The organism is Limnohabitans sp. Hippo3 (assembly GCF_003063665.1).
In the GTDB taxonomy this organism is placed as follows: Bacteria; Pseudomonadota; Gammaproteobacteria; order Burkholderiales; family Burkholderiaceae_C; genus Limnohabitans_A.
Window position 1 is genome coordinate 57,672 of sequence record NZ_NESF01000007.1, and the last position, 83,639, is coordinate 141,310.

At 60.6% G+C, this 83,639-nt stretch carries 82 protein-coding genes, 3 tRNA genes and 1 riboswitch (1 of these 86 only partly in view); of the genes, 53 read left to right on the top strand and 32 right to left on the bottom strand.

Annotation, left to right across the window (positions count from 1 at the left end; translation table 11 throughout):
* Positions 1–355, bottom strand: the 5' end (the start) of a protein-coding gene (locus tag B9Z34_RS09220; protein WP_233249514.1) for a GNAT family N-acetyltransferase. Its footprint begins 833 nt before the window's first position; the window shows 355 of its 1,188 coding nt (coding positions 1–355); the start codon lies at positions 353–355; its stop codon lies off the left edge, out of view.
* 4 nt (positions 356–359) lie between these two features.
* Here B9Z34_RS09220 and B9Z34_RS09225 point away from each other — a divergent pair, with 4 nt between their 5' ends.
* Complete coding sequence (locus B9Z34_RS09225; protein WP_108427831.1) at positions 360–2,033, top strand: NAD+ synthase; 1,674 nt, start codon at positions 360–362, stop codon at positions 2,031–2,033.
* Between the two features lie 35 nt (positions 2,034–2,068).
* Positions 2,069–2,407 carry a P-II family nitrogen regulator gene (locus B9Z34_RS09230; RefSeq protein WP_108427832.1) on the top strand — a complete coding sequence of 113 codons (339 nt, stop codon included), beginning with the start codon at positions 2,069–2,071 and terminating at the stop codon, positions 2,405–2,407.
* A gap of 36 nt (positions 2,408–2,443) precedes the next feature.
* Here the strand turns inward: B9Z34_RS09230 and B9Z34_RS09235 are convergent, their stop codons facing one another.
* From B9Z34_RS09235 to B9Z34_RS09260, 6 genes are read right to left on the bottom strand one after another with little or no spacing between them, the layout of a single operon-like run.
* Positions 2,444–3,043 (bottom strand): TIGR00730 family Rossman fold protein, encoded by a 600-nt coding sequence (locus B9Z34_RS09235; protein WP_108427833.1) that lies wholly within the window; start codon positions 3,041–3,043, stop codon positions 2,444–2,446.
* Positions 3,044–3,048: 5 nt separating this feature from the next.
* Complete coding sequence (locus B9Z34_RS09240; protein ID WP_108427834.1) at positions 3,049–3,447, bottom strand: diacylglycerol kinase; 399 nt, start codon at positions 3,445–3,447, stop codon at positions 3,049–3,051.
* Between the two features lie 14 nt (positions 3,448–3,461).
* The gene (locus tag B9Z34_RS09245) at positions 3,462–4,004 is read right to left on the bottom strand and encodes an RDD family protein (protein ID WP_108427835.1); all 543 of its coding nucleotides are present in this window, start codon (positions 4,002–4,004) and stop codon (positions 3,462–3,464) included.
* A complete protein-coding gene (locus B9Z34_RS09250) occupies positions 4,001–4,729 on the bottom strand; it encodes a DUF3106 domain-containing protein (protein WP_108427836.1) in 729 nt (242 codons plus the stop codon). The genes B9Z34_RS09245 and B9Z34_RS09250 overlap by 4 nt, the downstream gene beginning before the upstream one ends.
* Positions 4,722–5,168 carry a DUF3619 family protein gene (locus B9Z34_RS09255; RefSeq protein ID WP_108427837.1) on the bottom strand — a complete coding sequence of 149 codons (447 nt, stop codon included), beginning with the start codon at positions 5,166–5,168 and terminating at the stop codon, positions 4,722–4,724. The genes B9Z34_RS09250 and B9Z34_RS09255 overlap by 8 nt, the downstream gene beginning before the upstream one ends.
* Complete coding sequence (locus B9Z34_RS09260; RefSeq protein ID WP_108427902.1) at positions 5,165–5,731, bottom strand: RNA polymerase sigma factor; 567 nt, start codon at positions 5,729–5,731, stop codon at positions 5,165–5,167. Before B9Z34_RS09260 ends, B9Z34_RS09255 begins: the two co-directional genes overlap by 4 nt.
* A 315-nt stretch (positions 5,732–6,046) precedes the next feature.
* Between B9Z34_RS09260 and B9Z34_RS09265 the strand changes: the two genes are divergently transcribed.
* From B9Z34_RS09265 to B9Z34_RS09290, 6 genes are all read left to right on the top strand, one after another.
* The gene (locus B9Z34_RS09265; protein WP_108427838.1) at positions 6,047–7,810 is read left to right on the top strand and encodes an acetolactate synthase 3 catalytic subunit; all 1,764 of its coding nucleotides are present in this window, start codon (positions 6,047–6,049) and stop codon (positions 7,808–7,810) included.
* Between the two features lie 2 nt (positions 7,811–7,812).
* Complete coding sequence (gene ilvN / locus B9Z34_RS09270; RefSeq protein WP_089953931.1) at positions 7,813–8,304, top strand: acetolactate synthase small subunit; 492 nt, start codon at positions 7,813–7,815, stop codon at positions 8,302–8,304.
* Positions 8,305–8,343: 39 nt separating this feature from the next.
* Entirely contained in the window at positions 8,344–9,360 is a 1,017-nt protein-coding gene (gene ilvC / locus B9Z34_RS09275; RefSeq protein WP_108427839.1) for a ketol-acid reductoisomerase, read from the top strand.
* A 118-nt stretch (positions 9,361–9,478) separates the two neighbouring features.
* Positions 9,479–10,294 carry a CDP-diacylglycerol--serine O-phosphatidyltransferase gene (gene pssA / locus B9Z34_RS09280; protein ID WP_108427840.1) on the top strand — a complete coding sequence of 272 codons (816 nt, stop codon included), beginning with the start codon at positions 9,479–9,481 and terminating at the stop codon, positions 10,292–10,294.
* Between the two features lie 198 nt (positions 10,295–10,492).
* Positions 10,493–12,031, top strand: a complete 1,539-nt coding sequence (locus B9Z34_RS09285; RefSeq protein ID WP_108427841.1) for a 2-isopropylmalate synthase — start codon at positions 10,493–10,495, stop codon at positions 12,029–12,031.
* Between the two features lie 126 nt (positions 12,032–12,157).
* Positions 12,158–13,246, top strand: coding sequence for a serine hydrolase (locus B9Z34_RS09290; protein WP_108427903.1), 1,089 nt, complete (start codon positions 12,158–12,160; stop codon positions 13,244–13,246).
* Between the two features lie 60 nt (positions 13,247–13,306).
* Here B9Z34_RS09290 and B9Z34_RS09295 read toward each other — a convergent pair whose 3' ends face one another.
* The 3 genes from B9Z34_RS09295 to aat are packed head-to-tail and all read right to left on the bottom strand — an operon-like array spanning position 13,307 to position 15,636.
* Positions 13,307–14,086: an IclR family transcriptional regulator gene (locus B9Z34_RS09295; RefSeq protein ID WP_108427842.1), complete on the bottom strand. Its 780-nt coding sequence runs from the start codon at positions 14,084–14,086 to the stop codon at positions 13,307–13,309.
* Between the two features lie 48 nt (positions 14,087–14,134).
* Positions 14,135–14,872 (bottom strand): arginyltransferase, encoded by a 738-nt coding sequence (locus B9Z34_RS09300; protein ID WP_108427843.1) that lies wholly within the window; start codon positions 14,870–14,872, stop codon positions 14,135–14,137.
* A complete protein-coding gene (gene aat / locus B9Z34_RS09305) occupies positions 14,869–15,636 on the bottom strand; it encodes a leucyl/phenylalanyl-tRNA--protein transferase (protein WP_108427844.1) in 768 nt (255 codons plus the stop codon). Before aat ends, B9Z34_RS09300 begins: the two co-directional genes overlap by 4 nt.
* 123 nt (positions 15,637–15,759) lie before the next feature.
* On the opposite strand from aat, the gene pgeF reads away from it, so the two are divergent.
* Positions 15,760–16,548: a peptidoglycan editing factor PgeF gene (gene pgeF, locus B9Z34_RS09310; RefSeq protein WP_108427845.1), complete on the top strand. Its 789-nt coding sequence runs from the start codon at positions 15,760–15,762 to the stop codon at positions 16,546–16,548.
* Here pgeF and B9Z34_RS14730 read toward each other — a convergent pair.
* Positions 16,465–16,767 (bottom strand): hypothetical protein, encoded by a 303-nt coding sequence (locus B9Z34_RS14730; protein WP_108427846.1) that lies wholly within the window; start codon positions 16,765–16,767, stop codon positions 16,465–16,467. The two genes, pgeF and B9Z34_RS14730, sit on opposite strands and share 84 nt — an antisense overlap.
* An 87-nt stretch (positions 16,768–16,854) precedes the next feature.
* Between B9Z34_RS14730 and phaC the strand changes: the two genes are divergently transcribed.
* The 3 genes from phaC to phbB all read left to right on the top strand — a co-directional run bounded on the left by phaC (position 16,855) and on the right by phbB (position 20,641).
* Entirely contained in the window at positions 16,855–18,573 is a 1,719-nt protein-coding gene (gene phaC / locus B9Z34_RS09320; RefSeq protein ID WP_108427847.1) for a class I poly(R)-hydroxyalkanoic acid synthase, read from the top strand.
* Positions 18,574–18,602: 29 nt separating this feature from the next.
* Positions 18,603–19,784, top strand: a complete 1,182-nt coding sequence (locus B9Z34_RS09325) for an acetyl-CoA C-acetyltransferase (protein WP_108427848.1) — start codon at positions 18,603–18,605, stop codon at positions 19,782–19,784.
* Positions 19,785–19,903: 119 nt separating this feature from the next.
* Complete coding sequence (gene phbB / locus B9Z34_RS09330) at positions 19,904–20,641, top strand: acetoacetyl-CoA reductase (RefSeq protein ID WP_108427849.1); 738 nt, start codon at positions 19,904–19,906, stop codon at positions 20,639–20,641.
* An 86-nt stretch (positions 20,642–20,727) separates the two neighbouring features.
* Here phbB and B9Z34_RS09335 read toward each other — a convergent pair whose 3' ends face one another.
* Both B9Z34_RS09335 and B9Z34_RS09340 read right to left on the bottom strand, forming a co-directional pair.
* Positions 20,728–21,648 (bottom strand): SPFH domain-containing protein, encoded by a 921-nt coding sequence (locus tag B9Z34_RS09335; RefSeq protein ID WP_108427850.1) that lies wholly within the window; start codon positions 21,646–21,648, stop codon positions 20,728–20,730.
* Between the two features lie 36 nt (positions 21,649–21,684).
* Positions 21,685–22,104 (bottom strand): NfeD family protein, encoded by a 420-nt coding sequence (locus B9Z34_RS09340; RefSeq protein ID WP_108427851.1) that lies wholly within the window; start codon positions 22,102–22,104, stop codon positions 21,685–21,687.
* Between the two features lie 123 nt (positions 22,105–22,227).
* Here B9Z34_RS09340 and dusA point away from each other — a divergent pair, with 123 nt between their 5' ends.
* Complete coding sequence (dusA, locus tag B9Z34_RS09345) at positions 22,228–23,229, top strand: tRNA dihydrouridine(20/20a) synthase DusA (RefSeq protein ID WP_108427852.1); 1,002 nt, start codon at positions 22,228–22,230, stop codon at positions 23,227–23,229.
* 9 nt (positions 23,230–23,238) lie between these two features.
* Here dusA and B9Z34_RS09350 read toward each other — a convergent pair whose 3' ends face one another.
* The gene (locus B9Z34_RS09350) at positions 23,239–23,874 is read right to left on the bottom strand and encodes a GntR family transcriptional regulator (protein ID WP_108427853.1); all 636 of its coding nucleotides are present in this window, start codon (positions 23,872–23,874) and stop codon (positions 23,239–23,241) included.
* A 164-nt stretch (positions 23,875–24,038) separates the two neighbouring features.
* Between B9Z34_RS09350 and scpA the strand changes: the two genes are divergently transcribed.
* The 6 genes from scpA (at position 24,039) to B9Z34_RS09380 (ending at position 32,196) form a co-directional block, all read left to right on the top strand.
* Entirely contained in the window at positions 24,039–26,216 is a 2,178-nt protein-coding gene (scpA, locus tag B9Z34_RS09355) for a methylmalonyl-CoA mutase (protein WP_108427854.1), read from the top strand.
* Entirely contained in the window at positions 26,213–27,253 is a 1,041-nt protein-coding gene (meaB, locus tag B9Z34_RS09360) for a methylmalonyl Co-A mutase-associated GTPase MeaB (protein WP_108427855.1), read from the top strand. Before scpA ends, meaB begins: the two co-directional genes overlap by 4 nt.
* Positions 27,250–28,038 carry a hypothetical protein gene (locus B9Z34_RS09365; protein WP_108427856.1) on the top strand — a complete coding sequence of 263 codons (789 nt, stop codon included), beginning with the start codon at positions 27,250–27,252 and terminating at the stop codon, positions 28,036–28,038. Before meaB ends, B9Z34_RS09365 begins: the two co-directional genes overlap by 4 nt.
* 12 nt (positions 28,039–28,050) lie before the next feature.
* A complete protein-coding gene (locus tag B9Z34_RS09370; protein WP_108427857.1) occupies positions 28,051–29,583 on the top strand; it encodes an acyl-CoA carboxylase subunit beta in 1,533 nt (510 codons plus the stop codon).
* Positions 29,584–29,664: 81 nt separating this feature from the next.
* Complete coding sequence (locus tag B9Z34_RS09375) at positions 29,665–31,713, top strand: acetyl/propionyl/methylcrotonyl-CoA carboxylase subunit alpha (protein ID WP_108427858.1); 2,049 nt, start codon at positions 29,665–29,667, stop codon at positions 31,711–31,713.
* Positions 31,714–32,196: a VOC family protein gene (locus B9Z34_RS09380; protein ID WP_108427859.1), complete on the top strand. Its 483-nt coding sequence runs from the start codon at positions 31,714–31,716 to the stop codon at positions 32,194–32,196.
* A 112-nt stretch (positions 32,197–32,308) separates the two neighbouring features.
* Here the strand turns inward: B9Z34_RS09380 and rsxB are convergent, their stop codons facing one another.
* From rsxB to B9Z34_RS09395, 3 genes are all read right to left on the bottom strand, one after another.
* Positions 32,309–32,998 (bottom strand): electron transport complex subunit RsxB, encoded by a 690-nt coding sequence (gene rsxB, locus B9Z34_RS09385; protein ID WP_108427860.1) that lies wholly within the window; start codon positions 32,996–32,998, stop codon positions 32,309–32,311.
* A gap of 5 nt (positions 32,999–33,003) precedes the next feature.
* Positions 33,004–34,470 carry a polyhydroxyalkanoate depolymerase gene (locus B9Z34_RS09390; protein WP_108427904.1) on the bottom strand — a complete coding sequence of 489 codons (1,467 nt, stop codon included), beginning with the start codon at positions 34,468–34,470 and terminating at the stop codon, positions 33,004–33,006.
* A 169-nt stretch (positions 34,471–34,639) separates the two neighbouring features.
* The gene (locus B9Z34_RS09395) at positions 34,640–35,836 is read right to left on the bottom strand and encodes an amino acid aminotransferase (protein WP_108427861.1); all 1,197 of its coding nucleotides are present in this window, start codon (positions 35,834–35,836) and stop codon (positions 34,640–34,642) included.
* A 128-nt stretch (positions 35,837–35,964) separates the two neighbouring features.
* Between B9Z34_RS09395 and uvrB the strand changes: the two genes are divergently transcribed.
* From uvrB to B9Z34_RS09545, 28 genes are all read left to right on the top strand, one after another.
* Positions 35,965–38,082 carry an excinuclease ABC subunit UvrB gene (gene uvrB / locus B9Z34_RS09400; RefSeq protein WP_108427905.1) on the top strand — a complete coding sequence of 706 codons (2,118 nt, stop codon included), beginning with the start codon at positions 35,965–35,967 and terminating at the stop codon, positions 38,080–38,082.
* Positions 38,083–38,207: 125 nt separating this feature from the next.
* Positions 38,208–38,744: a Fe-S cluster assembly transcriptional regulator IscR gene (gene iscR, locus B9Z34_RS09405; protein ID WP_108427862.1), complete on the top strand. Its 537-nt coding sequence runs from the start codon at positions 38,208–38,210 to the stop codon at positions 38,742–38,744.
* 19 nt (positions 38,745–38,763) lie between these two features.
* Positions 38,764–39,981 carry an IscS subfamily cysteine desulfurase gene (locus B9Z34_RS09410; protein WP_108427863.1) on the top strand — a complete coding sequence of 406 codons (1,218 nt, stop codon included), beginning with the start codon at positions 38,764–38,766 and terminating at the stop codon, positions 39,979–39,981.
* Positions 39,982–39,996: 15 nt separating this feature from the next.
* Positions 39,997–40,383 (top strand): Fe-S cluster assembly scaffold IscU, encoded by a 387-nt coding sequence (gene iscU, locus B9Z34_RS09415; protein WP_019429402.1) that lies wholly within the window; start codon positions 39,997–39,999, stop codon positions 40,381–40,383.
* Position 40,384: 1 nt separating this feature from the next.
* Complete coding sequence (iscA, locus tag B9Z34_RS09420) at positions 40,385–40,708, top strand: iron-sulfur cluster assembly protein IscA (RefSeq protein WP_108427864.1); 324 nt, start codon at positions 40,385–40,387, stop codon at positions 40,706–40,708.
* 14 nt (positions 40,709–40,722) lie between these two features.
* Positions 40,723–41,238: a Fe-S protein assembly co-chaperone HscB gene (gene hscB / locus B9Z34_RS09425; protein ID WP_199220101.1), complete on the top strand. Its 516-nt coding sequence runs from the start codon at positions 40,723–40,725 to the stop codon at positions 41,236–41,238.
* Between the two features lie 27 nt (positions 41,239–41,265).
* Entirely contained in the window at positions 41,266–43,131 is a 1,866-nt protein-coding gene (gene hscA / locus B9Z34_RS09430) for a Fe-S protein assembly chaperone HscA (RefSeq protein ID WP_108427865.1), read from the top strand.
* A gap of 14 nt (positions 43,132–43,145) precedes the next feature.
* Positions 43,146–43,484 (top strand): ISC system 2Fe-2S type ferredoxin, encoded by a 339-nt coding sequence (gene fdx / locus B9Z34_RS09435; protein ID WP_108427907.1) that lies wholly within the window; start codon positions 43,146–43,148, stop codon positions 43,482–43,484.
* Between the two features lie 19 nt (positions 43,485–43,503).
* Positions 43,504–44,214 (top strand): DNA polymerase III subunit epsilon, encoded by a 711-nt coding sequence (dnaQ, locus tag B9Z34_RS09440; RefSeq protein WP_108427866.1) that lies wholly within the window; start codon positions 43,504–43,506, stop codon positions 44,212–44,214.
* 88 nt (positions 44,215–44,302) lie between these two features.
* Positions 44,303–44,377: transfer RNA gene (locus B9Z34_RS09445), tRNA-Val, on the top strand.
* Between the two features lie 147 nt (positions 44,378–44,524).
* Positions 44,525–44,980, top strand: a complete 456-nt coding sequence (locus B9Z34_RS09450; protein ID WP_108427867.1) for a MerR family transcriptional regulator — start codon at positions 44,525–44,527, stop codon at positions 44,978–44,980.
* Between the two features lie 27 nt (positions 44,981–45,007).
* Positions 45,008–45,084: transfer RNA gene (locus tag B9Z34_RS09455), tRNA-Pro, on the top strand.
* 291 nt (positions 45,085–45,375) lie between these two features.
* Complete coding sequence (locus B9Z34_RS09460; protein WP_108427868.1) at positions 45,376–46,005, top strand: response regulator transcription factor; 630 nt, start codon at positions 45,376–45,378, stop codon at positions 46,003–46,005.
* Positions 46,002–46,250 (top strand): hypothetical protein, encoded by a 249-nt coding sequence (locus B9Z34_RS09465; protein ID WP_108427869.1) that lies wholly within the window; start codon positions 46,002–46,004, stop codon positions 46,248–46,250. The genes B9Z34_RS09460 and B9Z34_RS09465 overlap by 4 nt, the downstream gene beginning before the upstream one ends.
* 312 nt (positions 46,251–46,562) lie before the next feature.
* Positions 46,563–47,873, top strand: a complete 1,311-nt coding sequence (locus B9Z34_RS09470) for a site-specific integrase (protein ID WP_108427870.1) — start codon at positions 46,563–46,565, stop codon at positions 47,871–47,873.
* 25 nt (positions 47,874–47,898) lie between these two features.
* Positions 47,899–48,159 carry a hypothetical protein gene (locus tag B9Z34_RS09475; protein ID WP_146179630.1) on the top strand — a complete coding sequence of 87 codons (261 nt, stop codon included), beginning with the start codon at positions 47,899–47,901 and terminating at the stop codon, positions 48,157–48,159.
* A gap of 96 nt (positions 48,160–48,255) precedes the next feature.
* Positions 48,256–49,035, top strand: a complete 780-nt coding sequence (locus B9Z34_RS09480) for a hypothetical protein (protein ID WP_108427872.1) — start codon at positions 48,256–48,258, stop codon at positions 49,033–49,035.
* 394 nt (positions 49,036–49,429) lie between these two features.
* On the top strand, positions 49,430–49,723 hold the full coding sequence (locus B9Z34_RS09490) for a hypothetical protein (protein WP_108427874.1): 294 nt from the start codon (positions 49,430–49,432) through the stop codon (positions 49,721–49,723).
* A gap of 623 nt (positions 49,724–50,346) precedes the next feature.
* Complete coding sequence (locus B9Z34_RS09500) at positions 50,347–50,835, top strand: hypothetical protein (RefSeq protein ID WP_108427876.1); 489 nt, start codon at positions 50,347–50,349, stop codon at positions 50,833–50,835.
* Between the two features lie 13 nt (positions 50,836–50,848).
* A complete protein-coding gene (locus tag B9Z34_RS09505) occupies positions 50,849–51,292 on the top strand; it encodes a DUF5681 domain-containing protein (RefSeq protein WP_108427877.1) in 444 nt (147 codons plus the stop codon).
* Positions 51,285–51,512: a hypothetical protein gene (locus B9Z34_RS09510; protein WP_146179631.1), complete on the top strand. Its 228-nt coding sequence runs from the start codon at positions 51,285–51,287 to the stop codon at positions 51,510–51,512. Before B9Z34_RS09505 ends, B9Z34_RS09510 begins: the two co-directional genes overlap by 8 nt.
* A 341-nt stretch (positions 51,513–51,853) precedes the next feature.
* On the top strand, positions 51,854–52,282 hold the full coding sequence (locus B9Z34_RS09515; protein ID WP_108427879.1) for a hypothetical protein: 429 nt from the start codon (positions 51,854–51,856) through the stop codon (positions 52,280–52,282).
* Between the two features lie 148 nt (positions 52,283–52,430).
* The gene (locus tag B9Z34_RS09520; protein WP_146179632.1) at positions 52,431–53,738 is read left to right on the top strand and encodes a hypothetical protein; all 1,308 of its coding nucleotides are present in this window, start codon (positions 52,431–52,433) and stop codon (positions 53,736–53,738) included.
* Between the two features lie 539 nt (positions 53,739–54,277).
* On the top strand, positions 54,278–55,867 hold the full coding sequence (locus tag B9Z34_RS09525; protein ID WP_146179633.1) for a hypothetical protein: 1,590 nt from the start codon (positions 54,278–54,280) through the stop codon (positions 55,865–55,867).
* A 17-nt stretch (positions 55,868–55,884) separates the two neighbouring features.
* Entirely contained in the window at positions 55,885–56,133 is a 249-nt protein-coding gene (locus B9Z34_RS09530; protein WP_108427882.1) for a hypothetical protein, read from the top strand.
* 298 nt (positions 56,134–56,431) lie between these two features.
* Positions 56,432–56,971 carry a hypothetical protein gene (locus tag B9Z34_RS09535; protein WP_146179634.1) on the top strand — a complete coding sequence of 180 codons (540 nt, stop codon included), beginning with the start codon at positions 56,432–56,434 and terminating at the stop codon, positions 56,969–56,971.
* Positions 56,968–57,222: a pyocin activator PrtN family protein gene (locus tag B9Z34_RS09540; RefSeq protein ID WP_108427884.1), complete on the top strand. Its 255-nt coding sequence runs from the start codon at positions 56,968–56,970 to the stop codon at positions 57,220–57,222. The genes B9Z34_RS09535 and B9Z34_RS09540 overlap by 4 nt, the downstream gene beginning before the upstream one ends.
* 114 nt (positions 57,223–57,336) lie before the next feature.
* Complete coding sequence (locus tag B9Z34_RS09545) at positions 57,337–57,912, top strand: hypothetical protein (protein WP_146179635.1); 576 nt, start codon at positions 57,337–57,339, stop codon at positions 57,910–57,912.
* Between the two features lie 195 nt (positions 57,913–58,107).
* Here B9Z34_RS09545 and B9Z34_RS09550 read toward each other — a convergent pair.
* From B9Z34_RS09550 to B9Z34_RS09595, 10 genes are all read right to left on the bottom strand, one after another.
* Positions 58,108–58,183, bottom strand: a tRNA-Asn gene (locus tag B9Z34_RS09550).
* A 79-nt stretch (positions 58,184–58,262) separates the two neighbouring features.
* Positions 58,263–60,419 carry a TonB-dependent siderophore receptor gene (locus tag B9Z34_RS09555; protein WP_108427886.1) on the bottom strand — a complete coding sequence of 719 codons (2,157 nt, stop codon included), beginning with the start codon at positions 60,417–60,419 and terminating at the stop codon, positions 58,263–58,265.
* 68 nt (positions 60,420–60,487) lie between these two features.
* A riboswitch (TPP riboswitch) is annotated at positions 60,488–60,590 on the bottom strand.
* A gap of 27 nt (positions 60,591–60,617) precedes the next feature.
* A complete protein-coding gene (locus tag B9Z34_RS09560; protein ID WP_108427887.1) occupies positions 60,618–61,655 on the bottom strand; it encodes an NAD(P)/FAD-dependent oxidoreductase in 1,038 nt (345 codons plus the stop codon).
* Between the two features lie 46 nt (positions 61,656–61,701).
* Entirely contained in the window at positions 61,702–62,031 is a 330-nt protein-coding gene (fdxA, locus tag B9Z34_RS09565) for a ferredoxin FdxA (RefSeq protein ID WP_108427888.1), read from the bottom strand.
* A gap of 215 nt (positions 62,032–62,246) precedes the next feature.
* Positions 62,247–63,527: a sulfate adenylyltransferase subunit 1 gene (locus B9Z34_RS09570; RefSeq protein ID WP_108427908.1), complete on the bottom strand. Its 1,281-nt coding sequence runs from the start codon at positions 63,525–63,527 to the stop codon at positions 62,247–62,249.
* Positions 63,528–63,661: 134 nt separating this feature from the next.
* A complete protein-coding gene (cysD, locus tag B9Z34_RS09575) occupies positions 63,662–64,591 on the bottom strand; it encodes a sulfate adenylyltransferase subunit CysD (RefSeq protein ID WP_108427889.1) in 930 nt (309 codons plus the stop codon).
* Between the two features lie 165 nt (positions 64,592–64,756).
* Complete coding sequence (locus B9Z34_RS09580) at positions 64,757–65,512, bottom strand: phosphoadenylyl-sulfate reductase (protein ID WP_108427909.1); 756 nt, start codon at positions 65,510–65,512, stop codon at positions 64,757–64,759.
* 99 nt (positions 65,513–65,611) lie between these two features.
* The gene (locus B9Z34_RS09585) at positions 65,612–65,989 is read right to left on the bottom strand and encodes a DUF934 domain-containing protein (protein ID WP_108427890.1); all 378 of its coding nucleotides are present in this window, start codon (positions 65,987–65,989) and stop codon (positions 65,612–65,614) included.
* Positions 65,990–66,079: 90 nt separating this feature from the next.
* Entirely contained in the window at positions 66,080–67,900 is a 1,821-nt protein-coding gene (locus B9Z34_RS09590; RefSeq protein ID WP_108427891.1) for a nitrite/sulfite reductase, read from the bottom strand.
* A gap of 19 nt (positions 67,901–67,919) precedes the next feature.
* The gene (locus tag B9Z34_RS09595) at positions 67,920–68,711 is read right to left on the bottom strand and encodes a sulfite exporter TauE/SafE family protein (protein ID WP_108427892.1); all 792 of its coding nucleotides are present in this window, start codon (positions 68,709–68,711) and stop codon (positions 67,920–67,922) included.
* Positions 68,712–68,978: 267 nt separating this feature from the next.
* On the opposite strand from B9Z34_RS09595, the gene B9Z34_RS09600 reads away from it, so the two are divergent.
* On the top strand, positions 68,979–70,178 hold the full coding sequence (locus B9Z34_RS09600; protein WP_108427893.1) for an ABC transporter substrate-binding protein: 1,200 nt from the start codon (positions 68,979–68,981) through the stop codon (positions 70,176–70,178).
* 69 nt (positions 70,179–70,247) lie between these two features.
* Entirely contained in the window at positions 70,248–71,222 is a 975-nt protein-coding gene (locus tag B9Z34_RS09605) for an HD-GYP domain-containing protein (protein ID WP_108427894.1), read from the top strand.
* 10 nt (positions 71,223–71,232) lie between these two features.
* Here B9Z34_RS09605 and B9Z34_RS09610 read toward each other — a convergent pair whose 3' ends face one another.
* Entirely contained in the window at positions 71,233–73,878 is a 2,646-nt protein-coding gene (locus tag B9Z34_RS09610) for a bifunctional diguanylate cyclase/phosphodiesterase (protein WP_108427895.1), read from the bottom strand.
* Complete coding sequence (locus tag B9Z34_RS09615) at positions 73,875–75,074, bottom strand: ABC transporter substrate-binding protein (RefSeq protein ID WP_233249518.1); 1,200 nt, start codon at positions 75,072–75,074, stop codon at positions 73,875–73,877. The genes B9Z34_RS09610 and B9Z34_RS09615 overlap by 4 nt, the downstream gene beginning before the upstream one ends.
* A 122-nt stretch (positions 75,075–75,196) precedes the next feature.
* Between B9Z34_RS09615 and B9Z34_RS09620 the strand changes: the two genes are divergently transcribed.
* Both B9Z34_RS09620 and B9Z34_RS09625 read left to right on the top strand, forming a co-directional pair.
* A complete protein-coding gene (locus B9Z34_RS09620; RefSeq protein ID WP_146179636.1) occupies positions 75,197–76,435 on the top strand; it encodes an HlyD family secretion protein in 1,239 nt (412 codons plus the stop codon).
* Between the two features lie 7 nt (positions 76,436–76,442).
* Positions 76,443–78,389: a glycosyltransferase gene (locus B9Z34_RS09625; protein ID WP_233249520.1), complete on the top strand. Its 1,947-nt coding sequence runs from the start codon at positions 76,443–76,445 to the stop codon at positions 78,387–78,389.
* A 23-nt stretch (positions 78,390–78,412) separates the two neighbouring features.
* Here the strand turns inward: B9Z34_RS09625 and B9Z34_RS09630 are convergent, their stop codons facing one another.
* From B9Z34_RS09630 to B9Z34_RS09640, 3 genes are all read right to left on the bottom strand, one after another.
* A complete protein-coding gene (locus tag B9Z34_RS09630; protein ID WP_108427897.1) occupies positions 78,413–80,032 on the bottom strand; it encodes an FMN-binding glutamate synthase family protein in 1,620 nt (539 codons plus the stop codon).
* Positions 80,033–80,119: 87 nt separating this feature from the next.
* The gene (gene mnmC / locus B9Z34_RS09635) at positions 80,120–81,274 is read right to left on the bottom strand and encodes an FAD-dependent 5-carboxymethylaminomethyl-2-thiouridine(34) oxidoreductase MnmC (protein WP_108427898.1); all 1,155 of its coding nucleotides are present in this window, start codon (positions 81,272–81,274) and stop codon (positions 80,120–80,122) included.
* 36 nt (positions 81,275–81,310) lie between these two features.
* Complete coding sequence (locus B9Z34_RS09640; RefSeq protein WP_062405287.1) at positions 81,311–81,586, bottom strand: oxidative damage protection protein; 276 nt, start codon at positions 81,584–81,586, stop codon at positions 81,311–81,313.
* 202 nt (positions 81,587–81,788) lie between these two features.
* Here B9Z34_RS09640 and B9Z34_RS09645 point away from each other — a divergent pair, with 202 nt between their 5' ends.
* Together B9Z34_RS09645 and B9Z34_RS09650 are read left to right on the top strand one after the other, a co-directional pair.
* Positions 81,789–82,565, top strand: coding sequence for a ferredoxin--NADP reductase (locus B9Z34_RS09645; protein ID WP_108427912.1), 777 nt, complete (start codon positions 81,789–81,791; stop codon positions 82,563–82,565).
* Positions 82,566–82,852: 287 nt separating this feature from the next.
* Positions 82,853–83,350, top strand: coding sequence for a disulfide bond formation protein B (locus B9Z34_RS09650; RefSeq protein ID WP_108427899.1), 498 nt, complete (start codon positions 82,853–82,855; stop codon positions 83,348–83,350).
* The last annotated feature ends 289 nt before the right edge of the window (positions 83,351–83,639 follow it).

Consider the following 83,639-nt stretch of genomic DNA (forward strand, 5'->3'; position numbering starts at 1 on the left):
AGGGTGAGGCCACCAGAGCCTTGGGGTAATAGGCCAGACCGTGGCGCGCGTAAGCGTCTGCCCAGGCGTGGTCGAACACATACTCGCCGCGTGAATGGGTCTTGAGGTAAAGCGGGCAGGCCGCGGCCAGGGCCAGGCCCGTGGGCGTCTCGCGCCACAAACTGATGACTTGCAGTGTCCAGCCGGTCTCGGGCACGGCCGATTGGCTGGTCTGCATGGCCGACAAATAGGCATGCCGCATGAAGGGGGATGGCGCATCTTGCCGGGCGAGCAAGTCGTCCCAAGCGCCAGGCTCGATGCCGTTCAGGTCATCCTGCACCCGGGTGACATAATTCAAGCTCACATTTTCCAGCACCTGTATGACTCTCCAAATTCGTGTGGCCCAGCTCAACTTCGTCGTCGGTGACATGCTGGGCAATGCCCGCAAGATCATCGATTTCGCCACCCGGGCGCATGCCGAGGGTGCGCGCTTGGTGTTGACGCCCGAGTTGTCGATTTGCGGCTATGCGGCGGAAGATTTGTTGCTGCGTCCGGCCTTCATCGACGCCTGCGATGATGCCCTGAAAACCGTGGCCCGCGAACTGGCTGGGTTAAAGGGCCTGCATGTGGTGGTGGGCCACCCCGAAGGCGGTGGCGTGCGCACCCGCAGTGTGGCCGTGACGCGCCGCCACAACCGCGCGAGCGTCTTGTGCGAGGGGCGCGTGGTGTGTGCTTACGATAAGCGCGAGCTGCCCAACTACCAAGTGTTTGACGAGCGCCGCTATTTCACGCCCGGCATCGGGGTGGGCGTGTTCGAGGTCGAGGGCGTGAAGGTCGGCTTGTTGATTTGCGAAGACGCCTGGTTTGATGAGCCCGCCCGCCTGGCGCGTGACGCGGGTGCGCAGGTGCTGGCGGTGCTGAATGCTTCACCGTTTCATGCGGGCAAAGGCCCGGAGCGTGAGCAGCGCATGCGCGAGCGTGTGGCCGATTGCGGCCTGCCTTTGGTTTACGCCCACCTGGTCGGCGGGCAAGACGAGGTGATTTTTGAGGGCCGCTCTTTCGCCCTGAATGTGCAGGGCCAGGTGGTCGCGCGGGCCGAGGGTTTCCGTGAGGCGGCCATGACGGTGCAGGCCCAGCCAGCCGGCACAGGTGTGGACCTGAGTGCTGCGCCCGAGGCTTTGGTGCCCATGGCCGGAGCCGACGCCGAGTTGTGGGATGCGCTGGTGCTGGGTGTGCGCGACTACCTGGGCAAAAACGGCTTCAAAGGCGCGATTTTGGGTCTGTCGGGCGGCATCGATTCGGCGCTGGTGCTGGCGATCGCGGTGGACGCCATCGGGGCCGACAAGATCCACGCGGTGATGATGCCCTCACCCTACACGGCCGACATCAGCTGGATCGACAGCCGTGAGATGGTCAAACGCCTGGGTGTGCGTTACGACGAAATCCCGATTGCCCCTTTGTTTGACGGCTTCAAGCAGGCGCTGTCGGCGCAGTTTGAGGGCCTGAAAGAAGACACGACCGAAGAAAACATCCAGGCCCGCATCCGCGGCACGCTGCTCATGGCGCTGTCCAACAAGACCGGGGCGATTGTGCTGACCACGGGCAACAAGAGCGAGATGGCCACCGGTTACTGCACGCTGTATGGCGACATGGCCGGCGGCTTTGCGGTCATTAAGGACGTGGTGAAGACCCGTGTGTTTGACCTGGCCCGCTGGCGCAACCTTCATGATCCGTATGGCACGGGCAGCCAACCCATCCCCGAGCGCATCATCACTCGGCCGCCCAGCGCCGAGCTGCGCCCCGACCAGAAAGACCAGGACAGCCTGCCCGCTTATGAGGTGCTGGACGCGATCATCCAGCGCTACATGGAAAACGACGAGGGTGTGGAGGCGCTGATGGCCGACGGCTTTGAGCGGGCCGATGTGGAGAAAGTCACGCGCCTGATCAAGCTCAACGAGTACAAGCGCCGCCAGGCCCCGGTGGGCATTCGTGTGACGCACCGCAGCTTCGGCAAGGATTGGCGTTATCCTATGACCAACAAGTTTCGCGCCTGATGGCGTGTTTTGAACATCTTTGAAGGACTTTTCCCATGAAACAGATCACCGCCGTCATCAAGCCTTTCAAGCTGGAAGAAGTCCGTGAAGGCTTGGCCGAATGTGGTGTGACCGGTCTCACGGTGACCGAAGTCAAAGGTTTTGGCCGCCAAAAAGGCCACACCGAGCTGTACCGCGGTGCCGAGTACGTGGTCGACTTTTTGCCCAAGGTGAAGGTCGAGGTCGTGGTCAAAGACGAAGACGTGGACCGCTGTGTGGACGCCATCGTCAAGGCGGCGCGCACCGGCAAGATCGGCGACGGCAAGATTTTCGTCACTTCAGTCGAGCGTGTGGTGCGCATCCGCACGGGCGAGCAGGACGAAACCGCCATTTGAGCCGGGAGGCGCGTCCCTCCAGACTGGCCCAGCCGATCAGAGCAGTTCGATTTTGGCGCGGGGCGCAAATCCAGCTTTTTGCACCAGGCTTTGCAGCAGTGCCTCGGGCTCGGTGCCCAGAGTCACCAGTTCGGTTTGCCAATTGCCCATGAAACCGTCTTGCACCACTTGGCCAATGAAACCCATCAGGCCATCGTAATAACCCAGGCTGTTCAGGATGCCCACGGGTTTGTCGTGGTAGCCCAGTTGGCGCCAGGTCCAGACTTCAAACAGTTCTTCGAAGGTGCCAATGCCTCCCGGCAAAGCCAAAAACGCGTCGGCTTTGTCGGCCATCAGGCGTTTGCGTTCGTGCATGGTGTCCACCACATGCAGCTCGGTGCAGCCGGGGTGTGCCCACTCCTTTTCCACCAGGGCGGTCGGGATGATGCCGATCACCGTGCCGCCTGCGGCCATGGTGGCTTCGGCCACCAGACCCATCAGGCCGTTGCGCCCGCCGCCGTAGACCAGTTGGCCGCCGTGTGTGCCAATCCAGGTGCCCACTTCCACAGCAATTTGCGCAAACTCAGGTTTGTTGCCGGGTTTGGAGCCGCAATAGACACAGATGGAAAAGGCGGGTGAAGTCGTTTGGGATTTCATGAGAGTCAAGCCAGACGCTGCCAAAGGGCGCCCAGCCAAATGCCGCCACACAGCAGCAAACTGAGCAAAACGGCCGCGCTGCCCATGTCCTTGGCGCGTTTGGACAGGTCATGCCACTCCGGACCGATGCGGTCGATGGCCGACTCCACGCTGGTGTTGAGCAATTCCACGATCATGACCAGCACCACCGAGCCGGCCAACAAGGCGGTTTCGACCCAGCTTTGGCCCAACCAGAAAGCCAGTGGCAACAAGGCCAATGCCAGGATGGCTTCCTGACGAAACGCGGGCTCTCCCCATCCAGCCCGAAGGCCCTGAATCGAGTAACCCCCCGCATGCAGGATACGGTTCAGGCCTCGGCGTGCTTTTTGAGGGTTGACCTCTTGGGGGCGAGATGGCTCTTGCATGGTGCCGCTGGGGCTCAGGTTGTTCGTGCGGAAATCAGACGCGTGCCCGCAAGGGCATCGTGCCAGAACTGACGCTGTGGGTGAAAGCGGCTGAGGATGGCCCAAATCGCCACCCAGCCCAGGGTCAAAACGGTCACTTCAATCACGGACAAGCGGAAGGGGGCCGCTGCCGCAAGGGGCGGAAGAAACCACAACCAGCTGGCCATGTAGCGCTTGAAAGCGAGTTTGCGACTCACCCTTTGGCCTTGCAGATCGACCATTTCGATGCGCCAGGTTTTCATGGCCAGCGTCTGGCCACGGTGCCACATCCAGATGAAGTAAACCCCCAGCACCAGAAAGCTGATGGCTTGCAGGCCGGATTTCAGTTGGGGGTGGAGGTTCATGTCACCGGGGGCCAGGCCGGTCAGCCAATATGCGGCGATGAAGTACACCAGCCCGGAAGACACCATGACCCCAAATAGCAGCATGCCTTCGTAAAGCCAGCAGGCCATGCGACGGGTGAGTGAAGGCGGGGTGAGGTCCAGAGCAGGAGATGGGGGCGAACCGTTTGGCGTCATGAGGGGGCGGTTTCTGTGGCTTGGCGAACGCCATCGGGCGCTCCAGTCGTGGACGGCGTGGGCACATCGGGTGCGGGCGCTGCCAGTGCCGCGGGGCGCGGCAAAAGGGTTTTGCGGTCAATGGCGATGGTGGCCGCTGGCGCGCTGCCAGGTGCAGCCTTCAAGGGCGTTTGAACCAGACGGTGAGGCTCCAGGGGTTTGGCGGTCGGTGCCGCATTCTTGGGCAGCGGCTTGGAGCCGGCCGAGAGCAGGCGTTTTTCTTCGGCGGGCAGGGCCTGGTAGGCCTCCCATTTGGCTTTTTTGTCTTCTTTGGGCAGATTTTGCAGCTTGTTGAAGTTCAGCCGTGCCAAATTGCGTTGCTGCGGGCTCAGGGCCACCCAGTCGGCCATTCGCGCATGCATGGTGATCTGGTCTGTCACCGACAGTTGCGTGAAATTGGTTGAAATGGCCAGCCATTTGTTTTGCTGCTGGGGTGTCAAGGCCCCCCACTGCGCGCCCAAAGGTGCCAAAGCTTGTTTTTGCTGGGGGGTGAGTTGTTGCCACGCTTTCGAGGCTGGACGCGGCTGAGCCTGTGGCGTGCTGGTCTGGCCTGGTGCAGCTGCAGGCGTTTGCGGTTCGGAGGATTGCGCCGACACGGTGCTCAAACAAGCCGACAAAAGCCAAGCGCCGCCCAGTTTCAGGGCGGCACGCAGGCGCATGGGTCGGCTGGAATGGCGTTCAGTCATGGCTGGTGGGGTGGCCAAGGCTTTGCTTCAAAAAATGGGCGAAACCGGCATCGGTGTAAGCGTCCGGGGGCAATTCGTCGGTGAGCAAGGCCGAGTCGGTTGCAGCGATTTCGGATGTGATGTGGTCTTGCTGGATCCATTGGATGGCCATCAAGCCGATCACCAAAGCCAGCAGGGGCAAGGCAGAGGCCAGGATGCTCCACAGGTTCAGGCCTTCATCAGCGGGGGCGGTCAAGGTGCCGTTGCTGTTGATCTGTGTGTTGTTGGCCAGGCGTGACTGCACCAGCGGCTTGCGCTGCGCCACGGCCAACTGCCGGGCCACGCGCAGCCGTTCGCTGATGTCATGGGGCAAGTCTGCAGCGGCCAGCGTCAGCTGGCGCGAAAAATGCTGGCCCCAGCGGTCCACGTCTTGTTCGGTCGGTGTATGGGGGTGTTTCATGGTCTGATTCCTTGTGTGCCCAAGGTTTTGCTCAGGGCTTGAATGGCCCGAGAACAATGGGTTTTGACGCTGCCTTCTGAGCAGCCCATCACTGCGGCGGTCTCTGCAACGTCCAGCTCCTCCCAGTAACGCAGCAGGAAGGCTTCTCGTTGACGTGCCGGCAGGGCCATGACTGCTGTTTCGATGTGTTCCAAGGTCTGAAGTCGGCCCACCCAGTCTTCGGCGCTCTCAGACCCGGCCTCGCCGGAGCTGTCCGTGGTCACTTCCAGCAGGTCAAAGTCGCCTTCTGCATCCGCACCGCTGAAATCCCCCAAGTTGCTGAAAACGGCGTTGCGGGTCTTTTGCCTGCGAAACCAGTCCAGCATGGTGTTGGACAGGATGCGCTGAAACAACAGGGGCAACTCGCTGATGGGTTTGTCGGCGTAGTTGGTACACAGCTTGATCATGCTGTCTTGCAGGATGTCCAGGGCCGCATCCTCGTTCCGGACATGGTAGAAGGCGCGTTTGAACGCTTTCTTTTCCATGTTTTTCAGAAATTCTGAGAGTTCGGAGTCGGATGCCAACTTTTTTTCAGCGCCCGTGTCGGCGGTGCGCTTGCCAGTTTTGGAAAATGAGGGGGGACTTGGCGGCCGGTGGGGGCCGCCGTCCAATGGGTGCGAATTATGGCATCCGAAGGCCGCGCGTCGCGAAATCCGGAAAGAGCGTTTGACAAATGCGATAATGCGCGATTGCAATTGAAAAAAAGCAAACGGATCACCGTCCGGCACTTTTACAGTTTGGTGCCCATGTCTGTGGTCTCAAGTCCCAAAGCCACTTCACAAGAGTCGAGCCCAGGGGCACCCAAGGTTTTTCGTTAGAGAAATTCACAAAGGTTGAATATGGAAATGAACAAGGCCGATACGGCACACACTTCTGCCGGCGCTCAGGAATTGCGCGGCGCAGAAATCCTCGTCAAAGCGCTCCAAGCTGAAAACGTGCAATACGTCTGGGGTTATCCCGGCGGTGCTGTTCTTCACATTTACGACGCTTTTTACAAACAAGACACCATTCAGCACGTTTTGGTGCGTCACGAGCAAGCAGCCGTGCACGCGGCAGACGGCTTTGCCCGTGCCACGGGCGAAGTGGGCGTGGCGCTGGTCACGTCGGGCCCTGGCCTGACCAATGCCGTGACCGGCATTGCCACCGCCTACATGGACAGCATTCCCATGGTCATCATCAGCGGGCAGGTGCCCACTGCGGCCATTGGCTTGGACGCTTTCCAGGAGTGCGACACCGTGGGCATCACCCGCCCGATCGTCAAGCACAACTTTTTGGTCAAAGACGCCAAGGACATGGCCACGGTCATGAAAAAGGCGTTTCACATTGCCCGAAGCGGCCGTCCTGGCCCGGTGGTCGTGGACGTGCCCAAGGATGTTTCCTTCAACAAGACGCTGTTTTCGGGCTACCCCGAGTCGGTCGAGATGCGCTCTTACAACCCCGTGCGCAAGGGTCATGGCGGGCAGATCCGCAAGGCTTTGCAGTTGTTGATGTCGGCCAAGCGCCCCTACATCTATACCGGTGGTGGTGTGCTGCTGAGCGATGCCAGCGCCGAACTTCGCGCCCTGGTGGACATGCTGAATTTCCCGGTCACCAACACCTTGATGGGTTTGGGTGCTTTCCCGGCCACCGACCGCCGTTTCCTGGGCATGTTGGGCATGCACGGGACGCTGGAAGCCAACAATGCCATGCAAAACTGCGACGTTTTGCTGGCTGTCGGTGCCCGTTTTGACGACCGCGTGATCGGCAACCCCAAGCACTTCGCTTCGGTGGACCGCAAAATCATCCACATCGACATCGACCCGTCCAGCATCTCCAAGCGCGTCAAGGTCGATGTGCCGATCGTGGGCGACGTGAAAGACGTGCTGACCGAGCTCATGGGCATGATCCGCGAGTCCGGCCTCAAGCCTGATGCGCAGGCGCTGAGTCAGTGGTGGGAAACGGTTGAAGGCTGGCGCAGCCGCAACTGCATGAAGTACGACAACAGCAACAATTTGGTGATCAAGCCGCAAAAGGTCATCGAGACCTTGTGGGAGATGACCAAGGACTCGGATGCGTACATTACCTCCGACGTTGGGCAGCACCAGATGTGGGCGGCCCAGTACTACAAGTTCAACGAGCCTCGTCGCTGGATCAACTCCGGCGGTCTGGGCACCATGGGCGTGGGCATTCCTTACGCCATGGGCATCAAACTGGCCAAGCCCGACAGCGAAGTGTTCTGTGTCACGGGCGAAGGCTCGGTGCAGATGTGCATCCAGGAACTGTCGACCTGCCTGCAGTACAACACGCCGATCAAGGTCCTGGCCCTGAACAACCGCTACCTGGGCATGGTGCGCCAGTGGCAAGAGATTGAATACTCCGGCCGCTACAGCCACAGCTACATGGACGCCTTGCCCAACTTCGTGAAGTTGGCCGAGGCCTATGGCCACGTCGGCATCCTGGTGGAAAAACCGGAAGATGTGGAACCTGCCTTGCGCGAGGCCCGTCGATTGAAGGACCGCACCGTTTTCCTGGATATCCGCACGGACCCGACCGAGAACGTGTTCCCCATGGTTCAGGCTGGCAAGGGCATCACCGAGATGCTCATGGGCGTGGAGGACCTGTAATCATGAAACACATCATCGCTGTACTGATCGAAAACGAAGCGGGCGCCTTGTCCCGCGTGGTGGGGCTGTTCTCGGCCCGTGGCTACAACATCGAGTCCTTGACCGTGGCTCCGACCGAAGACCCGAGCCTGTCGCGCATGACCATCCAGACCACCGGGTCGGACGATGTGATCGAGCAAATCACCAAGCACCTGAATCGCCTGATCGAGGTGGTCAAGGTGGTCGACCTGACCGAAGGCGCTTACACCGAACGCGAGCTGATGCTGGTGAAGGTGCGCGCCGTGGGCAAGGAACGCGAAGAAATGAAACGCATGGCCGACATCTTCCGTGGCCGTGTGATCGACGTCACCGACAAGAGCTACACGATTGAGCTCACCGGTGATCAGTCCAAGAACGACGCCTTTTTGGAGGCGATCGACCGCAGTGCCATTTTGGAGACCGTGCGCACGGGTGCGTGCGGTATCGGGCGCGGCGAGCGCATCCTGCGCGTCTAAACCCACTCTTTGAACCTGTTTATTCCTAAGGAGAACCCTGTGAAAGTTTTTTACGACAAAGATTGTGATCTGAGCGTCATCAAGGGCAAGACCGTTGCCATCATTGGTTACGGCTCGCAAGGCCACGCCCACGCCCAAAACCTCAACGACAGCGGCGTCAAAGTGGTCGTCGGTCTGCGCAAAGGCGGCGCATCGTGGGACAAAGTCGGCAAAGCCGGTTTGACCGTGATGGAAGTCAACGACGCTGTCAAAGCCGCTGACGTGGTCATGATCTTGTTGCCCGACGAGCAAATCGCCGAGGTTTACAACAACAACGTCGCCCCCAACATCAAGCAAGGCGCTTCCTTGGCGTTTGCCCACGGCTTCAACGTGCATTACAACCAGGTCGTTCCCCGCGAAGACCTGGACGTGTGGATGGTCGCGCCCAAGGCCCCCGGCCACACCGTGCGCAACACCTACACCCAAGGCGGCGGCGTGCCTCACCTGGTGGCGATCCACCAGGACAAGAGCGGCAAGGCCCGCGCTTTGGCCCTGAGCTATGCCATGGCCAACGGTGGCGGCAAGGCCGGCATCATCGAAACCAACTTCAAGGAAGAGACCGAGACCGACCTGTTCGGCGAGCAGGCTGTTCTGTGCGGTGGTGCAGTCGAGCTGATCAAGATGGGTTACGAGACCCTGGTGGAAGCCGGCTACGCCCCCGAAATGGCTTACTTCGAGTGCTTGCACGAGCTGAAGCTGATCGTGGACCTGATCTACGAAGGCGGCATCGGCAACATGAACTACTCGATCTCGAACAACGCCGAGTACGGCGAATACGTGACCGGTCCTGAAGTCATCAACGAGCAGTCGCGCGAAGCCATGCGCAACGCCTTGAAGCGCATCCAGACTGGCGAATACGCCAAGATGTTCATCCTGGAAGGCAAGACCAACTACCCGAGCATGACCGCACGTCGCCGCTTGACTTCGGAGCACTCCATCGAAGTCGTGGGTGCCCAGCTGCGCGCCATGATGCCCTGGATTGCCAAGAACAAGCTGGTCGACAAGACCCGCAACTGATCTGGCCCTTGGGCGAGTTTGAAAAAGGCCACTGCGGTGGCCTTTTTCTTGGGCGCTGGGTCTGCCTTAAACTCCGCTGACACGGGATGGCTCCGAAAAACCGTTACAGGAATGGACGATGAACAAAGTCAACGACACCGCTGAAGACGCCGAAGTCGCCGCACCGGTGCGCAAACCCTCCAAGGGCATTTACATGCTGCCCAACATGATCACGCTGGCCGCGCTGTTCGCCGGTTTTTACGCGGTGGTCATGGCCATCAATGGCCGTTTTGACTTGGCCACGGTGGGCATTTTCAGTGCCATGGTGCTCGACAGCCTGGATGGCCGGGTGGCCCGCATGACCAATACCCAAAGTGCGTTTGGCGAGCAGATGGATTCGCTGTCGGACATGGTGTCGTTTGGTGCCGCGCCTGCCTTGATCGCCTACGTCTGGACTTTGAAGGAGCTGGGCCGTTGGGGCTGGATTGCCGCTTTTGTGTACTGCGCTTGTGCCGCGCTGCGCTTGGCACGCTTCAACGTCAACACGGGTGTGGTCGACAAGCGTTATTTTCAAGGTCTGCCCTCGCCAGCCGCTGCAGCCTTGGTGATGGGTTTTGTGTGGATCATGTTTGAAAACGCTGTGCCCGCCAAAGCGGTGTCGTGGGGCATGTTCGCCGTGTGCTTGTTTTCGGGCCTGACCATGGTGACCAATGTGCCGTTTTACAGCTTCAAGGACATGCACATGAAAAAGAGCGTGCCGTTTGCCACGCTGGTGCTGGTGGCTTTGGGCATAGCAGCGGTGAACATCGACCCGCCCACCGTGTTGTTCGGTTTGTTCGTGGCTTATGGCCTGAGCGGTTACGTGATTTATGTCTGGCGCAAGGCCAAAGGGCAGCCGACCAGCATGATCAGCACCTCCACCGACGAGCCCGAAGAGCGTGGCTTACACCAGTGATGTCCTGTGCACGACAAGGCCTGTTTTGAACTGTGCTACAGTGTTTGTATGAAATTTTCTTTGTTTGCACTACTGCTAGCGCCCCACGGGCGGGATGTGTAGCGCACGCAAACATTTTCCCAAAAGGCCCGTATGCCATCCGCAACGGGCCTTTTGCATTTTTTGCTTGGACTTGCGGGTTTTTGACCAGGAGTGAACATGGCTGACAAATTGATTATTTTCGACACCACTTTGCGTGACGGCGAGCAATCGCCGGGCGCCTCCATGACCCGCGATGAGAAACTGCGCATTGCCCGTCAACTGGAACGCCTGCGTGTGGACGTCATCGAAGCCGGTTTTGCCGCCAGCTCCAACGGTGACTTTGAGGCGGTCAAAACCATCGCCGACGCCATCAAGGATTCCACGATTTGCTCTTTGTCGCGTGCCAATGACCGTGACATTTCACGTGCGGCCGAGGCCCTCAAAGGGGCCAACAGCGGGCGGATCCACACCTTCATTGCCACCTCGCCTTTGCACATGGAAAAGAAGCTGCGCATGACACCCGACCAGGTGTTTGAGCAAGCCAAGCAGTCGGTGCGCTTTGCCCGCAACCTGGTGGGCGACGTCGAGTTCAGCCCGGAAGACGGCTACCGCAGCGACATGGACTTTTTGTGCCGTGTGCTGGAAGCGGTGATTGCCGAGGGCGCCACCACCATCAACGTGCCCGATACCGTGGGTTATGCGGTGCCGGAGTTGTATGGCCAGTTCATCAAGACCCTGCGCGAGCGCATCCCCAACTCGGACAAAGCCATCTGGTCTGTGCATTGCCACAACGACTTGGGCATGGCCGTGGCCAACTCCTTGGCAGGCGTCAAGTTGGGTGGGGCGCGTCAGGTCGAGTGCACCATCAACGGCTTAGGCGAGCGTGCGGGCAACTGCTCCCTCGAAGAAGTGGTCATGGCCGTCAAAACCCGCCGTGATTATTTTGGCCTCGACATTGGCATCGACACCAGCCACATCGTGGCGGCCAGCCGCATGGTCAGCCAGACCACCGGCTTCGTGGTGCAGCCCAACAAGGCGGTGGTGGGGGCCAACGCCTTTGCGCACGCCTCCGGCATTCACCAGGACGGCGTGCTCAAGGCGCGTGACACCTACGAAATCATGCGTGCCGAGGACGTGGGCTGGACCACCAACAAGATCGTCTTGGGCAAGCTCAGCGGCCGCAATGCCTTCAAGCAGCGCTTGCAGGACCTGGGCGTCACGCTCGACAGCGAGACCGAAATCAACAACGCCTTTGCCAAGTTCAAGGAGCTGGCCGACCGCAAGAGCGAAATCTTTGACGAAGACATCTTGGCTCTGGTCGGGGACGAAAGCGTGACCGCTGAAAAAGAGCAATACGGCTTTGTGTCGATGTCGCAACACAGCGAAACCGGTGAACGCCCCCATGCGGCAGTCGTTTTCACGGTCGATGGCAAAGAAGTCCGGGCCGAGTCGGACGGCAATGGTCCGGTGGATGCGTCCTTGAAGGCTATCGAGTCCCACATCAAAAGTGGGGCAGAAATGGTGCTGTATTCGGTCAACGCCATCAGCGGTTCGACCGAAAGCCAAGGCGAGGTGACGGTGCGCCTGCAAAACAGCGGTCGTGTGGTCAACGGCGTTGGCGCTGACCCGGACATCGTGGTGGCATCTGCCAAGGCGTACCTGAGTGCACTCAATAAATTGCAAAGCAAAGCCGATCGGGTGGCTGCTCAGGGATAGTACTGAAGCCTTTAGATGTACTATCTGGCTTCAATAAAGTCACGCAAGTCATTGTTCTTGCGTGACTTTTTTTATTTCGGTACACTTGGAAACAATTGCCCCTATCATTGAACGACGATGTCCCTGATGCGATTTGCTTCCCTGTTTCCCTTTCAAGCCACTGGCCGTTGGTCGCAGGGCTTGCTTGCCGCTTTGACCGCAGGGGTTTTTCTGGCCGTCTCGGCTTGGCCCAGTGCGGTGCTGGCACAAAACAAGGCGTCCACCGCCAAGAAGCGTCCGGCGGCAACGGTCAGTAAAACCGTTCAGAAAAAAAAGCAGACCGTCGCTAAAAAATCCAAAGGCCAACGGGCCGGAGTCGCAAATAGCAAGGCAGCAGTGCCTATGCGTGCCTCTTACGGGCAAATGGCTGGTCTTCACAGCGCCAACGATCCTCTGGATTTGCGCTCCAGCGTGGCCCTGGTGATTGACCAGGACACCCGCGAAGTCCTGTTCCGTAAAAACGACCATGCCGTTTTGCCCATTGCCTCCTTGACCAAGTTGATGACCGGTCTGGTCATTTCCGAGGCGCAATTGCCCATGTCCGAGATGATCGCCATCACCCAAGCCGATGTGGACACGGAAAAAGGCAGCACCTCCCGTTTGGCGGTGGGCACCGTGCTCAGCCGCGGTGATTTGCTCCATTTGGCGTTGATGTCCAGCGAAAACCGGGCGGCCCACGCTTTGGGCCGTACCTTCCCGGGTGGTTTGGATGCCTTCGTTGCGCGCATGAATGCGCGTGCGCAGGCTCTGGGCATGTCCGACACACGTTATGTGGAGCCGACAGGCTTGTCCAGCCGCAACCAGTCCAGCGCCAGTGACTTGGCCATTTTGGTGGGGGCTGCCTACAAAGAGCCGGTCTTGCGTGAGTTGTCCACTTCGCACGGCCGTGAGATCGAAGTGGGTCGCCGCACGCTTCAGTACAACAACACCAACCGTTTGGTGAAAAGTGCCGACTGGGACATCGGTCTGCAGAAAACAGGCTACATCTCGGAGGCGGGTCAGTGCCTGGTGATGCAGGCGCAAGTGGCCGGGCGCAAACTGATCATGGTGTTTCTGGATTCTGCGGGCAAACTTAGCCGCATCGCCGACGCTGAGCGTGTCCGCCGCTGGGTGGAGAAGTCGTCAGGTGCCTCCGGCGTCAGGCACTCGGCTTTGGCTGAACACTTGCCCGGCTGATGCGTGTCCGCCCATGAAAAAAGGCCTCTCGGGGGCCTTTTTTAATGAGCAAGCGGCGCCTCAATGGTCGCCGTGGTAACCCAGTGTTTTGCTGATCTCGAGTGACGTTGCCTGCAGCTTGGGCAGCCAGCCTTCGTCCAGGCGGTCGGCGGGGGCAGAGATGGACAAGCCGGCCAGCAGTTTCCCTTGGTCGTCGTAGATGCCGGCTGCGATGCAGCGCACGCCCAGTTCCAGCTCTTCGTTGTCTCGGGCAATGCCGTATTGCTTGACCCGGGCCAGCTCCCTTTCAAGAACCTGCAGCTGCGTGATGCTGTTGCGTGTCTGCCCCAGCAAACCGGTGCGTGTGGCGTAAGAGCGAACCCGCAGCGGGTCGTCTGCTGCCAGGAAAAGTTTGCCCACCGAAGTCAGGTGCAAAGGCGCCCGCCCGCCAATGGCCCGAACCACCTGCATGCCGGAGCGTTCGCTGTAGGCCCGCTCGATGTAGACGATTTCATCGCCTTGGCGCATGCTGAGGTTGACGGGTTGCTGAATGAGCTTGTGCAGCTCACGCATGGGCACCAGGGCCGCGTCGCGCACATTCAGCCGTCCTTTGACCAAGTTGCCCAGCTCCAGAAGCCGCATGCCCAGGCGGTAGTTGCCCGCTTCCGGGCGATCAACAAAACGGCCAGTGGCCAAATCGTTCAAGATGCGGTGCGCTGTAGAGGGGTGCAAGCCTGTTTTTTCACTGATCTCTTTCAGGGAGATCGCTTCTTCGCGGGAGGCGAGCACGTCAATCAGCGAAAACATCCGCTCAATGACCTGGATGGTGGGAGAGGGTGTGAATGCAGGGTCTTTTTTCATGGTGTCGTCAGGCGATGCTTAAATTTTACACTGTGAAAATTCAGTCCATCACGCCAGCGCTTGCCATTGGCCTTGAACACGTATTTCACAGGGTTCAAAGCGCGATTTGTAATTCATTTTGGGGCTGCTTTCGATCCAATAGCCCAAATACACATAAGGCAGTTGCAGTTGTGCCGCTTGCTGAATTTGCCAGAGCACGCTGTAGGTTCCATAGCTGGCCTGGTCTTCAGGCTCATAGAAGGTGTAAACCGCCGAGAGGCCATGGTTCAGCACGTCCACAATGCTGACCATTTTCAAGGCACCCAAGCAGCCCTCGCTGGCCGGCTCGCGAAATTCCACGATGCGTGAATTGACCCGGCTTTGAAGCAAAAACTGGTTGTATTGGTCCACGCTGTCCTGATCCATGCCGCCGCCCGGGTGGCGGCTCGTCTGGTAGCGCAAATACAAAGCGTAGTGGTCAGGATCGAATTGCAGGTCCAACACCCGAGCCTGCAAATGCTGGTGTTTGCGCCAGCTGCGTCGCTGGCTGCGGTCCGGCTTGAAGGCGGCGACCTGCACGCGCAAGGGCTGGCAGGCCTGGCAGCCATCGCAGTAGGGGCGGTAGGTGAACATCCCGCTGCGGCGAAAACCCTGCTCCACCAAGTCGGAGTAGACCTCGTTTTGGATCAGATGGCTGGGCGTTGCCACTTGCGAGCGTGCCGAGCGCTCAGGCAGGTAGCTGCACGCATAGGGCGCCGTGGCATAAAACTGCAAGGCCTGAATGGGGAGATCTTTGAGATGGGTCACGACGTGGTGTCCAAAGCCGTCAACGTGGTCCAGTATAAAGTTTGCCGTGTCCAGTCGATGGGGGGCATGAGGCGCTCTTGCTGGACGGTCGCCACAAAATCAGCCCGGGGTATTTCCCGGGCGCCCAAGGAGGCCAGGTGCCGGGTGTTTTGCTGGCAGTCGATGGCGGGCACGCCATGCGCCAGGCACACGCTGACCAGGCAAGCCAAAGCCATTTTGGAGCCATCGCTGATCGTGGTGAACATCGATTCACCGAAGACGGCATGGCCCAGCGCCACAAAATACAGCCCGGCGACCAGCTCGCCATCGAGCCAGACCTCGGCGCTGTGGGCGTGGCCTGCGCGGTGCAAATCCTCATAGGCTTGCACCATGGCCGGCACGATCCAGGTGCCGTTTTGTCCGGCGCGGGGTGAGGCGCTGCAGCGGCGGATGACCTGACCGAAATCGCGGTCAAAGCTCAGTGAAAAACCAGGGTGCCGCAGCCAGCGTTGCAATGACTGGCGCAGCGAGCGGCGCAAGCGGAAATCGCCCGGCCGCAAGACCATGCGGGGGTCAGGGCTCCACCACAGCACGGGCTGTCCGTCGCTGAACCACGGAAAAACCCCCTGGCTGTAGGCCTCCAGCAAACGCGAGGCGGACAGGTCTTGGCCCGCTGCCAGCAAGCCCGGGGCGGGCGATTGCGGGCCCCAGGCCTGGTGCACCAGGGGCAGGGCCTGGTCAGCGTCAATCCAGCACAGTTCTGGCAGAGGAGAAGTCCGTGGCATGGCTGCATTACACATGAACAGGTACACGTTTCTTGTCGTTTGGGGCCCGGATCGCGATTTTTTTGCGTTTATCCTCAACCACACCTGACCGACCGGCTTTGACCCCTCATTTTTTTGCGCGTGATGACATCTTTTCCACCCCATTGGTTGCGACCCCACTGGCCTGCGCCAGCGCATGTTCAGGCTGTGATGACCGATCGGCATGGCGGCGTCTCCCGCCCCCCTTGGGACAGCATGAACCTGGGTGACCATGTGGGTGATGCGCCGCACAGCGTGCAAGTCAACCGCCAGCGCTTGCAAACCCTCATGGGCAGCCGTCCGGTATTTTTGAAGCAGGTGCACGGCCATCAAGCGGTGGTGCTGAACGCCAACACCACGGATGGCACCGAGGCCGACGCCTGCGTTGCGTTGAATGCGGAGGTGGCTTGCACCATCATGGTGGCCGACTGTTTGCCCATCTTGATGTGTGACAAGTCTGGCCAATGGGTGGCTGCAGCGCATGCAGGCTGGCGTGGTCTGGCGGGTGAGGGCGGTACAGGCGTGCTCGAAGCCCTTTGCCAGCAGCCCGCTTTGCGGGATACCCCGCCTGACGACATCCTGGTCTGGCTGGGGCCTTGCATTGGTCCCGAGGCTTTTGAGGTGGGCACAGACGTGCGAGAGGCTTTTTGTCCAGATGCCCCAGAGGCTGGTGTTTACTTCAAACCCGCTGAGGCGGACAAATGGTTGGCCGACTTGGCAGGCCTGGCCCGGTGGCGGTTGCACCGCTTGGGACTTCACCGTGTTTTTGGCAACGACAGCCAGTCTGCGTGGTGCACGGCCACGCAGCCTTCAAGGTTCTTTTCGCACCGCCGCGACAGCCGGGTCCTCGGACAGAGCGGGCGCATGGCCGCCTGCATCTGGCTCAGCCGTTGATGGGGGGACTGGGGTTGGCTCTTGCGCTTTTGCTTCTGTCTGCCTTCGGGCTTTGCGGCGCAAGGGTGTGCCCATCAAATACACCACCAAGGACATGGGTAAAACCCCATACAAAATAAAAGTGATGATGGCCCCCAACACAGTGCCTTGGGTACTAAATGCTTCAGCCAGACCCATCAACAAGGTCACATAGAGCCAGGCAATAACGATCAAATACATTTTTTTGCGCTTTGTAATTTAGGTGACATCAAATTGACAGATACTGAAGGTAACCGATATCAAAAAAACCATTTACCGGAGACAAGCATGAGCACATCCACGCCAGAATTCTGGTCCAGCATGAGCGAGGGTTTTCAGCAAAACCTGTCCAAAAGCTGGGGGCAGGCGATGCAGCATTTCCAAACCCTGGACCTCGGTGGGCTCAAACCTGGTGTCGACGCCGCTTTGCCACCCATCAAATTCTCGCCTGAAAAGCTCCAGACCCTGCAAGGGCAGTACTTCAAAGACGCCTCTGAGTTGTGGAATCAGAGCCTGCACAACAGTTTGCAAGTCAAAGACCGTCGCTTTTCAGGGGAAGCGTGGAGCGCCAATCCGATGGCGGCTTTCAATGCGGCCACCTATTTGCTCAATGCCCGCACGCTGATGGGATTGGCCGATGCGGTGGAGGGGGACGAGAAAACACGCAACCGCATCCGCTTTGCCGTGGAGCAATGGGTGGCCGCTGCTGCGCCCAGCAATTTTCTGGCCTTCAATGCCGAGGCACAAAAGAAAGCCATCGAAACCCAAGGCGAGAGCATTGCCAAGGGGGTGAAAAACCTGATGCACGACATGCAGCAAGGCCATGTGTCGATGACCGACGAAAGTCTGTTCGAGGTGGGCAAGAATGTGGCCACCACCGAAGGCGCGGTGGTCTTCGAGAACGAGTTTTTCCAGCTCATCGAATACAAGCCGCTCACGGCCAAGGTCTACGAAAAACCCTTCTTGCTGGTGCCGCCTTGCATCAACAAGTTCTACATCCTGGACCTGCAACCTGAGAACTCCTTCATCCGCTATGCGGTCAGCCAGGGGCATCGCACCTTTGTGGTGAGCTGGCGCAACCCCGACGAGTCCATGGCGCAAAAGACCTGGGACGACTACATCGAGCAAGCGGCCATCCAAGCCATCAGCACGGTGCAGTCGATCACGGGCGCAGCCAAGATCAACGCGCTGGGTTTTTGCGTGGGCGGCACCATCTTGTCGACCGCTTTGGCCGTGTTGGCGGCCCGTGGCGAAAAGCCTGTGGCCAGTGCCACCTTCCTCACCACCCTGATCAACTTCACTGACACCGGCATTCTGGACGTGTTCATTGACGAGAACTTCGTCAAGTTCCGTGAGCAGCAAATGGGCAAGGGCGGCTTGCTCAAGGGCCAGGACCTCGCCTCGACTTTCAGCTTTCTGCGCCCCAACGACCTGGTCTGGAACTATGTGGTGGGCAACTACCTCAAGGGCGAGACGCCGCCACCGTTTGACCTGCTCTACTGGAACAGCGACTCGACCAATTTGCCCGGACCTTTTTACGCCTGGTACCTGCGCAACACCTACCTGGAAAACAACCTGGTCAAACCCGGCAAGGTCAAAGTCTGTGGCGAGCCCATTGATTTGGGCAAGGTCGACATACCGGTCTACATCTATGGCTCGCGTGAAGACCACATCGTGCCCATCGGCGGCGCGTACGCCAGCACCCAGGTGCTGCCGGGCAAAAAGCGTTTTGTCATGGGGGCCTCGGGCCACATCGCCGGGGTGATCAACCCGCCCGCCGCCAAAAAGCGCAGCCACTGGCTGAGCGAGGGCAGCAAATTCCCGGCCGATGTGAACGACTGGATCGCCAGTGCCAAAGAGCTGCCTGGCAGCTGGTGGACCGACTGGTCCGATTGGCTCAAGGGCCATGCGGGCAAGCAAATTGCCGCCCCCAAAACCTATGGCAAAGGCAGTCAATTCAAAGCCATCGAAGCGGCCCCTGGTCGTTACGTCAAAGCCAAAGCCTGATTTTTATTGACACAACGGAGATCTGAAAAATGGAAGACATCGTCATCGTCGCAGCCGCTCGCACCGCCGTGGGCAAATTTGGCGGCTCGCTCGCCAAGACCCCTGCCACCGAGCTGGGCAGCATCGTCATCCAGGGCTTGCTCCAGCGCAGCGGCTTGCCGGTCGACGCCATTGGCGAAGTCATCATGGGCCAGGTGCTGGCCGCAGGCGTGGGCCAGAACCCCGCCCGCCAAGCCATGATGAAAGCCGGGCTGGCCAAAGAGACTCCGGCGCTGACCATCAACGCCGTGTGCGGCTCGGGCCTGAAAGCCGTGATGCTGGCCGCACAGGCTGTGGCCTGGGGCGACAGCGAAATCGTGATCGCGGGTGGCCAGGAAAACATGAGCGCCAGCCCGCACGTTTTGAACGGCAGCCGCGACGGCCAGCGCATGGGCGACTGGAAGATGACCGACACCATGATCGTGGACGGCCTGTGGGACGTGTACAACCAGTACCACATGGGCATCACCGCCGAGAACGTGGCCAAGGCCCACGGCATCACCCGCGACATGCAAGACGCCCTGGCCCTGGGCAGCCAGCAAAAAGCCGCTGCTGCGCAAGACGCGGGCAAGTTCAAGGACGAGATCGTGGACGTGCTGATCCCCCAGCGCAAGGGCGATCCGCTGGTCTTCAACACCGACGAGTTCATCAACAAGAAAACCAATGCCGAGGCCCTGGCCGGTCTGCGCCCTGCGTTTGACAAGGCGGGCAGCGTGACGGCTGGCAATGCCTCGGGCATCAATGACGGCGCTGCCGCCGTGATGGTGATGAGCGCCAAAAAGGCCGCTGCCTTGGGCCTCAAGCCCCTGGCCCGCATTGCAGCCTTCGGCACCAGCGGTCTGGACCCGGCCACCATGGGCATGGGCCCGGTGCCCGCTTCGCAAAAGGCCTTGGCCCGTGCAGGCTGGAAGGCGCAAGACGTGGACCTGTTCGAGCTGAACGAGGCTTTTGCAGCACAAGCCTGCGCCGTCAACAAGGCGCTGGACATCGATCCGGCCAAAGTCAACGTCAACGGCGGTGCCATTGCGATTGGCCACCCGATTGGCGCATCCGGTTGCCGCATTCTGGTGACTCTGTTGCACGAAATGCAGCGCACTCAGGCCAAAAAAGGCCTGGCCGCGCTGTGCATCGGTGGCGGCATGGGCGTGTCATTGGCGGTTGAACGCGTTTAAAAACCTGCGCCGCTCATGCGGCGTGGTTTGGCGCACTGTCCAACCGTATAAGGGCAGCCAATCATCGCGGTTTGAGCGGACTTCATTGATCCCACTTCACTCATAACAAGGAGACAAACATGAGTCAAAAAGTAGCTTACGTCACAGGTGGCATGGGCGGTATCGGTACCGCGATTTGCCAACGCCTTCATCAAGAGGGCTTCAAGGTCATCGCCGGTTGCGGCCCGACCCGTGACTACAACAAGTGGCTGGACGAGCAAAAAGCTCAAGGCTTCACTTTCTATGCATCGGTGGGCAACGTCGGTGACTGGGATTCCACGGTGGAAGCCTTCAGCAAGGCCAAGGCCGAGCACGGCAGCATCGATGTGCTGGTGAACAACGCGGGCATCACCAAGGACCGCATGTTCCTGAAGATGACCCGGGATGACTGGGACGCCGTGATGAACACCAACCTGGACTCCATGTTCAACGTGACCAAGCAGGTTGTGTCCGACATGGTTGAAAAGGGCTGGGGCCGCATCATCAACATCTCGTCGGTCAACGGTGAAAAAGGCCAAGCAGGCCAAACCAACTACTCGGCTGCCAAAGCCGGCATGCATGGTTTTTCGATGGCCTTGGCGCAAGAGTTGGCCACCAAGGGCGTGACCGTGAACACCGTGTCGCCGGGCTATATCGGCACCGACATGGTCAACGCCATCCGTCCTGACGTGCTGGAAAAGATCGTGGCCACCGTGCCCGTCAAGCGCCTGGGTAAGCCCAGCGAGATCGCTTCCATCATCGCCTGGTTGGCCAGCGAAGAGGGTGGTTACGCCACTGGCGCAGACTTCTCGGTCAACGGTGGTTTGCACATGGGCTGATGCCCGGGCCCTTGGGCCACATCGTCCTGGGCATGGCCCACAAAAAAACCCGCCTCGGCGGGTTTTTTGTTTTTGCAAGCAGGCGTTCAGGGGCCGACTTGCTTGCCTGTGCCCACCAGCTGCATGGCCGAAGCGATCAGCCCGGACACTTCGGTCATGTTGCCTGGCACGATGAGTGTGGTTTTGGCGTCTTGCGCCACTTTGCCGTAAGCCTGCACGGCTTGCTCCGCCACCTTGAGTTGCACCGCCTGCTCGCCCCCGGGCTGGCGGATGGCGGCGGCGATGCGCTCGATGGCTTGGGCCGTGGCGTTGGCCATTTCGGTGATGGCGGCGGCATCGCCTTGGGCTTTGTTGATAGCGGCTTGTTTCTCACCTTCTGATCGTGCAATAAAGGCCTCGCGCTCGCCCGTGGCGATGTTGATCTGCTCCTGGCGGCGGCCTTCAGAGGCCGCGATCAGGGCGCGCTTTTCACGCTCGGCCGTGATTTGCGACTGCATGGCCAGCAAAATTTCCTTGGGTGGTGTCAGGTCCTTGATCTCGTAGCGCAGCACCTTCACGCCCCAGTTGAGCGCTGCTTCGTCGATGGCGGCTACCACCTGCGCATTGATGATGTCGCGCTCTTCAAAAGTCTTGTCCAGCTCGAGCTTGCCGATCACGCTGCGCAGGCTGGTTTGCGCCAGTTGCGTCACGGCCACGATGTAGTTGGACGAGCCGTAGCTGGCCAGTTTGGGGTCGGTGACCTGAAAGTACAGGATGCCGTCGACCTGCAGCTGCGTGTTGTCGCGGGTGATGCAGATCTGACTGGGCACGTCGAGCGGGATTTCTTTCAGGCTGTGCTTCTGGATCACGTTGTCGACAAAGGGCACCACAAAGTTCAGGCCCGGGGCCAGACTGGCGTGGAATTTGCCCAGCCTTTCCACCACCCAGGCTTCTTGCTGTGGCACGACTTTGACGGTCTTGACGATGAACAGGACCGCGATGATCACGAGAACGGCTGCGACTTCCATGGTTTTTCTCCCTATTGAGTGGTTGGAGCGGTGTGCTCAGATTTTCTCGAGGACCAGGCGGTTGCCCGCGATGGCCTGGATGCGGTGTGCACCCGGTGCGGCGCTTTGGCCCGGGGCCAGCTCGGCACTCCAGGCCGCGCCCCGGTGCAAGACCCGTGTTGTGCCCTGTGCGTCCCAGGCCTCGACCATCACAGTGGCCCCCAAGTCCAGATGCTGGTCTTGCGCTTCTTGTGGCGTGGCGGCTTGGCGCTTGCGCCATTGGCCCAGCAGCACAGCCCCGAGGCCACCCACGACCGCCGCCACCACCAGTTGGCTGGTCAGGCCATAACCTGCCATGGCGGTCAAGGCTGCCGCCACGGCGCCCAGGCTCAGCATCAGCAGGTAAAAAGTGCCGGTCACCAACTCCAGTGCCACCAGCACACCGGACAGGACCCACCACATCGTTGCGTTGCTCATCTTTCCCCTCCAGAATTTTTTTGTCTTTTCAGCCTTGCGACCACAGGTCTTTATACGCCGTCCCAACGGGCGCTTGCCCGGGCTTGGGTCAAGTCCGGCACCAGCCAAGGATAATCCGTCCCTATGCATTTCCCTGAACCCCAACGCTGGCGCCTGTCCGTCGCCCCGATGATGGACTGGACTGACCGTCATTGCCGTTTTTTCCATCGCCTGCTGACCCGCCACACCCTGCTCTACACCGAGATGGTGACCACCGGTGCTTTGCGCCATGGCAGCGTGCAGCGGCACCTGCGCTTCAACGCCGAAGAACACCCCGTGGCGCTGCAATTAGGCGGCAGCGATGCGGCCGACCTGGCCCACGCCGCCAAGCTGGGGCAAGAGTGGGGCTATGACGAAATCAACCTCAATTGCGGCTGTCCATCAGACCGGGTGCAGCGCGGCGCGTTTGGGGCTTGCCTGATGAACGAGCCGCGCACCGTGGCCGACGGTGTCAAAGCCATGCTGGACGTGGTGGACGTGCCGGTGACCGTTAAGCACCGTATTGGCATCGACCGCATCGAAAGCTATGACTTCGTGCGAGACTTTGTCGGCACGGTGAGCGAGGCGGGCTGTCGGGTGTTCATCGTGCATGCCCGCAATGCCTGGCTCGACGGCCTGAGTCCCAAGGAAAACCGCGAAATCCCGCCGCTGCGCTACGAGTTGGCCTACCAGCTCAAAAAGGACTTTCCGGGCCTGCTGATCGCCGTGAACGGCGGCATCAAGACCAACGAAGAGATTGCGCAGCATCTGCAGCACGCCGACGGCGTGATGGTCGGGCGCGAGGCTTATTACAACCCCTGGCTGCTGGGCAGCTGGGACGCCACGTTTTACGGCGATGCCCATGAGGTGCCCAGCCGCGAAGCGGTGGAAGAGGCCATGGTGGCCTACATGGAACGGGCCTTTGCCGAAGACGGCTGCCCTTGGTACGCCATTGCCCGCCACATGCTGGGCCTGTATCACGGCCAGCATGGGGGGCGTTTGTGGCGTCAGGTCTGGAGCGACCACAAACTCAAGCCCTTGCCGCCGCGAGAGGTCTGGGCTTTGGCCCGTGCGGCGCTGGCACGCGGGGCGGTGGTCAGCGACTGACTATCTGATTTATTGCGCGGCCTGCAAGCCGTTTGTGAAGTGCGCCGACATGCGCTCGGCCGCTTGCTCGGGCTGGCGTTCGGTCAGGGCCTGGACGATGGCGCGGTGCTCGGCCAGGGATTGCTCAATGCGGCCCTCTTTGAACAGCGAGCTGTGCCGGTTGAGCTTCATCACCTTGCGCAGGTCGGCCACCATTTGGTCGCGCCAGCGGTTGTCGGCCAATTCCAGCAGCAGCATGTGAAAGGCTTCGTTGATCTCGAAGAAACGGTCCCGGTCGTGTTTGGCTTTTTCCAGGTCCTGGTGCAAGGCCTGAATCTGCGACATCTGTTCGGCACTGGCGTTATGTGCCACCACGCGGGCAGCGTCTGATTCGAGCAGGGCCAGCAGGTGGTACACATCGCGCAGGTCTTTTTCGCTGACTTCGGTCACGTAGGCGCCGCGGCGCACCTTCATCGTCACCAGGCCCTCGGCCGCCAACACCTTCAGGGCTTCACGCAGTGGGGTGCGGCTGATGCCCAGGGCCTCGGCAATGCGCAACTCGTCGATCCAGCTGCCCGGCTCCAGTTCGCGCGCAAAAATGCGCTGGCGCAGGAGTTCGGCCACTTCTTCGTACAGGGCGCGGGGGGCAAGGGACAGGGCAGACATGGTGTGAGCGATCGAGGCGGGGGCAGGGCGTTTCAGATGCTGAATTGTAAGCCGGTTAAAATATTCTGCATCAATAATTATGAATCACGGTACTTGTAAGCCGGTAGGCAGTCGCAAGCTGCCAAAATCCGGATCAGTCATTTTTGTCCCGAAAGCACAGCGCCATGACGTCTCCATCTTTTGAATTCAACGCCTCCAATCTGGAAGCCTGGCAAAAAGCAGCCGCCAAATCCGCCCCGGGTGGCGATGTGTCGGCCCTGAACTGGAAGACGCCCGACGGCATCGTCGTCAAGCCGCTCTACACCGCCGAAGACACGGCCAATTTGCCCTACGCCAACACGCTGCCGGGCTTCGAGCCCTTCCTGCGCGGCCCGCAGGCCACCATGTACGCGGTGCGTCCCTGGACGATCCGCCAATACGCGGGTTTCTCCACCGCCGAAGAATCCAACGCCTTCTACCGCAAGGCCTTGGCGGCGGGCGGGCAGGGCGTGTCGGTCGCGTTTGACCTGGCCACGCACCGCGGCTATGACTCCGACCATCCGCGCGTCACGGGCGACGTGGGCAAAGCCGGCGTGGCGATCGACTCGGTCGAGGACATGAAGATCTTGTTCGACCAGATTCCGCTGGACAAGGTCAGCGTGTCCATGACCATGAACGGCGCGGTGCTGCCGGTGTTGGCGGGCTACGTGGTGGCCGCCGAAGAGCAGGGCGTCTCGCAGGACAAACTGAGCGGAACCATTCAGAACGACATTCTGAAAGAGTTCATGGTGCGCAACACCTACATCTACCCGCCTGAGCCGTCGATGAAGATCATTGGCGACATCATCGAGTACACGAGCAAGCACATGCCCAAGTTCAACTCGATCTCGATCTCGGGCTACCACATGCAGGAAGCCGGCGCCAACCAGGCCCTCGAGATGGCCTTCACCCTGGCCGACGGCAAGGAATACGTGAAGACCGCGATTGCCAAGGGTATGGACGTGGACGACTTCGCCGGTCGCCTGTCCTTCTTCTGGGCCGTGGGCATGAACTTCTATCTGGAGATCGCCAAAATGCGTGCGGCGCGCCTGCTGTGGTGCCGCATCATGAAGGGCTTCAACGCCAAGAACCCCAAGAGCCTGATGCTGCGCACGCACAGCCAGACCTCGGGCTGGTCGCTCACCGAGCAGGACCCGTACAACAACGTGGTGCGCACCACCATCGAGGCCATGGCAGCCGTGTTTGGCGGCACCCAGTCGCTGCACACCAACAGCTTTGACGAAGCGATTGCCTTGCCCACCGAATTCAGCGCCCGCATTGCCCGCAACACGCAGCTCATCATCCAGGAAGAGACCCACATCACCAACGTGATCGACCCCTGGGCTGGCAGCTACATGATGGAGAGCCTGACCCAAGAAATGGCCGACAAGGCCTGGGCCATTATTGAAGAAGTCGAGGCTATGGGCGGCATGACCAAGGCCGTGGGCAGCGGCTGGGCCAAGCTCAAGATCGAAGCGGCGGCCGCTGAAAAGCAGGCCCGCATCGATTCGGGCAAAGACGTCATCGTGGGCGTGAACAAATACAAGTTGGCCAAAGAAGACCCGATCGAGACGCTGTCGATAGACAACGTGCGCGTGCGCGACGGTCAGATTGCACGCCTCAAAGCCATCCGTGCCAGCCGCGACAGCACCAAGGTGCAAGCCGCGCTGGACGCGTTGAGCGCCGCCGCCGAATCGGGCCAGGGCAATTTGCTCGACTTGTCGATTCAGGCCGTGCGCCTGCGTGCCACGGTCGGCGAAGTGTCGGATGCGCTGGAAAAAGCCTTTGGCCGCCACCGTGCCGACACGCAAAAAGTCACGGGCGTGTATGCCGCGGCTTATGACGACGGTGAAAACCTGGGAGACACCATGGAATACTGGAACCAGCTCAAAGCCGACATCGCCGCCTTTGCCGAAGCGCAAGGCCGCCGCCCCCGCGTGATGATCTCCAAACTCGGCCAGGACGGCCACGACCGGGGTGCCAAAGTGGTGGCCACCGCGTTTGCCGACCTGGGCTACGACGTGGACATGGGCCCCTTGTTCCAGACCCCCGAAGAGTGCGCCCGCCAGGCGATTGAGAACGACGTGCACGCCGTGGGTGTGAGCACGCTGGCCGCTGGCCACAAAACCTTGGTGCCCGCCATCATTGCCGAACTCAAGAAGCAGGGCGCCGACGACATCATCGTCTTCGTCGGCGGTGTGATCCCTCGCCAGGACTACGACATGCTCTACGAAGCAGGCGTCAAAGGCATCTACGGCCCCGGCACCCCGATTCCGGTCAGCGCCAAGGATGTGCTGGAGCAGATCAAAAAGGCGATCGGGTGAGCCCTGAGCACTTGCTCGACGGCTTGCTCAATGGCAGTGCTGCCGTGCAGCGCCGCGCCATGGCCAAGGCCATCACGCTGCTCGAATCCACCCGCCCGGACCACCGGGCCTTGGCCGACGAGCTGCTCACGGCCATGCTGCCGCACACAGGCAACTCGTTCCGCTTGGGCATCAGCGGTGTGCCGGGTGTGGGCAAGTCCACCTTCATCGAAGCGCTGGGTTTGTATTTGATTGGCCAAGGGCACCGCGTGGCGGTGCTGGCGGTGGACCCGTCGAGCACCGTATCGGGCGGGTCGATTCTGGGCGACAAGACCCGGATGGAGTTGCTCAGCGTGCACGAACGCGCCTACATCCGTCCCAGCCCGAGCAGCGGCACCCTGGGTGGTGTGGCCGAAAAAACCCGTGAATCGATGCTGGTCTGCGAGGCGGCGGGCTACGACGTGGTGATTGTCGAGACCGTGGGTGTGGGCCAGTCTGAGACGGCAGTGGCCAACATGACCGACATGTTTGTGCTGATGCAGCTGCCCAATGCGGGCGACGATTTGCAGGCCATCAAAAAAGGCGTGATGGAAATCGCCGACCTGGTGGTCATCAACAAGGCCGACATCGACGCGATGGCGGCCACCCGCGCCGAGTTGCAAATCACCAGCGCCCTGCAACTGCTGGGCATGCATGGCGGCTCGGGCCACGCGCACGCCGACACCTCGCAGTGGCACCCCAAGGTGGTGCAGCTGAGCGCTCTGCTGGGCCAGGGTGTGGACAGTTTTTGGGCGGCGGTCACAGAATTTCGGGCATTGCAAACTGGCAACGGCCGGCTTGGTGAGCGGCGTCAGCAGCAAGCCCTGTCCTGGATGTGGGAGCGGATCGAGGCGGGGCTTCGGCAGTCTTTCAAAGACCATCCTGAGGTCCGGCATCAGCTGCCTTTGGTGTCTGCCCGAGTGGCACAGGGCACGTTGGCCGCTTCGACGGCAGCACGCCAATTGCTGGCGAGCCTGTCGACCCCGGCGAGCCCCAGCGTTTCGGGTTCTGCGCCATGAGTTTGAGCCCTGAATCCCTGCAACTGATCGCAGCGGATCCGCGCTGGCGGACGCAGCGCATTGCCCGGGTCGACACGCCCGATGGCCCGCTGCTGATCAAAGGCCAGCGTCCTGCACGTGGGCCTTTGCGCTTCAAAATCATGAAGTGGCTGTCCCAGCTGACGCGCAACCCTTTGTTGCAGCCTGTGCCCGCCCATGGTGGGGCGCGTGCCCAAAACACCGAGGTACAGCGCTTGAGACAACTGGCGGCCGCAGGCTTGCCCGTGCCTGCGGTGTTGCACCAGGCACCGGATTACATCGCCTTGCAATTCTTGCCGGGTGAATCCTTGCAGCACGGCCTGACACAGACCCCGGATCTGGCGCTGCGCCTGTTTGAGCAAGGCTTGCAAGCGATTGGGCATGTCCACCAGCAAGGCCAGTATCTGAGTCAGGCCTTTGCCCGGAACATCATGGTGTCTTCCGGGCAACTCTGGTTCATCGACTTCGAGGACGATCCATTGGAGGTCATGGACCTGCCGCAGGCCCAGACCCGCGACTGGCTGGCCTATTTGCTGTCCACCCTCTGGATGGCGAATGCGCCCCAAGAGGCGTTGTTGCAAAGTTGGCACCGCCAGTTTGAGCAACTCGATGCCAACACCCAAAACCGTTTGGTGCAATCGTGTGACCGCCTGGTCTGGTTGCGCCACCTGTCCAATCAAAGAAAACCCTGGGGTCGGGATATCGTCACTTTGCAAGCGCTGGGTGATTTTCTTGACCGCTGGCGAACCCATCTGAACCGAGCATAAGGAGCTGACAACATGCAAGACATCATTGAACAACTGGAAAAAAAGCGCGCTGCGGCCCGCTTGGGCGGCGGGCAAAAACGCATCGATGCGCAGCACGCCAAAGGCAAGCTCACCGCGCGTGAGCGCATCGAGGTCTTGCTCGACGAAGGCACTTTCGAAGAGTGGGACATGTTCGTCGAGCACCGCTGCACCGACTTTGGCATGCAGGACAACAAGATCCCCGGCGACGGTGTGGTGACGGGCTACGGCATGATCAACGGCCGCCTGGTGTTTGTGTTCAGCCAGGACTTCACCGTCTACGGCGGTGCTTTGTCGGAAACCCACGCCGAGAAGATCTGCAAGATCATGGATCAGGCCATGAAGGTCGGCGCGCCGGTGATTGGCCTCAATGATTCGGGCGGTGCGCGTATTCAAGAAGGCGTGGCGTCCTTGGGTGGTTATGCCGACGTGTTCCAGCGCAACGTGATGGCCAGCGGTGTGGTGCCCCAGATCAGCATGATCATGGGCCCCTCGGCGGGTGGTGCGGTGTATTCGCCTGCTTTGACCGATTTCATCTTCATGGTCAAGGACACGTCTTACATGTTTGTGACCGGCCCCGAAGTGGTCAAGACCGTGACGCACGAAGAAGTGACCGCCGAAGAGCTGGGTGGCGCCCTGACACACACCACCAAGAGCGGCGTGGCCGACATGGCCTTCGAGAACGATGTGGAAGCGCTCTTGATGCTGCGCCGCCTCTACAACTACCTGCCGCTCAACAACCGCGAAAAAGCGCCTGTGCGCCCCAGCGGTGACCCGTCGGGTCGCATGGACATGAGCCTGGACACCCTGGTGCCCGAGAACCCCAACAAGGCCTATGACATGAAGGAACTCATCGTCAAGACCGTGGACGATGGCGACTTCTTTGAACTGCAACCTGATTACGCCAAGAACATCCTGATCGGCTTTGCCCGCATGGAAGGCCAGACCGTGGGCATCGTGGCCAACCAGCCGCTGGTGCTGGCCGGATGTCTCGACATCAAGAGCTCGATCAAAGCCGCCCGTTTTGTGCGTTTTTGCGATGCGTTCAACATCCCCGTCATCACCTTTGTCGACGTGCCCGGTTTCATGCCCGGCACCAGCCAGGAGTTCGGCGGCATCATCAAGCACGGCGCCAAGCTGCTGTATGCGTACGCCGAATGCACCGTGCCGAAAATCACCGTCATCACCCGCAAGGCTTATGGCGGCGCGTACGACGTGATGGCTTCCAAGCACCTGCGCGGCGACGTGAACTTTGCCTGGCCCAACGCCGAAATCGCGGTCATGGGGGCCAAAGGCGCGGTGGAAATCATCTTCCGCGAAGACAAGGGCGACCCCGAGAAACTGGCCGCCAAGGAAGCCGAATACAAAGCCCGTTTCGCCAACCCCTTTGTGGCGGGCGCACGCGGCTTCATCGACGACGTGATCCAGCCGCACGAGACCCGCAAGCGCATCTGCCGCTCGCTGGTGATGCTCAAGGACAAGAAGATCGAGAACCCCTGGCGCAAGCACGGGAACATTCCACTGTGATCGCTACCCCGTCATGGCGGACGTGAGCCGCCATCCATGGATCCCGGGTCAAGCCCGGGATGACAGATAAAAGGATTCCATATGTTCAAGAAAATTTTGATTGCCAACCGCGGTGAAATCGCCTGCCGCGTCATCGCCACCGCCCACAAAATGGGCATCCAGACCGTGGCCGTTTACTCCGAAGCCGACAAGGAGGCCCGCCATGTGCAGCTGGCCGACGAAGCCGTGTTGCTCGGCCCCGCACCTTCGCGCGAGTCGTATCTGGTGGCCGACAAAATCATCGCAGCCGCCAAAGCCACGGGCGCGCAAGCCATCCACCCCGGCTACGGCTTCCTGAGCGAGAACGCCGAGTTTGCCAAGCGCTGCGAAGACGAGGGCATCGCCTTCATCGGTCCGCGCCACTTCTCGATTGCCGCCATGGGCGACAAGATCGAGTCCAAAAAGCTTGCGGGCGCTGCTGGCGTGAACTGCATTCCCGGTGTGAACGATGCGATTGAAAGCGCTGAGAAGGCGGTTGAAATTGCCAAGGGCATTGGCTACCCCGTCATGATCAAGGCGTCGGCAGGCGGCGGCGGCAAAGGCCTGCGCGTGGCCTTCAACGACAAAGAGGCTTTGGAGGGCTTCACCTCTTGCCGCAACGAAGCACGCAACAGCTTTGGCGATGACCGCGTGTTCATCGAAAAATTTGTCGAGGAACCGCGCCACATCGAAATCCAGGTGCTGGGCGACAGCCACGGCAATGTGATTTACCTGAACGAGCGCGAGTGCTCCATCCAGCGCCGCCACCAGAAGGTGATCGAAGAGGCACCTTCGCCCTTCATTTCTGAAATCACCCGCAAAGCCATGGGCGAGCAGGCGGTGCAACTGGCCAAGGCGGTGAAATACCAAAGCGCTGGCACGGTGGAGTTTGTGGTCGGCAAAGACCAGAGCTTTTACTTCCTGGAGATGAACACCCGCCTGCAGGTGGAGCACCCGGTGACCGAAGCGATCACGGGTCTGGACCTGGTCGAGATGATGATCCGTGTGGCCGCTGGCGAGAAGCTGCCGATCGAGCAGAAAGACGTCAAGCGCAACGGCTGGGCCATCGAGTGTCGCATCAACGCAGAAGACCCGTTCCGCAACTTCCTGCCTTCCACGGGCCGTCTGGTGCGTTTCCAGACACCCAAACAAACCATGTTCCAGGCCAACACCGCCGACCTGCTGGGCGTGCGCGTGGACACGGGTGTGCAGGACGGCGGCGAGATCCCGATGTTTTACGACTCGATGATCGCCAAACTGATCGTGCACGGCAAAGACCGCAACGACGCGATCGCCAAAATGCGCGAAGCCTTGAATGGTTTTGTCATTCGTGGCATCAGCTCCAACATCCCGTTCCAGGCTGCTTTGCTGGCGCACCCGCGTTTTGTCTCGGGTGAATTCAACACTGGCTTCATCGCCGAGCAGTACGGCAAGGGCTTCCGCGCCGAAGACGTGCCGCACGACGACCACGACTTCCTGGCTGCACTGGCCGCCTTTGTGCGCCGCAAGTCGCGCGAACGTGCTGCCAACCTCAGCGGTCAGTTGCCCGGCTACGACGTCAAGATTGGCCAGGACTATGCGGTGGTCGAGTTGGGGCAGGGCGGGCAGAACCGCTATGTGGCTGTGCATGTGGACGAATTCCCGGGCAAACCCGGCGTGGCGCAGATCACGGTGGACGGCAAAACCTATGCCATGGAGAGCAACTCGCGCCTGAACGACATCCGCATTGAAGGCACCTGCAACGGCAAACCCTTCACTGCGCAAGTCGAGCGCGGCACCTTGAAGAACCCCTTGGCCCTGCAGGTGCAGCACAACGGCACGCGCATCGAGGCCTTGGTCATGTCGCCCCGCATGGCCGAGCTGCACAAGCTCATGCCTTACAAGGCCCCGCCGGATCTGAGCCGCTATGTGCTCTCGCCGATGCCCGGTTTGCTGGTGGACGTGGCGGTGCAGCCTGGCCAGAAGGTGCAGGCGGGCGAGCGTGTGGCCGTGATCGAAGCCATGAAAATGGAAAACGTGCTGTTTGCCGCGCAAGACGGCGTGGTCAAGAAAGTGGTCGCCGCCAAAGGCGAATCGCTCACCGTGGACCAGATGATCGTGGAGTTTGAATAAATGACACGCCCCTTCAAAGTGCTGGGCGTCCAGCAAATCGCCATCGGCGGGCCTGACAAGGCCCGCTTGCAAAAACTCTGGGTCGACATGTTCGGCCTGGAAGTGACCGGCACCTTCCAAAGCGAACGCGAGAACGTGGACGAAGACATCTGCGCCATCGGCTCTGGCTCGTTCAAGGTCGAGGTCGATTTGATGCAGCCGCTGGACCCCGAGAAAAAGCCTGCCGTACACACCACGCCGCTCAACCACATCGGCTTGTGGATCGACAATCTGCCAGTGGCGGTCGAGTGGCTCGCGTCACAAGGCGTGCGCTTTGCACCCGGCGGCATCCGCAAGGGCGCGGCCGGTTTTGACATCACCTTCTTGCACCCCAAGGCGAACGACGAGTTCCCGATTGGCGGCGAGGGCGTGTTGATCGAGCTGGTGCAGGCCCCCCCCGAAGTGGTCAAGGCCTTTGCGGCTTTGGCGACCCATGCACACTGAACGAAATTGGGTCTTAAGGTCCGGATCTGTCATGCCCGCGCATGCGGGTATCCATGACAAACGAAGGCATGGACCAGCGATCAAGATGGCTAAGACCGGGCGCAGCAGCCCGTCAAGCACCGGTCTGCCGAGCTTTGGCCTTGGCCAACGCCGCCTCGATGATGGCGCGTTTGCGGTCCACTTCGGTTGCGATGTCGCTGCTCTTGGTGTGCGCAGCCAAATCGGCCAGTTTGTGCTCGGCTTTGGCTTGCAATTGCCTTTGGTGCTCGGCTTCTTCGCGCAACAGGCGTTGCTGGCGTGAGGTGTAGCGCTCGCGTGCGGTGTGGGCTTGTTCCGCAGACCAGGCAGCCCAGCCGGTTTGCGTGCCGGTCACGTTCTCCAGCGCAATGCAGTCCACCGGGCACACCGGAATGCACAGCTCGCAGCCCGTGCACCAGGGCTCGATCACGGTGTGCATCAGTTTGTTGGCGCCCAAAATCGCGTCGGTCGGGCAGGCCTTGATGCACAGCGTGCAGCCGATGCACCAGGCTTCATCGATGATGGCCACATGGCGGGGGCCTTCGATGCCATGCTCAGGGTTGAGGGGTTCCACTGGCTGACCCGTCAGCGCAGCCAAGCGCTCGATACCTGCTTGTCCACCCGGCGGGCATTGGTTGATGGGCGCTTGACCATTGGCCATGGCCCGGGCGTAGCTGGCGCAGTCGGGATAGCCGCACCGCGTGCACTGCGTTTGGGGCAGGGCGTCGTTCAGCAATAGAAAAAGCGCCTGGGTCTCAGGCGCTGATCTTGGCAAAGCGGGCATGGGCCTCAGGCTTTTTTCTTGGGCTGGACCCAGGTGGTTTGGATGGAGCCTCTGGGCGGGGTGGCTGCAGCGGCCTTGCTCGTGGCTTTGGCCACAGACTTGAGGGCGGTCTTGGCCACCGTTTGTACGGGTTTGGTCTGGACTGCCTTCTTGGCCACGGCACTGACTGCCTTGGGCTGGGCCGTTACCGAGCCTTTGGCGGCCGTTTTGGTCGAGTGGTTCAGGATGAACTTGACCAGTTGCGGGTAGACGATGTCGCGCCAGCGCCGACCGCTGAAGATGCCGTAATGGCCTGCGCCGGGCACTTCCAGGTGCAGGCGTTCGTTGGCGGGCACACCGCTGCAAAGGTCTTGCGCTGCGCGGGTCTGGCCCGAGCCGGAGATGTCGTCGAGCTCACCTTCCACGGTCAGCAAGGCGGTGGTCTTGATGTCTTGTGGGCGCACGCGCTCGATCTTGCCATCCACGCCCTTCACGTCCCATGTGCCGTTGACCAGTTTGAATTCCTGGAACACGGTCTGGATGGTCTCCAGGTAGTAATCGGCGTCCATGTCGAGCACGGCGTTGTACTCGTCATAGAACTTGCGGTGGGCTTCGGCGCTGGCGTCGTCCCCCTTGATCAGGTCCTTGAAGTAGTCGTAATGGCTGTTGGCATGGCGATCGGGATTCATGGCCACAAAGCCGGTGTATTGCAAGAAGCCGGGGTACACGCGGCGACCCGCGCCCGGGAAGGAGGGGGGCACGCGGTAGATCACGTTGTTTTCGAACCACTCGAAGCTCTTGTTGGTGGCCAGGTTGTTCACCGAAGTGGGCGACTTGCGCGCATCGATGGGGCCGCCCATCATGGTCATGGTCAAGGGCGTCTTTTCGCCGCGGCTGGCCATCAAGGACACGGCGGCAAGCACCGGCACGGTGGGCTGGCAAACGCTCACCACATGGCAGTGGCCGTAGATGGCCTGCAGGTGGCGGATGAATTCCTGCACATAGTTGATGTAATCGTCCAGGTGGAACTCACCGTCGGACAAAGGCACCAAGCGGGCGTTTTTCCAGTCGGTGATGTAGACCTTGTGGTCTTGCAACATGGTTTTGACGGTGTCGCGCAGCAAAGTGGCGTAGTGGCCCGACAAGGGGGCCACGATCAAGACCGCAGGTTGGGCCTTGAGCATCGTCAAAGTGGCGGGGTCGTCCGAGAAACGCTTGAAACGGCGCAACTCGCAAAAAGGCTTGTCAATTTCGACCCGCTCGTGGATGGCCACATCGGTCTTGTTGACCTTGACCGTGCGGATGCCGAACTCGGGTTTTTCGTAGTCCTTGCCCAGGCGGTGCATCAGGGCGTAACCGGCCGAGACGCGCTGAGCCAGGGGAGTTTGCGCCATGGGGTTCAAGGGGTTGCTGTAGAGCTTGGCTGCAGCTTGGGCCAGATCGGCGAAAGGCTCCATGATGGAGCGTTGGGTTTCAAAAATCTGATAAAGCATGTGACGGTTTCCCTGGCGACGAATGGTGCGCTGCAGCAATGCTACAGGAGTCGAACCCGAATTTTTGGAGTGATGACCCTAATCGGCAGTCACATTCCGGACCGCCCAAAAATAAACCGCCCCGTCGGGGGCGGTTGCAAGCAAGCTGTCAGCCTTGATGGGGGTCAAGTCAGACGACTTTGGCAATTGCCGCACATACGTAGTCGATGTTTTTGCTGTTGAGCGCGGCCACGCACATGCGGCCGGTGTCGGTGCCGTACACGCCGAATTCGTTGCGCAGGCGCACCATTTGGTCTTTGGTCAGGCCCGAGTAGCTGAACATGCCAATCTGTTGGGTGATGAAGGACATGTCCTGTTTCACGCCAGCGGCTTTCAGGCCGTCGACCAGCTTCTGGCGCATGGCCTTGATGCGCACACGCATTTCGGCCAACTCGGCCTCCCACTGGGCACGCAGCTCGGGGTTGCCCAGCACGGCCGCAACCACGGCACCACCGTGGATGGGCGGGTTGGAGTAGTTGGTGCGGATGGCGATCTTGAGTTGGCTCAGCACGCGGCTGGCTTCTTCCTTGTCAGACGCCACCACCGAAAGAGCACCCACGCGCTCACCGTACAGGCTGAAGCTCTTGGAAAAAGACGTGGACACGAAGATGTTCAGGCCCGCCGCCACAAACTTGCCGATCACCGCGCCGTCTTCGGCAATGCCGTGGCCAAAGCCCTGGTAAGCCATGTCGAGGAACGCGGTCAGGCCCTTGGCTTTAACGACGGCAATGACCTGGTCCCACTGGGCGTCGGTGATGTCATAACCCGTGGGGTTGTGGCAGCAGGCGTGCAGCACGACGATGGTGCCGGCCTCGGCAGCGTTCAGGCTGGCCAGCATGCCCTCGAAGTTGACGCCGCGCTTGGCCGCGTCGTAGTAGGCGTAGCTGCCGACTTCAAAACCGGCGTTCACGAAGATGGCGCGGTGGTTTTCCCAGCTGGGGTCGGAAATCAGCACTTTGGCATTGGGGCTGACCTTTTTCAGGAAGTCGGCGCCAATCTTCAGGCCGCCCGTGCCGCCAATGGCTTGCACGGTGGATACGCGGCCGGATTGGACCACGTCCGAATCGGCGCCAAACACCAGCGCCTTGACCGCGTTGTCATAAGCCACGATGCCGTCGATCGGCAGGTAGCCGCGTGGCGCGGGCTTGTCCATCATGGCTTTTTCGGCGGCCTGCACGCATTGGAGCAGAGGCAGTTTGCCAGCGTCGTCGAAGTACACGCCCACACCCAGGTTCACCTTGTTGGGGTTGGTGTCGGCGTTGTATTGCTCGTTCAGACCCAGGATCGGGTCGCGGGGGGCCATTTCGACGGCGGAAAACAGAGACATGGAAAGTCCTTGGATTGTGTTCAGTGGTGGCAGGAAACCCGTTCCTCGGTTAGGCTTTCGGGTTATTCCTGATTTTAACGGCCCCCGCCGCCTGGTTTAGCCAGGCCGCGCTTACAAAGATGTCCACCGTGCCCGAAGTTCCTGTTGTTGAAGTTGTGTCTGATGCGGACAAGTACGCAGCGGGGAAGTTTGTCAGTTACCCCGGCTCCCCGTTTGAGTTGTACCAGCCGTACCCGCCCGCAGGCGACCAGCCTGTGGCCATTGAGCAGCTGGTCGAGGGCGTGCACGACGGCGAGGTGTTCCAGACCCTGCTGGGCGTGACCGGCTCGGGCAAGACCTTCACCATGGCCAATGTGATCGCACGGCTGGGGCGTCCCGCCATCGTGTTTGCGCCCAACAAAACGCTGGCCGCGCAGCTGTACAGCGAGTTCCGCGAGTTTTTCCCTAAAAACGCGGTCGAGTACTTCGTCAGCTACTACGACTATTACCAGCCCGAGGCCTATGTGCCCCAGCGCGATTTGTTCATCGAAAAGGACAGCGCGATCAATGAGCACATCGAGCAGATGCGCCTGAGTTGCACCAAAAGCATCATGGAGCGGCGCGACGTGGTGATCGTGGCCACGGTGTCGGCCATCTACGGCATTGGTGAGCCCGAGAGCTACCACCGCATGATCATGACGCTGCGCACGGGCGACAAGTTGGGCCAGCGTGACGTGATCGCCCAGCTGATCCGCATGCAGTACCAGCGCAACGACATGGAGTTCAGCCGTGGCAAGTTTCGGGTGCGCGGCGACACGATCGACGTGTTCCCGGCCGAGCATTCCGAGCTGGCGATTCGCATCGAGCTGTTTGACGACGAGATCGAGAGCCTGCAGCTGTTTGATCCGTTGACAGGCCGCATCCGCCAGAAGATCCCGCGTTTCACGGTTTACCCGTCTAGCCACTACGTGACGCCCCGTGACAAGGTGCTGGCGGCGGTCGAGACCATCAAGCTGGAGCTGGCCCAGCGCCTCAAAGAATTGGTGGGCATGGGCAAGCTGGTTGAAGCGCAACGTCTGGAGCAGCGCACCCGGTTTGATCTGGAAATGCTGTCCGAGGTGGGCCACTGCAAAGGCATTGAAAACTACACCCGGCATTTGTCGGGTGCGGCTCCGGGCGACCCGCCCAGCACGCTGACCGATTACATGCCGCCCGACGCCATCATGTTTCTGGACGAGAGCCACCAGATGATCGGCCAGCTCAACGCCATGTACAACGGCGACAAGGCGCGCAAGACCACGCTGGTGGAGTATGGTTTTCGCCTGCCCAGCGCGCTGGACAACCGGCCGCTCAAGTTTGAAGAGTTTGAAAAGCGCATGCGCCAGTGCATCTTTGTTTCGGCCACACCGGCCGATTACGAAAAAACGCATTCGGGCAAGGTGGTCGAACAAGTTGTGCGCCCCACCGGGCTGGTGGACCCACAGGTCGAGGTGCGTCCCGCCACCCACCAGGTGGACGATGTGCTGCAGGAGATCCGCATCCGGGTGGACAAGAACGAGCGGGTGCTGATCACCACACTCACCAAGCGCATGGCTGAGCAGCTGACCGATTACCTGAGCGACAACGGTGTGAAGGTGCGCTACCTGCACAGCGATGTGGACACGGTGGAGCGCGTCGAAATTTTGCGCGATCTGCGCCTGGGTGCTTTCGATGTGCTGGTGGGCATCAACCTGCTGCGCGAGGGCCTGGACATTCCCGAGGTGTCGCTGGTGGCGATTCTGGATGCCGATAAAGAAGGCTTCTTGCGCGCCGAACGCAGCCTGATCCAGACCATTGGCCGGGCTGCGCGTAACCTGAACGGCCGGGCGATTTTGTACGCCGACCGCATCACCGAGTCCATGAAAAAAGCCATGGGTGAGACTGAGCGTCGGCGCATCAAGCAATTGGCGCACAACGAGGCCATGGGCATCACGCCCCAGAGCATCGTCAAAAAAGTCAAGGACCTGATCGACGGTGTCTACAGCGAAAAATCGGGCAAGGAAGCCGAGCGCCTGGAACAGGCCGCGCTGCAGCGGGCCAAGGTCGAGGACATGAGCGAGAAAGACATCGCCAAAGCCATCAAGCAGCTCGAAAAGCAAATGATGGAGCACGCCCGCAACCTGGAGTTCGAAAAAGCGGCGCAGGTGCGCGACCAGTTGACCATCCTGAAAGAGCAGGCCTTCGGGGCGACAGGCGGCGACAACGTCGTGCCTTTGATTCGGGCTTGAGCGCTAAGTGAATGACCCTATAACCCGAGTGATTTGATCGGGATTGCGTTATACTTGACTCGTTTAGTCGGGAACCCGCTCCGGCGGGCTTCAGACCAAGCCCCTACCCACTTCAGGAGTCTGCCATGCGTCTCACTACCAAAGGCCGTTTTGCTGTCACCGCCATGATCGATCTGGCCCTGCGCCAGGATGCCGGCCCCGTGACTTTGGCCGCCATCAGCCAGCGCCAACAGATTTCCCTGTCTTATCTGGAGCAGTTGTTTGGCAAGCTGCGCCGCCACAACCTGGTCGAGTCCACCCGTGGTCCCGGCGGCGGTTACACCCTGGGCCGCAAATCCACGGACATCACCGTGGCCGACATCATTTTGTCGGTGGACGAGCCCATCGACGCCACCCATTGCGGCGGGAAGGAAAACTGCAACGGTGGCGATGGCCGCTGCATGACGCACGACCTGTGGGCCTCGCTCAATTCCAAAATGGTCGAGTTTCTGGACTCGGTGTCCCTGCAAAAGCTGGTGGACGACCAGCTGGCCAAGGGCCTGGTGGTAGAGCTCAAGCCCACCCTCAAGCGCGCCATCTCCCCCATGCCGGTCAGCAAGCCGATCCGCCTGACCGGACCCAATTCCGTGTTCGACCTGGGCAATGTGTTTGCCAAATCCTGATTGAAAAGAAGTACCACCCATGACCACGCCCCACTTCCCTATTTATCTCGACTACGGCGCGACCAACCCTTGTGATCCCCGCGTGGTGGACGCCATCATCCCCTGGCTGCGCGAACACTTTGGCAACCCTGCCTCCCGCAGCCACGCCTGGGGCTGGGAAGCCGAAGCCGCCGTTGAAAAAGCCCGCGAGCAAGTGGCCGACCTGATCGGTGCCGACCCCCGTGAAATCGTCTGGACCAGCGGCGCGACCGAGTCCAACAACCTGGCCATCAAGGGTGCAGCCCATTTCTACAAATCGCGCGGCAAACACCTGATCACCGTCAAGACCGAGCACAAGGCTGTGCTGGACACCATGCGCGAGCTCGAGCGTCAGGGTTTTGAAGTCACTTACATGGATGTGCAGGCCGATGGCTTGCTGAACATGGATGCGCTCAAGGCCGCCATTCGCCCCGACACCATCCTGATCAGCGTGATGTTCGTGAACAACGAAATCGGCGTGATCCAGGACGTGGCCGCGATTGGTAACCTGTGCCGCGAAAAAGGCATCGTGTTCCACGTCGATGCGGCGCAAGCCACGGGCAAGGTCGAGATTGACATGACCCAGCTGCCCATCGATTTGATGAGCCTGGCTTCGCACAAAACCTATGGTCCCAAAGGCATTGGCGCTTTGTATGTGCGCCGCAAGCCCCGCATTCGCCTGGAAGCGCAAATGCACGGTGGCGGTCACGAGCGCGGCATGCGTTCCGGCACCTTGCCCACCCACCAGTGCGTGGGCATGGGCGAGGCGTTCCGTATTGCCAAGCTGGAAATGGCGCAAGACAACGCCAAGGCCCGTGCCTTGCACGACCGCCTGATCAACGGCCTGAGCGACATGGAGCAGGTGTTTTTGAACGGACACCCCACCCAGCGCGTGCCGCACAACATCAACATGAGCTTCAACTTCGTCGAAGGCGAATCGCTGATCATGGGCATCAAAGGCTTGGCCGTGTCGTCCGGTTCGGCCTGCACCTCGGCCAGCCTGGAGCCCAGCTATGTGCTACGTGCCTTGGGCCGCAGTGACGAGTTGGCCCACAGCAGCTTGCGCATGACGATTGGCCGCTGGACCACCGAAGAAGACATCGACTACGCGATCAAAACCATCCGTGAGAACGTGGCCAAGCTGCGCGAACTCAGCCCCTTGTGGGAAATGCACAAAGACGGCATCGACTTGAGCACCATCCAGTGGGCTGCCCACTGATAAAGGAGAAACACCATGGCATATTCTGAAAAAGTGGTTGACCACTACGAAAACCCCCGCAACGTCGGCTCGTTCGACAAGGGCGATGACAGCGTGGGCACCGGCATGGTCGGTGCACCGGCTTGCGGCGACGTGATGAAGTTGCAAATCAAGGTCAACCCGCAAACCGGGGTGATCGAAGACGCACGCTTCAAGACCTACGGTTGCGGCTCGGCCATCGCCTCCAGCTCACTCGTCACCGAGTGGGTCAAGGGCAAGACCCTCGACGAAGCAGCGGCCTTGAAGAACAGCCAGATTGCCGAAGAGCTGGCGCTGCCGCCCGTGAAAATCCACTGCTCCATCCTGGCCGAAGACGCCATCAAGGCCGCCGTTGACGACTACAAAAAGAAACACCTGAACTGACATGGCCATCACACTGTCTGCTGCCGCCGCACGGCACGTGAACCGCTACCTGGCCAAACGTGGCTCGGGTGTCGGTGTGCGCCTGGGCGTCAAGACCACCGGCTGCTCGGGTTTGGCTTACAAGCTCGAGTACGTGGACGAAATCGCCCCGGAAGACGTGGTCTTTGAAGGCCACGGCGTCAAGGTGTTGGTGGACCCCAAAAGCCTGGCCTACATCGATGGCACCGAGCTCGACTTCGTGCGCGAAGGCTTGAACGAGGGCTTCCGCTTCAACAACCCCAACGAGCGTGACCGCTGCGGTTGCGGTGAATCGTTCCGCGTGTGAGTCCTGAGCGTGTGATTTCGCTGCAAGCCAACGACTTCGAACTGTTTGATGTGCCGGCGCAGTTCGTGCAGGACCGCGCACAACTCGACGCCCGCTGGAAAGCCCTGCAGCGTGAAGCTCACCCTGACCGCTTCGCCGCCGAGGGCGCTGCCGCCCAGCGTGTGGCCATGCAGTGGTCGGTGCGCATCAACGAGGCGTATCAGCGCCTGAAAGACCCGCTCAAACGCGCCGCCTATTTGTGCGAACTTCGCGGTGCACCCGTGCAGGCAGAGAACAACACGGCCATGCCCGCAGCCTTTCTCATGCAGCAGATGGAATGGCGCGAAACGCTGGACGACACTGAATCGGCAGAGGGCTTGGAGAATTTGGCCGATGAAGTGGCCGCCGAGCAGCAGCGCGTGCTGCAAGAGCTGGCCCGTTGGCTGGATGTCGACAAAGACCCTGCGCAGGCCGTGGGGCAGGTGAGGGCGCTGATGTTCATCGAGCGCTTCACGCAAGAAGTGAACGCTAAACTCGACCAGTTGACCTGAACTTGACCTGAACTTTCCCGATTGAACATGGCCTTACTGCAGATTTCCGAACCGGGCCAGTCGCCCGACCCGCACCAGCGTCGCATTGCGGTGGGCATTGACCTGGGCACCACCCATTCGCTGGTGGCTTCGGTGCGCAATGGCGTGGCCGAGTGTTTGCCCGACGGCGATGGCCGCGTGATCCTGCCTTCGGTCGTGCGCTTCATGCCGGGGCAGGGCCGCCAGATCGGCTTTGACGCGGTGCAGTCGGCGGCCACCGACCCGGTCAACACCATCGCTTCGGTCAAGCGCTTTATGGGCCGTGGCCTGAACGACATCGCCGACCGCAGCAAATTGCCTTACGAATTTACTGCCAGCGACAAAGGGATGCTCAGCATTCAGACCGTGCAAGGCCCGAAATCGCCTGTGGAGGTGAGCGCAGAAATTCTGGCCACGCTGCGATACCGCGCCGAAGACACTTTCAACGACGACCTGTACGGTGCGGTCATCACTGTGCCGGCTTACTTTGACGACGCCCAGCGCCAGGCCACCAAAGATGCGGCCCAGTTGGCGGGCCTGAATGTGCTGCGCCTGATCAACGAACCCACTGCTGCGGCCATTGCCTATGGCCTAGACAACGCGAGCGAAGGCGTTTATGCCGTGTTCGATCTGGGCGGCGGCACGTTTGACATCTCCATCTTGCGCCTCACGCAAGGTGTGTTCGAAGTGTTGTCGACTGGCGGCGACTCGGCCCTGGGCGGTGACGATTACGACCAAGCCCTGGCCGACTTCGCCTTGGCCCAGCAGCCTGGCTTACAAGCCGCCACAGCCGAAGACAAAACCCAACTCAAGGCAGCGGCTCTTGCAGCCAAAGAAGGTTTGACCACCGCTGACACGGCCAGCTTGAATGTGGCGCTGTCCACCGGCGCTTTGTTGGTACAAATCAGCCGCGCCGATTTTGAGCAGGCCACCCAATCCCTGACGGCCCGCTGCATCACCGCCGTGCGCAAGGCGCTGCGCGATGCAAAACTGGCCAAAGAAGACGTGCAAGGCGTGGTCATGGTGGGCGGCTCCACCCGCATGCCGCAAATTCAGCAAGCCGTGGCCGACTTTTTTGGCCAGGCTCCGCTAAACAACCTCAACCCCGACGAAGTCGTTGCTTTGGGCGCGGCCATTCAGGCCAACCAACTGGCGGGCAACAACGCCGCAGGCGAATTGCTCTTGCTCGACGTGATTCCGCTGTCCTTGGGCATCGAGACCATGGGCGGCTTGGTCGAGCGCATCATCCCGCGCAACCAGACCATTCCCACCGCCATGGCGCAAGACTTCACCACCTACCAGGACGGCCAAACCGCGCTGGCGCTGCATGTGGTGCAGGGCGAGCGCGATCTGGTGCAAGACTGCCGCAGCCTGGCCCGCTTTGAGCTGCGTGGCATCCCGCCCATGGCTGCAGGTGCTGCCCGCATCCGAGTCACCTTCACGGTCGATGCCGACGGCCTGCTCAGTGTGGGTGCCAAAGAACAAATCAGCGGTGTCGAAGCCCGCATCGACGTCAAACCGTCTTACGGCCTGAGCGACGATCAGATTGCCACCATGCTGCAAGAAAGCTTCACCACCGCGCAAGCCGACATGAAAGCGCGTGCCTTGGTGGAGGCGCGGGTCGATGCCGACCGCATGCTGCTGGCCACCCGCAGTGCTTTGGCCGCAGATGGCGATTTGCTCAGCCCTGCAGAGCGGGCCGCCATCGATGCCCTCCTGGCCACTTTGCAAGCGGCCATCCAGACCGAGCAAGACGCCAAAGCGCTGGAAGACTGTACCCAGGCATTGGCCAAAGGCACCGAAGCCTTTGCCGCCGAGCGCATGAACCACAGCATTCAAAAAGCCCTGGCTGGCCAGAACATCCAGTCGATGTGAACCACAATACCGTCATGCCCGTTATCAAAATCCTGCCCCATCCCGAGTACTGTCCACAAGGCGCGCAGATCACCGCCCCTGCGGGCACCAGCATTTGCGAAGCCCTGCTCGACAACCACATCAACATCGAACACGCTTGTGACATGAGCGCAGCCTGCACCACCTGCCATGTGGTGGTGCGTGAGGGCTTCAACACCCTCAACGAGATGGAAGAAACCGAAGAAGACCTGCTCGACCGCGCCTGGGGCCTAGAGCCGAACTCGCGCTTGAGCTGCCAGGCTTTTGTGGCCAAGAGTGATTTGGTGATCGAGATTCCCCGCTACACCATCAACCACGCCAAAGAAAACCACTGAACAGACGGAGCGACAAGACATGCGCCAAATCGTTCTGGACACCGAAACCACTGGCCTGTCGGCCGAAGGCGGCGACCGCATCATCGAACTGGGCTGTGTGGAGCTGTACGCGCGCAAGCTCACCGGCAACAACCTGCATTTCTATTTCAACCCCGAGCGCGACAGCCACGAAGACGCGCTCAAGGTGCACGGCATCAGCAATGAGTTTTTGCGCGACAAGCCCAAGTTTGCCGAACTGGCCGAAGAAATCCTGGATTACCTGGCCGATGCGGAACTCATCATCCACAACGCGGCTTTTGACATCGGCTTTTTGAACAAGGAACTCGAACGTGTGGGCAAAAAGCCTTTGAAGGCCTATGTCAGCGGCGTGATCGACACCTTGGCCATGGCCAAGGAGATGTTCCCGGGCAAGCGCAACAGCCTGGATGCCTTGTGCGACCGGCTTGAAGTGGACAACTCGGGCCGCACGCTGCACGGCGCTTTGCTCGATGCCGAACTGCTGGCCGACGTTTACATCAACATGACCCGTGGGCAAGAGGCTTTGTTGATCGATGCGGGCGATACGCCCAGTGACTCGCAAAGTGTGGTGGTGCAAGTGGACTTGCGCCAATACGCTTTGCCCATCTTGTCGGCCAATGCACAAGAGGTGGCGGCGCACGAAGACGTGCTGTCTCAGCTTGACAAATCCAGCGGTGGCAAAACCGTTTGGCGTCAGATACAAATCGCTTGAGGGGGCTGACAAGGCTCCATTTTTTGCGCGCACGGGCCAATTCGGCGGTATTTTTATGCCATAATTCAGGTCTTCGCTGAGAAGCGTAGGGCGGTTAGCTCAGGGGTAGAGCACTGCATTCACACTGCAGGGGTCACAAGTTCGAAACTTGTACTGCCCACCAAAAATTCCCGATTAAAAAAGCACTTGAGAGAAATCCCAAGTGCTTTTTTGTTTTGTCTGGCCTTTTTCGCTTCGTTTGAATTCGTCTGGACGTCAGTGGCCCAGTTGCAGTAAGCTACAAGGTTTTCCACGTAACTTGTTGTCGTTCATGGACAGTCCGCTTCCCTCAATTCCAGCCAAACGCTATTTCACCATCGGTGAAGTGGGCGAATTGTGCGGTGTCAAGCCACACGTTTTGCGCTATTGGGAGCAGGAGTTCACGCAGTTGCGGCCCGTCAAACGCAGGGGCAATCGCCGTTATTACCAGCACCATGAAGTGTTGATGATCCGGCGCATCCGTGACTTGCTTTATGACCAAGGCTTCACCATCAGCGGTGCACGCAACCGGTTGCAGGAGTTGGTCCAGACAGACCGTCAGCTGCGACGTGATGCCTCCGTCGGCTTTGAAGCTACTGATGCACCCAGCCGCCCGGATGCCTTGCTTCAGCCTTCGGCAGATCAATTGATCTGGACTGGCCCTGAATTTTCCCTTCCAGAGTTCGCTTCCTCACCTCTGCACAAGGAACTGCTAGAAATTAGGGCCCTGCTCACCATTGGGGCATGATTTATCCGGTTATAATCACAGTCTTCTCGGCGTGTAGCGCAGCCTGGTAGCGCACTTGCATGGGGTGCAAGGGGTCGCGAGTTCGAATCCCGCCACGCCGACCACATGAATCAAGGACTTAGCTTCGAAAGGGGCTAAGTCCTTTCTTCTTGGTGGCATTAAAAACTTCAATGGCACACAGCGGTAGTCACATTGTTGTTTCAGGGTTTGATCGTGTCGAAGCTCTTTTAGCTGTCCTTGCTGGCAATCGCGTCTTGCAATAGCCATTTCTGTTGTTCTGCGCGCTTCGCAAAACCTTGCAAACATAAAAATGATGCGAAATATCCCCAAAAGGGGATAGGCGTACCGAGTCCTGATACCTAATATTGACAAGTCTGATAATTTTGTGATTTAAAATGAGCCCTTCCACTAGCGGTCATGTTTACGTTGTCGATGACAACTCTGACATCCGTTTCTATTTGACTGATTTGCTGCGGCAGATGGGCTACAGCATTGAGGGCTATGACAGCGCGCAGGCGTTCTTGCAGCAGTCGTTTGACATGTTCCCTGCGGTGTTGGTGCTGGATGTGCGCATGCCCCAAATGTCCGGCATTGAGTTACAGGAAAAGATGAAAACGCTGGGGCGTCACACGCCCATCATCTTCATCAGCGGCGAAAGCCATTCCGAAGAAATCATCCGGGCCATGAAGGGCCAGCCGATCGAATTTTTGTGGAAGCCTTTTCAGATCCAGGACCTGATCGACGCCATTGAACGGGGCCTCGCGATCGACACCCTGAACCGACAAGCCTTCATTCAAAAAAATGAGATACGCCGTAAATGGCAGACCCTGAGTTCGCGTGAACGTGCGGTGTTCACTTTGATGCTGGAGGGTTACACCAACAAGGGCATCTCCGAGCGTTTGGATATCTTGCCCGATACGGCCAAAAAACACCGTGCCAATGTTTTGCAGAAGATGGAAACACCGCAGCTGTCCGACTTGCTGGCCTTGTGTAAAGGCCTCGATCCGAAAGTGTTGGAGCCATGAACGAAACCTGGGAACCCTGGTCTGAAGAGGAGGCCGCTGAGTTGCAAAAGCTCAGGCTGCAAGCGCATTTGGACAGTGCCCGCTTCGCCATTGAAAACGCGATTTCGCACGCCCAGTTGCTGCAGCTCGAAAACGGGGGCGATACCTCGTTTTATTCTTCAGCCATCAAGGCGCATGTGGGGCGCAAACTGATCAAGAAATTGCAGGCACGGTCCGAGGCGTCGGACATGCACAACCGGTTCTGAGCAGACCGTTGGCGCCTTGGCAGGCTTGACGAAGACCGCGCAAGTGTTCGACCCAAAGAAAAAGCCCCTGCACGTGAGTGCAGAGGCTTGACTTTTTGGCTCCTCAACCTGGGCTCGAACCAGGGACCTACGGATTAACAGTCCGCAATTAATACCGTTTGCCCCCGTTGATGTAAGTTGATACAATCAATACAAATCAACAACTTAGGACGCTATTTCAGTCCGAGGGTGTTGATGGAAATTCGGTTGTTTTTCGGAAATTTGCTTACATCCACCGTTACATAGGCCCGGTTGTAAGCAGAAGGGGCTAGCATGGCAAAGGTGGCATTCACGGCGGGCAGGCTGGCAGGGTTCAAGTGCCCCGCTGACAAGCCGCAAGCGTTTCTGTGGGATTCGACCGCCCCGGGCTTGGGCCTGAGGACAACCCCGGTCGGTGCGCCTGCATTCGTGTTTCAAGGGCGCTACCAAGAAAAGACTATCCGACTGACCATCGGAAGCCCCAGCGCCTGGAGCATCCCAGAGGCACAAGCCAAAGCCCGAGAGCTGCAACGCCTGATTGACGAGGGCAAGGACCCGCGCGCCGTGAAGGCCGACCAACTGTCAAAGGCCAACGAAGACCGCGAAGCAGCGAAGCGTGAGACGGTGACCGTGGGTGAGGCTTGGACTGCTTACCTGTCCGCCCGCCGTGCCCAATGGGGTGAGCGCCATTACCTCGACCATGAGCGCATGAGTAAACCCGGTGGGGTGGCTGGCAACCGTGGCACCCGGGGGCGAGGCGTGACCATTGACGGCCCGGTTTACCCGCTGCTGGCGCTGCGCCTCATTGACTTGACACCCGAGGCGGTGGAGTCATGGGCCGCCAAGCAAGCGAAAGCCCGCCCGACCTATGGTCGTTTGGCCTGGCGCTGCATCAAGGTGTTCTTGGGCTGGTGCATGGAGCAGGCCGAATACCGTGACTTGGTGCAAGACAATCCAGCGAAGACTCGCAAGACCCGCGAAGCCTTCGGCAAGCCCACGACCAAGCAAGATGCCCTGCAACGGGAGCAACTGCCCGCATGGTTTGATGCCGTGCGGCAAATTGGCAACCCCGTGGTGTCCGCTGCCCTCCAAACCATGCTGCTGACAGGTGCCCGCCCGGGCGAGGTGCTGGCGCTGCGATGGGCTGATGTGAACAATCAGTGGAAGGGCTTGACCATCCGGGACAAGGTGGAAGGGGAGCGCGTGATTCCGCTGACACCCTACGTGGCGCAAATGCTGGCCGCGCTGCCCAAGCGCAACCGCTGGGTGTTTTCCAGCACGACCGCCAAGGATGGGGCGCTGACCATGCCGCGCAACCATCACGTGTCTGCATGCAAGGTGGCTGGGCTGGATGGCCTGACCCTGCACGGGCTGCGCCGTTCGTTCTCCAGCCTGACCGAGTGGCTTGAAATACCGTCCGGCGTGGTGGCGCAAATCATGGGGCACAAGCCCAGCGCGACCGCCGAGAAGCATTACAAGGTGAGACCGCTGGACCTGCTGCGCCTGCACCATGAGCGTATCGAGGCGTGGATTTTGGAGCAGGGCAAGGTGCCATTTGCGGCCGATGCCGAGCCCGGTAAGCTGCGCGTGGTGGCCAATGCCTAAGCAAACCAAACCGAAGGTGCCTATCGTGAACATGACGCCTACAACCAGTGAAGATGAAGCCTTTGCAATCGGGGTCGCCGCATCGACTGACTCTGACGCCGAGCGCCTGGCACTGTTGCACTCGATGCATGGCGGGCGCGTGACGTTGATTCACTGCCGCATGCCTGATGTTCAGATGCCACTACCTCCCGCGACACTGCGCGGCCGCATCAAGTGGTACCTGATGCCATGGACTCGCCCAGCATTGACACCAGAACAGCGCATGGCGCTGAAGCAACTCGACTAAACCAAATACGCCCCAGCTAGGCCCGCGAACCGAAAAGCGGAGTCCCTTCCTCTGCCTGCTGTGGCACCCATTGAAGGACGCACCGAAGGGAGTGCAATGCGCGAACACCTGACACCATGGGACTACGTGCCCGAATTCACCGGGCAACAAGCCGCCCTTGCAATCGTCGGACTACCACCTACCGACACGGACGCACCCAAAGCCGCGCCTGTGCTGGCGCTGATGTACCGCGATTACGCGGACGTCATAGAGTGGTTCACCGAGGGGCCTGTGCGCTGGGAAATGGCGGCCGCTGAAAATGAGCTGGTCAAAAGCCCGCCCGTACATCACAGAATCACAGCCCCCAGCACCCCATTGCCATCCATTGAATTGCAGCGGGCACTCGCAAGCATTGATGCCGCGACTTCGGACATGGAGCGAAGCATCATCCACCGGTCATGGATGGGGTGGCTTTGCACAAACGCATCCGACTTTGACAGGCAGCACTTTTCCCGCGCTGTATTGGCCCGCTGGGTACAACAGGTGGGCGCATCAACTCAATACCAATTCGCCAAACCGCCGCCCCAGGAAAGCGCCAAAGCAGTTGCACCCGAGGCGCAATCCATTGCCTCACTGCCCGCCGTGGTCAGTGACAGCAATTGCGCCCCACAAGACCCAGAGCGCCGCCTAGCCCGTTTGCGCTCACTTGGTGGGCACGCGACATACAAGCGGGGGGAATGGAAATTCACGGGCATAACCGCCCTTGTGAAAGCCGAAAAGAGCGAAGAGCGCAAGCGAAGCGATGAAAAGACCATACGTGACGACTTGAGAGAAGCCGCACAAAACGAGCTTGATGCAAAGCGTGCCGGTGTGTTTGACAGGCTGGGGCAAAGATAGGCAATTCCCGGTTTCTCCCGCAGCAATTCCCGCCCTCACAATGAACGTCGACCAAGCACGCACCCCCGGTTTTTCCCGTTCACTCCCGCGATTTTGCAATTCACCCCACGGCACGAATCAACGTGCCGGAAAGGTGAAATATGCAAACCGTAATCCATCACAGCGCAGACACCCGCCGCGCTTTATCTGAGCCCCAACACTTCCCGCCGCTGGAGCTGGTTAACCGCCCCACAGTACCAACCGAACAAGCTGCGCATTACTTACTGCGCCGCCCTCAGACGCTGAGGGGGTGGGCCTGCGCTGAGACTTTCCCTGATGGCCTGCGCCCGGTGCGCGTCAATGGTCGCTTGGGATGGCCTGTCTCTGGCATCAAGCAAGTTTTGGGGGTGGCGTAATGGACAACCAAAACGCCACACCAAAGCCCCTGAAACTCTGTAAACGCCAAGAACGCGTTGCCCGTGCCCTGCTGTTGGCAGGTGACCGCTGGACATGGCGGGAGGACATTGACCGCATTGCTGGCGCATCGAATGGCCCTGCCGTCATTCAGGCGCTGCGCCGCAAAGGCATTCAAATCGACACGCAGACCGCTGAGCGCATCGACCGCGACGGCAAGCCATGCAAGCCGGGACAGTACCGACTTGCCCCCAAAGCTGCCGACATGCTGGCCGCCTATGGCTTTGCCGCCTGAGGGGCGACGGAATGGCCAACGGGCGAAACGGCGGGCGCAAGGGCGACACAGGGCGCGACAGTGGCGGATTTATGGCCGTACCTTGGTCCGTCATGGATAGCCCCGCCTACGCAGGCTTGAGCCACCCGGCCAGATCGCTGCTGCTGGAGTTTGCCCGCCAGTTTGTCCGCGACAACAACGGGCGCTTACTGGCCAGCCGTGCCTACTTGGCTGGGCGTGGTTGGAGATCTTCAGATGTGATCCAGCGGGCCAAGGACGAATTGTTGGCGGCAGGGTTCATCTTTGAGACGGTCAAGGGCCAGCGACCGAACAAGGCGAGTTGGTATGCCGTGACCTGGCGCACGCTTGACCGCCACCCTGGGTATGACCACGGCGCGACCGAAGCCTTTGAGCGTGGCGCGTACCGCCGCACAACACCGCTGAAAAACGCGGTCCTTTGTCCGTCTGGCGGAACAGATAGGCCCCTGATAGCTCCGTCTGACGGAACAAGGAAGCCCTCTGTTGTTCCGTCTCACGGAACTATCCGGGGCTCTTTTTGGGTTCCCTCTGTTCCGTCTGGCGGACACCATCTAGAGAAGCCATCTGCTGCTCTTGCAATGCAATCCTGATACAGAAAGAAACCGATGACCACGACCAAAGAAGTATTCCATGAGGTAACCGCCGAAATGTCGGGCGGTGCCGTGCTGCTGACGCAACCTGATTACTGCGGAGAGAGCAGCAGTGTGTTGATGCACCCGTTGCAATTGCGCCACTTTGCCGAGCGCTTTGCAGGCATGGAGCCTGTAGGCTGGATGACCTCGCAGCCGGTCAAGACCTTGGCCCGCCGCCTGCGCACGCTGGCCTTTCACATTGATTTCCTCTACGACTACATCAAGAACCACTCAGACCACAAGCATGCAGACCTGAGCTTTGAGCTGTCAAAGGCGATTGCACTGACCGAAATGGCCGACGAATTTTGCGCCGACCTGCCGGACGAGCTTTGCGAAACGGACGATGAACCAATCCAACCGTCACAGGAGCCAGCCCCGCGACCAGCGCCAGCACCAGAAGTAACCCCAAGCCCTGCGCACCTCAAGGGGCGAATCAAGCCAAAACAGAGTGTTTTGATTTAACAGGGTGAAAACAATGACAGAGCCAGTCAAAAAAAAGAAGCCCGGGCGCTGGAAGGCAGGGGAAAGCGGTAACCCGAAGGGGCGGCCGGCCGGTGTCGGCAAGGTGGCGCAAATACGCGCAGCAATTGAGGAGCATGTTCCTGAGCTGCTGAATGCTTTGGTGACGAAGGCCCTGGGCGGTGACGTTGGAGCTGCCCGCCTGTTGCTGGAGCGAACCATTGCCCCTTTGCGTGCAGTGGAGCCTACCCAAGCACTGACGTTGCCGGATGGGACGCTGACCGACCAGGGCCGCGCCGTGTTGAAGGCCGTGGCCGCTGGTGAGCTTGCCCCGGGTCAGGGGGCATCGCTGCTGAGTGCCATAGGTTCACTGGCCCGGGTGTCAGAGATAGACGAGCTGGCGGCCCGGATTGAGGCGCTGGAGGCCGCAAACGCAAAGAGTGGGGGGCAGCATGCATGAGAGCCTAAAAAAGCGCCTGCTGGCGCTGGAGCAGGGCAGTCCACAGGCTCAAAAATGCACGGGGGTGGTGACGTATGGGCGCAATGAGACACAAGACCAGGCCTTGGAGCGTGCCCGGGCGCAAGGCGTGACCGGCGCTGTGTTGCTGGTGCCCGAGGTGATGACCTATAAAGAGTGGGCCGAGATGATGGACAGAAAGGCAAACGATGCGGGCACTTGAGCGCCGGTTGCGAGCAATGGAGGGGGTGAGGCGGGCGCTGACAGCAATGTGCGCCACGGTGCTGACACGGCCGGGGAATCACGCGACCCAAGCAGACCTTGACGCATTCAACACCCAGCTAGCGACAGCCCGCGAACGTGGCGGTCCCTTGGTCATTTTGACCTTGAACCGCGCTGATATCCTGACCAGAGGGGCACCTGTCACGGTTCGCCGTGATGGAGATATGGCAGTGCAAAAGCTGGAACCCATAACGCCCCTTTTGGCTTGGCCTTGCCCCGTACGAATGTCCGTGCTGAACCCGCTGCGCTCTGACAATTTGGGCCTAAACAGGAGGCGGAACCATGTCGCAGATGCTGGATTTAGACGATTTCCCGATTGGCACCCTGGCCCGCACACCAAGCGGGCGCATTGGCGTTGTCATCAAACACAAGGGCGCGGCAAGCAAGCAGGATCATTTTCAGAGGCTGGTGCTGCACTTCAGTGCGGACCCTCACGACTCTGTGACGCTTCAGCCCAACATGCTGGAGCCAATCACGTCGCGCACCTGTGGCCGCGCCCTAACTGCAAAGGCCCGCGAGTTCTGGGCATCGGAGGACGGCGAAAGGCTCATGCAGAAGATGCGGCACCGCCAACAGTTCACACGGGCCGACCGCGACACCTTGGAACGTGTCATGTGCGGAGAGCCTTACCGGTCAGGTGTAACACACCAAGCGTTACAGAAGCATCACAAGACAGGCCAGCTCACGCCTCACCCGAGCCACACTCTCTGAGCATGCCCCGCAGTTGTTTGACTTGCACAACAGGGGTGACGAAAGTCCGCCGAAAGAGCGTGCAGGCTCAAAAATTCAAATACGTTTTTGAAAGAGAAAAAACCATGCACACGAACCAAACGACAACCACCCAGAAAGAGGGCTGACCATGCAGTTCAAACTCAATGCAGAAGGCGCAATGGCCGCAGGTCAGGGCATTGGCAACGCCATCAAGGCGTTTGCCATGGGGCCACAGGTGCGCCAACAAGCGGCGCAAAGTCAGGAAGCCATATTGGCCAAAATCTATGCAGACAACATGCAGGGCAACCAGTATGGTGCGAACGCCCGCAAGCTGACCGCAGATGCAACCGATCAGGAGATGACGACGCGACTTCGTGAGGGCGTCGATGCAGAGCTGGCCGCCAATCCGAGCATGCCAGCTTATGAGCGAGCCCTTCGCATGGGCTTCAAGTTCGCAGGCCCTCAGCACATGCAGAACTGGTCAGCAGCCGCCGTGAACGAAAAGAAGATTGCCGACCTGAACGCTATTCAGGCCAATCCTGAGCTGGCGCAGGCCACCGGCATTGCCTACGGCGCGACCAAGGGCGAGCTGCCTTTCACTGCTGTCAACGATGGCGGCCATAGCTTCAACCGCTACACCGGCAACACGACAGAGGCCAACCCTGTGCTGGCCAAACTTTTTGGCGACAAGCGCCAGTCCGAGATTGCTGAGAACAAGGCGCAGGCGAACAGCGCGAACGCATCGGCGCGCAAGACCACGCAGGACATTGAGCAGAGCATTCGCACCGGTGACCTGCAAGTGGTCAACGGGGCTGATGGTGCCATCACCGTTGTGAACAAGCGAACCATGACAGCGCAGCCGGTGCTGGATGCCCAAGGCCGGACGGTTCAAGCTGGTGCGGCTGCTGCCAAGCCCCTGACAGAGCAGCAAGCAAAAGCCAATTTGTTCGGGGCACGAATGTACGAGGCCAACAAAATCCTGAATGAGCTTGAGGACGCAAAAGTGATGCGGCCAGGGGCCATCAAGGGCAGCGCAGAAACCGTGGGGCGAATTCTTGGGCTTGGCACTGATTCCATGGGGGGAACGCTGGCTGATGCGGCCGGGAGCATGACCAATTGGACGCAAAGTAAATCGCAGCAACGCGTGGAGCAAGCCCGACGAGACTTTGTGAACGCGGTGCTTCGCAAAGAGTCTGGGGCGGTCATTTCACCGCAGGAGTTTGCAAACGCTGAAAAGCAGTATTTCCCGCAACCCGGAGACAGCAAGGCCGTGATTGAGCAAAAGCGGAAAAACCGCGAATTGGCCATGAATATGATGCTGAAGGAAGTGCCGGACGCGCAACGATACCGACCAGGCGCGAGCCCTGCCGTCAGTACGCCACCAGCGCCAGCAGATTCGGGTGCTGGCGAGACAACCCCCGCTGCTTCTGGTTGGTCTATTCGGAGGATTGATTGATGCCACGTTTTCAAATTACCGGCCCAGACGGGGCCAGCTACGAAGTGAATGCGCCAGAGGGTGCCAACGAAAATCAGGTGCTGGAGTTTGCAAAGCAACAATTTGCCGCAAACAAACCCAGCGTGACCGCACCGAGTAACGGTGTTTTGATGGGTTTTCGGGACGCCATTGATGCTGGGTCGCAGATGCTTCGCCGTGCGGTGCCTGAAGCTATTGCGAAACCGATTGATGAGCTGGGGGCATGGCTTGACAGGAAGGGCTTGCCAGTTGCCTCTACTCAGGGTGTTCAAGGCGTTGACCAATTGGTGAAAGACGTTAATCAGAAGTACGAGGCGAATCGTCAAAACGAGGCCCCTGGACAAGACCCTGGGTTTGACGGAGCCCGCTTGGTAGGGAACATTGCACAGCCTGCGAACTGGATGGGGGGCGGTGCCGCTGCTGGTGCCAACACATTGCGGCAGCTTGCGACCGCTGGCGCTCGAGCCGGGGCCGTTTCCGGTGCGCTTCAACCCGTTGTCGAGGACACAGAGAATTTCTGGATGCAAAAGGCCGGACAAACAGCAGCCGGTGCAGCCGGGGGCGCGGTACTGGCCCCGGCAGCGGCCAAGTCCGGTGAGGCTGTGGCCAAGGCCGTGCAGCGTGCCAAGCCTGCCGTGAAGGTCAACCCGACCACCATTGACGTGCAGGTCACCAACATCCTGCGGGCGCAAGGGCTGGACCGTACCGTGCCGCAAGAGATTTTGGATTCAGTTCAGCGGCAAGTGACTGAATCGATGCAGTCCGGCCAGAAGCTTTTGCCAGGTGCCATTGTCAGAAGGGCGCAGTTTGAGGCCGTTGGCTTGACCGATGACGCGGCTCCAACGCTTGGACAATTGACCCGTGACCCGATGCAGTGGGCCAATGAAAAGAACCTCTCCGGTGTGCGCCTGGCCACACCTCAAGGGGAGGGAAACCCGCTGGCCACTCGGTTTCAGGCTCAGAACAACAAGCTGCAAGAAGTGTTCGATGGTGTTGGCGCGAACAGTGCCACGGACCGGGTGACGGCGGGGCAGACGCTCATGAATGCGCTGCGTGATGCCGACCAGCCCGTCAAGGCGGCCGTGGACGATGCTTACACCAGCGCCCGGAACATGGCTGGCGGACGCGCGGTTGAGCTGGACCGGGGCACTTTCAGCCAATCGGCAAATGCAGCGTTGGATGAAGGCATGTGGGGCCGTTTTGTGCCCAGCGATGTTCGGGCACTGCTGAACGATGTGAGCAGCGGAAAAACCCCATTCACCGTAGAGGCCAGTGAGCAGATAGACGGCATCCTCGCCGCAGCTCAACGCAAGGCAGGTGGCGGAACCCCTCAACATTCGGCCATCGGCGTCATTCGCAGTGCATTGCGTGACACGCCATTTGCACAATCGGCTAATGATGTAGTTGGTGTGGCGATTGACGAAGGAGCCGCAGCCCGTGAGGCATTCAGCCAGGCCCGGACAGCCGCCCGCAAGCGTTTTGCAACCATCGAGCAAACCCCAGCCCTGAAGGCGGCCTTGAACGAAGAAGCGCCCGACGACTTTGTGCGCAAGTTCGTTTTAGGTGCCAAAACTGACGACTTGGCTGCAATGAAGCGGCTGCTTGAAAACAGCCCCGAAGCTCTGACTCAAGCCCGCGCACAAATTGCAGCGCACCTAAAGGGGGCAGCCTTCGGCCCGAACGCAGCAGGTGACGGAGCATTTGCACCAGACCGCTACATGCGAACGCTTCAAGCCCTTGGTCCAAAGCGTCTGGAGGTGTTCTTCAATCCTACGGAGATGGTGCGTCTGAACCTTGCGGGCAAAGTGGCCGCAGACATTACCAGCAAACCAGCGGGGGCCGCCTACGCTGCCAACAGTTCGGGCACTGGCGCTGCGTTGATGAACATCCTGAGCAAGATTTCGGAAGCGCCATTGCTGCGCCAATTGCCCGGGGCCAGAGCCTTGGCGAACCAAGTGGGCGAGATTCGGACTGAGCACGAAATCAGCCGGGCACTCGCCGCGCAACCCAGCGTGCAAAGCCCTAGGCCATCGGCAGAGGTGCTGAGCAAAGTTCAGCGGTTGCTTGCACCTGCTGGCATGGTGGGCGGTGTGCTTGCTGGCGCTGAATAACGAATGGCAGGTACACGATGATGCAAAAGCAAGCCGCGCCTCAAGATCTGGGGCGTGAGTTGACTGATGAAGAAGTGTTCGGCCCGCCTGCGGCAAAGTCTGCCCCTCGCTTTGTGGAAGACTTTTACACCGTGCTGGCCAACATGCAGCGCGAGTGGACTGAGCCCCGGGGACTGGATGACGCGCCGCCTGTTGTTCTGCTGGTTGACAAAGCAGCCCCGAGCGGGGTGATGGTGTTTGCCTGGCCTTCGCCGTGGCTTCATTGATGTTTGTGGGGCGCGGTCAATTCTGGCAGAATATCAGCAACCCCTGAAACGGGGCCGGTGTGTGATGACACCATATCTGTAGCGGTACCAGACCCCCACCGAAAGCGGGGTTTTGTCTTGTCCAAAATTCAGTGGTCAGGCCGCGCATCATGCGCGAGCCCCAAAGGTTTCGGACAGGGTGGCCCTCACCGTAAGGCTGGGCGCGTGACTACGGACACGTCATCAACACCCTGTCCACCCGCTGCGTGTGATGACGTAAACGGTGGGTTCTGTGTGTCTCTCGTAGGAGCCTGAAACCATGACAACAGCAAACGTAAAAGCCGCTCAAATATCGACCAGCGGCAACCGCAAATCAATTCAACGCACCAAAGCAGCCGTGCACGCAGAAGCCCGCAAGCTTGGGCTGAAAGTACACCCAACGGGGGAGGTGCTGCATCAGAACGTGAGTGATGCAGCACCCATGAATTTCGTTTGGGGTTGTGCGTTTGGCCATGGCATGGCAATCGATGCGGTGCACGCCATCCGATTGAACGCCGAACTTGGATATTCACCCGAGGAAGGTGTCCAAAATCTGTTGCGCGATGCGTTCAAGAACTTGGACAGCTCGCCAACTTTGAATGGTCTAGACCGTAGAGGCCTGGCAGTTGGTGCCATCTATACGATTGCGGCACTGGCAGCACACGCGATTCAAGGTGGTGGCGGATTGACCGTGGCAGAGCGCTTGCGAGCTGAAGCCGTTGAGTTGGCTACCGACGCAGACATTGAGCAGTCCCAGCGCTTGAAGGCGCGCGCGATGACCAAGCGAGCCACGGACAAGTTTCATGAGGTGGTCGCATGATTACGTCTCTCGCTTTGATGGCCATCTACAAGACCCCGGTGATTCCATTGTCTGAGGTTTGCGAACGCTATTTCAGTCTGTCCTACGAGGAAGCGCTAAAGAAGGCCGCACGTAACGAGCTGCCCGTCCCAGCCTTCCGACTGAACAACAGCCGAAAGGCACCCTACGTTATCAGTGCTGAAGCCATGGGGGATTGGATTGACAAGCAGGAGGCCGAGGCCAAGGCTCTGTGGCAAAGAAGTCAGGTCTGATTTGCTGTAAAAAGTGGGATGCTGCAAGAGCCCATAGCGACGACTGACCGCGCCATCATTTGGGGTGGTGCGGCTTGTCACCCAAAGTGCCATATCCAAATTTAGGGAGCCAAAATGAGAAAAATATTTATTGCCTGTCTTTTTTGCATTTCACAGATGGCGCTGTCGCAATCTGTCCTTTCATTGCGCGAGCGTTTTGAGGCAGAAATATTGACCATTGCCGAAACCGTTGAGGCCGGGAAGCTTAGCCCAAGCGAGGGAGCACGAGAAATGCTGATGGCTGCGAGGGCATACTTTCCACAGGACACACTGACCCACGCATATTACGAGTCGGCGCTGAGCTATGCCGAGCGGTTTGAGCGCAAAGAGATTACTCAGGCGCAAGCGCTCGAGTTGCTTCAAATTCGGACCGCTCGATACAACGAGGCATTGACCGCCAGAACACAGGAGCAAATGCAACGCAACCGCATTGCCCAGGAAGAGGATGCAAGACAGCGTGAGCACCAAGCCCAGGAGAGGGCGCGTCTTGAATACTTGGCCGCTCAGGAAGCGGAAGAGGCGCGACGGCGTTCGATGATTGGGAACATGCTGCAGGGCATTGGGGGCGCATTCCGTAACGCATACGGTCAGCCCGGGGTGAATTGCTCGACCACGGCTATGCCGGGCGTGCTCACCACCAACTGCCGCTGAGCAGGCCTTGTGCTGCAACCCGCTTTGGCGGGTTTTTTTACGTCTGGAGTTTTCTCGCTGGTTGCATCGGAGCAGAGTCTTTGAGGAAATCCGCTTACATCCACCGTTACATCGAGGAAAAGCGGGCAACAAAAAACCCGCACTTGGCGGGTTCTTTGTGCGCTGCAAGTTGTTGACTTGTAACGACTTTTTGGGTGGCTCCTCAACCTGGGCTCGAACCAGGGACCTACGGATTAACAGTCCGGCGCTCTACCGACTGAGCTATTGAGGAATAGCTTTGAATTATAGAGTGATTTTCAGGCTGTTTTGAGAGGGGCGGCAAGATTTTTAAAAAATCTTGCCGCTGTGTTTCAGAAGCTGGCTTTGACACCCACACGCACTGTTCGAGGCGCACCGGGATACAGGTAGTAGTGGCCAAACTGCTTGGGCGATTCGCGCCAGTAACGACGGTCTGCCAGGTTGTCGATGGCCAAGGTCCATTCGGTGCGGGTGCCTTGGATGCGGGTGTCGTAATGCGTGGCCAAGTCCACGGTGGTCCAGTTGGGCAACTGGATGCTGCCGTCTTCGGTCACGCGTCGCGATCCTTCGTGGTTCAGGCGCAAGCTGCTGCGCAAACCGGGGATGTCGGTGAAGCGGTACTGGGCCATGGCGCGCAGGGTCAGATCTGGAACATTCGGAGCTTTTTGTCCGTTTTTGTTAATGTCTTTGGTAGCGCCAGAGAGTTTGGTCACCAGCCATTGGAATTGCGTGCCTAACATCCATGGTCCCTGCGTCCAATTCAGCCCAACATCGAGGCCACGGTGCATTTGGACGCCATCAACGACTCGCTCGTAGTTCAAGTCATAGGCGAGCGGTCGTTCGATTTGAAAAATGCTGGTGTTCCACCGCCACGCGCCCCGAATTCCTTTGGCTCCCATTTCTATTTGTTTGCTTCGACTCACACCCAAGAGTTGCCCAGCGTTTGTGTAATTGGCATTGTTGGGTGCAGCGAAGAGTTCGACCCCTTCACCATAAGAAGCGAACAAGGTCTGGCCCGCTGCATATTCATGTGAAAGTGCGAACCAGGGTGTTGTGAAGTTTGTAGAGTGGCGTGCGGGATTTGGATTGGTCTGGTCCAAACTGATGGTGCTTCGTGTTGTTTGCGTATTTCTCAATCCAAACCATGCGGTTGTGAGTGAGTTCAATTGGATGCGATCACTCAATGCCAGTTCAGTGCTGTACTCACTGCGATTTGTATTGGAGTATGTTTGGTTGAGCGTTTGTTCTGGCACAGGTTGGCCGTTCAGGTCACTGAGTCCCGCATAGCTGTAAAGTTGAGTTGCATCAAGCCTGTCAAGTTGGCGATGGCGTGTGAGGCTGAAATTGAGATGGTGCTGAAGACCGCCCAGTGACATGACACCGGCAAATGATGTTTGTAATGCATCACTCAGACGTCGTTCGTTGTCACTGCGATAGTCATAAACATCAAACGTCCCATCGGGTTGGAATCGATCACAGTTGGTGTAGTTGGGGAGGCGACACTCAAAGCCAAAGCCAAAGCTCAACCGGTCATCCGTCTTCAACCGCTGCCCCCCATATTGCGTGGTCCACAACCAGCCGCCTTCCAGGTTCTGCTTGAAACGAATCGACCCGGTGGTGCCCTCAAACACGCCGGGCACCGACCACGCTTGTCGCGTCAGGTTGCGCTTGCCATCCACAGGGGCGGGCAGGATGTCGCCCAACAGGCTATAGCCGTTGACGCCAAACTGTTGCCGTTCGCTGCGCTCGATTTCCCATTCCAGCTTGCTGTCGGGGCTGATGCGCCAGTCCATGGCCAGTGCGAACAGTTTGCGGTGGCCTTCGGTGTTCTTGATGTAGGGATTCAGGTTTTCATAAGCCGCGTTGAAGCGGTAGCCCAAGGCTTGGTCTTGGCCAAAGCGCCCACCCAGATCCAGGCCCGTGCTGCTGCTTTGGCCTGGGCCATAGCTGGCGCTGACCGAGCGGATGGTCTCGTCCTTGGCCGAAGGGGGACGCTTGACCACGTAGTTGACCAAACCGCCTGGCGCGCTCGTGCCGGCCTGGATGCCGCTTGTGCCCTTGAACAGCTCGATGCGTTCCTTGTTGTCCATGGGGATCATGGTCTCTGCCGAAATCGGCAGGCCTTCTCGGCGGTAGTTGTAGCGGTTGTCCAAGGTGTAGCCGCGCACGCTCAGCATGTCCCAGTAAGCCGGTGAGTTGTAGCTGTCGGCCACGCTGGCGTCCAGGCGCAGGGCGTCGGACACGCGTTGTGCCCCGATGTCTTGCAGTGTTTGCTGGTCGATGGCGACCGCACTGAAAGGCGCTTTGCTCAAGGGCACATCACCAAAGCCGCTGACCTGCGAAGGGGCCGTGTCGGTGATGGTGATTTCGGTCAGGCTTTGTGCATGGCCGCTGCCCAGTGTCAGCAGCGCAACGGCGCTGGCGATGTGGCTGGCGCGACATGTGAAACGGCCAGATGTCCGGCGAGAAAATGGCGAAAAAAATGCCATGACGTTTTTCCTTCAACGTAATGGCAGGTCGGCTGACTGAGAACGCGACGTGCCCGTGAGAAGGGCACCGTTCTTTTGACAAGCTTCCCTGCGCGAGGATTACCTCAATCAGGTTCAAAGGGACTTTCTCAGTCGAAGACCTCACGGCCTTCAACACCCCTAGCGGATGCGCCACAGGGGTGTGGCGCGGTGTGGATTCTATGCGATGCCCAGACGTTGGTGCAGCAGCGTCGACGTTGTCGTGTACTGCAGCAGGGTTTTTTCTTCGGGGCGCAGCAGGGCCACGGCGCCGAACGCGGCCAGGGTAGCTTCGTGGAAGCCGCAGAGGATCAGCTTCTTTTTGCCAGGGTAGGTGTTGATGTCACCCACTGCAAAAATGCCAGGCTCTGACGTGCCGAAGTTTTCGGTGTTCACCGTCAATTGCTTGCGTTCCATGGCCAGGCCCCATTGCGCCACGGGACCGAGCTTGGGCGACAGGCCCAGGCAGGTTTGCAACACATCGAGAGTGAGCCATTCGGTTTCACCCTGCGGATTGAGCAGCTCCAGCGCTTGCAGGCGGCCCGCTTCTGCACGCAAGCCGGTGGGCTGGCCCGCCACAAAGCGCATCTGGCCTTGGGCGCAGGCATGCCGCATTTGATCGATCAGTTCAGGGGCTGCGCTGAACTGATCGCGTCTGTGCAGCAGGGTCACGCTGGCGGCTGCTTGCGGGCCTGCCATCGCGCTCAGGCAGGTTAGCAAGGCGGTGTCGCTGTCTCCGGCGACGACGAGGTGTCGCCCGGCCCAGCGCTCGGGCGTGGGGTGTTCGGCAAACACCTGTGTGCCTTCGAAAACCGTCAGACCTTCGAGCGCCATGCGGCGCGGCACAAAGGCTCCCACGCCCGCAGCAATGAACAAAGTGGTGGTGTGAAAGGTCTGGCCTGCGCTGGTGCTCACCTTCAGGCGCTGATCGGGCAGTCGCTCAATGTGGTCGACTTGTTGGGCCAGGTGCAGGGCGGCCTGGAACGGCGCGATTTGCTGCTGCAAGCGCTCGACCAATTCATGGCCAGTACAAAAAGGGATGCCGGGGATGTCGTAAATCGGCTTGGGGCCGTACAGCTCGGCGCATTGCCCCCCAACATGGGGCAAGGCATCGACCACATGGCAGTGAATGCCTTGCAGGCCGAGCTGGAAAACCTGAAAGAGGCCGACGGGGCCTGCGCCAATGACCAGCGCTTCGGTGTCGATGGGGGCGGTCATGGGGCAGAGTTCACAAAGAAAGGACCAAGGGCTTGGCCCTTGGGGCTTAACGGATCAGTTCAGACAGTTTGCCGGTCTTGTCTTTCCACTCTTCGGCGGTGGGCAGGGGGGCCTTGCGCTTGGTGATGCTCTTCCAGCCAGGCAGCAAGGCCAGCTCGGCGTTGATTTGGGTCATGTGCTGCTGGTCGGCCGGCAAGTCTTCCTCGGCATAGATGGCGTTCACGGGGCATTCGGGGATGCACACGGCGCAATCAATGCACTCATCGGGGTCGATGGTCAGAAAGTTGGGGCCTTCACGGAAGCAATCCACAGGGCAAACGTCCACACAGTCGGTGTATTTGCACTGGATACAGGATTCGGAAACAACGTGGGTCATGATGGACTCGGAAAATGGGGCTGCGCGTTCGAATTGGCGCGGAACCGTGGATTTTAAAGGAGATCGGTTGACCTCTGTGGGGGCGAGCCCCTGCTAGCGAAAGGGAAAACAGCGAACCCAGGATGTGGCTGATGCGGGCTGGTTTGTCGGGGCTAAAGCCGCCGACCTACGACATGATTTGTAGGTCGGCGGCTTTAGCCCCGACATCAAGTCCCTCAGTTCACCAACACAGCGCCAGATGTCTTGTGGCTGGCCGTGTCCACCAGCACCAGCGCGCCCAGAATGCGCGACTGGGCAAAGGGCAGCGTGACCAGTGGCTCCTGCAAGGCCAGGGTCACATGGCCTATCGCGTTGGGGGCCAGCTCAGTGGCCTCTTCTTCGGCCAGGGTGTTCACGTTCAGGCGGTGCACCACGCGCTGCACTTTGGCCTTGACCCAGCGGTGGCCGTGCAGTGCCCAGTACACACGACCCGCCACCAGGGGCTCGTCGTCCATCCAGGCGATGGTGGTACTCAGCTGGCGTTGGTCTTCTGGCGCGCCTTCGGCAGCCAAGAGCCAGTCACCACGCGACACGTCCACCTCGCGGTCCAGCACGATGCCCGCGCTGTGGCCAGCGGTTTTGCCCTGCGGCTGTCGGGTGGCGCTCAACACTTGGGACACCACGGCGGTCTGGCCGCTGGGGAAGATCTGGATGGTCTGGCCCGGCGCGATGCTGCCGGTGGCCACACGGCCCCAGAACACGCGGCGGCCCTGGGTGGTCACGCCGGAGTCATGGAACTTCTCGACCCACTGCACCGGGAAGCTGAAGGCCACATCGGTCTCGGCTGGCGTGACCGGCAGGTCTTCGAGGATGCTCAGCAGGCTTGGGCCGGAGTAACCGCACCAGTCGGGCTGGTCATTGTTTTCTGTGGTCACCACGTTCCAGCCCTTGAGGGCCGACACAGGCACCATGGCCGTGACGGTGATGCCCGCTTCTTTGGCAAACTTTTCCAATGCGCCTGCGATGTTCTTGTAGGCCACGGCGGCATCGGCCACCGCGTCGAGCTTGTTGATGGCGAACACGATGGATGGCACGCGCAGCAGATTGACCAGCAGCGAGTGGCGGCGGGTTTGTGGCAGCAGTTGCAGGTCGGGGTTGGCCCAGTCGAGTTTGATGGCATCGACCAGCACCACAGCGGCGTCGGCGCTCGATGCGGCCGTGACCATGTTGCGGGTGTACTGCTCGTGGCCGGGGGCGTCACCGATGATGAACTTGCGCGCTTCGGTGTTGAAGTAGCGGTAGGCCACGTCGATGGTGATGCCTTGCTCGCGCTCGGCGCTCAAGCCGTCCGTCAGCAGGGCCAGGTCGGTCTCACCCGAGCGCTGCACACCCGCCAGGTGGTCTTGCAGCACGGCCTTGGTGTCCACCAGCAGGCGGCCAATCAGCGTGCTCTTGCCGTCGTCGACCGAGCCGCAGGTGATGAATTTGAGGGCAGAAAAGTGTTGTTCGTTGTGCATGGTTCGTGTTTCTTTGGTGTTTTGTAGGGGCGGCATCTTTGTGGGAGTGAGCCCCTGCTTGCGAATGGTGACGCTCCGTGAGCGCCCATTCGGCCGCAAAGGCGGCCTCCTACAGGGGATGGATCAGCGATGGGTCAGAAATAGCCATCCTTCTTGCGCTTCTCCATCGAAGCCTCGGACGTCTTGTCGTCCATGCGGGTCGCGCCGCGCTCGCTCACATCGGCAGCCAGCGTCTCGATCACGATCTGCTCGGGCGTGGCCGCATCGCTTTCGACCGGGCAGGTACAGGTGATGTCGCCCACGGTGCGAAAACGTACGTCACGGATTTCGACCTTTTCGCCGTCTTTGGGCGGGGTCAGCTCGGTCACGGGCACCAACAGGCCACGGCGGTCCACCACCTCGCGCTTGTGGGTGTAGTAGATCGAGGGCAGGGCGATGTTTTCGCGGGCGATGTACTGCCACACGTCCAGCTCGGTCCAGTTGCTGATCGGGAACACGCGGAAGTGCTCACCTGGATGGATGCGGGTGTTGAACAGCGTCCATAGCTCGGGCCGCTGGGCCTTGGGCTGCCACTGGCCAAAGCTGTCGCGGTGCGAAAAGATGCGCTCCTTGGCGCGGGCTTTTTCTTCGTCACGGCGGGCGCCGCCGATCAGGGCGTCAAAGCGGAACTCTTCGATGGCTTCGAGCAGCGTGACCGACTGGTGCACGTTGCGGCTCTCGCCCGGGTGGGCCAGGCGCACGGTGCCGCGCTTCATCGAGTCTTCGACGCTGCGCACGATGAGCTCAGCCCCCAATTCCTTGGCGCGCAAGTCGCGGAAGTCGGTCACTTCCTTGAAGTTATGACCGGTGTCGATCATGAGCAGCGGGTAGGGAATGCGGCCAGCGCCGAAAGCTTTTTCTGCGCACTTGAGCATGACCAGCGAGTCCTTGCCGCCCGAAAACAGCAGGGTGGGGCGCTCGAAGGCGGCGGCGACTTCGCGCAGGATAAAGATGGTTTCTTCTTCCAGTGCGTCCAGGTGGGCGTTGCTCAGGCTGTGCAACTCGGTTTGTGTCATGGCGTTCATGGTCGTGATCAATGAGTTTTTATTTCGTCATCCCCGCGAAGGCGGGGATCCAAAATCGGAGGCATGGATCCCCGCCTTCGCGGGGATGACATTCAAGGGGCATGTCATTCAAGAGGCATGGCATTCAAGGGGGCATGGCATTCAAGTGGGCATGCAACAGGGGCATCACTTCTTGACGTGCAGCCCGCATTCCTTGGCCGCTTCGTCTTCCCACCACCAGCGCCCGGCGCGGAATTCCTCGCCCAGGCTGATGGCGCGGGTGCAAGGGGCGCAGCCGATGCTCGGGAAAAACTGGTCGTGCAGCGGGTTGTAATCCACGTTGTGGGTGGCGATGTAGTGCCACACGTCGCCCCAGGTCCAACGGGCCAGGGGGTTGAATTTGTACAGGGCCTTGGTGGCCACTTCGCTCTCGTCGAGCAAAGGCACTTCAGCCCGGGCCGCAGATTGTTCCTGGCGCAAACCCGTGATCCAGGCTTTTTGGCCTTTCAGGGCGCGGGCCAATGGTTCCATCTTGCGGATGCCGCAGCATGCTTTGCGCAGCTCGATGCTCTGGTAAATCGCGTCCTGGCCTTTGTCACGCACGAATTGGATCACCGAGGCTTGCACCGGACGGAAGACGCTGATCGGCGCAAGCGAATGCGCCTGGGTGCGCTCCAGCAGGGCCAGGGTTTCGGTGTGCAGTGCGCCGGTTTCCAGCATAAAGACCGGGATGTCGAGTTGCAGGCTGTTGATGAGGTGGGTGATCACCACGTCTTCGGCGCCCAGACTGGAGGCTTGGGTCAGGGGGGCGAATTCGGCCGCAGCGCGGCGCAGCAGCGCCTGGGTCTCGGCCAGTTTGGCGGCAAAGTCAGGGCTGGCTTGGGCGTGGAGCTCGGTGGCTTTGGCCGGGGCGCTGCGGGAGGAAATCAAGGAAGAGGTCATGGTCTCGTGTTCTTCTGTGGGAGGCTGCCCCTGCGGCCGAATGCGTGCAATGGCTCCGGCTGACATTCGCGCGCAGGGGCGTGCTCCCACAAAGCCATTTCAGGCGGCTTTGGCGAATGGGGGTTGTGTATCGACTGCCGAACCTTGGTAGAAACCGGCATAGCGGTCCAGCTGGCGCTGGGCGGCGCTGGCGTCCACGCCATCTTTGAGCACGGCCACGTCAAAGCCCGTGCGCCTCATCTGCACCAGCTGGTCGATCAGCACGTCGCCTGTGGCGCGCAGTTCGCCCGCAAAGCGCAGGCGGCGGCGCAGCAAAAAGGCCTGGCTGTAAGCGCGGCCATCGGTGAAGGCCGGGAAGTGCAGGTCGATGCGGGTGACGCCGTTCAGGTCGAGCGTGCGCGGGTCCACGTCGTTGGCCAGCGAGAGGACGGCTGGCGATTCAACGGCTTGGTGTTCTTGTGCGGTGATGATTTTCATGTGTGGTCGTGGACTGTTTGGGCTTGTGGGAGCGCGCCCCTGCGCGCGAATGGATCATTCGGCCGCAGGGGCGGCCTCCTACAGGAGTGTTCAGGCAGTTTGTTCCTCAGCCGGATGGCGGGCTGCATGGGCAGCGGCCTTGAAAGGGTCATGGCCCACACGGCGCAGCGTCTCGATGAAAGCTTCCTGCTTGCCATGGCTGGTGCTCACGCGCAGCGCTTTGTAGGTGTCCAAAATCGCTTCGATCACGTCAGGCACTTCAAACGAAGAGAACGACGGGCCCACCACCTTGCCGGGTGTGGCCGCGCCGGACAGGTCCTTGCCGTCCGAGCCGCCCAGCGTGACCTGGTACCACTCCTTGCCGTCTTTATCGACCCCCAAAATGCCGATGTGACCCGAATGATGGTGACCGCAGGAGTTGATGCAGCCGCTGATGTGGAAGTCGATGTGGCCCAGGTCTTCGAGCTCGTCCAGGTCCTGGTAGCGCTCGGTGATGGCGCTGGCCGTGGGGATGGAGCGGGCATTGGCCAGAGCGCAGTAGTCGCCGCCGGGGCAGGCGATCATGTCGGTCAAGAGACCGATGTTGGGCTGGGCCACGCCCAGCGCCTTGGCTTCGAGCCAGAGCGCGTGCAGCTGGTCCAGGCGCACCCAGGGCAGCAGCAGGTTTTGCGTGTGCGAGACACGGGCTTCGCCAGCCGAATATTTCTCGACCAAAGCGGCGGCGGCGTCCAGTTGATCGGCGGTGGCATCACCTGGCGCATAACCCGGACGCTTGAAGGACAGCGACACGGCGCGCAACAGCGGGTTGCGGTGCGGGCGCACGTTGCGTGCCAGCCAGCGGGCAAAGGCGGGGGTCTTGGCCGCTTCAATGCCGATGGCTGCTTCGGCTTGGGCGAGCCAAGCATTGAAATTCGGGTCGGTGCTTTCGGGCAGGTTCAGGGCAGGGTCCACAAAACCTGCTTTCACGCGGTCGAGTTCGGCCTGCGGCAGGGTGTGTGGCGCGCCATCGCGCTCGAGGATTTCACGGAACTCGGTTTCGACTTCGTCAAAGTAGCGCTGGCCTTCGGCCTTGACCAGGATCTTGATGCGGGCCTTGTACTTGTTGTCGCGGCGGCCCCAGCGGTTGTAGACGCGCACCACGGCTTCGAGGTAATTCATGATGTCCTGCCAGGGCAGGAACTCGCGGATCACCACGCCATTCACCGGGGTGCGGCCCATGCCGCCGCCCACCAGGACCTTGAAGCCGACTTCGCCCGCGTCATTCTTGAGCACTTGCAGGCCCACGTCGTGCCAGCCAATCGCGGCGCGGTCTTCGGTGGCGCCCGTGATGGCGATCTTGAACTTGCGCGGCAGGTGCGCGAACTCGGGGTGCAGCGTGCTCCACTGGCGGATCAGTTCGGCGTAGGGTCGGGGATCGACCACTTCGTCCACCGCCACCCCAGCCAGCTCGTCGGTCGTGGTGTTGCGGATGCAGTTGCCGCTGGTCTGGATGCCGTGCATGTTCACGGTGGCCAGCAGGTCCATCACGTCGGCCGATTTGTCCAGCGGGATCCAATTGAACTGCACGTTTTGGCGCGTGGTGAAGTGGCCGTAGTTGGTCGTGAGCTTGGGGGCCTGGCCAGCGATCTTGTCTTGGGTGGCCTGCGCTTCGGCCAGCAAGGCAGCGTCGGGCGTGTCGTATTCGCGGGCGATTCGGGCCAGCACCTTGATTTGGGCGGCGTTGATTTCGCCATAGGGCACGGCCACGCGCAGCATGGGCGCGTAGCGCTGCACATACCAGCCGTTTTGCAGGCGCAGCGGGCGAAATTGGTCTTCGGTCAATTGACCCGTCTGCCAACGGCCCAGCTGGTCGCGGAACTCTGCAGCGCGGGCGCGCACAAAGGCTTTGTCGAATTCGGTGTACTGGTACATAAAGGAGCGGTGGAAAAAATCAGATCAGAACGAGCTTGGTCCCTGCCCATGCCAGCAGCACGGACAGCAGTGAGCGGATCACGCGGTCAGGCGTTTGGTGGGTCAGGCGCGAGCCCAGCCAGATGCCGGGCAGTGAGCCCGCCAGCAGCTTGGCCAGGAGCGGCCAGTCGACCGAGCCGAGCGACGCATGGCCCAGGCCCGCCACCAAAGTGAGCGGCACGGCGTAAGCGATGTCGGCCGCCACGATGCGGGGCAGCGGCAGCATGGGGTAGAGCAACAGCAGCACGGTGACGCCAATCGCGCCCGCGCCGACCGAGGTGAGGGTGACCAAGGTCCCGATCAAGGCGCCAAACACCACGGGCAAACTCCAGTGGCGGGGCGTGTTGGCCTGGGCTTCATCGGCGGCGGCCAACTGGCGGGGCAGCTGTTTGCCGCGCACCGCCTTGTAGAGCATGGCCATGGCGGTCAGCAGCAGCGCAACGCCCAAAGTGGTGGTCATCAGCGCCTGAACCGCTGCAGAGGCTGGGCCGACCCAGTGCAAAAAGCCCAAAGTGGCCAGACAGGCCGGGATGCTGCCTGCGCTGAGCAAGCCCACCACGCGCCAAGGCACGATGCGCTGGCGGGCAAAGCTCACGGTGCCGCCCAGCTTGGTGAAAGCCGCAAACAGCAAGTCGGTGCCGACGGCCATGTAGGGCTTGACGCCGAAAAAGAAGATCAACAAGGGCGTCATGAGCGAGCCACCGCCCACCCCCGTCAGGCCCACGATGGTGCCGACGAAAAAACCTGCAAAGACATAGCCCAAATCAACCATGGGCGAGACTGTAAGGGGGCTTTATGCTGAAACAAACGATTTTTTAGTTGGGTATATATGCTGGGTGCTTATAAGAAGTGGCGGCATGCATGTCGAGTGGGGGCTGTGCCTTCGTTGCGGATGGATACCCGCATGCGCGGGCATGACAAAACAAGATCGGATGCAGGGTCACCGGGAGATGCCCGGGTTTAGTGTGTCCTCTCTGAGACAGGGTAAAAATCGGCTGGTACAGTCACGCCTTTCCACCTTAACCCTAGGACTATTTTTATGAACCGCCTTATCGCCACGGGCCTGCTGACCGCAGCCGCCATGTCGCCCGTTTTTGCCCAGGCCCCCATCAAAATCGGGGAAATCAACAGCTATTCCGCCATCCCTCAATTCACCCAGCCCTACAAGCAAGGCTGGCAATTGGCGGTCGAAGAAATCAACGCCCAAGGCGGCTTGCTCAGCCGCAAGGTCGAAGTCATCGCCCGCGATGACGCGGGCAAGCCCGAAGAGGCCTTGCGGCACGCCATCGAGCTGACGTCCAAAGAAAAAGTGGACGTGCTGGCCGGGGGCTTTTTGTCCAATGTGGGTCTGGCCTTGGCCGACCACGCCGCCAAGAACAAGCGCCTGTTTGTGGCGAGTGAGCCGCTGACCGACGCCATCGTCTGGGACAAGGGCAACCGCTACACCTTCCGCCTGCGCCCCAGCACTTACATGCAATCGGCCATGCTGGTCGAAGAAGCGGCCAAGATGCCCGCCAAGCGCTGGGCCACCATCGCGCCCAACTACGAATATGGGCAAAGCGCTGTGGCCAGCTTCAAGGAACTGCTCAAGGCCAAGCGCCCCGATGTGGAATTTGTGAGCGAGCAGTGGCCGGCCCAGGGCAAGATCGACGCGGGCAGCACGCTGACCGCCACCATGGCCAGCAAACCCGACGCCATCTTCAACGTGACCTTTGGCGCCGACCTGGCCAAGCTGGTGCGCGAAGGCAACCAACGCAACGTCTTCCCCAAGACGCCTGTGGTGTCGCTGCTGTCCGGCGAGCCTGAATATCTGGAAGTGCTGAAGGACGAAACGCCCAAGGGCTGGATCGTGACCGGCTACCCCTGGGACCAGCTGGACAACAAAGAACACGCCAGCTTTGCCGCCAACTATTACAAGAAGTTCAACGAGAACCCCAAGGTCGGCTCGGTCGTGGGCTATGCCACCATGCAGGCCATCTTTGCTGCCATTAAGAAAGCCAACACCACCGACAACGAGAAGCTGGTCACCGCCATGCGTGGCCTGAAATTCAGCACGCCCTTCGGTCCGGCCGAGTTCCGCGCCATTGACCAGCAATCCACCATGGGCGCTTATGTCGGCAAGCTCGACCAGCGCGGCGGCAAAGGCACCATGGTCCAGTGGCGCTATGCCGATGGCAAAAACTACCAGCCGACCGACGCGTATGTGAAATCTCGCCGCCCGGCCGAGGCCATTCGCTGAAACCCGTTCAGCCGGCCCGGGCGCGATGCCCTATGCTGTGAATCCCCCTACCGAGCGCAAGCCCTGCCCATGAAGGACACCCCGTTCCACGATCCCGACCAACTCATGCTGGCCCAGGCCGATGCCGGGCTGGTGCTGGTGGACCCGGCCAGTGGCCGCATTGAAGGCCTGAACCCGGCGTGGCCCCAGTGGCTGGGGCGGTCCAAGGCCTCTTTGCAAGGCGCCGTGTTTTGGGAAGAAGGGGGCTGGCAGCAACCCGATGTGGTGCGCACGCTGGTGTCCTTGACCAGTCTGCCATTGGCCATGCCGCCCATGGCCGTCACGGGCATGACCCAGGACCAGCAAAGCCTGTCGCTGGTCATGAGTGCCCGGTCGGTGAACTTGGCCGACCGTCGGCTGGTGTTGTGCACCTTGGTGCGCAGCAGTTTGGCGCAAGCCATGTCGATTTCTTCTTCTGTGGCCGAAACCGCCCTCATGGGGGTGGTGCAGGCCTTGATCACGGTGCTGGAGGTGCACGACCCGGACTCGATTGGGCACCAAAGGCGCGTGGCCGATCTGGCCGGCACCTTGGCCAGAAAGCTGCAGTGGGCGCCCGACGAGGTCGAGTCGGTGGTTTTGGCGGCGCTGATCCATGACCTGGGCATGGTCACGGTGCCCGCGCGGGTTCTGGGCAAAACCGAACTCTTGTCGCAGGGCGAGGTCAAGCAAATCCAGAAGCATGTGTCGACAGGTCTGGACATGCTCCAACACGTCGAGTTTGCCGGGCCGGTCAAAGCCCTGATCGCACAGCACCACGAACGCATCGACGGCAGTGGCTACCCGCTGGGCCTCAAAGGCGAGGATGTGTTACGCGGCGCCCAGGTCATCGGCATGGCCGACATGCTGGACGCCATGACACGCGACCGCCCCTACCAGAGCGCACAAACCATGGACCAGGCCTTGCAGGTCTTGCTGGTGTCATCGGGCGTGTTGTTCGATGCCGACCTGGTGCAGGCCTGCGTGGCCTTGTTTGTGCAAGGGGGCTATCGCTTTCCCGGGCCCTGACCCTGCAGTCTCAGGCGGGCTCCAGATGTGAGGGCAGCTGCAGGATGTCTGCCAAAGGCATGGGGCGTGCAAACAGGAAGCCCTGAGCCTGGTTGCAGCCCAGGCCCAGCAGAACATCGCGCTGGAAGAAAGTCTCTACGCCTTCGACGGTGACCTCCATGTGCAAAGCACGGGCCAGGGCCAAAACGGCCTGAATGATCTTGACGGTGTTGGGGTCCTGCATCGACCAGACGAAGGAGCTGTCGATCTTGAGTTTGCGGATTGGTAACTGGCCCAGCCGTGCGAGTGAGGAATAGCCTTTGCCGAAATCGTCGATGGCGATTTCGATGCCCAGCCCGATCAGCAGTTCAAGCTGCAAATTGGCGTCTTCCATGCCCTGGATCAGCTCGGTTTCTGTCACCTCCATCACCAGACCTTCGAAGCTGCTGCATTTGGCGTCGATGCAGTTCGTCAGGATGCGGAAAATCCGGCGGTTGCTCAATTGCTTGGCCGAGACGTTGAAGGCCACCTTGGCTTCGGGAAAGCGCTCGCGCAGCGGTTTGAGGTCGTCCACGATCTGGCAAAGCATGACCTCGGTCAGCGGGTCGATCAGGCCCATGTTTTCAGCGATGGGGATGAATTCGCCGGGGGACACGGGGCCCAGCTCGGGGTCGTCCCAGCGGGCCAGGGCCTCAAAGCCACGCACCCGGCCATCGCGCAGCTGCACCTCGGGCTGGTAGTGCGGGCGGATCAGGCGCCCTTGCAGGGCCTCGGCCAGGCGGGCCTCGATGCGGTGGCGACGCGTCAGGCGCAAGATGATGTCGTTGTTCAGCCAGGTCACGCGCGCACGTCCGGCTTCCTTGGACGACTGCAAGGCCGAATCGGCCAGCACAAGCAGCTCGTTGAGGGTTTGCGCGTGGTCGGGGTAGACCACCGCACCCACCGAAAACGAGGCCTGTGTCAGCACGCCGCCGGGCAGCTCGATGCGGTGCGTGACTGTCTGCATCGAGTCGTTGAGCTTTTGCTGCATGCCAGCGACGTTGTCCTGCATGTACAAAATCGCGATGAACTCATCGCCTGAGCGGCGGCACAAGAAATGCGGCTGGGGCAAAAAGCGCGACAGGTTTTGTGCGATCTGCACGATCACCTGATCGCCTTGCTCATGGCCGTAGCTGTCGTTGATCAGTTTCAGGTGGTCCAGGTCGATGAACAACAGGGCAAAGCGGTGGGCGTGCGCGTTGTCGGGCCTGAGCTGGGTGTGCATCAATTCCGCAAAAGCGCGGTAGTTGGGCAGGCCGGTCAGCGGGTCCTTGTAACTCAGATCGCGCAGCCGGTCTTCGGCCAGTTTGAGGGCGCTGATGTCCGAGAAGATGGCCACATGGCCCAGGCTTTGCTGCTGCTCGTCAAACAGCGCCGACACGGCCAGCATGACCGGGATGGGGCGCTGATCGCGCGTGAGGAAGAAGGTCTCGCCACGCCACTCGCCGTGCTGGCGTACCGCCTCCCCGATGTTCACGCCTTCGTGTGAAGTTTCCTGCAGCCGGTAGAGCAGGCCAGCGGGCTGGCCAATCAGTTCTTCGCGCGGGTAGCCGGTCATGCGCAGCAAGGCGGCGTTGACGTCGGCAATGCGCCCTTGGTCGTTGGTGATCAAAATGGCTTCAGCAGCGGTCTCGAACACCCGCGACGACACCAGCAGCTTTTGTCCGATGGCCCGCTGGCGCAGCACGATGGCTTGCACCGCATCGAACACGGCCGTGATCTCATCGCCCTCGTCGTCGTGGAAGACGGGGGCCACGCCGTCGGTGGCCAACTTGGAGGTCACTTGCACCAGCGCATCGAGCCGGTCGGTCAGGTCTTTGGCAAATCCCTCAGCCCAGCGGCCCAGACGCCGGTACAGCCAGCCACCGCTGGCCAGAGTCAAGGCCACCGCCAGGAAAGCCACCAGCAGCCTTTGCCACATGGGCAAGGTCACCTCGACGTAAAGCACCATCTCTTGCTGCTCGAAAAGGATGGGCACCGCGCTGTAAGTCGTCAGCCAAGAGCCGATGCCTGCGGTCGGGGGCGGTGTCAGGCTGTAGTTCAGCCCCAGGCTGTCGGGCAAACCCAGACTGGTCAACTCCCGGGTCAGGTTGATGCTGCTGAGCAAAATGCCCAGTGGGCTGTCCGAAAAGGGGGCGATCACGGGCAAGGAAAACAGCATCAACTGGCCTTGGTCAGACGCATAGAGCTGAACCTGGGGCCGGGCCTGTTCGATGGTGCGCGTGATCGCTGCGCTGTCCAGCCGTGGCCGCTGGCTGGAGGTCGGGCTCAAGATGAAGTCACGCCCCCGGTAATCCAGCAAATCAATCTGGTGGTGCGGGTTGCGGTTCATCTTGGCCAGCAAGGGCTCCAGATAGGCTTCGCGCCCGGCCGAATCGGTCAGGCCCGTCCAGACCACCGAAGAGTTGCCCACCGAGTCGGCCTCGCGCACGATGGCCGACAGCTCGGCCGACAGCTTGGTGGCGATCAGCGCCCGGTACTGCTGCAGTTCGCTGCGGTGGAAATAACTCACGCTGGCCAGCGTGAGCAAAAAAATCAGCCCGGTGAAACCCAGCACATAAGTGCCCAAAATCCGAAGCAATCGGTCGGTGATTTGCTCGCGCAGCGAAACCGAATGCAGCAGGGCGGGGTGGTTCATGGGGTGGGGGTGAGTGTGCCGTCGGGCCCAACGCGAACGAACAGGACCTGACTGGCGTCCAAAGCGTCGTGGCGCGTCGCCGTGAAGGCGGGCTTGTAGTCTCGCACAGCGCCGGAGAAAGGGGGCAGTTTTTCGAGGGCATCGCGCACACGGCTGCCTTGGGTGCTGCGGGCACGCTCAACCGCCAGGGCCAGCAAATGCACGGTGTCGTAGGCGTGTGCTGCACCCACCGGGCTCGGAATGGCGCTGACTGTTTTGTAGGGGCTGTGGGTGTGGATCCATTGGGCCAGCGCTTTGGCACGGGGCCGCTGGTTTTGCATGAAGCTGAAGGTCTGGATCACGTCAAAGGACACCTGGCCCAGCGCCGGGCCGACCATCTCGTGCAGCAACCCGCCCACAGTGCCCCAGTGCGCGACCACCGGCAGGCGTTTGTCGGCGGGCAGGGCGGCCATCTCTTTGAGCAAGATGGTCGCTTCCTTTTCATTGCCCACAAACATCAAGGCCTGGCCCTGGTTATCGAGGCAGCGGCGGTAGTCTTCGGCAAATGTGGTGTCACCCCAGTTGTACCAACGCACCACGCCAAAGTTGAGTTTGTAGCGGGTGGCTTTGGACTTGATCACCGCGTCGGCCGAGCGGCCCCAGGAGGTGTTGGGCAAAAAGGCACACACCTGCGAGGCTTTGTAGGTGTTGGCCATGCGGCGCATCATGGCCTCGACGCCCCAGTCGTCCTTGAGCGAGACCCGGAAGGTATAAGAAGGGCGGTAGGGATGGTCGGTGATGCCGTCGGCCGAACCCCAAACGCTTATCAGTGGTACCTTGAGTCGGTGGGCTTCGGGCAGCACTTCGACGCTGATGGGGCTGTACTTGCCACCCAACACCGCCACCATGTCTTTCATCTGGGCCAGTTCGGCGTAATTGTCTTTGCCACGTGCCGTGACGCCTTTGTTGTCAGTGGTCACCAGCTGCAGGGGACGCCCGCCCAACACGCCGCCTGCCCGGTTGATGTCGTCGATGGCCGCACGCGCGCCTAGTTCGATGGCGATGGGCGCGGTGTTGGTTTTCTGGCCATAAGCCCCATCAAACCCGATGAGGACCGGGGGCTTGTTGTTGGGCGTGCCCTGCGCAGCGGCCCCGGTGGGCATGATGGCTGCACAGCACAACAAAACGCCGAGCCAAGGGTGAAGGTGGGGTTGCATGGCCTCAATCAAAAATTAAAAAGTTAACGATTCAATACAATTTTATGGGTATTGATGCTTACAAGACTTATGATGTTAGCAAATTTACTGAATTTAGAACGTTGGTGATCAGGGGCTGAAAATTGACTGGACAAGAACAAAAACATCGGATCTCGTTGGGCAAATGGGTGCGCCGGGGTATCGGCGTCTTGATTTTCATGACCGCCATGGTGGTGGCCGTGCCTGCGGTGCTCAACCAACAAAGCGGCCACGCTGTGGTCAATGCGCCTGTGTTGTCGGTGCACTCACCCATTTCCGGGACCTTGCAGGATTTCAATGCCACCGCCGGACAAGCAGTTTCTCTGCAGGCGCGGCTGGGTCGGGTGCTCAGTCTGCGGGCAAGGGAGAGTCTGGAAAACGAACTGTCGAGCTTGAAGGAGCGGCTGCAAGGCTTGCAAAGCCAGCAAGCCGACTGGCAGCGGCTCCAGCGCACTTTTGAGCAACGGGTCAAACTGCACGGCGACCATGAAATGGCCCGCTTGCAGGCGCAGTTGGCCGAAGTCGACTCGCAAGCCCGCGCTCAGCAGGCGCAGGTGCGCCAGGACGCGGACACCCTGGCCCGCCAGGAGCGGCTGGCCAGCGAAAACTTCATTTCGCCGGTGCAGATCGATGCAGCCCGCAATGCCTTGCAAGCCAGTCAGGCCCGGCTCGAAGCCATTCAGGCGCGTGAAAAGATGTTGCGCATCGAAGGCGTGGCGGTGCGCGACCAGGTGTACCTGGGGCAGGGGCGCAACGATGTGCCTTACAGCCAGCAAAAACTGGAGGACCTGCGCATCCAGCTGGCCGAGCTGCAAACCCGGCTGCGCGAAACCCACAGCCGTGTGCAGCAAATCCAAAACCAGTTGGCGCAAGGCGGTGACGGCCAGCAAGCGCTGCAGGAGGCCCCAATCCACGCGCCCGTGCAAGGTTTGTTGTGGCGCAAGTTTTTTGCCAATGGCAGCGAAGTCATCGCCGGGGCCGAGCTGGCGCAGGTGATTCATTGCCGTGACGCCTTTGTGGATGTGGCGGTGCCTGAAAGCCAGCTGCACCACATGTCGCCGGGCACGGTGGTGCAGTACCGCCTGCTGGGCACCAGCGACTGGCTGCAGGGCCGCGTGCGCGCCACCAGCGGCAGCGGCAACAACGGAGCTGACCAGACACTGGCCGCGCAGCTGCGGCGCGAGCGCAACGAGGGGCGGGTGCTGGTCGACATCCGGCCGCAAGACCTGCCCCAACCCGAAGCCAGCCTGTGCTACGCCGGGCGCGTGGTGGACGTGAAAATCCCGCGCAACTGGAACCCTCAGGCGCTGTTCAGCCGCCTGACCGCCATGGCCAGAACCTGATCACCGCGTGATCGACGACAACTTCATCCCGCTGCTGCTGGTCTTGGGGCTGTTTGCCCTGTTGTGGGACACCCGCCGTGACCACCCCCGTGTCCGGATGGCGGTGACCCTGGTGCCGGCTGTGCTGTGGGTGCCCTACCTGTTTTGGCGCGTGGGCTCGACCTTGCAGGCGGCGGGTGGGCAAGGCTGGCAGACTCAGGCCTGGATCTGGGCGGTGGCCCTGATCGAGTTGCTGGCGCTGTTGGAGGTGGGCATCTTTTTGCTGATCATGAGCCGCCTCAACACCCGCAGCGCCCAGGCCGACGCTGTAGACGGCGCGGCCGTTTTGGGCCAGCCCGAGGTGGATGTGTTCATTCCCACCTACAACGAGCCGCTGGATGTGCTGGAAAAAACCATCCTGGGTGCGCAGGCGATCGATTACCCGAACAAGACGGTCTGGGTGCTGGACGATGGCCGCCGGGACTGGCTCCAGGCCTATTGCGCCCGCCACGGCGTGCGCTACCTGACGCGGCCCGACAACCTGCACGCCAAAGCGGGCAACCTCAACCACGCGCTGCAGCACGCCCGAGGGGCGTTTGTGGCCGTGTTCGATGCCGATTTTGTGCCCTCGCGGGGTTTCATCCGGCGCACCTTGGGCCTGTTTGTGGACCCGAGCGTGGGCATCGTCCAAACGCCCCAGCACTTTTACAACAAGGACCCGATCCAGACCAATCTGGGCCTGATGCAGGACTACCCGGACGAACAGCGCTTGTTTTTTGACCAGATGGCCGCTTCGCGCGACGCCTGGGACGCTTCGTTTTGCTGCGGCTCGTGCAGCATCATGCGGCGTCAGGCGCTGGATGCAGCGGGCGGCATCCCGACCGAAAGCATCACCGAAGACCTGCTCACCACCTTGGTCATGCTGCGCCATGGCTACCGCACCGTGTACCTGAACGAGCGCCTGAGCATGGGCCTGGCGGCCGAGTCGATCGAGGGCTTTTTTGTGCAGCGCGAACGCTGGTGCCGGGGCGCCATCCAGTCGCTGTTTTTGCGTTGGGGCCCCTTGGGGCCGGGGCTCACGCCCATGCAGCGCCTGCTGTTTTTCCCGACCAGCTGGCTCACGCAGTACTTTGTTCGCCTGTTTTTGTTGCTCATCCCGCTGGCCTACCTCTTGCTGGGTTGGATGCCTTTGCAGTTCACCAACACGGGCGACCTGATCCGCTTTCAGCTGCCTTTGCTGGCGGGCCTGTTTTTGGCGACCCGCTGGTTGGTGGGCTCGCACTACATCCCACTGGTGTCGGTGCCCGCCAGCATTTTTGCCAGCTTCAGGCTCGCACCCACGGTGCTGGCTTCGCTGATCCAACCTTTTGGCAAACCCTTTCGGGTCACGCCCAAGGGCTCAATGTCGGTAGGCGGCCGCCGGGTGGACACGGTCACTCTCGCGCCGATCCTGCTCACCTTGGCCCTGACCCTGCTGGGGCTGTTGATCAATGTGACGCCCGAGCTGGCGGTGGTGCCCTTCACCGAGTTTTTCCCGATCGCGGTGTTCTGGTCGGGCCTGAATGTGTTGGCCTTGGCGCTGGCGGCGCTGCTGTGCATCGAAGGCCCGCGTCTGCGCCGCGAGGAGCGCTTCGAACTGAAAGAACCCGCGATGCTGCACTGGGGGGATGAGTCCCTGCCCGTGCTGTTGGTGGACGCCAGTGTGGACGGTTTTCACCTGAGCGCGGACCCGGCAGGTTCCGCACTGCCCGAGGCCAGCGAGGGCCTGCGCCTGGTGGTTCAGGATGTGGGCGAGGTGCCGCTGCAGATCCTGCGCCGCTGGCCTGGTCGCCTGAGCGGGCGTTTTGTGCCCAGTCAAGCGCAGCGCGACGCCTTGATCCGCAAGCTGTTCAGTGGTGACTACAGCAACCACGTCAGTCGGGTGCAAAGCTGGCGCAAATTGCTGCAGCGCATGTGGCGCAAAGCGATGCACTGAGCCTGGGCCAACCCCTGGCCGACTCACACGGTCACAGCTTCTGCGCCAGCGGGCATGCCCCAATGCGCGGCCGCGCTGGCCGTCCAGAACTCGGCAAAGGGACTGGGCAGTGGCGCGGGGGCCGCAGACGCCAGCAGCTGCCCCGGCAACAAGGTGTCGATGTTGGAGGCCAGAGTCCGGGCCTGGCCGTGGCCATTGCGCACCATCAGGTGGTGCGGCGTGATGTCGCCGGGCTTTTGCAGACCCGCAGCGCCCACCAGATCGGCCAGGGCATGCAGGGTGTTGGCGTGAAAGTAAAACACCCGCTCGGCCTTGTCGGTGACCACGATGGCACGTTGGCGCACCGGGTCTTGAGTGGCCACGCCCGTGGGGCAGTGGTCGGTGTGGCAGCTGCGTGACTGGATGCAGCCCAGCGCAAACATGAAGCCCCGCGCCGCGTTGCACCAGTCCGCCCCCAGGGCCAGGCAGCGTGCCATGTCGAAGGCCGAAATCACCTTGCCCGATGCCCCGATCTTGATGCGGTCTCGCAGGCCTGCACCCACCAGGCTGTTGTGCACCAGCCGCAGTCCGTCGCGCAGGGGCATGCCCACATGGTCGGCAAACTCGATGGGTGCGGCACCCGTGCCGCCTTCGGAGCCATCCACGACGATGAAATCGGGCGTCTGCCCGGTCTCCAGCATGGCCTTGACCAGCGAAAACCATTCGGCCGGATGCCCGACACACAGCTTGATGCCCACGGGTTTGCCACCCGAGAGTTCGCGCAGCTGCCCCACAAAAGCCAGCAACTCCAGCGGTGTGCTGAACGCCGAATGCCGGGCGGGCGACACACAGTCCTGCCCCATGGGCACGCCCCGCGCTTCGGCGATTTCGTGGCTGACTTTGGCTTTGGGCAAAACGCCGCCGTGGCCAGGTTTGGCCCCTTGCGACAGTTTCAGCTCGATCATCTTGACCTGAGGCGAGCGGGCTTGTTCCGCAAAGCGCACCGGGTCGAAACGGCCTTCGGGTGTGCGGCAGCCGAAATAGCCCGAGGCGATCTGCCAGATCAGATCGCCGCCCGGCTCGCGGTGGTACCGGGAGATGCTGCCCTCTCCGGTGTCGTGCGCAAACTGCCCCATGGCGGCACCCTTGTTCAGGGCCTTGATCGCGTTGGGCGACAAAGCCCCGAAGCTCATGCCCGATATGTTGAGCAGTGACAGCGCATAGGGCTGCTGGCATTGGTGTGCGCCCACCGTGATCCTGAAATTCGCCGGGTCCAGCTGCGTCGGTTGCAAAGAATGGGTGACCCACTCGGATTGGGCGGCGTACATGTCCTTGATGCTGCCAAATCCGCGCTTGTCGTTTTGCACTTTGGAGCGGGCGTAAACCATGGCCCGCTGGTTGCGCGAAAAGGGCAGTTTTTCCTCGTCGTCTTCCAGAAAATATTGCCGCAATTCAGGCCGGATGTATTCCAGCCCGTAGCGCAGCCTGCCGGTGAGGGGGTAGTTGCGCCGCACCGCCTGTTTGGGTTGTCGGAAGTCCATCCAGCCCAGCACGAACAAGGCGGCAAAACCTGCACTGGCCCAAGCCGAGACGGGCCAGCTGAGGAGGGCGGCCGGGGCGGTGACCAGCCAGGGCAGGTAACGCGACAAGGATTGACGGGCCATGGGCAGCTCTCCAAAACAAACGACCACGGGGGTCGATACGCGCAGGTATGGACCCCATCGTAGATGGTTTTGTTAGTTTTTGTAAATTTATGCGCGAACGAAGCGCTCAGCCGCCAGGTGCTTGGCCAAGGATTCAGGCAAGGGCAGGGGCTCTTGGTTCAGCCAGGCGGCGGTGAGTTCACCGCACAACACGGCCAGGCTGATGCCGCGTGCGCCCATGCCCGTGCTCAGGCACAGGCCCGGCAGGCGCTGGCGGTCGATGGGGCCGACCGCAGGCAGTCGGTTGGGCAAGGTGCAGCGCAAACCGGCCCAGCCTTGCACGAGGTTCGGCCCGAATTGCCTGGCCATGGCTTCGCCCAAAGCGGGCAGCAGCGTGGCCAGGCGCACTTGGTTGGCGGCGTGGTCTTCTTCGCGCACGGGGGCTTGCTCGCAGTTGCGCTCAAAGGTGGAGCCGATGAACCAGCCGGGCGGCCCCTCGGGCGTGGGCACGCCGCTGATGAAGCTGCCGTGGCCGTTGACCGGAAAAGGCGGCAGAAGCTGGCGCTGGCCCTCGGTCAAGTCGACCATGTGGCCAAAACTGACTTGCCCACGCAAGGGATTCAGCGGCACGGCAAAGCCGGGCAGGGGCCGCAGCAATGCCAAGCTGTTAAAGGCGCTGGCCACCACCAGCCAAGGGGCCTGGCCCAGTGTTTGGCCTTGGGCATCGGTCACGGCCCATTGCTCGCCGCGCCGCTCGATGCCTTGCACCTGCTGACCCCAGCGCACCTGCACGCCCGGGGTTTGCAGCTGCGCGGCCACCAGTTGCCGGGGTCGAATCCAGCCCGCTTGCGCATGCCACAGCGCGGGCGTGCCCTGTGGCAGGCCCGCAGCGGCGATTTGCGCCGGGCTCGCCGGAGTGCTGTGCTGGTCGGTGGAGTTGGCAGGCAGTCTGCGTTTGCCCGCCAGATTGTGTTCCAGCACGCCGCTCAGGGCCCAGTCGGTGCCGCTGTGCAGCATGGCCCGGGCGCGTTGCAGCGTGGCCTGCACGCCCGCTCGCGTGATGCGCGAGAGCACGTTGTCGTCGGGTGAAACATGGGGCGCGGCCAAACCCGCAGGCAGGCCCGATGCGCCAGCACCCACGCCCGGGGTTTGGTCGAGCACGGTGACGGCCCAGCCTCGCACAGCCAGGCTGTGCGCGACAGCCGAGCCGGACAAGCCCGCACCGATCACCAGCGCTACGCGCGTGTCGGGTGGCGAGCTCAAGGGGTCAACAAGCAGGGGGTCAAACGCTGCGGGGCATCAGCCCGCTGCGGGTGGCACATAGCCTTGGGCGGCGTCGGCGCCATCGCCGAAGAAGTGGTTTTCCATCTGGCGGGCCAAGTATTGGCGGGCCCGCAGATCGGCCAGGTTCAGGCGGTTTTCATTGACCAGCATGGTCTGGTGCTTGAGCCAGTCGGCCCAGGCTTGCTTGCTCACGCCTTCCCAGATGCGTTTGCCCAGCTCGCCGGGGTAGGGCGGAAAATCCAGACCTTCAGCTTCTTTGCCGAGTTTGATGCATTGAACGGTACGTGCCATGGTGGTGTCGAGCCTTGATCTGTCTAAAGAAGCGCTGGTTATACGGATATAGAATTTCAGTATTTCCAGTTGGGAGCGGTTCACACGACAATCCGGGTTGACCCGGTGACGTGTGGTCTTGCAGGCCGTAACTGTAGCAAGCTTTCAGCATCCCCCAAGGGCATTGGGTCTCTGGTCTCGCCCCAACACACAGCAATACCAAATGAGTGCATTTCTTGAAGAGCGCGTTTTGAGCGTTCACCACTGGACCGACCGCCTGTTCAGTTTCACCACCACCCGCGACCAAGCCCTGCGCTTTTCCAACGGTCACTTCACCATGATCGGCCTGCGCGGCGACAACGGCAAACCGCTGTTGCGCGCCTATTCCATTGCCAGCGCCAACTACGAAGAGCATCTGGAGTTTTTGAGCATCAAGGTGCCCGACGGCCCGCTGACCTCCAAGCTGCAACACATCCAGGTGGGCGACACCATCGTGGTGGGCCGCAAACCCACGGGCACCTTGCTGTGCGACTACCTCTTGCCCGGCAAAAACCTGTACCTCATGTCCACTGGCACGGGGCTGGCCCCCTTCATGAGCATCATCCGCGACCCCGACACCTACGACCGCTTTGAAAAAGTGATCCTGGTGCACGGCGTGCGGCAGGTGAACGAGCTGGCGTACCACGACTACATCACCCAAGAGCTGCCAGCGAACGAGTTTTTGGGTGAAATGGTGACCCAGCAGCTGCTGTACTACCCCACCGTGACCCGCGAACCCTATAAAAATCAGGGACGCCTGACCGACCTGATCGAAAACGGCAAGCTGTTTGCCGACCTGGGCTTGCCCCCGCTCGACCCCGAGACCGACCGCGTGATGATCTGCGGCAGCCCGGCCATGCTCAAAGACCTCAAGCGCATCTGCGAAGAGCGCAGCCTGAAAGAAGGCAACACCAGCACCCCGGGCGCTTTTGTCATCGAACGCGCGTTCGCCGAATCCTGATGAGGCAGGGGCTTTGTGACAGGCCCCACTGATCGGGCCGGAGCATGAAGGCAAAATAGGTTTTTTGTGTTGTCAACCCGCGAATGCAGGCATCCAAGCCTTTTGTCATACCCGCAAAGGCGGGTTTCGAGTATTCCGTGTCATGCCCGCGAAGGCGGGTATCCAGCTTTCCATGTCATACCCGCGCACGCGGGTATCCATGTCTGAACAGCCTGGATGCCCGATCAAGTTGGGCATGACAAACTTGGCCCAACTGTCGCCAACATGATCCACCCCTCACCAATGCCATGAACCTGACTTCCATCACCCCCTCTCGCTGGATGGCCCTGATCGTTTTGTCGGGCATCGGCATGCTGATCTTTGGCCTGTATTTGCAGCATGTGGTGGGTCTGAATCCTTGCCCCATGTGCATCGTGCAGCGGTACGCGCTGATCGGGGTGGTGCTGTTCGGGGCTATTGGCTGGCGTTTGCGTGGCTGGGGCCTGACGGTATCGGCCCTGTTCCTCGCGCTGATGGCGGGTTTCGGCGCGTTCACGGCGGCACGCCAGAGCTGGCTGCAGTGGTACCCACCCGAAATCGTCACCTGTGGCCGTGACTTTTACGGCATGGTCGAAAACTTCCCTATCAACCGCGCCATTCCCATGATCTTCAAAGGCAGCGGCGACTGCACCAAGATCGACTGGACCTTTCTGGGCGGCTCCATCGCCAACTGGTCGTTTGTGTGTTTTGTGGTGTTTGGCCTTGCGGGCTGGTTGATCGCGTACAAGGCTTTCAAGGACCGTTGATGCCCACTGAGAAGGCCCGCGCCTGCTTTGTCATGCCCGCGCATGCGGGTATCCACGGCAGTCGAAGGCATGGACCCCCGATCAAGTCGGGGGTGACGAGACAAGAGGCATCGCCCCCCCCGATCAAGCCTGGGTTGACGTCGCTGTGTCATACCCGCGTACGCGCATATGCGCTAACTTAATATCTTACGCAACGTTGCCCTCTGTGAGCGGCGTTTTCGGCTCGGTTCAGCCAAACGGTAGCGTAGGTCCTGCCATCGCCTGATCGCATCGGTCACCCGAAGATTAG

Bases quoted from the DNA above. Each gene is read 5' to 3' on its own strand.
- dnaQ (WP_108427866.1), top strand. From the start codon at position 43,504: ATGCGCCAAATCGTTCTGGACACCGAAACCACTGGCCTGTCGGCCGAA.
- B9Z34_RS09580 (WP_108427909.1), bottom strand. From the start codon at position 65,512: ATGACCTCTTCCTTGATTTCCTCCCGCAGCGCCCCGGCCAAAGCCACC.
- fdxA (WP_108427888.1), bottom strand. From the start codon at position 62,031: ATGACCCACGTTGTTTCCGAATCCTGTATCCAGTGCAAATACACCGAC.
- B9Z34_RS09335 (WP_108427850.1), bottom strand. From the start codon at position 21,648: ATGGAAGTCGCAGCCGTTCTCGTGATCATCGCGGTCCTGTTCATCGTC.
- B9Z34_RS09390 (WP_108427904.1), bottom strand. From the start codon at position 34,470: ATGCTTTATCAGATTTTTGAAACCCAACGCTCCATCATGGAGCCTTTC.
- hscA (WP_108427865.1), top strand. From the start codon at position 41,266: ATGGCCTTACTGCAGATTTCCGAACCGGGCCAGTCGCCCGACCCGCAC.
- B9Z34_RS09535 (WP_146179634.1), top strand. From the start codon at position 56,432: ATGACAACAGCAAACGTAAAAGCCGCTCAAATATCGACCAGCGGCAAC.
- B9Z34_RS09245 (WP_108427835.1), bottom strand. From the start codon at position 4,004: ATGACGCCAAACGGTTCGCCCCCATCTCCTGCTCTGGACCTCACCCCG.
- rsxB (WP_108427860.1), bottom strand. From the start codon at position 32,998: ATGCCCGCTTTGCCAAGATCAGCGCCTGAGACCCAGGCGCTTTTTCTA.
- scpA (WP_108427854.1), top strand. From the start codon at position 24,039: ATGACGTCTCCATCTTTTGAATTCAACGCCTCCAATCTGGAAGCCTGG.
- B9Z34_RS09505 (WP_108427877.1), top strand. From the start codon at position 50,849: ATGACAGAGCCAGTCAAAAAAAAGAAGCCCGGGCGCTGGAAGGCAGGG.
- B9Z34_RS09560 (WP_108427887.1), bottom strand. From the start codon at position 61,655: ATGACCGCCCCCATCGACACCGAAGCGCTGGTCATTGGCGCAGGCCCC.
- B9Z34_RS09225 (WP_108427831.1), top strand. From the start codon at position 360: ATGACTCTCCAAATTCGTGTGGCCCAGCTCAACTTCGTCGTCGGTGAC.
- ilvN (WP_089953931.1), top strand. From the start codon at position 7,813: ATGAAACACATCATCGCTGTACTGATCGAAAACGAAGCGGGCGCCTTG.
- B9Z34_RS09250 (WP_108427836.1), bottom strand. From the start codon at position 4,729: ATGACTGAACGCCATTCCAGCCGACCCATGCGCCTGCGTGCCGCCCTG.
- iscU (WP_019429402.1), top strand. From the start codon at position 39,997: ATGGCATATTCTGAAAAAGTGGTTGACCACTACGAAAACCCCCGCAAC.
- phaC (WP_108427847.1), top strand. From the start codon at position 16,855: ATGAGCACATCCACGCCAGAATTCTGGTCCAGCATGAGCGAGGGTTTT.
- B9Z34_RS09410 (WP_108427863.1), top strand. From the start codon at position 38,764: ATGACCACGCCCCACTTCCCTATTTATCTCGACTACGGCGCGACCAAC.
- iscR (WP_108427862.1), top strand. From the start codon at position 38,208: ATGCGTCTCACTACCAAAGGCCGTTTTGCTGTCACCGCCATGATCGAT.
- B9Z34_RS09460 (WP_108427868.1), top strand. From the start codon at position 45,376: ATGAGCCCTTCCACTAGCGGTCATGTTTACGTTGTCGATGACAACTCT.
- cysD (WP_108427889.1), bottom strand. From the start codon at position 64,591: ATGAACGCCATGACACAAACCGAGTTGCACAGCCTGAGCAACGCCCAC.
- B9Z34_RS09230 (WP_108427832.1), top strand. From the start codon at position 2,069: ATGAAACAGATCACCGCCGTCATCAAGCCTTTCAAGCTGGAAGAAGTC.
- B9Z34_RS09650 (WP_108427899.1), top strand. From the start codon at position 82,853: ATGAACCTGACTTCCATCACCCCCTCTCGCTGGATGGCCCTGATCGTT.
- B9Z34_RS09630 (WP_108427897.1), bottom strand. From the start codon at position 80,032: ATGGCCCGTCAATCCTTGTCGCGTTACCTGCCCTGGCTGGTCACCGCC.
- B9Z34_RS09370 (WP_108427857.1), top strand. From the start codon at position 28,051: ATGCAAGACATCATTGAACAACTGGAAAAAAAGCGCGCTGCGGCCCGC.
- B9Z34_RS09285 (WP_108427841.1), top strand. From the start codon at position 10,493: ATGGCTGACAAATTGATTATTTTCGACACCACTTTGCGTGACGGCGAG.
- B9Z34_RS09555 (WP_108427886.1), bottom strand. From the start codon at position 60,419: ATGGCATTTTTTTCGCCATTTTCTCGCCGGACATCTGGCCGTTTCACA.
- B9Z34_RS09615 (WP_233249518.1), bottom strand. From the start codon at position 75,074: ATGCAACCCCACCTTCACCCTTGGCTCGGCGTTTTGTTGTGCTGTGCA.
- B9Z34_RS09515 (WP_108427879.1), top strand. From the start codon at position 51,854: ATGTCGCAGATGCTGGATTTAGACGATTTCCCGATTGGCACCCTGGCC.
- B9Z34_RS09570 (WP_108427908.1), bottom strand. From the start codon at position 63,527: ATGCACAACGAACAACACTTTTCTGCCCTCAAATTCATCACCTGCGGC.
- B9Z34_RS09340 (WP_108427851.1), bottom strand. From the start codon at position 22,104: ATGAGCAACGCAACGATGTGGTGGGTCCTGTCCGGTGTGCTGGTGGCA.
- B9Z34_RS09325 (WP_108427848.1), top strand. From the start codon at position 18,603: ATGGAAGACATCGTCATCGTCGCAGCCGCTCGCACCGCCGTGGGCAAA.
- B9Z34_RS14730 (WP_108427846.1), bottom strand. From the start codon at position 16,767: ATGTATTTGATCGTTATTGCCTGGCTCTATGTGACCTTGTTGATGGGT.
- B9Z34_RS09610 (WP_108427895.1), bottom strand. From the start codon at position 73,878: ATGAACCACCCCGCCCTGCTGCATTCGGTTTCGCTGCGCGAGCAAATC.
- B9Z34_RS09395 (WP_108427861.1), bottom strand. From the start codon at position 35,836: ATGTCTCTGTTTTCCGCCGTCGAAATGGCCCCCCGCGACCCGATCCTG.
- B9Z34_RS09500 (WP_108427876.1), top strand. From the start codon at position 50,347: ATGACCACGACCAAAGAAGTATTCCATGAGGTAACCGCCGAAATGTCG.
- B9Z34_RS09590 (WP_108427891.1), bottom strand. From the start codon at position 67,900: ATGTACCAGTACACCGAATTCGACAAAGCCTTTGTGCGCGCCCGCGCT.
- B9Z34_RS09375 (WP_108427858.1), top strand. From the start codon at position 29,665: ATGTTCAAGAAAATTTTGATTGCCAACCGCGGTGAAATCGCCTGCCGC.
- B9Z34_RS09350 (WP_108427853.1), bottom strand. From the start codon at position 23,874: ATGTCTGCCCTGTCCCTTGCCCCCCGCGCCCTGTACGAAGAAGTGGCC.
- B9Z34_RS09540 (WP_108427884.1), top strand. From the start codon at position 56,968: ATGATTACGTCTCTCGCTTTGATGGCCATCTACAAGACCCCGGTGATT.
- fdx (WP_108427907.1), top strand. From the start codon at position 43,146: ATGCCCGTTATCAAAATCCTGCCCCATCCCGAGTACTGTCCACAAGGC.
- B9Z34_RS09465 (WP_108427869.1), top strand. From the start codon at position 46,002: ATGAACGAAACCTGGGAACCCTGGTCTGAAGAGGAGGCCGCTGAGTTG.
- B9Z34_RS09640 (WP_062405287.1), bottom strand. From the start codon at position 81,586: ATGGCACGTACCGTTCAATGCATCAAACTCGGCAAAGAAGCTGAAGGT.
- B9Z34_RS09605 (WP_108427894.1), top strand. From the start codon at position 70,248: ATGAAGGACACCCCGTTCCACGATCCCGACCAACTCATGCTGGCCCAG.
- pssA (WP_108427840.1), top strand. From the start codon at position 9,479: ATGAACAAAGTCAACGACACCGCTGAAGACGCCGAAGTCGCCGCACCG.
- B9Z34_RS09290 (WP_108427903.1), top strand. From the start codon at position 12,158: ATGCGATTTGCTTCCCTGTTTCCCTTTCAAGCCACTGGCCGTTGGTCG.
- phbB (WP_108427849.1), top strand. From the start codon at position 19,904: ATGAGTCAAAAAGTAGCTTACGTCACAGGTGGCATGGGCGGTATCGGT.
- B9Z34_RS09525 (WP_146179633.1), top strand. From the start codon at position 54,278: ATGCAAAAGGCCGGACAAACAGCAGCCGGTGCAGCCGGGGGCGCGGTA.
- B9Z34_RS09595 (WP_108427892.1), bottom strand. From the start codon at position 68,711: ATGGTTGATTTGGGCTATGTCTTTGCAGGTTTTTTCGTCGGCACCATC.
- iscA (WP_108427864.1), top strand. From the start codon at position 40,385: ATGGCCATCACACTGTCTGCTGCCGCCGCACGGCACGTGAACCGCTAC.
- B9Z34_RS09600 (WP_108427893.1), top strand. From the start codon at position 68,979: ATGAACCGCCTTATCGCCACGGGCCTGCTGACCGCAGCCGCCATGTCG.
- pgeF (WP_108427845.1), top strand. From the start codon at position 15,760: ATGACATCTTTTCCACCCCATTGGTTGCGACCCCACTGGCCTGCGCCA.
- B9Z34_RS09480 (WP_108427872.1), top strand. From the start codon at position 48,256: ATGCGCGAACACCTGACACCATGGGACTACGTGCCCGAATTCACCGGG.
- B9Z34_RS09365 (WP_108427856.1), top strand. From the start codon at position 27,250: ATGAGTTTGAGCCCTGAATCCCTGCAACTGATCGCAGCGGATCCGCGC.
- B9Z34_RS09490 (WP_108427874.1), top strand. From the start codon at position 49,430: ATGGACAACCAAAACGCCACACCAAAGCCCCTGAAACTCTGTAAACGC.
- B9Z34_RS09510 (WP_146179631.1), top strand. From the start codon at position 51,285: ATGCATGAGAGCCTAAAAAAGCGCCTGCTGGCGCTGGAGCAGGGCAGT.
- B9Z34_RS09450 (WP_108427867.1), top strand. From the start codon at position 44,525: ATGGACAGTCCGCTTCCCTCAATTCCAGCCAAACGCTATTTCACCATC.
- B9Z34_RS09545 (WP_146179635.1), top strand. From the start codon at position 57,337: ATGAGAAAAATATTTATTGCCTGTCTTTTTTGCATTTCACAGATGGCG.
- B9Z34_RS09295 (WP_108427842.1), bottom strand. From the start codon at position 14,086: ATGAAAAAAGACCCTGCATTCACACCCTCTCCCACCATCCAGGTCATT.
- B9Z34_RS09645 (WP_108427912.1), top strand. From the start codon at position 81,789: ATGAGTGCATTTCTTGAAGAGCGCGTTTTGAGCGTTCACCACTGGACC.
- B9Z34_RS09380 (WP_108427859.1), top strand. From the start codon at position 31,714: ATGACACGCCCCTTCAAAGTGCTGGGCGTCCAGCAAATCGCCATCGGC.
- B9Z34_RS09520 (WP_146179632.1), top strand. From the start codon at position 52,431: ATGCAGTTCAAACTCAATGCAGAAGGCGCAATGGCCGCAGGTCAGGGC.
- B9Z34_RS09240 (WP_108427834.1), bottom strand. From the start codon at position 3,447: ATGCAAGAGCCATCTCGCCCCCAAGAGGTCAACCCTCAAAAAGCACGC.
- aat (WP_108427844.1), bottom strand. From the start codon at position 15,636: ATGCCACGGACTTCTCCTCTGCCAGAACTGTGCTGGATTGACGCTGAC.
- B9Z34_RS09585 (WP_108427890.1), bottom strand. From the start codon at position 65,989: ATGAAAATCATCACCGCACAAGAACACCAAGCCGTTGAATCGCCAGCC.
- B9Z34_RS09265 (WP_108427838.1), top strand. From the start codon at position 6,047: ATGGAAATGAACAAGGCCGATACGGCACACACTTCTGCCGGCGCTCAG.
- B9Z34_RS09255 (WP_108427837.1), bottom strand. From the start codon at position 5,168: ATGAAACACCCCCATACACCGACCGAACAAGACGTGGACCGCTGGGGC.
- B9Z34_RS09470 (WP_108427870.1), top strand. From the start codon at position 46,563: ATGGCAAAGGTGGCATTCACGGCGGGCAGGCTGGCAGGGTTCAAGTGC.
- B9Z34_RS09530 (WP_108427882.1), top strand. From the start codon at position 55,885: ATGATGCAAAAGCAAGCCGCGCCTCAAGATCTGGGGCGTGAGTTGACT.
- dusA (WP_108427852.1), top strand. From the start codon at position 22,228: ATGCATTTCCCTGAACCCCAACGCTGGCGCCTGTCCGTCGCCCCGATG.
- B9Z34_RS09235 (WP_108427833.1), bottom strand. From the start codon at position 3,043: ATGAAATCCCAAACGACTTCACCCGCCTTTTCCATCTGTGTCTATTGC.